This window comes from Pseudoalteromonas gelatinilytica (assembly GCF_001641615.1).
Lineage (GTDB): Bacteria > Pseudomonadota > Gammaproteobacteria > Enterobacterales > Alteromonadaceae > Pseudoalteromonas > Pseudoalteromonas gelatinilytica.
The window spans coordinates 1-109,837 of record NZ_LRRU01000008.1 but is presented as its reverse complement, the minus strand read 5'-3'; the positions used below and the strand labels follow the sequence as shown (position 1 = coordinate 109,837).

Genomic DNA, 109,837 nt, shown 5'->3' with positions numbered 1-109,837 from the left:
CACCGAGATAATTTTTACTTTAATCGCCATACTGGCCTTGTAAAAACCCCGCATACTTTGTTTAGAAAACCGTTTTACTTACCGTATGAAGACATTGTTTGCTATGGCGCAAATGAGCGTAATGTCGGTTCAGCCCGCGGTGGCTCACGTGTATTTGTGTCACTCATGGTGCCGTTAAAATACCCTAAACATTATCGCTTCACTAAGCCCACTTTTTATGTAGGTGGTTCAAATCGTGAATGGGATTCACTGGCATATGCCACAGCCATGACCTTTATGGATACATCCATCCCGCTTGGTACTCACTTATATCAATCGATAGAGCATTACTTCAAAATTGATAAAGATATAACCGAAAAACACGGATTCCCTGAGGAGCTAAAACCCTATTTAGATCCAGTCGATTGCCAAGTAAATAGAGAGGCCGTGTGGTAGTGAGCTTTATTAAGTTAGCATTTATCGCTATTTTTCTTTTTACTTCAACTGAGGTATTCGCAGGCATGTTTGGTTTGTTCAATAAAAATGATTTTTTGTTATCTGCTCCAGTTCAAGGGGTTTTACTAGATAACGGTAAACCGGTGGCAAAGCAAAAAGTAACCCGTTCGCTTACTTATGGTAAAGAATATATTGATAAGACGATCACAGATGAGAATGGCCGCTTTCGTTTTGATGAAAAGCTAATAAGAACGGCCAAGCCTGCAAATATGTTTGATAATGACTCGCTTATTCAACATATCTACCTTGAAAATGGCACCCCCGAAGGTATTGTGCTTTGGTATACAAGTATTTCAATTCATGAAAATAGTAATACCCTTAAAGGGTTGCTTGGCGATCTTGTTTGCGAGCTATCAAACAGCCCACAAACAGTTGATATTCAGATAGAAGAGGCGCCTGAGCATACGTTTGCTATTTACGGTATGTGTGAGCCGAGCAAAGCTAAACTTTATTCTCTTTCTAACAGCACAGCGCCGCTGTGCTCTTCACCTAAATAATCATCTTTGTTGTAGATAGGGCATTTGGCCATTGATAAACAGCCGCAGCCAATGCAACCGTTAACGCGCTCGCGTAATCGTTGCATGTATTGAATTCGTTCATCTAATTGCGTTTGCCAGACTTTTGAAAGAGCTGCCCAATCTTGTTTAGTGGGTGTGCGTTGCTCGGGTAGGGTGCCTAAAGTTTGTTTAATGTCTTCAAGAGTTATGCCCATGGTTTGCGCAGCTTTTATTACGGCAATTCGGCGCAAAACATCGGGTTTATAACGGCGCTGGTTACCGTTATTACGCCAGCTGCGAATAAGCCCTTTCGACTCATAAAAATGCAAGGTCGAAACTTTTACGCCACTGCGTTTTGCCACAAAGCCAACCGCTAGGTTTGCATCAATAAGTTTCTTATCTGACATAATTTTCTCCAAGGTGTTGACCTAAAGTTAGCTTGAGGTTTTACGCTGCGCACATCATAAAAAAGGAGTGATAGTCATGCAACAAAAACCAATAACAAATACGGTAATTATTTATTCAAGTGCGCGAAAAAAGGGTAATACGAGTTTACAAGTTAATGATTATAAAGCGCAGTATGGCGGCGATGTAGTATGTCTAGATGACTATGTTATCTCGCCTTATTGCTACGATAAGCAATATAAAAATGATGACTTTTATGCGGTATTTGAAGCGCTGTTGAATTATCAACACTGGGTGCTGGCATCGCCAGTGTATTGGTATAACACCACACCGCAGTTTAAAGCATTTTTAGACCGGATCACTGATTACATGGATGATGAAACACTCAGGCCAAAACTGAGAACACTGCGTGAAAAGCAGTTTTCATTGCTCTCAAATGCAGGATCTGCACACGCACCTAACGCGTTTATCGAGATGTTTAAAAACACCTTTAATTACTTAGGCATGACCTTTAAAGCGCACCAACATATTGATGCTAGTTAAACGGGTTTAAACAAGGTAGGCTAGAGTAAAAAACAACAGGAACTTTTATGAAATCAACACTGTTAGGTTTATCTTTAGCCTTATTATCTTCGTTTAGTTATGCAGAGCAAGCTGAGCCTGCTATCAAAGGTTTTGGTTTTTATTATGATGTGCCAAACCATGCACCAATCTCTGATCAAACGGTTTTCAAAGTGGCATTTGATGTAGCTGATGCGGCAGAAAAAGGGGCGCAGAATAACAAAATGAACTCATTAGCACGGTTCATTAATATGCATATAGCCCATGGTGTGAAGCCTGAGAACATTCAACTTGCTTTAGTTGTGCATGGTGGCGCAAGTGTTGATGTACTGGAAAACAGTTTTTATAAACAGCGCTTTGATAGTGACAATAAAAATCAGCAATTGATCTCACAATTGTTGGCACATAATACCGTTGTGTATGTGTGTGGGCAGTCTGCAACGCACATGAAGGTAAAGCAGCAACAGCTTATTCCTGGTGTGCAAATGGCGTTATCGGCAATGACGGCGCATGCACAGTTGCAGCAACAAGGTTACACATTGAATCCATTTTAATGAATATCTTATGCTTCGGTGATTCAAACACCTATGGTATTTCGCCCGTCGATGGTAAGCGCTTTGCAGCCGATGAGCGCTGGCCTAGTTTACTGGGTATTAAATTAGGTGCCGGCTACCAAGTTATTGAAGCCGGCCAACCTAATCGTACACTGGTGAACGACCCACCTTTCAGTGGCGATAAACTTGGCATTAAATACTTAGAACCTTACTTAGCGGCTTATCATTTAGATGTGATTGTTATTCAGCTCGGCACGAATGATTTAAAGCGCCGTTTTGCACTGTCGGCTGCTGATATTGCCAAAGCCCTCGAAATATTCATTTTAGATATAAAAAACTACTATCTGCACCGCGAATTACCCAAAATAATGATACTAAGCCCGCCAGCGGTGTATGAGGTTGGCGCGTATCAATCTATTTATGCAGGCGCGGCTGCTAAGTTTGATGAACTAGTCGCGGCTTTTTCTGAACTGTGCCAAGAACAGCAAACTTTGTTCTTGGATATCACAACAATCGCTACGCCTTGCCAGCATGAAGGTGTGCATTTTACCCTTGAATCGCATAGTAATTTAGCCCAAGAGCTTTATAAAAACTTTTTTCATTCAGGTAGGTTTTGAGCATTGTAACCCAAAAAAAAGGGACTTATTCAATGGATAGTATGGCCTATTCTTTTCGTAGATATGTTGCTTGATTTTATTGGTTTAAGCTTATTAATTAGCAACTAAAAAGGTTTAAGGAGAAGTTTAATGGCACCAGTGACTCATCTGTTATTTAGTTGGCTCAGTACCGTCCGCCTTTTTAATAATCGCCGCGAAAGAGCTATTGTAACTTTGGCTGGTGTAGCACCAGATCTAGATGGGCTAGGTATCATTGTTGATAAATTTAATGGAAGCTCAAACTATTACTTTTCCTTTCATCATCATTTAGGGCATTCATTGTTTGCAGCCTTGGTTATCGCAACTCTAGCGATGCTCTTATCTAAAGTACAAAGAGCTAAGGTTTATATTGCATCATTTTTGCTCGTTCAGGTTCACATTTTATTTGATGTGATTGGGTCAAAAAGTCCTGATGGATTTCAGTGGCCTATTCACTATCTATCGCCAGTAAATGATGAATTTCTATTGGTTTGGAGTGGTCAATGGTATTTAAACTCATGGCAAAATATATTGTTTACTTTTTGTTTGGTATGCCTAGCAACTTATTACGCTGTGACTAAAAAATTAACCGTATTTGAGATCATCAATGATGACTTAAACAATGCTGCGATAAGACTAATAGAAAAATATAAATAAATAGCATCAATACAAAAAAGCCACAGGTTATAAAACACTGTGGCTTGGGTATTGATTCTTTCAATCAAGGGGTTTGGGAGAATCGCTTAAAACTCGTAGCTAATGCTTAAGCGTGTAGTACGAGGCATAATGTAACGACCATTCGGTGCATCAGCATTACGAGGGTCACCTTCAGTGATACCTTGCTCGTCAGTTAAGTTATCAACTGCTAATTGCACTTTAATACCTTCCATAGGCTCAACAATTAAACCAATGTCTACTTTTTCGTAACCTTCTAACACAACCGTGTTTTCGTTGTCGCCCCAACGATCATCAACCGCTGAGATTGTGCCGTATAAGGTTGCATACATATCGCTTACTTCAAAGTCATAGCTTGGTGTTACACGTACTTGCCATTTTGGCTGACGTTGGCTTTCGTTACCTTCGTTGCTTGGGCTTTCTGTGATTTCAGTTTCTTGAAGCGTTGAGTTTAAGTTAACTGAGAAACCAGATTCGTGGTTGTAGTTATAATCAAGCTCAATACCGTATGCTTCGTTGGTTAAGATTTCAGCTGGTACACCAGGGCGACGAACAAAAGTGTCACCTTTTACTTCGTTAGTGAAGAATGTTGCATAGAAATCGGTGCTATCAGTTAATAGCTTATAACCAAACTCGGCTTGTGTTACTTCTTTAATTAACTTTTCGCCACCTTCGTATGCGCTAAAGTTATCGCGGAAGTCGTCAAAGTAAGGCATTTTGTAACCACGGTTTACGCGGGCAAACACACCCATGTCATCGTTAATTGAGTAGTTGATACCCGTTGTCCACGATGTTTTGCTTTCGTCATATTGAACAGACTTATCGATTACGCCATCAAGACCTTCATCAACCGAGTATTCCACTTCGTGGTTTTCAAAACGAACACCGGCATCAAGCGTAAAGTCATCGTTGAATTTATATTGAGCTGTTGTGTAAAAGGCATTGGTACGTGCATCGCCTGTAGAGTTGATATCGTAGTTGAAGTCACAACCATCAACACTTGCATTACACTCGATGCCGTCTAGCATTTCGCCGCCTGCTTCAAGGACGTGATACGCTGTGTTACCTAAGCTCCACCAGTCATTTGCTGATGTGCTGGCTGTGTAATAACCAAAGGCCAGTGATAAGTTATCAAGCTTTTTAGCAAATGCTAAATCATTGGTGAATGCGCTAATTTCTTTTAATACCACCCAACGACCAAGTTGTTGAACCGCTGTGTCTGCATCGTATTCTGTGCCAGTTACTGCACCTGTTGCTGTTTCACCGTTATCAGCCACCGCACCAACGGTTGTTGCAGAGCCTGCCGGTACTAAGCCGTACGTGTTTGCATCACCTTTGGTGATGTTGAAGCGATCTGTGAAGCTCCAACCGTTATCGAATTCAAGTTTGATGCTACCGCCAGAAACATGACCTTTCCAACCACGGCCTTCACCTAAGTCGATCTGTTGCTCGTCATTATTTGCGCCTGTGTAGATAGTCGCTTGGCGATTTAAAGTACCCAGCTGCGTGTAGCTTGCGTCAACGCCGTCAACATTAAGTGGTGTTGGTAAGTACCAAGCACCGTGGTCGTCGGTTTGACGGGTGTATAAATTAATGGTGCCGTTTTCTAATTCTTTAGTGATATTAATTGTGAACTGGCTGCCTTTTTCTGATGTGAATCCAGCATCACGAATACCTGGAGAGCTTTTAACATAACCACCCACCATGAAATATAAATCATCCGAAATCTCACCACTTACCACGGCATCAATGCGTTGTAAGTCGTAATCTGAAGTTGTGTATTTGAATACACCTTCGGTATCTTCACTACCACGTTTAAGGCGGAAGTTAGTTGTTAAACCAGGTTGGCCATTTGATACAACAGGGTTTGGACCACCGCGTAATGCCTCCATCGTTTCAATTGTTTCATCTAAACGGAATAACGACGAGTTTTCTAAAAATGACAAAGTAGGCGCAGGGTAAATTGGCGAACCTTCAAGGCTTAATGTTAAGAATGGTGCATCACCACCACCAGGGAAACCACGTACAAATACGTTCGCGCCAGACTCACCACCCGAGCTTTCTACCCACACACCCGGCACGGCTTTGAATAAATCAGCGGTACTTTTTGGCGATAATTTAACAATTTGATCTGCATCGATATTGGTTACTGCATAGCCAGCATCAATTTTACGTACGCCAATACCTGCAGGTGTACCCGATACAATAATACGTTCAACTTTTTCTTTAGCTGGTTGATCAGTTTGCTCTTCGGCCATAACTGTTTGGCCACTTAAAGCTAGCAAAATTGCAGAGGCTAGCGCACTGCGTGTGTATGTAGTTGTCATTGTGTGTTCCCATTTTTTATGTTGTTGAAAGCAATGTATTAGCGAATATTTTGCAATTGTTAACACCTTGCTTTTATAAACCATAAAGATTTATGCAAACGTTTGCAATTTGTTTTTTCAATTTTTTGTCCTTTTTTTACCCACAGGGTGAGTTGGTCTGTTTTGCTTACTGAAAAAATATTATGCTCTTTGGCGCAGCGATTTGGTCAAAATGGTGGTATATTGCCAGCATATGTTTTAAAGGAAAGCAGTGTTTCAGTATCATGAATGATAGAAAATTAAAGTTAGCTGATCTTGCTAAATTAGCCGGTGTTTCTACGTCGACAGTTTCCCGTGCGCTCAATGATAACCCATTGATAAAGAAGGAAACTCGCGACAAGCTTCAACAGTTAGCAAAAAAACATAACTTTAGTTTAAACACGGCTGCTAGCCGCCTTCGCACCCAAAAAACCAATGTTGTTGCGGTTATTATTAACCTCGATGGTGATACAGAACAGTCTATTAACGACCCTTTCTTACTTAAAATTGTTGGTGAAATAAATTTAGCGCTAAATAAATTTGGCTTAGAGTTATTACTTTCTAATTCGTTTATGGCCAGCGATGATTGGGCAAATTACTTTATTAATAGCCGCCGCGCCGATGGCATTATTGTGGTCGGCCAAGGTAAAAGCCAAGCAAATATTGAAGCTGCAGCGAGTGCTGGTGTTCCTCTAGTTGTGTGGGGCGATCCAAAAACACCCAGCAGTTACCCAATTGTTGGCAGCGATAATTATTTAGGTGGTCGCCTAGCGACTGAGCACTTATTGGCAAATGGCGCTAAAAATATTTTGTTTTTAGGTGACCCTGGGCACGCTGAAATTAGTGAACGCCACCGTGGTTATTTAGATGCTATTAATGAAGCCAAAGCCACTCCTCACGTGGTTTCTATCGATATTACTAGTAGTGCTGCTTATAAAGGAATTAACCAATTGTTGGTAGAAAAAGGGCTGTGCTTTGATGGCATTATGGCATGTAGTGACATGGTGGCTTTTGGTGCGATGAAAGCCCTGAAAGAGCGTTACATTAGTATTCCAAACGACGTTGCCCTCGTGGGCTTTGATGATATTGCCATGGCAGATATCAGTCATCCTTCTTTGTCGAGTATTAAACAAAATACTCAACGCGCTTCAGTTATTCTTGTTGAAAAGTTGTTAGCCCAGTTAGCAGGGCAGTCGGTAGAATCTCAAGTTGTTGAAATAGAACTAGTAAATAGGCAGTCGAGCCAGCGCTAAGCCTATTAAATGTTAGCAATATGTGTAATTTTAAATGCAAACGTTTGCATTTTGTTTTGCGCTAAACTAGACTGAATAAAAATAATCGTAGGTTGAAGTGAATGAATCCTATAAGAATAACTATCGCGCTGGCATGCAGCTATTTTGTCTTTGCTATTATGCTTAATAGTGTGGGCACTGTTATTTTACAAGCAATCAATAGCTTAGATGTAAGCAAAACTCAGGCGTCTGTTCTTGAAGGATTTAAGGATCTTAGTATTGCCATTGTGTCATTTTTAGTGGCGTCATTTATCCCTCGTATAGGCTATAAAATTGCCATGCTTGGCGCTTTATTACTGGTTGCAGTGATGTGCTTGGTTGTTCCGAGCATTGCCGACTTTTGGGTATTAAAAGCGCTCTTTGCCGCAATTGGTTGCAGCTTTGCAGTAATGAAAATCTCTGTTTACTCTGTTATTGGTCAAGTGACTGATAATGCAAATAAACATTCAGCGTTATTAAACACCATTGAAGGGGTGTTTATGCTAGGTGTGCTGTCGGGTTATTGGATTTTTGCGTTATTTATAGACGCTGATGACCCGCAAAGTAGCCACTGGTTGAATGTTTATTACTTGCTTGCAGCGATTGTTGCGGTGGCGTTTGTTTCTGTGCTTGCGGCACCAATAAAATCGCCAGAACTAAAAACTAATCAGCAATCTCAGCTTCATGACTTTATAGATATGTTAAAGCTGACTTACCAACCCCTTGTGCTTATTTTTGTTGTTAGTGCATTTATGTATGTACTAATAGAGCAAGGCGTGGGCACTTGGCTACCGACCTTTAATAACCAAGTTTTAAAATTGCCTGTTGATGTCAGTATCCAACTTGCCAGTTTGTTTGCAGCTGCGTTAGCGCTTGGTCGTTTGGTAGCAGGGCAAGTACTTAGGTTTATTAGTTGGTTTAGTTTATTAATGGGCTGCTTGGTCGCTATGGGGGTGCTCGTATTATTGGTGCTGCCTTTGACTCACGATGTTGATGGTAGCCAAGTGAAAAGTGTGTTTGATGTGCCTTTTGCAGCATACATGCTGCCGTTGATTGGCTTTTTTATGGCACCGATTTACCCGTTACTTAACTCTGTGATGCTGAGTTCACTTGCTAAGCACAAGCATGCGGCTATGACAGGTTTAATTGTGGTTTTTTCAGCATTAGGTGGAACAACAGGCTCAATTATTACGGGCTTTGTATTCGATAAATTTAGCGGTCAGCATGCGTTTTATCTCACATTAGTGCCAATAGCCTTGCTATTAATCACCGTTTCAATCTTTAAGAAAATTACCCTAAAACCACAGTATCAAGCGGCTTCAAGCGCAGAATAAGGGATTGTCATGAACTTCGTTAATAGCCAATTATTTAAAGACGTACAGCTAGCAGAAGTGTTTGCTGATTCAAAAATGTTTGCCGATGCTGTGCCAAACTTATCTTGGCAAAGTGCTTGTGAGTTATATCAACTTGTAGGCCCTTTAAAAGGTGATGCGCTGCGTGAATTTGTGATGTCGAACTTTGTGTTTGCTGATCAGTCTATTCCGACTGCGAAATTAGATACCACTTCGGTTAAACAGTATATTCTTGATTTATGGCCGCATTTGCATCGCAATGCTGATACAGATTTAGCAAGCTCACTAATGCCCTTGCAGTTTGACTACATTGTACCGGGTGGTCGTTTTCAAGAAATTTATTATTGGGATAGTTATTTTACAGCCTTGGGTTTAGAAGATTGTGGCGACCTAGCCACCATTGAAGCCATGGTTAATAACTTTATAGACCTACAAGAACGTAATGGCTGTATTCCAAATGGTAACCGAGTTTATTATAGCTCTCGCTCGCAACCACCTGTTTTGGCGTTAATGATAGCGATGCTATGGGACGCTAAATATAAACAAGAAGCAGATTTAACTTGGCTGGCAAACGCCGTCAAAGCACTTGAAGCTGAGTATCAATTTTGGATGCAAGGCTGTAATGATCTTAGCAGTGAAACGCCTGCTATTAGGCGTGTTGTAAAAATGCCTAATAAGGCTATTTTAAACCGCTATTGGGATAGTGCGGCAACACCTCGTCCAGAGTCATTAAAAGAAGATTTACATGACGCTGAAGGGCTAACAACTGAGCAGCAGCAACGTTATTTTCAACATATTCGTGCGGCATGCGAGTCTGGCTGGGATTTTAGTAGCCGTTGGCTTTGCGATCATGATGATCTAAAAAGCATTGAAACAACCAATATCATACCGGTTGATTTGAATAGCTTACTGTATAACTTAGAGCATACATTATCTCGTTTTTATCGGTTACTTGGTGAAGAACAAAAGAGTCAATCAATTGCTGAGCTGGCTACACTGCGCTTAGATGCAATTAATACCTATTGTTGGAATTCTGAGGCGGGTGTTTATCGTGATTACAACATTCGACTCAATCAGCAAAGTAGTGTTGATTCGATGGCAATGGCTGTTCCTTTGTTTGTAGGCGCTGCATCTGTACAACAAGCTCAACAAGTGAAGCAAAAACTGATGAGTGAGTTTTTAAAGCCCGGTGGTTTAGTGACAACATTGTGTAGTACACCACAACAATGGGATAGTCCTAACGGTTGGGCGCCGCTGCAATGGTTTGCTGTAAAAGGTTTAACAGAGTATGGCTTTGTCAGCGAGGCACAGGCGATCATGAAAAACTGGCTGAGTATGATCGAAATGCGTTTTGCAGAGGATAAGTGCCTGCTTGAAAAGTATAATGTGTGCGAATTAGTCAGTCGTGCAGGTGGTGGCGAATACACAGTACAGCAAGGGTTTGGTTGGACAAACGGTGTAACTTCACGTTTTTACACACTACTCAATGACTCGCTGTAAAAGGTGAGATGCGGTATAGTTGGTTTACATTCTGTTAACTTTGGTGTCTGGCCATCCAAATGGGTTAGCAATGTTGTAAATTGCCAAAATAAAGGCTTATAAATGGTTGAATCATGTATCCAAATTGGGTATTGTGAATAAAATGTTTCAAGGAAGAAATGAGATGATTCAACCAACTTCTGTATTTCTAAAAACACAGCCAAGGTTACAAAACCGCAGCCAAAATTATCAATATTTAATTAAAATACTCGATGCGTTTTTTATGCGTGTGAAAGTCGATGCAAGCTTGCCTCATGAGTCTATGCGCGATGAGTTTAATCTTTATTTAATTGATAGCACTGATGCACATTGGAAAGACTTATTACCTGCTGAGTTAGTGCAACTTGCTAAGCAACATTTAGTGGTTATTTTTAATGCGGACGCTAATGCAATTTGCGAAAAAAACTTACTTTTAAATGGCATTAAAGGGGTGTTTTTTGCAGATCAATCACCTGAAGATATTTTTGCAGGGCTGGTCAGAGTGATCAATGGCGAGCTGTTTTTTAGCCGTAAAAGTATTTCTACTACGTTTAATCATATGCTGTCAGCAATGTCTCGTAGCCAATTCAATGCTAGTAACGATTCGGTAAATACAGATATTGACCTCAGCTTACTGACTAAACGAGAAAAATCAGTGATTCACTTACTTGCCCAAGGTGCGAGTAATCGAGATATCGCAGAGCGTTTAAATATCAGCGACCATACAGTTAAAACCCATCTGTACAGTGCATTCAAGAAAACGGCATCGCGTAACCGCGTGGAGCTGGCTAATTGGGCACAAAATTACATGGCAGTGAGTTTGTCTTTACAAAATACACAGTGACAAACTATAGCCAGTTTAATCCCAGTGGTAGTGTTTGATCAGAATATTCGATATGTATCACTCGACGGTGTGTTGGCTTTAATGCTTTACTTGAGCTGTGCAGAAGTAGGGGCTTCATTACTAATAAATCTCCTGCCTGTGCAATACAGTCAATGGCTTTTTTATTAGCAACATATTCGTCTATCTCTGCTTTAGATAAAATTCCATTTCGATAGCTGTTAGGGATAACTTTTAAGCAGCCATTTTCAGCCGTAGTATTGTCAAGGTGAATACGCAGGGTGACCATATTATCAAGTAACTCTCGAGGTGGCTGTACATGATGCTGCCCATCTTTAATAGACCAAAATTTCCAGCCAGTTAGATCGTGTTGTTGACTAACTGCGATAGTTCGGTCTTGGTGCCAAGGAACAAGCCAATTTTTATCGGGGTTTTTGTCGAATAAAATGACCCTCACAACCTGCGCATTCGGCGATAAAAATTGCGCGGCTTTTTGTTGTAAGTAGGGCATTCTTATTAGCTTTGCTACTGTTGCTAACTTTTTATCAGCATGACGCAAACCATGTTTTGGGTGATTAGAAGGTAGTTGCTCTATTTCTGCTACTATTTCAGCCACTTGCTCGATGCTTAAAAATCCAGATTCAAGCAAGTAGCCTTCAAAATCATGTTTCCGTTTAGCTTCCATTATTCGAGCCTCGGTTCGATTTAGATGTGAGCTTATTCATAAAGTACAGTGGAATACACAGTATTAATAATCCCAGCCATTGCCATAATGGCGCAAAAAGAAACACCAGTGCTGATTGTGCATCATGAGAAAAATAGATTGAACCTATGGTCACAGTACCAAATAAGACACACATAATAGTGGCAATAAACGTGGCGATTTGTGTCACTCTTGTTTTACTGTGTTCAACCATCCACGCCATTAATAAATAGGGCGAAATACCCCATAAAACAAAACCAATTGGCAGACTTTTTGAACTGTCAAAATTATCAATGGTGATGACTAGGGTAATCAGTGCGGCTAAAACAATAAGAGAATAAGCGCATTTGGAGAAAGTAATCCATTTCATAAATAAAACTTAATTAACTGAATGCTATAAGTATTTATTTCGATGGATAATTAAGCAGAAAGTTCAAATTGGGCGCTGTGATGTACAGCGCCACAATAATATACTCATTAAATTAGACTGCTTTTGCAGACCAAATGCCTTTGCTAATACCTTTTAATACAAGGTCGCTAAGCGCTTTTTCAATTGCTTGCGTGACGCAAATACTCATAGGTTCATTGTCGGTGAATCCGGCTTCTGCTTCTGCAAGACGCTTGTAGCTCACATAGCGAAAGAAGCCTGCGCGCATTTCTTGGCTGAGCACTTTTTTGCTTGTCGCAACGGATAGCAAAACTTGGCCTGTGCGAACATCAACAGCGCGTAAATAAATTGAGATTGCATCTTCACGGTATAACTCTGATGCGCCAATCCCAAAGTATTCCATACCAATCCCGCCGGTTTTGATATTTGTGTCGTAGCTAATGATACCGCCTTCTAAGATTATCTTAGCTGTCGTGAGCGGTGGCAATTCAGGTAGCTTATCGTTTTCGGCCTGCGCAGCGCGAATAATTTTACGCTCAGTTAAGATATTTTGTAGACCTTCGCGTTCTACCGGAATAAACCAATCAGATTCATGTAATGCTTGCACTAAAATAGAGTTGGCGCCTTGGGTCACTGCGGTAGAAAACGAGCTAACATTTGCCTGTGGTTTGTATTGCCCAGTTTGGTCACGAAATGAGTACACTGACACAGGAATGCTTCCCATTGGTTGAGGAAGGGCTTGTAAAGCCTGGAATGTTTCGGTTGGCTCAAGAGAGTCTGCCAGTTGTTTAGTCGGCGGTATTAAATTGCCCATTGCTGAACAACCCGACAGAAGTAATACCATTGCTGCTAATGTGAGTGTCTTCATTATCCAAACCTCGGTACTTCAATGACTGTCACTGTGCCATCAGCGGTGTTGGTAATTCTAACGGTGATTGTGTCACTGGTACTGGTGATAATTTGAATTTCATAATCACCCGTCATAAAGGTCGAGTCACCATTAAAGATGCTGTCGTCGATTTCGTCACCAAATGCCATATCTGTGATTTCTCGTACCATTCTATTTAAGTAGGTACGCTCTAACGAATCTTGAAATTTTTCCCCGTAGGTCTGTTCTACAACCGGCGCTTTGTGTTTATTTTGCGATTGCGCTTTGTTAAGTAGCATGCTGCCATTTAGTGGGCTGCCACCAAAGCTTGGGTTAATTGGGGTATAAACGAGTTCGGTTGCCCAACTAGAAAGAGGGCAGAGGATTATTATTAGTGTTGTTAAGTATTTCATTTTACCATCCATCTTTTGCCATATCGGGTGATGATTGCTGCATTTGACTGCGTGCCATGGCATCCATCACGCTATACATGGCTTGTTTTACACGCTCATCTAATGGCTCTAAGCGACGTCCTAAATAAGTGACGTACACTATTTGGTTATTCATTCTTAAGGCAAGTCGAGTCCCCGCTCTGGGTAATACCGTTTCTTTTATTTCGATATTAAAACCTGCTGTTGAAGGTAAGTCGCGCCATAGGTTGGCAAATTCAAAATAAAATTGATGACCAAATCGGCTAATACTTCTATCGAGTACTAAGCCATCGATTTCGAGATCTTCACCAAAACTAGTCGTACTTTGAGCTGCAAGCACGATGCAACATATACGTAGTAAGTTTATTATTTTCATAGTGGAATGAGGGAGCAAAGCTCCCTCTTAAGCGATTATTCTTGGGTTACAGTTGCGACATTGCCATCACCTAATTGAGTGATAACAACTGTGCTGTTAGAGCCAATCATTGAGCCTTCAACAAGGTTTGCGTTGCCGTCTTGTACAACGACCAGTGAGTTACCCTCACCACCTAGCAAGAATGCACCTTCACCGATACCTGCAACCAAGTTCTCTGAGCCTGTTTGGCTAATATCTACAGAGTTGTTGCTACCTTCCATAATAAGGTCGATTGCATTCAGTTCACCAACTTGTGTGAAAGCGACTTGGTTGCTATTGCTATCAAGTACGCTTGCAAACGTTAACGCAGCTTCGTTTAGGTCACCTAACTGGTTAATTGCAATGTCATTATCGTTTGAAGATAGAGATTGGTCTGGGTAAGAAGACTGTACTAGAACCGTGTTTTCATTGCCGCCTTGAGCGATATCGACGTTATTGTCGCTACCATTGAAGTTAGCAACGTGAGCACTGTTTGCGTCACCAATTTGGTTAGCAACAAATTCATTGCTATCGCCAATTGCACCTAAGTACACATCATTACCGTTACCATTTTGGAACGCAGTGAGTTCGTTGTCGTTACCAATAGCATCTAAGCCAGCAGTATTGCTGTCATGCTTTTGATTGACCAATAATGTATTGCCATCGCCAACAATCACGCCTGACTCAAAGCTGTTGCTGTTACCTTCTTGATCAGACTTAACTTCGTTGTCATTGCCTGTGATTTCTGCAACTAATGCGCTGTTAGAGTCACCATCTTGCTCAAACTCAACTTCGTTATAATCACCATGCAGCGAAGTAAGCTCAGCGCTGTTGAAGAAACCTGTTTGGTCAATAGTAATTTCATTGCCGTTGCCAATTACTTCATCAGAGGTAAACGCATTGAAAACACCTTCTTGCATTACTTCGATGCTGTTGTCATCACCTCTAATTACATTGAACGTTGCTTCATTTAGTAAGCCGCTTTGCTCTGCGCTGATTGTGTTGCTGTTACCTTGTAAGTCAAAGTTGTAGAACCAATGGCCGCCATCACCTTGGGTGACAGTTGCGGTATTTTCATCACCCACCATGATATTAATTGCTTCATTATTAATACCAAAAAAGCCAGCGCCTTGTTGTTCAACGCGAATAGCATTACCGATACCAACGGTTTCAGACAATGCGCCATTCATGGTGCCGTTTTGGCTGTGCGAAACCGTATTATCGTCACCTGTGTTGTAGATAAGAGATAAGTTTGATGTTTGTGCTTGGCTTACTTCAACCATGTTGCCATCACCCACACTGACTGTTTCTGCACGATGACCTGTACCTTGTTGAGCAATAACCGCCTCGTTACCAACACCGGTAACCGATACTTGATCTAGGGTAATTGAGTTTGACACACCCAGTGTTGATACTTGGCTTGCAAGCTCCGAGCTAGATTGAGCTTTATCATCTGTGTTTGCACTTGCTGCGAAGCTTGAACCTAACGCAATAGTGATTGCACAGGTGAGTAGAGACTTTCTTAACTTCATGATTATTTCCTTTAAATTATTATTAATCAAAGCTCTAAAATTATTATTTTCGCTTTTAGAACCATGTACCAGCATGCCTTGCCGGATTAATTTATGTGATATTCAACTGTTAGCTAACAATCAGAAGTGAATGAAGCAACGTTGTTATTTGTGACTATGAGGTCATACAAATAACAAGGAAATTACTTTAGACAGATTTGGAATAATATAAAATCATCAGTTTTTGTGGTTTTTATAAATTATTTATTTTCAATTGGTTATGTGTGTTTGTATAGGTTTTAGTATGGTTTTTTATTTAAAAGCAGTAAAAAAGTTGGAGAAATATTAATGGATCATTAAGGGTGCTTTTTTCACAAAAAAGTGTGAATTGGACGTATTTTTATTGATTCAATCAGCAAAAAAGTATGGATTTAAACTTAGCATCATTTTTTTTCTTGCCTGTTATCTGCAATTTGCCATTTATGAAATATGCCACGTGATATTCATCATTCAGAAGTAATGAGCTTTGGTGGTCGAGTCATAGCGATTCGATCAGTTCAACTAATTATGGATAGTAAATATGAAAACTAAATTATCTGTATTAAGCCTAGCCTTATTACCATGTTTAGGTGCTGCACAAGTCAGCACACCAGCAAAAACAACCGTCGTTGGTGCAAGTGAAGACTCTGTACTTGTTATGTATAAAAAAGGCACCTCTGCTGCAATGCGCGCCCATGCTCGTAGCTTAGTTAAAGCCACCATCAGCGATATCAACAAAGATGGTGTCGATGATAACTATTCAGCTATTTTGTCTGGCCGTTTAGCTAAATTTAAAATTGCAGGTATGAGCAGCAAAGAAGCTATCAAGCGTCTACAAAACCATGCTGCTATTGAATATGTAGAGCCTGACTACCGTGTATCGATTGCGAGTGTACCTAATGATCCTGATTTTTCGTCGCTGTGGGGTTTACACAACGAAGGTCAAACAGGTGGTGTCGTCGATGCTGACATTGATGCAGTTGAAGCATGGTCAATCTCAACCGGTAGCCGCGAAGTTGTTGTTGGTGTAATTGATACCGGTGTTGATTATAGCCACGAAGATTTAGCTGATAACGCATGGATCAATCCTGGCGAAATCCCGGGGGATGGTATCGATAATGATGGTAATGGTTATATTGATGACGTGCACGGTATTAATGCGATTACCGACTCAGGTGATCCAATGGATGACCAAGGCCATGGTACTCACGTATCGGGCACAATCGGTGCGTCTGGTAACAACGGCACGGGTGTTGTCGGTGTAAACCACGAAGTATCAATCGTGGGTTGTAAATTCTTAAGTGCAGATGGTACGGGTTCAACTTCTGATGCAATTAAATGTATCGATTACATGGTTGATCTTAAAAACCAAGGCGTAAATGTACGTGTTTTAAATAACAGCTGGGGTGGCGGTGGCTTTAGCCAAGCACTGGCAGATGCTATTACGGCAAGTGAACAAGCTGATATTCTATTTGTAGCGGCAGCGGGTAACGATGCGGTTGATAACGATCAAAACCCTCACTATCCGTCAAACTACGAGCATGACAGCGTGTTATCAGTAGCCAGTACTGACAACAGAGATAACATGTCGAGCTTTTCACAATGGGGTTTAACAAGTGTTGATTTAGGTGCACCAGGTAGTGCAATTCTATCAACGGTACCGGGCAATGGTTACGCTAGCTATTCTGGTACATCAATGGCAACACCACATGTTGCAGGTGCAGCAGCACTCGTGCTTTCGATCAATCCTGACTTAACAGCGCTTGAACTTAAAGAGTTGTTAATGAATAGCGGCGACCAAAATGACGCGCTGCAAGGCAAAACAGTATCTGGCAACCGCTTAAATGTAAATCAAGCGCTTGAGCAAGCTGATCCAACACCGAGCTTCAAAATTTCAGTTTCGCCAAGTTCACAGCAAATTACCGCTGGTGAAACAGCAACCTATACCTTTGAAATCGGTTCAATCGCCGAGTGGGAAGGCGTTGTTAGCTTAGCTCTTCAAACTGATTTAGCGGGCGCTACACTATCGCAAACAGAAGCTGTACCAGGTGATGTAGTTACACTTACCGTACCAACACAAGAAGCAACAGCATGGGGTAGTTATAGTTTTGTTGTTGATGCTACATCAGGTGAGTTAGCGAAACAAAGCAGTGCGTCATTGTTTGTTAACCCTGTTGGCTTAAATGACTTTACTTTCTCAAATGAAACACCAGTGTCTATCCCAGATAACAATGACACGGGTATTGATTCGGTGATTACGGTAGCTGATGAACTGACTGTGTTCTCAACGGATGCAAGTATTGATATTGCTCATACTTACATTGGTGATTTAATCGTTACATTAACGTCGCCGCAAGGTACAACGGCAACACTTCACAGCCAGTCTGGCGGCGGTGCAGATGATTTAGTACAAAGCTATTCGCTGGCTAACTTTAATGGTGAAGTTGCGACAGGTGATTGGGTACTTAATGTCAAAGACGTACTGTCTGCTGATACCGGTACTTTAAACAGCTGGTCACTGACGTTTAGCGCCATTGGTGAAGTGAGCCCGCAGCCACCACAAGCAGGCTTTGCATTTGAAACATCAGGCTTAAACGTCACTTTCACTAACACCAGCACAGATAGCAATGACGATATCGTTGCTTGGGCGTGGGATTTTGGTGACGGTGCATCATCAACAGATGCTGATCCTATGCATACTTACGCACAAGCAGGCAGCTATGAAGTGACGCTAACTGCGACAGATAGTGAAGGTCAAACAGATACGTTCACGCAAACGGTTGTGGTATCTGATGTTGAAATTGAGCTATCGGTTAAACGTGCTAACAAAACACGTTTAGGTACTATGCGTGTTGATTTAAGCTGGCAAACTGTGGCTGATCAAGTAAGCATCTACCGTAATGGTGAACTACTTGAAACAGTCGCTGATCGTGGTTTCTATCGCGATGTAGAGCGTAAAGCTGAGTTACCAAGCTATGAATATCAAGTGTGTGTATCTGATACTGTTTGTTCTAACCCAGTGACAGTGTCCTTCGACTAACATTGTTTCACTGCTCAAAGCCCAGTTTCCCCACTGGGCTTTTTTTATTGTTTCGCTTTCTTATATTGCGTAAGTAAAGCGAGTACATGCTGTTGACCAAATTGTGCTGCAAATGCTTCGGCGGTTTGCCCTGCTTTATTCGCATGCTCTGTGTCACAGTCTTGTTTCATTAACGTTTTAGCGATGCTAAATTCACCTCTAAAAATTGCGGCCATCAATGCGGTGTTGCCGCGTTTATCTTCAAGGCAAGCATTGGCGCCTAATGCTAACAGTTGGTTTACCGTTTGTTTGTGACCATGGTAAGTGGCAATCATCAGCGCGGTATAGCCTTTCTCATTAACACTGTTGATTGGTAATCCGGCCTCAACAAATTGTTCAATGATGTCGTTCTCTGCGGTTCGCGCAGCAGCAAAATAATAAGCAAGTAAGGTTTGATATTGTGTCTGTGAATCGGTTTGCTGATCAGCATTAACAGGGTTGCTTGTTAATAAAAGGCTCAGCAGTAGAAAAGCAAAAATACGCATAGTTAACTCCTAAAAAAGAGGAAGGGTATGCCTTCCTCATCAAGGTTGGGAGAGTGAATTAAAGTGAGTTTGCTAGTTTTTTCACGGTTGCTAGGTTACCGCCGACGGCTTTGGTTAAGCGCGTACCGTATTCGCTGTCTGCTTTGTAAAAGTGGCTGAGCATAATGTGCTTTATCTTGCTATCTTTTACCTTCCCTAAATCACCCGCTAAGTTGTTGATCAGGTTAGTACGCTGTTGTTTAGTAAAGCTTTGATATAACACGCCAGCTTGAGCAAAGTTTTGCTGTTTTTTAATCGCTGCTTGTTGAACATAGCCAGCCAGCTTCGTTTGTGCCTTACGAGCAACTGGGTTTTCTTGCACGTTTTCATGGCTTGGCTGATAGTTCACATTGCTAGTAGTATGGCCAAAGTTCATCGCACCGTCTTGGTTGTAATTAACCACTTCTACTTTGGCGCGGTTAATTGGCAACTGCTGGTGGTTTGCACCTAGGCGATACATTTGGGTGTCGGCATATGAAAACACACGGCCTTGTAATAAACGATCTTCTGATGGTTCAATACCCGGAATGATATTCGCAGGGGCCATAGCGACTTGTTCTGTTGCTTGGAAGAAGTTGCCCGGCATACGGTTTAGTGTCATGGTACCTACTTTGGTCTCTTTAACACCTAACCACATTTTTGTTGCATCTAACGGGTTGTAATCAAAGTCATCCAGTTCAGATGGGTCTAATACTTTGATATATAAATCCCATTTCGGGAAATTACCGTTATTGATTTCTTGGTACAGATCACGGGTTAAATGCTGAAAATCTTTACCTTGTACTTCAGCAACTTGCTTAGCATTTAAGTTTTCAATGCCTTGCTGGCTAAGCCAATGAAATTTTACGTATTTTACGTCACCGTCTTTGTTGACCATTTTATAAGAATGCACCCCAAAGCCATCCATTTTACGCAGGCTTGCTGGTGTTCCATGGTCACTATAAACCCATGTCAGCATATGTGTTGAACCTGGTTCATGTGAGAAAAAATCAAAAAAGCGATTTGGATCTTGAATGTTATCAACCGGAGATGGTTTTAATGAATGCACCATATCTGGAAATTTAATCGCATCACGAATAAAGAATACCGGTAAGTTGTTACCCACTAAGTCCCAGTTACCTTGATCTGTATAAAATTTAGTAGCAAAACCGCGTGGGTCACGTAGAGTTTCAGGGCTACCTTTACCGTGAATAACCGATGAAAAACGAACAAATACCTCTGTTTCTTTGCCTGCTTGTGCAAATGGCGCAGCAATGGTTAGGTCTTCAAGGTTTTTACTCGCAACAAACACACCATGTGCACCTGTACCACGAGCATGAACAACACGCTCAGGAATTCGTTCGCGAGCAAAACGTTGTAGTTTTTGAATTAGATGAACGTCTTCAAGTAAAACGCTGCCACGCGGGCCAGCTGTAATAGAGTTTTGGTTGTCACCCACAGCTGCACCATTGTCTTTGGTAAGTGTAGCAGCAGATGCCGGAAGGCTGATTGCAAGAGCAAGTGTGCTTAAAGTCAGTGTGCGATTAAATTTCATAATAAACCTCTTCATAAGTCACCAAGGCATTGGCGTTTTGTTGCAGCCATTATATGAAGGTGTTTTTATTTGGTAAAACTGATTGTTTCTATCGTTGTGATAGGTTTTAACTATTAATGGTGGGCTTAATTTAATTTGTATTACAAAATGAAGTCTTCGCTAAAACTGTGTATAATTTGCGCCCTTTAAATATCTGTTCACGTGTCGTATTAATGTGGGGTTGCGAGTGAAAGCATTGCTGAAACAGCATGGTGTAATTTTTATTCTTCTAAGTATGCTAACTGGGTTAATGGGAGCATTTGTTAACCCGTTGATGAGCTTATTCATTGTAGAGGGGCTGCAAACACCGCCCGTGTATTTAGGTGTTTATATGGTGGTGGTCACCATTACTGGGTTAGTTATTAGTCAGTGGCTAGGTGGCATGGCTGATAAAGGCACCAGTGCGCGAAAGTTATTTATGGTGGCTGTATCAGGTATGGTGTGTGCGTTAGTGACCTTTGCGAATGCCACTGCATTTTGGCAAGTCTTGCTCGCAGGCGTGTTGTTTCTTGCGATGGGCAATGCAGCAATTCCGCAAATGATGACTGTGGCAAGACAATGGGCTGGGCGCCAACAGAACATCGACATTACCAGTTTTAATTCGCGTTTACGAGCTGCTATTTCCTTTGCTTGGGTGGGCGGTCCGCCGCTTGGTTATTTGTTAGCCGCTGGAGGCGAGTTTAGCCGCTCGTTTTACTTTGCTGCGGTGTGTGCCTTGGTTGCGCTAATCTTCGCATTTAAGTTTATTCCTGACTACAGCGCTAAAAAATCACAAAATGGCAGAGAGCCTGCAGCCGCAGCGAGTTTATCATTTTGGTTGTTGGGTTTAGCTATTATGCTTGGTTCAACGGGCAATATTATGTATTCATCGGCACTGCCGCTTTATAGCATTACTGAACTAGGATTTGCTGAACATACACCGGGGCTGTTTATGGGTGTGGTGGCACTGTTAGAAATTCCTATCATGCTGTATGGGGCAAAGCTTGCTAGAAAATACAGTAAAGTTGCGATGCTTGCGGTGGCATTTTGTTGTGCCATTGTATTTTATTTAGGGGTGTTTTTTGCCACTCAAGTATGGCATTTAATCGCGTTGCAAGTTTTAAATGGGCTGTTTTACGGTATTTTTGCGGGCATTGGCTTAACCGTATTACAAGATCAGCTCCCCGAACGAATAGGGTTTACCTCAGCGTTTTACACGAACGCCATTAAACTGGGTGTTATGTGCGGGGCTGGGGCAACAGGGGTTGTCGCACAGTTTTATAGTTTTAGGTTTGCAACCCTTGGCTCTATGCTAGCTGCAAGTTTAGCCCTTGGATGTTTAATGTTGTTTAGTTATGTGAAGCGCCAAGAGCAGCAAGAAGCTGTTATGCCAGTACTGCAAGAAGGCTTAGTTGAGTAACTTGATAAAAAACCGAGCATCGGAGCTCGGTTTTATTATTTTTAGTAATTAGGCATTAGCCATTGGCGATTTGATCCAGTAAATGCATGACTCGTTCACTGGCTGCTTCCATCTTATTTATGTGATTAATCGCTGCGTCTTTATTGCCTGTTTGCAGCATGACTAACGCTTCAACACCATTGCGATGAACTTCACGATGTGGCTCTTCTAATTGACGATAAGCATTGTGCTGTTTGAAGCTACTTGATTGCTCTGAATTATACCATTTACCTAATCGGCACATAGTGTGATCTGAAAAGTCATCAATCGACTTGTTACTTGTGCCATTAGCAACCGCATAGACTTCACCTTTCCAAACAATGTGATCTAGTTTTACGGTTTGCACGAATGAGCGCGTAGCAGCATTAATAATGGTTTCTTTCATCGAATCACAGTGGCTCATGATTGAACCATAGTCATTGTTTAGCGTATCAAAACTTGTTGAAAGCTGAGTATTATTTTGCTGGATATCTTCAACTGAGGTCACCGTTTCGCTGGTTTTGTTGATGATCTCTTTTACTAGATCAGACACTTCTTGTGCTGATTTATTGGTGTTGGTTGCAAGCGTACGCACTTCGTCGGCAACAACGCTAAAGCCACGACCAGCTTCACCCGCTCGGGCAGCTTCGATTGCGGCATTTAGCGCAAGTAAGTTGGTTTGATCAGAGATTTTAGAGATGGTTGATACAAAGGTGTTGATGCTATCGGCCATATCAGACAGACCCGTAATGTTACTGGTCATGCTGCCCATTTTGCCTGCCATACTCGCCATTTCACTGACAATATGTTGCAGGGCGTTATTTGAGTCGTTTAATAGTTGGCTTATTTGTAAAGTAACTTGGCTTTCTTCTTCGATAACAAGGTATGAGTCGAGTACAGTTTGGCGTACGCCCTCAATTTGCGTGATACATTCAATCGAACTATTCAATAAGTTGGCAAGGAAGAGTTGGTCTGCATCATCAGCTTGCTGATGTAATTTTGCTTCTAAGCGTTCGTTTTCGTCACGTAATACGTGATTGTCGGCTTTAAGTGCCTCAACTTCAGCTAATAGCGCGTTGTATTGATCTTGGAGTAAAGAGTGGCTTTTGCTAGAGACAAACATGTATGTTCCTAATTTATATGGTTAAGACTTATACCAATCCTGATTATAGATCAAAGTATTAACTTATTATCAGTGTTTTTTATTAGAAAGAGGGTAATTACGACTATATGATTAAGTGTAGTTGAAAAAATTGGTTATTAAAGCCGAAAAAGCCCAGTAAATACTGGGCTAAAACGAGGGAGGAGAGTTAAAAGAAAGAATATTTTAACGTAAGCGACGTGGTACGGCCGTTAATAGTACGGGCACGGATAATGTCGTTATCTGGTACTGAGCCTTCTTCTGCTTCTGTGATACCCACAGTGTCGAACAGGTTGTTCACGTTAAGCGAAAGACTTAAGTTTTCAGACAGGTTGTAACTTACAAAGCCATTCACTTGTGTATAGCCATCAAATTTAAGGTCGTTACTGTCTTGTGCGTAAGCATCCGTTGTACCAATAAAGCTAAGACCAGCAGCACCTTTGTCAAAGTTGTAAGTTGCCATTAGTGAGTAGATTAGGTCAGCTTGACGACGTGGTGTATTACCGACTAACTCTGGCGATAACGCATCTTTAGCAATTTCTGCGTCTGTCCAAGTAAAATTACCACGGAAATCCCAATCACCAACGTAGTAGGTTGATTCAACCTCAATACCTTTTGCTTCGTACTCGCGGTCGAAGAATTTTTGTGATGTTGCTTCAAAGTTTTGCTCTTCAGTTTCTGCGTAGAACGCTGTAGCAAAAACTGATAGCGAATCAAAACGTTTTTTCACACCGATTTCGTATTGGTTTACTTCATCAATTGCATCCGCTTCGGCAACTGAGCCGTCAGCTTCTACTTTACCGAATAGTAAGCGGTCTGCATTTGCGCGGCCGCCTTTACTTAAGCGGGCAAATGTCGCAAAGCTTGGATCAATTTGGTAGTTCGCACCAATTGAGTATGAGCTGTAGTGCCAGTCGTAGTTAACAATGCTTGGGTTCGCGTTATCAATACCAACAACACTTTGCTCAGGAATTGAGATAGTACCGTCGCCATTCATATCAATAGTCGATGTTACTGCACCTGCGTAGTTACCGCGTGCTTCACCTGAATCATAACGAGCACTTGCATCAATGCTTAAATCGCCAAACTTAGTGGCTAAGTTAATGTAAGGTGCGCGTGTTTCGTATTCAGTATCGTAGTTACGTTGACAGCAGTTACCCCAGTAAGGTGTGCCATAAGCGTACAAGCCATTATCTGAGTAGCTGTCGCCATTTGCAGCGTAAACGTCAAGTAATGCAGCGTTGTCGCCTTTAAGCTCCATAACATATGAGTTCCAAAGCCACGACATATCGATTGATTGGCTTGATGCAAAGTAACCAAAGGTTACACTGGTGTCATCAGAGAACGACTTAGTTAATTTAAGGTCATTAACAATTGAACCCATGTCATTTAGCGTTACATCGAATGTGTGAATACGCATTGCTAAATCGTCATCGCCATAGGCTTCGCCTGCTGAACCGCCATTGGCATATACAAGTGATGCACCATCACCAGCAATACTAGAAGCGATAGAGCTTGCAGATGCAACTTCTGCAGGAATAAGAGAAATAAAGTTACCGCTTACTGATGATGTTCTAAAGCGGTTTTCGATACGCCAGTCGTTTTCTAAATCAAATGCTGCTTCAAAACCTACCGAGGTAACAACTGGGTTCATACCATCGGTCATATCGCCCGTGCTGATTTGGTTATCACCATTTAAACGCAGCGTTTGTGTGAAAAGTGCTGAATGCGGCGTATCTGATTGTGAATCAAACCCTGGGATTGAGTCACCATTTGAATACATAGGCATAGGTAGGTAACCTACGCTTTTATCATCGAGGTGTTTAAAGTACACACGTACATAACCGGCATCAAACTCTTTGGTTAGGTTTGCCTTAATTTGGCCACCTTTATTAGATGTATAACCAGTTTCACGCGGGCCTTCGCCTTGGCGAACAAAGCCGCCAATGTGATAGCGCACACTGTCGTTTAGGTAAGTACCATACTCAAAGTCTGTACGAATTGAGTCATAATCAAGGCCAACAGTGGTTGATACACTACCTGACTCGTTCTCACCCGTTTTTGAAATAAAGTTGATAATACCACCTGGGGCATCACTTGCTGCTGTCGACGCTGAGCCACCACGGATTGATTCAACACTTTGTACTGTTGAATCTAAGCGCATGAAGATATCTGCGTTACCAAAGGCAATATCGCCAAACTGCATAACAGGTAAGCCATCTTCTTGCAGTTGCAAGAATTTAGCACCGCCCGATGCAACCGGTAAACCACGTACCGCGATATTCGCATTACCTTCACCGCCCGTCGACTCTGAGCGTACACCCGGGATTGTTCTGAATGCTTCTGCGGTAGAGCGTGGTGTTGATACTTCAATTTCAGCTAATGTCACACTGCTAACCGAAGAACTCGATGCCATGATGGTTGTACGGCGTGGTACACCGGTTACAACGATTGTTTCAAGGCCGCTTTTTTTAGCCTCAGGTTGTGCTTGTTCTTCTGCGTGTAAGTTTTGGCTTACTGCTAATGCAAGCGCGCTTAATGTGTAAAGGGCATGTTTGTGTGTTGTCATAATGTGCCTCGTCTCAATCCCAGATGGTTTGTTGTCTAAATTGCTATCTTAATCGATTAAGCAAAGATAACAATAATTTTACACAGTGCAAGTCTTTTTAGTGAAAAACTTGCACAATTTATGTTCGATAATTGATTTTTAACGATTTTTAATTAGTGGCTTAATGCACTGTGCTGCGCTAAAGCTTGCTCAGCAGGGTTACGTAAGTAGTTATATAGCATGGCTAAAAACAGTAAACATGCGAAACCTGTTGCGAGATAAAAGCCGTAACGAATGTGGCCAAAGTAGTCGCTGATCACACCCATTAATAATGGGCCTGCAGCAGCCGAAAGGGCGGTAAAAAACAAAATAACCCCAGCAACAGCTCCGTGCTGCTGCACCGCAAAGCAAGAAATACCCTTTGAGTTTAAAGTGGGGTAGATCATCGACATGAATAGCCCAGATAAAGGGAGTAAGAATACCGCCCAATCAACACCGCCGAAGATTAAACCTAAATAACACAGCGCAATTCCTAAGCTTAAATACAGCATTGCCGCTTGCCAGCTTAAGTGGTTTAACAGCCACACCGCTAAGAACCGCCCAGCAGCGCGTAAAATGAAAAATAAAGTCAATGCATAGGTTGCTAGCAATTGCCACGGGCCGTTGTAATCACCAAGAAGAGTAGGCATCCAAACGTATATTGCCACTTCGGTTGCAACATAAAGAGCAATCGCTAGCGAAAAGCCCAGTGCATATGGGTTTTTCATCATACTCATGGTGGTTGCAAGAGAGGCCGGTTTTGCGTGTTCTTCAAGCTTTTTAGGTTTTGGATAATCTGCACGCCAAGCAATTAAGGTTAAAATTAAACATAAAATCCCAGCGATAACGTAAAGGTAGGTCCAGCTAACCTTTTGGGTGATTAAAAAACTGACAAGGGCAGGGCCTACAATGGCGCCAACACCAAAGAAACCTTCGACCAAATTCATGGTTTTTGTGTGCTCTAAATTGTTTTTAGAAATATCACCTAACAGTGCCAAGGCGCCAGTTTTAAATAAGCCAATTGCAAGACCAATACAGCTAAGCAGCACTACAAATATGCTAAAACTACTGCTAACTGAGAACAGGAAACAACAAATAGCGAAGATGCCAAGTCCTAGCATGATGGTTTGTTTGCGACCAAAACTGTCGGCTAAAAAGCCTAAAAACAGGCCGCTAAAAGCAATTAAAGCCATCGGTGCATAATGAAAGGCACTGGCTTGGGTCATAGTTAAATTAAATTCATTGATAAGCTCAGGTATGATCATACCAACTGCATCAGAGGTCATCGCAAACATAAAAAACATCATGTATGTCAGCCATCTAATGGTTTGCAAAGGGTCGTGTGTTCTACTCATTGTTGTTTCCCCACCGAAAGGTCTGCGCCTTTACTATGTATATTAGTGTATAAAAACTATAAAAACTGCTTGAATAATTTGCTGTCGTGGTTAAAGATATATCTTAATCGATTAAGTTTCAACTTGGTATTAACAATTATGATCAACAATAAAGTGCAATTAATCACCTACGCAGACCGTATTACTGGTCAAGGTATTGATGAATTAAGTAATTTATTAAATGGCCCACTTAACAATGTGTTTGCAGGTGTACATTTGTTGCCATTTTATAATCCGATTGATGGCAGTGATGCTGGCTTTGATCCTATTGATCATAGTGAAGTCGACTCGCGTCTTGGTAGCTGGGACGACATTAACGTGCTAGGTGCAAACTATGACTTAATGGCTGACTTGATTGTTAACCATGTTTCTGCACAGTCTTTCCAATTTAAAGATGTACTTGCGAAAGGCAAGCAATCTGAATTTTGGGATTTATTTTTAACTAAAGACGATGTATTCCCAAATGGCATGTCTGAGGCTGAGCAGCAAGCGATTTATCGTCCGCGTCCGGGTAGCTGCTTTACACCTATTGCCTGTGGTGATGGCCAAACCTATGATTTTTGGACCACATTTACCGATAACCAAATTGATATTAATGTGAAATCAACGGCGGGTATCGAGTATTTAAATACGGTGCTTGGCAAGTTTGCTGATAATAATGTCAACATTATTCGTTTAGATGCGGCGGGTTATGCGATTAAAGAAGCTGGCACAAATTGCTTTATGTTGGATGAAACCTTTGACTATTTAAATAAGCTTTCGGCGCAAGCAAATGAAGCGGGTATGGAAACCATTGCTGAGATCCATAGCCATTTTCAAACTCAGGTTGAAGTCGCAAAACGTGTAAATATGGTTTATGACTTTGCTTTACCACCCCTCATTTTACACAGTTTGTTTAGCAATGATGCGCAAGCATTACTGAATTGGCTAACCATTTCGCCGCGTAACTGTTTAACGGTTCTCGATACCCATGATGGCATTGGCATCATTGACGCAGGCCCAATGGGTGATAAACCGGGTCTATTAAACGCAGCGCAAATTGATAACTTGGTTGAAACCATTCATGAAAAGAGTGAAGGGCAAAGCCGCCTAGCAACTGGTGCAGCAGCAAGTAATGTCGATTTATATCAAGTAAACTGCACATATTACAATGCTTTAGGCGCAGATGACTTCGATTATTTATTAGCGCGTGCAATTCAGTTCTTCGCGCCAGGTATTCCACAAGTTTATTATGGTGGCCTGTTCGCTTGTGAAAACGATATGGAATTACTGGCTCGTACCAATGTCGGTCGTGATATCAATCGCCCTTACTTAAATGCGCAAGACATTGATGCTGCACTTGCTAAACCTGTGGTGAAAGGTTTGATCAAGCTGATTCAATTACGTAATGAGCACCCAGCATTTAACGGTGAGTTTATTGCAAAAGGTGAAGGCAGTGTGTGTCGTTTAAGCTGGCATGATGATACCAGCTCAATCGAGTTAAAAGTTGATTTTGCTAGCCGTGAAGTGATCATTGTTGATCACCGTGAAGGCGAACAACGCATTGTTGATTTGGCTGACTTTTTAGCTTAACTACTTTGACCCAATTGCAGTTGATAGTCGATTTCGGCTGTTTGCTGCTCTTTCGATAGAAACAAGGTCGCAGCAATGCGGCCTTTTTCTTCACTATTTTGATGGACAGTGGTGAGTTTTGGCACAAATCGTTGGCCTTCATCGATGCCATCAAAGCCAACAATCCTGACATCTTCAGGAATAGATAAGCCCATTTTTAATGCTTCGCGCATGGCGGCAAGGGCGATTAAATCACTCATGCACAACAACACGTTTGGTCTTGGTGTGCTGCTAAGTGCTTCTTTGGCGGCAATGCTTGCAAAGCGCTCGCTGCTTTCAGGAATATTCCATGTCCTATCATCACCTAGGGTGATGCCAGCATCGCTGATTGCTTGGTGATAACCGCGCAGTCGTTGATGAGCAATCGACTGACCTGCTTCAAACTCATGATGTTCGTATACTCGGCATAATACGTCGTTATCAAGTAAACGCAGGCCTAAAATAGCAACCCGATCATCACTTTTGTGCAGTGCATGTTTGGCAATATCAAAGCTGGCTTGTTGGTTGTTTACGTTTACTGAGGCATCGCGACCGATATTAAAATCAACCGTTACCACATGTTTTGCGACCTGTTTTAATTGTTCCACAAGTTGCTTGTTACGAGGGCGACCATAACAAATAAAGCCATCAACAAAATCGACCACGCTATTAAGGTTATCGCTGTTACCAGAAAATAATAAAAGGTTAATACCATTTTTTTCGAGTACTGCTGATACACCGCGCATAAAACTGCTAGCAACCGGATCTGATACCATATATTCAACGCTGTCTGGCAATACTAGAGCAACAATATTAAAGGTGCCTCGGCGTAATGATTGCGCCGCCTTGTTAGGGCCAAAGTAGCCGAGCTTTTTACAGGCAGCCAAAATTTCTTCGCGGCGTGCTTTCGATAATTGATCAGGGCGGTTAAACGCATTTGATACGGTGGCATTTGAAACACCTAACTCTTGGGCAATACTTTTCAGCGTCCAACTTTTTGGCTTTGTCATTGTAGGTTCTTAATCGATTTACTTAATTGTAAATTACCATATAAAGAGTCGAAAAAAAGTGTTTTTAGTCATAAAAATAGGCGTACCATAAAAGAATGAGTACGAGTGTGAGAAAAAGGCGAGTAGCGAGTGATTTCTAAGTTACCAAAATGGGTTGAGATTGGCGCATTTATTTTGGCGCTGGTGGCTGGGTGTGTGAATGCAGTTGGTTTACTTAGCTTTGAACATCAAGCGGTATCGCATTTATCGGGAACTGCCACCTTGCTTGGCGCAGATCTTATACATGGTAATAGCCTTGATGCTTTGCATTTATTAGGCGTATTACTGTCATTTTTAGTTGGGTCTGGTATTGCTGGTTTTTTGCTACATAGTTCAGCACTTAAACTAGGTCGTCATTACGACACTGCATTATTCATTGAAGCAGGGCTTTTACTGGGCGCACTTTGGCTATTGTTTAATGGCTCTGGCTACGGGCACTTTTTAGCGTCTGCGGCATGTGGATTACAAAACGCCTTGGCAACAACTTACAGTGGTGCAATTGTGCGTACAACCCATGTAACGGGTATTTTTACTGATTTAGGTATTATGTTTGGTCGGGTTTTACGTGGCGAGGCGCTTGATAAACGTAAGGCTAAACTGTTCGGCCTAATCATTATTGGCTTTATATTTGGTGGCTTAGCAGGGGCGTGGTTATTTGCAAAAATGACCTTTGCGGCGCTTTATGTGCCAAGTGCTATTTGTATTCTACTAGCCTTAACCTATCGCGTTTATTCTCATCGCAATCCAGAACTTAATGATTAGCGATACTCTTTGGGGTTGCGCCAAAGGCTTGTTTAAATACACGGCTAAAATGGCTTGGGTTATTAAAGCCTAATTGGTAACAAACTTGGCTAATTGCCTCGCCTTTTTCGAGCAGTTTATACGCTTTTTGTAAGCGTAATTGCTGTTGCCAAAGAGCGGGCGTAACACCAAATGCCAGCTTAAATTGCTGATAAAATTTACTGCGGCTCATACAGGCTATCTTGCATAACACATCAATATCAATATTCTCTGCAAGATGCTGTTCTATATAACTAATTACATGGCTTAATGGGGTTGTGAGCTTGCCTTGCTTACAACTTGCAATCATTAAATCTCGGCTTTGCTGCTGTAACAGGCGGGTTATGAGTTCATTAAGTGATAAATCAATTAAGTAATCACGGTGTTGCTCATTTTCGCTAAACAGGGAGATCATCCGCTCAAGCAGTTGTTGAGTTTGCAGGTTATGCTGTGCGTGCACTAACTTGGCTTGATATTGAAAAAAGTCATCTTGGGTAATTTTCTGGTTAAAATTAAGAGCATCAACTACTTGGCTTATTTTGTCGGTACTGATTTCAATCGCTAAACAGGTTGTTGGTTGATTAAGAGATGCATTGGGAAAATCGATTAGCACCCCTTGCTCTGGGGCAAGTACAAATGACTGGTTTGGTAAAAACTCTTCATGATAATCACTGTCGGCGACATGCATGATTTTTTTACCGCTGATCATGCCGCAAAATAATAATTCAGTGGAATGTAACGCCACTTTTTGGGCATCTAAATAGGTGTCGTAAATACTTAATTCAGCATGTTCGCCCGCAAAACTGACTTTATTTTCAATAAGCACATCAATACGTTGTCGTTTTTTATCTAAACTTCTATTGCTAACTGATGTGTTCATTGTTGCCTCGCTGTCGTCCTAAATTCTGGACAAATAGTCAAAAAGTCTGGACTGGGAATCAAGTGTGTTTTCAGTAACTGAGCTAACTTCAACTGTTAGCGGTTCATTAAACAATAACCTACCGCATAATTTAGTCAATGCTAAATAAAACACAACAATTTGAAGAGAGAACACATTATGATTTATGCAAATCCAGGTAGTGAAGGCGCAAAAGTTAACTTTAAAGCGCAGTATGAGAATTATATTGGTGGCCAATGGGTTGCCCCTGTAAAGGGAGAGTACTTTGAAAACATCAGCCCAGTAAACGGTAAAGTGTTTTGTAAAGTTCCTCGTTCATCAAAAGAAGATATCGAACTGGCACTTGATAAAGCCCACGATGCAAAAGCGGCATGGGGAACTACGTCAGTCACAGAGCGTAGCAATATTTTATTAAAAATTGCTGATCGCATTGAACAAAACCTAGAAATGCTGGCTGTGGCCGAAACCTGGGATAACGGTAAAGCAATTCGTGAAACACTTGCGGCAGATGTGCCACTCGCGGCTGATCACTTTCGCTATTTCGCAGGTTGTGTGCGCGCGCAAGAAGGCTCAATCGGTGAGATAGACGAAACCACGGTGGCCTATCATTTTCATGAGCCACTAGGTGTAGTAGGGCAAATTATTCCTTGGAACTTTCCATTGTTGATGGCTGCGTGGAAACTTGCACCAGCCCTTGCTGCGGGTAACTGTATTGTTTTAAAACCAGCTGAACAAACCCCTGCATCTATATTAGTACTGCTTGAAGTGATTGGTGACTTGTTGCCTGCAGGTGTTCTAAATGTGGTAAATGGCTATGGTAAAGAAGCGGGCGAAGCGCTGGCAACCAGTACTCGAATTGCGAAGATTGCCTTTACAGGTTCAACGCCAGTGGGTTCACATATCTTAAAATGCGCTGCTGATAATATTATTCCTTCGACGGTTGAGCTAGGTGGTAAATCGCCAAATATCTTCTTTAACGATGTAATGGAAAAAGACGATGAGTTTTTGAGTAAGGCGATTGAAGGGGCTGTACTTGCGTACTTTAACCAAGGTGAAGTGTGTACGTGCCCATCGCGTTTATTTATTCAGGAAGATATTTACGAGCAATTTATTGAACGTGTTCTTGCCCGAACTCTACAAATTAAACGGGGTAATCCACTTGATACCGAAACCATGGTGGGTGCTCAAGCATCACAAGCTCAGTTTGATAAGATCCTAAGCTACATCGAAATTGGTAAACAAGAAGGAGCCGAAGTGCTTGCGGGCGGCGAAGTCGAGCAACTGTCTGATGAGTTTAATGGCGGTTACTACATTCAACCAACGCTATTAAAAGGCACTAACGACATGCGTGTGTTCCAAGAAGAGATTTTTGGCCCGGTTATTTCAATGTCGACTTTTAAAGATGAAGACGAAGCGTTAGCCCTTGCTAATAGTTCAGAGTTTGGCTTAGGGGCAGGTGTGTGGAGTCGAAATATGAACCGTGCATATCACTTTGGTCGTAAGATTGAAGCGGGTCGTGTTTGGACCAACTGCTATCACATGTACCCTGCGCATGCTGCGTTTGGCGGCTATAAAAAGTCAGGCATAGGTCGCGAAACACATAAACTCGCCCTTGATCATTACCAACAAACTAAAAACCTATTAGTAAGTTACAGTGAGAATCCACTGGGCTTCTTTTAAAAGCAATTTCTTATTGTTGTCGAAACTACCCAAACGCCACATCTAGTGGCGTTTTTATTTTTGCGTATATGTATTTCCAAACTTACTTTTCTGTTATTAATTAACCAATTAATTAATGTTGAGTAAGGAATTTTCAATCATGATCAGAAATGTAAGGATTGAAGATAGTGATGCCATTGCTGCAATTTACAATCACTATGTTGTTAATAGTACAGTGACATTTGAAGTTGAGGCAATCACAGGTACTGAAATAGCCAAGCGAATACAGGCTAATCTTGATGCTGACTTACCTTGGTTGATTGCTGAAGCTGAAGGTAATGTCATTGGATATTGTTATGCAACACCTTGGAAAGCACGAAAAGCTTACCAACACTCAGTGGAAATCTCGGTTTATTTAGATGCTGATAGTCATACAAAGGGGATTGGCAGCCAACTTTACGCCGCTCTGTTTATTCAGTTAAAAATGCAAAATGTACATGCTGTTATGGCAGGCATTGCATTACCTAATGAAGCAAGTATCGCCTTGCATGAGAAGCATAATATGCAAAAAGTCGCGCATTTTAAGCAAGTTGGTAAAAAGTTCGGGCAGTGGATTGATGTAGCGTATTGGCAAGTTATTTTATAACGGGCATAAAAAAGCCCGGCGAACACACAAGCCAGGCTTTTCGACAACAATTTGGTTAGTCACCGCAAGTGCAGTGACTCGGAATAAAAAAGCTTAGAGAACACACAAACTAAGCTTTTGACAACAATTTGGTTGAGTCACCGCAAGTGCAGTGACTCGGAATAAAAAAGCTTAGAGAACACACAAACTAAGCTTTTGACAACAATTTGGTTGAGTCACCGCAAGTGCAGTGACTCGGAATAGAAAAGCTTAGAGAACACACAAACTAAGCTTTTGACAAGAATTTGGTTGAGTCACCGCAAGTGCCGTGACTCGGAATAAAAAAGCTTAGAGAACACACAAACTAAGCTTTTGACAACAATATGGTAGAGTCACCGCAAGTGCCGTGACTCGGAATAAAAAAGCTTAGAGAACACACAAGCTAAGCTTTTGACAACAATGTGGTTGAGTTACCGCGTGTGCAGTAACTCGGTATATAAAAAAGCCCAGAGAACACACAAGCTAGACTTTTTGTGACAACAATTCGGTTAGCGCATACACTCTCAATGGTGTGAAGCTGTTTAGCTTAAAAGCGCTGATGGGTTAACTTTAGAGTAATCCCTCTAAATCGACAAACGATTAAAATAAACCTGATAGATGAATTTTTTTAATCTATTCACATGTGAAGTCCTTTTTATTGCCATAACAATGCCTTAGTGATTAAATAGGGTGATTTTTAAACATAATAATTATTTAAAATGGATTTTTATGAAACGCTTGACGCTTTACTTTTCACTCATCTTTACAGCTCTAAACTTTAGCCCTTTTGGTGTGAATCTATGTCGCGCCGATGAGGGTCGTACAGTCACTCACTCTGAAATTAATTGGTCTGAACTTGCTATAAAAGATGTTGAAGCGGCTTATCAGTTATCGGTTATCAATCACCCTGGTATGCATGATGTACGTAATCCAGGCTTTGCTAAACAGCTTGAAAAAGCAAAGCAAGAAGGCTTAAAGCTGGCTGTAAAAGCGCATAGTTCACAAGGTTTTGCTGCGGCTATTGCACGTTTTAGAACTGTTCTACAAGATGGTCACGCGGGAGCGATTGATACCTTACCAAGTGAATTAAAACCACAAAGAAGTTGGCCGGGCTTTTCGACTGTATGGCGCGGTGATGCGTTAAAAGTGTATTACAGCGAATTAGATACAGTTGCCAAGGGTGATAAGCTCGTAAGCTGTGATAATACAGCAATTAATACTTTGCTCGTTGAGCGTGTTTTTCGCTATTACGGCGAAGTTGAGCAACCCGGTAGTTGGTGGAATCATGGCTGGCGACTAACTATTGATGACGGAAACCCGTTTTTGTCGCCGCTTAATCACTGCACGTTTGAAAAAGCCGACGGCTCTGTTTACAGCTTAAAGTTAAATTGGCGTATTAGGCCTGATGATGTCAGTGGCAAACTTAAACATGCTTACAATGGCGATAAGTTACCAATCGAACTTAATTGGCCTTTAAAGGATATTGCGTGGATCAGTATGCCAACGTATGCACCCAATGAGCAGCAACAAGCAGATTACCAAACGATGCTGAGCGCCATTGAACAGCAACATGATAAGTTAATGCAAGCTAAAGCTGTGGTACTTGATCTTCGCCATAATCAAGGTGGCTCATCGATGTGGAGTGAGCAAATAGCCTCAGCACTTTGGGGCAGTGAACAATTTAAATATGGCCGCTATAAGTTACACAAAAATACCCAAGTGTGGTGGCGAACTTCTAAAGGCAATACTGACTATTTTGGCGATGTAGTCGCAAGCTATGATACGGCTAGCCCTTGGTATCAATGGTTAAAGACAACCCACGAAAGTATGCAGGCGGCTTATGATAAGGGTGAACAATTTTATGTCGAGATAGTCTCAGCAGAGCAACAAGCAATGCCAAAAAACGCCAGTCAGTTTACCACACCCGTTTATGTGATTGTGCCAGGGCAATGTGCCAGCGCTTGTCTAGATGCACTGGATAGTTTTAAGCTGTTTGCAAACACACAATTAGTTGGCGCACCAAGTAGTACTGACTCTACCTATATGGAAGTGAGGCTCGAAACCTTACCTTCAGGTTTTGCTAAAGTCATTCTGCCGATAAAGGTTTATGTAAATAGACCACGTGAAAAAGGCTTTTATTATCAACCTGATATTAAATTCAATGAACTTGAATGGACAACTCAAGCGCTTGTTAAAATGATAGCTGAGTTGTAATTAAGCAGTATCTTTAGCTAAGCGTTTGGTAGACCCTAAGGGGAGTGACCTTGCGTGAAGAAGAGCAACACTTTTTAAATTAAATTGTGTGTTAACTGGCTAATTCAGTCACAGGCTCTTCTGCTAACCAGTTAAGGGCCGCTGTTTTTGACTTAAATACACTCATTACCATGCCAGCTCGTTTATATAAATTGCAGTAGGTATCGCTAAGCAAACTACCGCCTTCAAGCCCTTCTTTTATCACTAAAGCTGTTTTGGCCGGTGCGATGCCTTTTCGTCTAAGCTCAACAAAATACACCATTAGTTTTTCAAGCGCCCCTGGTGTTGCCATGCATGAGTTTTCAAACTCAACCAATTCAAACCATTGACCATAATCAGCGCTGAGCTTGTTGATGTAATCTTTTTGCATAAAAGAGTGCGCGTCAATAATCTCTTCGTTGAAAGGCCCTGTAGCAGTCGTTAAAAGCACATGTTCACGCTGATAAAACTCGACAAGCCCATGGGGTTTAAAATCTTTGAATGGATAATGGTTGGTTGATACTTTTTTATGCATCCGTTCAATCCCTGAATATTTAATGAGCTATTGATAATAGCAATGAAATAAATTAATTCAATCTTTAGGTTTAAATTATTGTTAAATTAATAACAAAAGTATTAGTTTGAGTTACCAAGTAGACCCCGCCTGAATATAAATTGCGTTTTGTTCAGGGCCATGGGCTACATCTAAGCCAATACTAATTCCGTAATGCTCATCAATTAAATAGCGAAAGCCTGCACCAACAGTGTCTATGGTTTCAGCTTTTGATAAGTCAGAAAAGTTATCGGCTGCCCAGCCCATGCCAGTAAACACATTGAGTTTTATTTTGTGAGTGATTTTATAGCTCGCTTCTGCTTCGGTAACAAATACATCAAGGCCTTGATAGCGAGTTGCAGACACACCGCGAAGGCTAATACTTGGCGGAATATATACCGGTAAGCGTTTCTCTCCTCGGTTATTAACTGAGTCATACTGCATGCGCAGAGCAAAATTGAATTTATCGGTGTAACGCCAGTAATTTAAGGCAGTAAGCTTTAAGCTCGTGTAATCAACTTTACTGCCAATTGCCTCATCATAATATAAATATTCGGCCTTATAATTAAAACCTCGCTCAGGGTTAAGCGGGTTATCTCGGCTATCGTATTCTATTAATGGGCCAATACCTGACGTATTTACATCAAGTGAAAGGTGGTCCTTGATAATATCGTTTTCGAGCAGAAAATCTTCGATAGGGTTTTCGGCTAAGCTTATTTCTACTTGACGATAAATCTGTTTAAAGCCGTAAAAAAAGTTACTGTCGTCATAGCGCAACTTAAGGTTTTGAAACACCGCCGGACCTTCAATATTCAACGATAATGGTGTGAGTAGCTTGATCTCGTCGAAGGTATAAAAATCAAGGTTTATACTCGCCCAGCCAACAATCCCTTGATAGCGAATACGGTCTTCATCCCAAAACGTAATATGACCAACAGCGCCGCCTTTGGTGCCATTTTTAGTGCCCATGAGGCCAACCAAACTTATACTTTGTGGCAGAGTAGAGCCGTCTTTTTTCTTCTTTTTGGCTTTCTTTTCGTTGTCATGAAAAAATAAGCCAACAACACCAAGACCAGGCCCTACAGCTGGCTCTGTAATAAAAGTCGGAATAGGTAAAAATGAAATGGGCTCATCAACTTTTTGCTGTTGATTACTTAATTGCTGCTCTGCAGGTTTTATTGCATATTCATCGTAACTTGATGCAACGCCTTGTGTGCTTAACAAACTTGCTGCAAGCATAGTTATTAATACAACTTTTTTCACTTAATCCCTTACCTTGTTGTTTATTCTTTATTTCACATTTTAATTTATAGCTGATAATTAAATTCTAGACGATGATCACCATCTATAAAGTCAACGTTTTCATTCCAATTTGCGAAATAGCGTAGATTCATACGCGGGTTAATTTGATAACTTGCTGCAAACTCATGGGTCAAAATATGACTTTGGTTTAGACCGTAGTAGTGGTCTTTATAGTTATCGCTACCGCCGATAGTTGTTAGCCAAAATGGATTGTAGTTAAGCCAAATTTTATCGTTAATAGTAATTTTTGCATACATACCCACTAAACCATAGGCTCCCATAATGGAATAACCACTGTCACGACTACCATCATCTTCTAACGTATTTTCACCGAGCGATGCACCCACACCAGCTAACGGGTAAAAGGTAAAACGCCCCATAGGTTTTAGTGCTTTTATATAGCTATACGAAACATCCATACTTTCGTCAGCAACAAGGTTGGCATTTAGGTTATAGTTGGCATCAATCTGTGTTGCACTCATAGTGCTTAAGTCAACTGAGAAGTTTCGAAAGCGGAATGAGTCAATTGAATCCGTCGTTTTGCTATCGCTCTCCCAGCCTAGCGCATCGCCATATATGCCTTTTACTTCAATCACATTCATGCCGGCAGTTGTTGCTATGCCCGTATCGTATGCTTGGCCAACTTTGAAATTGAGCCCTTTATTTGTAGCGCCAACTCCTACTTGAGTATAAACGGCCAGAGGGTCTGACATGTCTTGTACTTCTTTTTTCTCAGCCGCATGGCTCGAAGCTGCAATCATAAGGGTTAGTAAAGAGGGGAATCGAAGAGAAGTCATGTGTTTTCCTTACACAAAAGTTTGAAAAATTAATGTTTTTTAGTTTATATAAGTTGAAATTAGATACTTTTAGCTTAATAAATTCTCGACTTCAGCCTCTAAAGAGGCATCCATTTATTCCTTTCTGAAATAAAAATAGCATAAAAATAGTGACAAATGCGAGAACAAAAATCGAACAAGCCTCAGTAAATAAAACGAGGCAATCAAAAAGCACTTAAGTATTGTTTTGCTATTGTTTTTCAGTGGCTTAATAAAAATGTGTGATTTTTGTGGAAATTTGATTTAAATCGTTTTTGCCGCTTTTAGAGACTAGACTGGTTTGTTTTTTAATCTATACTGAAAGCTGCTCATCTAGAGTAAAAAGTACTATTAATGAAAAGGGATGATTTATGAAAAAACTAATAGCGGCGGCTATCTGTGGCTTGGTTTCAACGGTAAGCCTAGCAGCAGATAAACCAAACGTATTAGCCATTATGGTTGATGACGTTGCGCCAATCTCACTCAGTGCATACTCGCACGGTATGACCTACCCAACCCCCAATATTGATCGCATTGCTAACGAAGGAGCGTTGTTTACAGACCACTATGCACAACCTAGTTGTACAGCGGGTCGCGCTGCGTTTTTAATGGGGCAATTACCAATTCGAACAGGCTTAACAACGGTAGGCCAACCGGGTAACCCGCTTGGCATTAAAGAAGCCGATCCTACGCTAGCTGAATTTTTAAAAGATCGCGGTTACATGACTGCGCAATTTGGTAAAAACCACTTAGGTGATTTAGATGAGCACTTACCAACAAAGCATGGCTTTGATGAATTCTACGGTAACTTGTATCACCTCAATGTATCCGAAGAGCCTGAACAAGCGGATTACCCGAAAGATCCTAAGTTTGTGAAAAAATTTGGTCCACGTGGTGTTATCGAATCTTACGCCAACGGCAAAATCATCGATACTGGCCCACTTACTCGTAAACGTATGGAAACTTTTGACGAAGAAGTGTTAGAGCGCTCACTTAACTTTATGGAACGTGCAGTTAAAGCAAAAAAACCTTTCTTTATTTGGCATGCGTCTAGCCGTATGCACGTTTACACTCACTTAAAACCTGAAAGCCGAAACTTAGCGACGGGCATTAGTTCGGAAGAAGACGTATTTGGTAGTGGCCTGATTGAACATGACGGTCATGTAGGCAAGCTGCTTGATAAACTTGATGAGCTAAAAATTGCCGATAACACCATTGTTATTTACACCAGTGATAATGGTCCTGAGCAATCAAGCTGGCCTGATGCAGGTACAACTGAATTCCGCGGTGAAAAAATGACAACTTGGGAAGGCGGCGTACGTGTGCCTTTCTTAGTTCGTTGGCCAAACAAAATACCAAAAGGCTTAAAGCTAAATGGTATTTCATCGCATGAAGATGTTTTCCCTACAATTGCGGCTGCATTAGGTGAAAAGAACTTACGTGAAAAGCTTAAAAAGTCAGATAAAGTGTATATTGATGGTGAAAACAACCTAGCTTACTGGACTGGCAAGGCGGATAAGTCTGCGCGTAACTATTTCTTCTATTACTATGAGTCACAGCTTACAGCAGTGCGTTTTGGTCCATGGAAAATGCACTTTGCGACTAAACCAAATGGCTTATATTACGAAGACATGGTAACTCATAGCATGCCTAAGCTATTTAACTTACGTAAAGATCCATTAGAGCACTATGATGGAGTAACAGGATTTCACCAAATCATGCGTAAGAGCTGGTTGCTACAGCCAATCATTGCTAAGTTAAACGAACATGTACAATCTTTTGTAGAGTTCCCACCACGTCAAGAGTCAGCGTCTCTTAACGTGAATGAAGCAATCGAAAAAGCAAAATCACTAAACTATGGTCATTAATTATTATCCATAAGTTAAGTTGAAAAGGGCCTGTTAGGCCCTTTTTTAATACTTATTAATTGATGCTATTCATCATTTCGAGCTGTTTCACAAACTGCTCAACTTGTTGGTTACCCGGTACCAAGCGGGCGAGGTTTCTGGCATAAAACAGCGCTTGTTTGTAGTTCTCTTGTGCCACATACCACTGTGCCAAACTGTAGCTAATATCCGGGTTATTTGGTGTTAGATTAAAGGCGCGCTCAAGGGCTGATATGGCTGCGGGCATATTGCCTAAATCTTGTAACAGTAACGCGTAGGTATACTGATAGTTTGCATTTTCTTGTGCGAACTGCGCGGCTTTTTGTAAATGGTTAAGGGCCGTGTCTTTTTGTTTTGTGCGAATAAGGCTCATTGCAAGGGCATAATGAATATCGCCGCTTTCTGCATTTACGTCTAAGCCTTGTTTTAAGATGGTTTGCGCTGCTTTTTCATCACCTTGATTACGATATAAATCTGCTAAATTGACATAAGCAGGAGCAAAAATAGGCTCAACACTGATTGCTTGCAGGTAATGTGCTTTGGCTTGCTCAGGCTTTTGTAATGTGAGCGCCAAATTGCCTAAATTGGTATGGGAATAGCCACGCTCTGCTTGATACTGTTGAATGCCTTTGTACTCATCAAGGGCTGCATTTAAGCGTTTGCTGTCTTGCTCATTAAGACCCGCCGGAAATGGCTGAATTAACATGGCCGCCAGTGCTCTTGCAGCTTCGGCTCTGATGGGTAAATGTTCATCATCTAAAAGCGGGTTTAATAGGCGCCAGCGCTGATTGATATCAAATGGCATAGCCGCTTCAATGGCGGCTTGGCGTTTTAATGGTTCGCTGTCTTTTACTGAGCGAGCAATCGCAACGACAGCATTATTATCAGGGCTTGCTGCTAAGCGGCTTAATGCTGAAGCGCGAATAATCTCAGGAAAGCTTTTATCTTGCACTATTTTGGTCAGCATAGTTGAGGCATTAGGTAAACGGTTATCGGCGGCATAAAATGCCTCAGAAAAATGCGCAGTGCCAAGGTGTTTTGAATGAGGATGCCAGTCTTTTATTTTGGCAACCGCCCACTGCGGTGTCTTATCTTCATGGCAGCTATTACAGGCATTTGGGGCCTTGGTTTTTAATGTTAAATCTGGGCGCGGTACCCGAAAGCTGTGGTCGCGCCTTGCATCAACTTGCATATAAGTAGTAGTGGGCATATGACAATCAACACATTGGCTGCCTGTACTTGCCACTTTATGACCGTGATGTTTAGGCGTATCGAACACCTCTTGGCTATGACATTGCGTGCAGGTTTGATTACCCGGTAGCTTTAATTTACCCGAATGGGGGTTGTGACAGTTACTGCATGTTACCCCGGCATTGAACATTTTACTTTGTAAAAATGAGCCCCAAACATAGTCTTCGTCCCACACTTGACCATCAACGTGATAAAGCTCAGGAGTCAGTAATGAGCCTTGAAAGTGTTGTAAAAAACTATGAGGGTCTTTGCGGTCGTCGAGTTGTGAGCGGCGTGAGTGACAGGTTGCACACACTTGCACTTGCTCGCTTTTTACCAGAGGCTGCACGCTCTGCATACTGCCATCAGCGTGTTGAGTAAACAGTGGGGTTTGCTTTTTAATATTATGCGTAAAACCCTTATCGGCAATACTGCTATCGCCATCAGCCCATTTTAAATGAGCTTGTGTATCGCCATGGCACGCTTTACAGCTCACGTTAATACTTGAATAAGTTGAATCAAAGCTATTTGTTTTAAGATCAAATTGCTTTTTGAAATCCGTTGAATGGCAATCGGCACACATGTGATTCCAGTTTTGGCCTTTTTGCGACCAATGAAATAGGTCATGTTTTTTCTGCTCAGGATGCAGTACAAACCAGCGCTGGCCACCGTTTGTTTTACTGCGTGAGTCCCATGCAAATGGAAACAGCTGAATGTGGCCTTGACCCATATCAAACATGTATTGCTGCAATGGCTCATAGCCAAATGTGTATAAAACAGGGTAAGCAGTCAGCTTGCCCTCAAGGTTTGGCATGCTTATAAAAAGTTGTTGGTCTTGTTGATAAAAGCGCGCTTGCTGGCCTTGATAGTCGAGGGTTTGTTCGTTGAAATTACCAAGCACTGAAGCGGGAGTGGCTTTTTCCATAGCATGAAAATGATGGGAGGTTTGCCAGTCTTCAACTTGGCTTTGATGACAGTTCACACACTGGGGTTCTGCAAATGCACTAAATGCGAAAAAGCTGCATAACAGCCAAGCCAATCTTATCACTGAATAAATCCTTTTTATTTTTACCACATGCACTTAGAGTTATATCAGTTTGTTATTGATAAGCAAAGTCAGGTAGGCAAACAGCAGCAATAAAATCAGGGATGTAAGGTGAAATAAAAAGAAAAAGCCCGAGAAACTCGGGCTAAGTAAGTTATAGACTTTTCTTCGGTGGCAGCGCGACGTTAGCAAAGATAAGCCCCGCCACTAATGACATAAATATCAAGAAGGTTTGTTGACCAATATGTTCGGCATACACGAAATCTTGACCTTCAATCAATGAGTTCAAACCAATATAGGTTTTACTGCCTGGCACCAATACTATCAAGCCTTGCATGGCAACAATGGAGGCGGGTGCATTAGCAACACGGTTAAACAAGTTACTGAACACTCCAACAGATAAAGCGCCAACAAATGTGCCCAATGTGTAGTCTAGATACATGGCAGAACCAATACTTGTGCCATACGCGATAAAGCCAGAAGCAATAGACCAACCCGCATGCTTTAGTTTGGTTCTAAAAATGACAATTAGGCTGCTACAGAGCATGAATATAGCAAGCCATGCGGTCCATTTTGGTAAAGGCTCTGGTTGCACGTAGTCTGCTTGACCAAAAATAGCGAAGCCAATACCAATACCAATGAAAGCACCAAAATACAGCTTAAACAGCAGCATGAATGAGTCCATCACCCGTGCTGTACCAGACACCAAGTGCCTTGCTGCAAGCTCAGCTAATCCAAGTGCTAATGCTAAACCGGGTATAAACACAATGATGGCTGAAAGCACCACCAATCGAATGTTTATTTCGGCGTCTAGGTAAACACTGACCGCACACGCGATAATTGCAGAAACAATGGCAACTAAAGGCTCAAGCATATGCGCAACGCGTTTTGAGCGTGTTGACCAAAGCACAAACAAATACACCACTAAGGTGATCAGTGCTGACCAAAATACATCATTCCAGCCTGTGCCCATTAACATGGCAAATGCACCGCCAGAGGTTGCAAAAGCAACGCCGGTCATAAATCTATTATATGGGTTTGGCAGGTTATAAATGATGTCGAGTTGTTTATCGACCTCTTGTAGCGTTAGCTCACCGTTGAGCATTTTGTTTACTAAGTCATCGGTATCTGCCAGCGAGCCTAAGTCGTGATCGCCCGGATCAACACGCGCAACATGGGTGTACTCTTCTTCGTGACCATCTGTCCAAATAACAAAGGTGACAGATGTTGGCGACATAACAAAAGATGATTTTAAGCCGAGGTAAGTCGCAACTTCCATTAAGTGCGCTTCTAGTCGGTATGCAGGTGTACCGTATTTATGAAGCATTTTGCCAAGCTTCACGATAAATTTTCGTTTTTCAGTAAACGTTGCGGTTTTCAAAGGCGTTTTGAACCAAAGGTTAAATTGTTCAGTTAAGGATAGACCAAAATTCAATAAGATATAGTCTAATAGCAAGACTATATCGCTTAAATTGACCAGCGCGATTTTAGCGGCAAAAGCCGCTATGTCTAGTGTTATTTACGGCAAAATTACTTATTTTTTGCTTCAATCCACTGCGCCATATATTGGGTCGAACGCATGGTGTGATGTTTGAGCATTTGGCCTGTAAAATTTAGCTCTCTATGCTGTGCTAATGACTCACTAATAGCGGTAATTTTAGCGATTAACTGCGATTGAAGTTTTGATTTGTCATAATATTTTTGCAATAACAGCTGGCCATTTTGCTGTGCCTGAGTAAATAACGCTTCATCTTGATAAAGTGCCACTGCTGCATCAGCAAACTGCTGTGCATCTTCACAGATTGCACCTGACCATGGTTCGTCTTGATGCATGCCTTCACTACCAATTGGGCTTGTTACGCTTGGCGTTTGCATGATCATCGCTTCGAGTAACTTGCCTTTAATACCCGCCCCAAAACGTAGTGGCGATAAACACACACGGGCATCTTCCATTACTTTATAGGCATCATCTGCCCAGCCCTTAATTAAAAATCCGGTTTTCGGATTGTTAAGCGCTGTCGCCTTTGGTGGCGGGTAAGAGCCATAAATGTGGAGTTCGGCATCAGGTAATTGCTTGCGGATCAGCGGCCAAATTTGTTGTAAGTACAACACAGCATCCCAGTTTGGCGCATGACGAAAATTACCTATGGTCATAAAGTGTTTGCGCTCAGCAAATGCTTTGGTGCTGGTGGGAATATGCTGTAAATCAACCAAAAATGGTAAGTGGTGAAGTAGGGCGCTATCGACTTTGAAAACGTCATTGAGCAGCTGCATCTCGTAGTGCGAGATAATTAAGCTGATGTCTGAGCGTAAAATAGCCGCGATTTCTCGTTTTGCAATATCACTGTGTAAATCGCTATGGCTGAATGCTCGACCTGCTTTATGAGCGTCGTGGCGGGCATTTCTTAGGCACTGTAAATCTTCGGTATCAAGAATCTTAAGTGCATTAGGGCAGTATTTATCGACTCGCCAACCGAACTGCTCTTCCATCATAAAGCGGTCAAACATCACAATATCAGGGTTATACGCTTGCACGTACTCATCAAAGCTTGAGCAGTTTAATGCAATGACCTGTGTGGTAATGCCATCTACGCTGAGATCCACCATGTGCTCGGTTTTTTGCGCGGGGCTTGCAAATTCAACTTGCCAGTTTTCTGCGCGAAAGGCGCGCAGGAGTGACATCATGTGGGTGCCGGCTGCCGACGAATTAGGCTCAGGCCATACATAGCCGATCACTAACACTTTTTTCATTGACTTGAGTCTCGTATTTTTAAGTTAACATCCACCAAAGTGCGAACTGGGGGTGTTGATTTATCTAAGAGTTCTTTTAACACCTGACAGGTGCGTTTACCGATTTCATCGGCATTAATGGCGATGGTTGAAAGAGAAGGCAGCATTAAGCGCGAATCTTCTAAGTCATCAAAGCCAATAACTTTGATATCTTGACCCGGCTCTAGGCCGTGTTGACGCATTGCTTCAATCGCGCCATAGGCAATCACATCATTAAAACAGACAATGGCTTTGGTATTTGGTGCTTGCTCTATAAGGGTATTAAAGGCTTCTCGGCCCCCTTGGCGATTTGTCGGCGCTTGAATAACGGGTTTTTCATCGGTGATATTAAATTGATCAAGCGCAGACAAAAAACCACTTAACCGTTCATGGTAATCAGATATTTCTGCCGTGCCGCCTAAAAAGGCTATTTCTTCAATGCCTTGTGATAAAATATGGCTGGTTGAAATGTGCGTGCCTTTTTTGTTGTCAGGCAAAATACACGGCGCTGCTGAAAACGGAATTTCACGCATGATATTAATAACCGGAAAGCCGCTATTTATTAAATCATCCTGCCACTGCTGTTGTGTGCCCGGAGCCGGACACATGATGAACGCCGAAACGTTGTATTCTTTTAAGGTTTTTACCACTTGGGTTTGTCTTTCTACACACTCTGCAATATTCACGAGCATTGGCAGCATGCCAAGTTCAAAAATGTGTTTTTCGAGACCAACAGCAAGCTGAGCTGAATAGGGGTTGGTTAAGTCGTTTATAACCAACGCAACGAGGTTTGAGCGTTTGCTGCGAAGTGCTGCAGCATCACGGTTATACACATAACCAAGCTTATCAATGGCAGCCAGTACTTTTTCTTTACTTTTTTTACTGACCTTATCACTGTTGGTAAGGACCAAAGACACGGTTGATTTTGAAACTTGCGCTTGTTCAGCAACATCCCAAATTGTGACTTTGCCTGTCGATTTTTTCATTTTTATTAGCAAAAAGTGGTGAATAGAGTGCTTTTATTTTAGCGTAATTTAGCAGTTTAAGTCACTGATTGGCTGCTAAAAGAGTCGAAACTCTTTATGAAATGCTGCAAACATGTTCTACTTGTTTACAGAATAGAAAATAAAAACGAAAAAGGAACGAACATGAAAGCATTCAAATTGCTTTTTGCGCTGGTCATTGGCGCAGCTGTTTGCACACCCAGTTTTGCCAATCAAGGTTATCAAACCCCATCGCCTGCACTGGCTGCTGTGGTTGATGCTAAGCTTGCACCGAGTAGTTATTTATCCAATGATGGTCAGTGGTTGGCGTTATTTGATAGAAAACGCATCGATACCTTACAAGACTTAGCCAAAGAAGAGTTAAAGCTTGCAGGTATTAAGCTTAATCCAGCTAATTTCTCGCGCTCGAGAGAACGAAATAAATTTACATCTTTAGTGCTTAAGCATGTCGAAACCGGTTCTGAAATTGTTGTGTCGGGTTTGCCAAACGGTATTTTACGTTCACCAAGTTGGTCAAGCGACAGCCAGTACTTGGCGTTTGTGGTTGAGCAAGCAACGAGTGCTAATCTATGGGTTTATAATGTAAGTACTAAACAAGCCCGCCAACTCAGTGATACCTCGCTGAACTCGGTTTTAACCAGCACACCTTACACTTGGCTGCCAGATAGTAGCGCCATTGTTGCTAATGCCGCGGTCAATATTGGTAAAACGCGCATCAGCAATGACAGCACGCAAGTCGTGCCGGTTATCCAACAAAGCAGTGGGGAAAAAGCACCTGCGCGTACTTATCAAAACTTGCTAACTAGCCCATATGATGAAGCGCAATTTAAATTCTTTGCACAAAGCCAATTGACTTATATTCCGCTCAGTGGTCAAGGCCAACCAATTGGTCAACCGGGCTTAATTAAATCGTTTTCGGTCTCGCCTGATTCTACCAATATTTTGGTTGGTATGATTGATGAGCCTTTTTCGTATCAAGTGCCTTACAGCCGATTTGCTGCAACTTGGCAAATTTGGGGCATGCGTGGCTATACGCTAGCAGAGCTTGCGAAGCAGCCTTTAGCTGATAACATTCCACAAGGCTATGACAGTGTTAGAACCGGTCGCCGTGATTTTCAATGGCGAGCAGATCAAGGGGCTGAGGTCATTTGGGCAGAAGCGCAAGACGGCGGCGATATGAAAACCGACGTGCCTTATCACGATCACCTTTATAGCCTAAGAGCACCTTTTAAACGTGATGCACAGTTATTTGCTAAAGTCGAACGCCGATTTGATTCAATCGCTTGGGGCAATGGCAATGTTGCTTTGTTATCTGAGTGGCGCTTTAGCGACCGACAAGAGCGCGTCTTTGTAATTCAACCGCGTAACGCAGATAAAAACCGCGTGCTATTTTCAGAGCGCAGCTATAACGATGCTTATAAAGATCCAGGTTACCCAATCTATGAAAAGAATGATTTAGGCGCTGACGTATTAAAAGTTGTTGGCGGGCGTTATCTTTTCTTACGTGGTAATGGTGCCTCTGAACAAGGCAATATTCCGTTTTTAGACCGTTATGATGTAAAAACCAATACCACAACACGCGTTTGGCAATCAGAAGCGCCATATTATGAGCGTGTGCGTGCCATGCTTGATGACGAAGGCGAGCGTTTAATTACCATTCGCGAATCTAAAACTGAGCAACCTAACTTCTTTATTCGCGACCTAGACGATAATACCCTGACCCAACTTACGACTTTTGAGCACCCTTACCCAGAATTTAAAGGAGTGACTAAAGAGTTAATTCGATACAAGCGTGATGACGGCGTTGAGCTTAGTGGTACGCTTTATTTGCCGCCGGGTTATGATGCAACTCAAGGCCCGTTACCAGTTCTAATGTGGGCTTATCCGCTTGAATATAAAGATAAAGCCGTTGCGTCACAAATGCGCGAATCGCCATATGAGTTTACTTATATCGGTTATTGGGGACCAATGCCTTATCTTGCAAAAGGTATTGCCGTATTTGACGACCCGAAAATGCCAATTGTGGGTGTTGACGGTAAAGAGCCGAACGACTTATTCCGTAAGCAGCTGGTGGCAAGTGCTAAGGCTGCGGTAGATGTACTTGTTGAAAAGGGTGTGGCAGATAAAGACAAAATTGCGATTGCCGGTCACTCTTATGGTGCCTTTATGGTGGCGAATTTATTAGCGCACAGCGACTTATTTAAAACCGGTATTGCCCGCAGTGGTGCTTACAACCGCACCCTAACGCCATTTGGTTTCCAAGGTGAAGAGCGTGATTTTTGGCAAGCGCAAGATGTGTATGCGGCTATGTCACCGTTTTTCCACGCTGAGAAAATCAATGAGCCTATGCTGATGATCCACGGTCAAGAAGATCCAAACTCGGGTACCTTCCCAATGCAAAGTGAGCGTATGTACGCTGCATTAAAAGGCCTAGGTAAAGAAGCCCGCTTAGTGATGTTACCTTATGAGGCGCATGGCTATCGCGCTCGTAAGAGCTTGCTGCATGTACTTTGGGAGCAAGAGCAGTGGTTAGATAAATACTTATTAAGTGACGAAAAACCCGCAGAGCCAGTTGCCGCTGACGGTGTTACTCAGTAATTATTTAGTTACTTATATAAAAAATCCCCGCCCTTTAAGCGGGGATTTTTATTTTAAAGGTAGTGTTTTTGTTATTATTAGAAGCCGCTTTAAAAGAATCGATTTAACAATGAGCCGAGTATTTATTTAACACTAACTCTGGGTAATCGGTTTTAATTGCTCGCTTAACCAATCAATAAATACTCGGGTGCGCCTTGGTAAGTGACGTCGATTTGGGTAGACGATATTCATAGGCATGGGTGGTAAATTGTAGTCAGGTAAAACTTGGATAAGTTCACCACGGCTGAGCTCGTCGAGAACTCCATGACGAGGCACTTGAATAAGGCCAAGCCCTGCTAAACACGCTGCTTTATAAGCATCCGTATTGTTGACTGTGAGCTGTGATTTCATGGTGAGGGTTTGCCAATCGCCTTGTGTATCCTGGTATTCAAAGCCGGGGTCAAGTTGACCGAGTGTTTGGCTATAGCGAACAATGTAGTGCTCGGCTAAATCGCTAAGCTTTGTGATGTTGCCAAAGTTTTTAATATAACCTGGGCTTACACAGTTAATCATCGGGCAGTGGCCAATTCTTTTCGCAATCAGCGATGAGTCTTCTAATTGACCGACTCGTACTACACAATCAAAGCCTTCTTCAATTAGGTTAACTCGTCTGTCAGAACTACTCAGTTCAATCTCTAATTGTGGGTGTGCAGATAAAAAACTGTCTAGATTCGGCAGCACTAAGCGTCTGCTAATTGGCTGTGGCATATCTACTCTAAGACGCCCTGATAACGCTTCGTCTTTTTTATGAAAAAGGGTTTGTAGTTCGTCTATATCAGCAAGCATATCTTTGCAGCGCTGATAAAAAACTGTGCCTTCGTTGGTCAGCGTGACTCGCCTTGTTGTGCGGTTTAGAAGCCGAGCACCTAACGTATCTTCGAGTTGTTTGACCAACTGCGAGACAGATGATTTAGGCATGCTCAGTGCAAGTGCTGCAGCCGAAAAGCTTTTTAGCTCTGCAACCTGAACAAAGGTTTTCATGGCATTTAGTTCATTCATGATTGTTTGTTATTTACGAACAGTTAATTCAATTTTACATGGTTTATCTGGTTTTGCAGTGTAAATATACTGGTTGCTCAAAATAACTCCAAAGCAAAAGGTAAACATGATGAGCAACAAAATTGCAGTGATCACAGGTGGTAATCGCGGTTTAGGTAAAAATACAGTTTTAAGTTTGGCACGTAAGAACATTGATTGCGTATTTACTTACAGAAGCCATAAAGATGAAGCGCAGCAAGTTGTAGAGGAAGTCGCAGCGCTAGGGGCAAAAGCCGTCGCCATCCAACTTGATGTGAGCGATATTTTAGGTTTTGCTGAATTCAAACAAACACTTGAAAGTACCTTAGTAACACAATGGCAAACCTCTCGATTTGATTATTTAATCAATAATGCAGGTCATGGCAGTGATAGTGCATTTGCTGATACCAGTGAAGCTATGTTTGATAATTTGATGAATGTACATGTAAAAGGAGTGTTTTTCTTAACGCAAACACTGCATCAGATGATCAATGATGGCGGGCGTATTATTAACTTATCTTCAGGGCTGACACGTTTTGCATTACCAGGAAAAGCGGCCTACGCCACCATGAAAGGGGCCGTTGAGGTATTAACCAAATACCTGGCAAAAGAACTTGCTGGTCGCAATATTGCCGTGAATGTCGTCGCACCCGGTGCAATTGCCACTGATTTTGGTGGCGGTGCTGTCCGTGATAATGAGCAGGTTGCGCAATTAGTCAGTTCATATACAGCCATGGGGCGCGTTGGCCAAGCTGATGACATTGGTCCTATGATTGCGCAGCTACTCGGTGATGAAAACCGTTGGGTGACCGGGCAGCGCATTGAAGCATCAGGTGGTATGTTTTTATAAGCCTGTTAGCAATCGCGTGTTTGTTTGCTTATTTAAGTGAATGTGATTTAATCGCTTTCTCTTTTTAAGCAATAAACATGTGATTGCATTTATGCTCGATTTAGCAGTACTCGCGGTTTTTATTCCGACCTTTTTCTTTGTGTCTATTACTCCAGGTATGTGTATGACGCTTGCCATGACGTTAGGGATGAGTGTGGGCGTTAGACGTACGCTGTGGATGATGGTCGGTGAGGTGTTAGGCGTTGCCACGGTAGCCATTGCTGCGGTGATTGGGGTTGCTAGTATTATGCTTAATTACCCTGACTTATTTGCCTTTTTAAAATACCTAGGTGGTGCGTACTTAATATACTTAGGTGTTAATATGTGGCGCGCTAAAACCAGCTTTAAACCTAATGATGATACACAGCAACAAATTGGTCGTGGGCAATTGTTTTCGCAGGGTTATATTACTGCCATTGCAAACCCAAAAGGGTGGGCATTTATGATTTCTTTACTCCCTCCGTTTATTAATGTTGATTTAGCAGTTGCCCCACAGCTTGCTGTATTAGTGAGCATTATTATGCTGAGCGAATTTATCTGTATGTTGATTTACGCAACAGGCGGAAAGAGCTTAAGGCTGTTTTTAGATAAAGGCGATAATGTGAAGTGGTTAAACCGTATTGCTGGTGCGCTAATGATGTGTGTGGGCGTTTGGCTGGCGCTGGGTTAACGCTAATTTGGAGAATACCCATCCGCATACGTCAAATGGGTATTATCCTTGATGAGAGTTAATCAACTAATTCAACTTGCTTAGACACATGGTTAAAGCACAGTCTTAATGTATCAATGGCGGTTTTTGTTTTTGCCGCTAAGCTGTCTCTCGCTGGAGTCACGGCATAAACAGTGTAATTTGGCATTGCCCATTCGGGTGCAATTTCAACCAGCTCTTTCGATTTTAATAAATGCCTTACTTCTGGCTCTGGTAGCACGCCATAGCCAACACCATCACACACTAATTTAATTAAGCTTTGCATATTATTTACGGTGATTTTTGCTTTTGGTAATGGCTTACTTGCCAGCGTTAACGGGTTAAACGCATTACTGTCGGCGTTGCTGTGCGCGATACGGGCAAAGTTACCTAGATCTTCCCAACTGGCCTTATCAAGTTTGCTAATTGCATGGTCTTTATGAGCACATAGCTTTAACGGCCAAGTAGCTAACTTACGAGCAACGAGGTTAGAGTCAGTTAATGGGCCAATCGCAATCGCTAGATCAGCGCCGCATTTGATCATATCAATTGGCTCATCAGTCAAAATTAACTGAATACGTAAATCATCAAACTCGTTGATTAAGCGATCTAATGGCTCGCTTAATAGGCCGCCACCAAATCCCACAGGCGCAACTAATTTGAGCTCACCACTGGGTTTATTTTGTAAGTGTTGTAACTGTGTACTGGCTTGATCAGCCAGTGCCAACATTTTCAAACAGCTTTGATAATACAAGTGGCCTGCTTCGGTTAATGTGAGTTCACGTGGGCTGCGGTTAAATAGGCTTAACCCGATTTCTTGCTCTAATTGCTTAATGTGTTGACTGACAGCCGATGTGGTCATCGATAACTCTGCAGCTGCACTGCTCATATTGCCCGTTTCAACAGTACGAGAAAATACACGCAATGTTTTGATCAGCTTGGAATTCATGGTTCAGGCCTTCTTAATTCAGTTTTAAGAAATCGTAAATTGTGAAAATCGGGACTTCTCATTAGTATGCAAACGCTAATTATTATCATTTATAAACAAAAAGTCACGGAGTATTATTATGACGAGGGTTGTTTCTTCTGTTTTACCACTCACCGCTGCTGTGTTAGCAGGTCTTTCCCATTTTGCATACGCTGATGACAAAAAACAAGATATGGAAGTCATCGTCGTTTCGGCTTCAGGTTACGAGCAAATGCTAAAAGAGGCGCCAGCCAGTATCAGTGTTATCGATCGAGAGCAGCTTGAAAAACGTTTTTATCGTGATCTAACCGATGCGATGACCGATGTTCCCGGTGTGGTTGTCACAGGTGGTGGCGACAGAAAAGATATTAGCCTTCGTGGTATGGCCAACCAATACACTTTAATTTTAGTTGATGGCCAGCGTCAAACCTCACGCGAAACACGCCCAAACAGCGATGGCCCAGGTGTAGAAGGGGCGTGGACTCCGCCTATTTCGGCAATTGAGCGTATTGAGGTTATTCGCGGGCCAATGTCGTCGTTATATGGCTCAGATGCAATTGGTGGGGTTATCAATATTATTACCCGCAAAACACCAGAAAAGTGGTACGGCGAACTGCGTTTAGATAGCACGATTCAAGAATCAAGTGAATCGGGCAATATTAACCAAGGAAGCTTTTTCACCGCGGGTGGCTTAATTCCTGAGTTATTAGGTATGCAATTATCAGGTCAATTTTCAAAGCGTGATGAAGACGATTTTGAAGCAGGTTTTCGTGGCAAAGAGCAAAGCAATATCAAAGCGAAGTTTATCTTAACGCCTTCTGATAACCACGAAATCATGCTGGAAGTAGGCTCTGCAAAACAAAAACTTGACGAAACATTAGGCAAAACAGTTGCTCCTTTAGCTGAAGGTGAAAGCTGTGGCCGAAATGGCTGCCCAGAGTCATCAACCACAGAGTACGACCAAGAAACATATTCACTAAGTCATAATGGTTTTTATGATTTTGGCTCATCACGCAGCTACCTAAAGTACGATAAATTTGATAATACTTCGCGCGAAATGTACGTCGAAAATACCGATGCGCAAACCAGTTGGACGCTGCCATTTACTGATCACAACGCAACACTTGGTGCAGCTTATTTAAAAGAAGAGCTTGATGATTACACCAGTAACAAAATTAGTGATCTAACGCATGTAGAGAACGAGCAGTGGTCAGTGTTTGCCGAAGATGAGTGGTCAGCAACGAAGCAGTTTAAACTCACAACGGGTCTTCGTTATGACCATGATGGTAACTTTTCAGGGCATTTCAGCCCACGTTTGTATGGTGTGTATACAGCGACTAAATCGTTGACGGTAAAAGGGGGTATCTCTACAGGCTTTAGAGCGCCGAATATTCGTCAATCTACCGCGGCCTGGGGGCAAGTGAGTCGAGGTGGTAATATTTACGGTAACCCAGATTTAAGCCCTGAAAAATCAGTAAACTACGAAATGGGTATCTACTATGATGCCAGCCGTGATTTATCGCTTTCAAGCACCGTATTTTACAACGAATTTGAAGATAAAATTACCCGTATTTCGTGCCCACTCACCCAGTGTACGGATGGACCAAACCAGTTTGGTTCGATGCCAACAACCTATGTCAATGTGGATGAAGCCGTTACACAAGGTTTTGAGTTATCAGTATCTTACGACATTACCAGTGAGCTTGATGTCAGTGCCAATTACACCTACACCGATTCTGAGCAAAAAACCGGTGAATACAAAGGCAGCCCACTTAATCAATTACCGAAGCATATTTTACAAACTTCAGTTAATTGGCGCCCGGTTGATAAGCTAGGTACGTGGCTGCGTGTTCATTACCGCGGCGAAGAAAGCCAGCCGACAACAGGCCCGTCGCAAGACAGCTTAATTGCGCCAGATTACACCTTGGCTGATATTGGCGGTAACTACGATTTAAGCCGCAGCATTAAGTTAGGGTTTGGTGTTTATGACTTGTTTAATAAAGAAATTACCGAAGCTGAATACGGATATGTTGAAGATGGTCGTCGTTATTGGCTATCAGTAGGGTTTAATTTTTAAGCCCATACCTTAGTAAAAGCAAAGCCAACGAGTTACGTTGGCTTTGTTAATAAAATTAACTTTAGTTTTGAAAATGACAATAAATCCAGTGGTGCTACCTTTGGGTTGTTTTTTAATGGCTGTATAGCACTATAGTTATAGTTCGCTTTTTAAATAGTTCTACTACATTGGGTTAGTCATCAACTGACAGACAACAATGATAACGACTATAAAGGCGATATATGCAAAAAGTAACACAATTATGTAAACGAAAATCAGCGTCGTTTACTCCGCTCGCAGTGCTCTGTGCTGCTATTTTCTCACAGCCAAGTTTTGCAGGGAGTTGGCAGCAAAATGTCAGCATTGGCGGTTTTAATAATGTTCATATTTACACTCCTGATACGCAATCAAGCATAGGCAATGGCCATTCTTTGATGCTGGTATTACATGGCTGCGTACAACCCATTAATAACTACTTAACTGCGAATCTTGAAGATGCAGCCGAAGCCCATGGCATGGTAATAGCCGTTCCTGATGCTATGAATAAGGCAGGTTATAGCTGCTGGTCATATTGGCAAGGAGCAATCAATAGAAGCTCTGGCGATTATAAGAATTTGATTAATTTAGCCAATGTATTAAGTTCTGATGCAGCGCGTAATATTGATCCCAAACAAGTGTATATTGCAGGTTTATCATCTGGGGCTGCAATGGCTGCACAAACGGCTTGTGTAGCGCCTGATGTATTTGCCGGGGTTGCACCCAGCGCCGGGCCGACCATCGGCACAAGTTCAAGTGGGGCAATTTCGACCTGTGAAACAGTGTCTGAAAACACCTTTGTATCCCGCTGTGAAAGCTATGCTGGCAGTTATAAAGATCATTTTGCGACACAAATAGCGGTGATTGGTCACGGTACTGCCGATACCACAGTCAATACCTGTTATAACCAGCAAAACGCAGATGGCTTTGCTGCCCTTTATGGGGTTAATCAACTTTCAGGTACGACAACAATAAGTGATGATGCAACGCGTACCGCTGAGCAGTCACTTTGGCAAGACAATCGGGTTGCTATGCTGTGGTTTAATAATTTGGATCATTCGTGGTCGGGCGGGCAAGGTGCGTCTGGCGATTATGTGGCGGCAAACAGTATTAATTTTGCAACCTATCTCGGTGAGTACTTTGCGGCTAATAATAAACGAGTTGATCGTAATGCAGGCCCTGAAATTAGTAATTTAACTGCCACAGACAGTAATAATCAGCTCACCATTACAGGCAGTGCAGTCGACCCAGAAGGCAGTGTAACGAATGTTGATATTAACGTGTATAGCCTAGCCGGTGGCGCGGCAAGCTTAATTGAGTCACTGAACGTGCAAGTCGATGCGAATAATACTTTTAGCGGGGTGACAAGTGCACTCAGCGATGGACTTTATGAAGTGCGTGTCAGTGCCACAGATAATGAAGCGAAACAAGGTGATGAAGCTAATCTTACGGTACGCGTTGGACCAGAGCCTGCGGCTACAGCACCGCTACTGAGTGACACTGCGGCTAGTGTAAACGGGCAGTGCGCTTTGGTAACGGGCACAGTGATTGATGATAATCAAAATTTAAGCACTGTCGTGGTCAGTTTTAGCAATGGTGATGTGACGGCTACAGTGAATGGGCTAGAGTACTTTGCTGAGCAATGCAATTTGGCTGGTGGCAATAATAACGCCGTGATCACCGCAACTGATGATACTGCGCTTACATCAACAGATAGCATTAGTTTTGTCATCGATGCTGGCGTGACAGGCGATTACAATCTTCATATCAACGAAGGCCATATTAGCTGGGGCGAAGGTTATTCTGCCTGTTATTTAGCGTTTGGAACCGCAGCCTTTACTATGCGCGAGTATTCAGCGGGCACAAATCAATGTCAGTGGATTGCTGATGATGATTCAAGTTGTGCTGGGCCATTGCAGGCATGCAAAACCACCACCGAACCGACTAATGACGCAGACAACGACGGTGTGCTCGATGGCGCAGATAATTGCCCGAATGTGGCGAACGCTGATCAAGCCGATAACGATAATGACGGGGTTGGTAATGTGTGTGACAGCACTCCTGATGGTGAAACGAGTGACTCCGACAGCGATGGTGTCAGTGATAGCCTAGATAACTGCCCGCTGGTAGCCAATAGTGATCAGCTAGATAGTGATGCAGATGGTGTGGGTGATGCGTGTGACTCAACACCGAATGGTGATTACCAATGCACTGAAACCACCTCAAGCAACTATGCGCATGTGCAAGCAAATCGCGCAACCACGAATGGCTCTTACGCCTATGCGGTGGGTTCAGGTGATAACCTCGGTCTTTATAACACTTTTTATACCAGTACCTTAGCGCAAACTAGTGCTGGGTATTATGAATTAGGTAATTGCCCTAATTAATAGATGTGTGTCGTCCAAACGGGCGACACTTTTTTCTAAACAGCGTTTAGAACTTATAGGTCAGAGTTAGGCTTCCATTTGTTGGCGCGCCGTAATAACCCACGGTTTGTAAGCTATTAATATACTGCTCATCAGTAATATTATTAACGTTAGCTTGTACTGCAACTTGGTCATTAATATTCCAACGCGCGAAGGCGTTTAGTAGCGCGTAACTACCTTGCTTAACATTGTAATCAGTACTTTCGATTTTAGATTGCCAACGGCCATTTAAACCAACAACCACTGCATCTGTTAGTGCATAATCCACCGTTACACCAACAACATCGCGAGGTGCCCATTTATTGGTGTCGGCACCATTTTCATCTGTTACATCAATATGCGTATAAGATGCGACGATATTCATAGCGTCGGTGATTTTACCTGTGACTTCAAATTCATAACCTTCTGACTCAATAGACACGCCTTCATAGTAATAAATACCATCTTCAGTGAGGCCCGCATATTGCGCAAAGTTATCTTGCTCTGCAGTAAAGTAGGCAAATGTTGTCATTAGGGCATCATCAAACCAAGAAGCCTTAACACCGGTTTCAAAGTTAGTGCCTTTAGTCGGTGCTAAGTATTGGCCGTTGTAATCAGCTTGCTCTTGCGGCTGATAAATATCTGAGTAACTAGCATATAAGTTTAAATCGTCGTTTAACTTATAGGTAAAACCGATATATGGGCTTGTCTCGCTTTCGTCATTATCGATTGATGCACCGGCATTCATACCTGAGCGTTCAAATTCAATAGCGTTAAAACCAACCACGGTAAATAATTTATCAGTAATATTTAACTGAGCAGAGCCAAAGTAACGGGTTAGCTTTTGTTCAATATCTGAATACAGAACTGGCGTAAACCAATCCGGTTCTGGGATCGCATCTAAATCGTACGGAAACGCAGGCGTTGGTCCATAAGCGGGTGTATTATCAAAATCAAACGGGTGTTGATACATCACATCATCACTTTTAGCATGGCTTACCCCAAAGCTTGCTTGGTGCTCTTTACCAAACAATTCAAAGGCACCAAATGCTTTGATTTCAAATAAATCAGCATCTACTTCACTGTCATAACGACCCGGCCAACCACTTAGACCAAGATTGGTGTCTTTATCAATGCTGCCACTGGCATAAAATAGTTTGTCTTGCTCTTCAAAACCACGGAAGTTGTAGCTCGCTTGAAGCTGCCATGCGTTTGCAAAAACATAGTTGTATTCAACAAATGCAGAGGTGTTAATGGTGTCCCACATTGTCCACTCTTGGGTGGTTGTGTCGCTGACATCCCATTTAGCTTGCGTACCATCTGTGTAGTTATAAACAAGGCCGCCCCAAGTATTGCCATCGGTATCTGCATCTTGATATGAGTAACCGATAGTAACTGTTGAGTTATCTGTAAGCTGCCCATCTACCACCGCAGAGAAAAACTCGCGATTGTTCTCAAGGCCATCTAGATATGATTCTTTATCTTCTGCAGCAGCCACAAAACGAGCAGCCCAACTACCTGATTCGGTTAATAATAGTGAGTAGTCAGCTTGTAAACGTTTAAAATCCCATGAGCCAACAGAGACACCGATTTCGCCGCCGTTTTCGTTTTTAGGGCGTTTGCGTACATAGTTAAGCGTGCCCGATGCATTACCTACACCAGTAAGTAAGCCGTTGGCACCACGAATCACTTCAATTTTTTCGTAGCCGTATGCTTCCATTGCACCGGTAACAATGCCCCAATCATTCGGTAACCCAACCCCATCGATTTGTGTATTCTTAATTTCAAAACCACGTGATGTATAGTTGGTACGGTTAGTTTCCCATTCTTCAACATTGATACCTGGCGCTAAGCGTAAAGCATCATTAATGTTAAAAGCAGAATAATTTTTTAATTGCTCAGCAGAGATCACACTGATTGATTGCGGAGTTTCATCAATTTCTAGCGCTAAACCTGTCGCGCCTTCACTAATACGGTTTTGTCGAATACCTACAATTTCGATTTTTTCGAGATTAGCCTCTACGTCAGTCGTTTGTTCTGCAAAACTGATTTGAGGGTAAAGTGCACAAAGAATAGCGGTTGCAACAGGCAACTGAGTGAATTTCATTTTTATCTCCGCGTGTTATTTAGCAAATTTTTATAGGGTTATTGTTTTTAATAAGGAAACAATTGGCGGGTAAGTTATCACAACTGATAATAATTATCATCATCATTCATCGCAAAAGTGATATGTTAATACAAATAAATGTAACAAATTATGTCAAAGAGTTTTGTGTATATGAAAAGGCGAGTTTACTAATTGGGCAAGAAAAAGGCGCCCTGAGGCGCCTAGATTTAGGAGTATTTATTTTCTGCGGATACTAAAGTTATCTGGACCTCTACTTGTAATAGATTGAGCAAGGCTCACTTCCTCGATATCCATTACTTGTACTCGCTCTTTAGTGTGAACTACCTCAGCATCTAAAGATTGCTCTTCGTGTATCAGGTAGAAATGATCGCCAATTTGGCCCCCGTTATGATCTATATCAGCTTGGTGTAAGCTGTATTGCTTATTACCTGCACGAGTTTCTAGAGTACCCGTTGTACCTGATCCAGGAAGAATCGCAAAGTAAGCAACACGTTCATTACGGTGGCCTTCATTTAGAGTATCTTGCTCATAAAATGCGGCACTAAAACCTGCGTTATTTAAGCCTGCAACTCGCGTATATACTGTATGTGGGCCGTTAAAGGTTTGTGTTTGCAAGAATACATATGGTTTTGCAGTAAATGCTTCGCTAAATTCTACCGCTTTAAAAGCTTTAGTATCGTTTAAAGTAAAGCTGCCAATTTCAACAATGGTGCCATCGCTCATTGTGTAACGACCTTCGTCCATTGTTAAAAAGTCAAATGACTCAATATTAGGGTGACCGTTACCGTCTTGCAGATATTGCCACTCTTGGAAAGATACAGAATAACCTTCTGGTGTTACATCCGTTAAACGGTTTGTACCACCGTGTTTACCATTAAATGTTGGCGCAGAGGTAAATACAGCTGGCGCTGTAAACTCTTGGTCACCAAAATCATAGTTTTTCCAGTTGCTATCAAGCTGTTTAATCACTGCTTCTGAATAGTAAGGGATTAATTCACTTGGTAATGAGCAGCTAGGTTCTACATCACATGCAACAGCATTTTGCGTATTGGTCGTTAAGTCATTAATGCGAACTGGCAATGTTGCTGCAAGGCAGGTTTCACCTGAGTACGGATCTAAACGGTATAGCTTTGATTCGTTTTTATCGCCATGGTCGTTAATGACAGAGCGGCTGATCACAAGGTCGCCATTTTTATTTACTGTGGCACCACCTACCGCGATTAAATCGTGTTTTGAAAGCTCTGTAGCCGCAAAGCTTGTGCGGTCAATGCTGTAAACAGATGTTGTGGTTATTAGTAAAAGCTCGCCATTTTTAATGACTAAATCAGCGCGGCTCAAGCCATCAAGGTCGCTATAATCAGCCAGCACAGTTGCTTCGCCTGTGTTTTTATCAATGCTATAAAGCTTGGTAAAACTTACTGCAAGTAGTGAATCAGAGCTTGCATCATATGTCATACCAATTACAGATTTAGTTGTACCAACCACAACATGTTCACCTGTAGCATGATCTAAATAGGCCAAGCGACTATATTTGAATTTATCGGCACGAATTGGTAGGTGAGAAAACTGCTCATCACTGATGTCTAGGTGACTTACATCAACTTTGTACTCTAACGGAATAGGTGATGAAGCATAATAAGTACGGTTTGTTGAGGCATCATAAGCAATCGCAGCAGAACTAAACTGGGCGATTGAATGTGCCGTAGCCGATTTGTTTTGCTCGTCTAGGCTAAATACAACACCGGTTTCACCACGGCCTGAGTTCATTGCAAAAATTTCGCCCTGACAGCTTGCTGCCACAGCATTTGATGCAGCGAGTGTACTTGCAACTGCAAGGCTTGAAAGTAACAAGTTAGTTTTTATCGACATAAGTAAATCCCACTATTAGGTTTGTTGCGACACAAAGAGATAAGACCACTTTGTATTAATAGTGAGCATTATAGTGAGAACCCTCACTTTACGAATGCCGATAAAAGCTGTTTTTAAGTCTGGAATTTAATCTTTAAGTACTAAAAAATGCATATTTAATGTTAAATTAGCTGTTTTTCTGACTTTTCTGATCCTCAGAATTACTCGACATTGAGCTGCCTACGGACGCGGTGATTACGAGTAAAATAGCTAACCATTGCCACAGGTTTAAAAATTCGCCTAGGATCATAAAGCCAGCCAATGCTGCAATGGCTGGTTCTAGGCTCATCATAATGCTGAACCCTTGCGCAGGCATATTACGCAGCGCCACCATTTCTAAGGTATAGGGTAGTGCGCTAGACATAATGGCGACTAAAAGACCCAGCGGTAACACTTCCCAGCTTAATAGTGCAGTGCCTTGAGAAGCAGCACCATAGGGCACAAGTACAATCGCGGCAACGCTCATACCCATAGCAACGGTCATCCCGCCTGAACCTTGATTTCCGGTTTTTTTACCAAACAAAATATAAAATGCCCAACAGGCACCCGCCGCAAGGGCTAAAATAACACCTACAGGGTCGAGGCTGTCTTCGCCTTTCATATCGGGTAATAATAAAATTATGCCAGCAATGGCGCAGGCTACCCAAAATAGGTCGCGTTTTTTACGTGACGAAAGCAGAGCAACCGCAAGGGGACCTGTAAACTCAAGTGCAACACCTATCCCTAACGGGATACGCTCAATTGCATAATAAAACAGAATATTCATGCCACCCAAGCTTAGGCCATAGATGATAATAGGCATGCGTTGTCCCACTGGCGGAAATGCGCGCCATGGCCTAAACACAAGACACAAAATAGCAGCAGAAAAACCCAAGCGCAGTGCGGTTGTGCCTTCAGGGCCAATTAAAGGGAATAATTGCTTGGCAACGGAGGCACCAGATTGAATGGTGACCATCGCAAGAAGCACGCAAATAACAGCAATAAAAAACGGTGGGATGGTGCGCTGCATCACTGTCCTTATGAAAGTTAATACCTTAAGTTTGCGGCGATTTTACTGATGTTTTGTGGGATAAGAAATGTTTTTCGTTAAACAGACACGGATTTTCGATAAAGCAAAATTGCGGGTATCAAATTGCTTTGATACCCATGCTCAAAATGCTTAAATTTGGCTTGCTTGTTGAAAGGCCGGCATGATGGTTTGCGTGGCCTGTTTTTGCTGCTGGCGTTTGGCCATGTTAAAGAATATAGCGGCAAAAATAGCAGCGACAATATCAACCCAATAGCTTGTGTAAAAAAGCGAATTAACGTTACTTAAAGCAAGTTTTAGTAAGGTTGAGAGCACCATTAATGCACATAGGCCTGCAAGCAAGTAAAGCCCAACAATAGTCGCCTTTTTTACAGGTTTTAAGAAGCTATAAATCACAAAAGCAAAAAAAGCGGCGTAGTAACTGTATAGGGTGGCGTAGTTTGTGTTGCTAACAAATATAGGTAGCCATTTGGCAGCAACGAGTGTGAAGGCTACGGCAATCATAGATCCTAAACAAACGCCAATGGTGAGTTTTGCCATAAACAAGGTACTGCGTTTATTAGCATCTTTTTTAAAGCGTTTGTCTATCCACAGTAAATTACCTGAATAGAATAAGAAGGCGCCAAGTAACCCCATAACGAAGTAGCCCCAACGACCCCAGTCTCCCCCATAGGTGCCAAAATGGAGTGAGAAAATACTGGCAACCATGTTACCCCACACTGCACCTTCGCCTTGCGGGTAGCTTGAGTTAACCACTTTTAGTGTGTACGGGTTCATGAATAGGTAATCAGTATCTGGTCCGCGCACTACCGCATTATTGTTACTCATCATAAACACCGCAGAAGGTGAGGCCGAATTTAAATTACTATAGCGAATATGGATTGGCTCATAGCCGGGGGCATAGTTTTTCGCTGCGAGTACTTGTTCATCAATGCGTGGTAAGTTCTCAATATGAAAACTTTGCGCGGCAGGCGTAGGGCGCTGAAACAGTGGCTTGCCATCATAAAATTGCGCTAAACCACCATAAATAAAGTCATGAAATGCAAACACTACTACGGTAAAAGCAATGACTAAATGAAACGGTAAACTCGCTATACCGACAAGGTTATGGCTATCGAGCCAGAATCGACTAGGCCCTTTTTCTTTTCGCAGTGCAAAAAAGGTTTTAACTAATGTTGGCAGTAAAATAATCACTCCTGAGACCAAAGCTAAAAAATACAAAATACAGGCAATACCAAGAATATAGACCCCTGATTGGTCATGACCAATTTCGCCTATAAAACCAGCTGTACGGTGTAAATAATCAACTAAATCGGCAAGTTCGTTTTCGGTTTGTGCGCTGACGTTTAAAGTGCCATCAGCATTTAGGTGTGCGAAGTTGAGTTGTTTATCAAGCTCCATGCCTCGGGCATTGCCTTTGATATACCACGAAAGAGGTGCATCTTGGGTATGTAAATCAAGGTTAAAGCCTTTAGCAAGTTGTTCGCCTTGCTCATTAATTGCCGTATCTACCAGCGTTTGGTAGTCATAATTAGAGCTGGTGATTTTAGGAGCTTGAATAGGTGCTGCCCATTGCTGTATTTCGTGTTTGAACATGGTCAAACTGCCCGCATAAAAACCAATAAACAGCACTAAACCTGCAATTATACCTGTCCATGTATGTACACCTTGATAGGTGCGAAGAATATCCGATCTGACTTTCATGATGCACTCCTTAGCATAAAAAACACGCCATAAAGCAACACAGTTAAGCTGCCAAGCACAAGCCACGCTTGCTTTGCTGAGTTGAATAAATAACTAAAGCTAAAAATGGTTAGCCAAACAGGCGTGATCATCCACATGTTAAATTGCACTTTATCGCGAGCATCAATGCCTCCTGGGCCATACCAAGCAAAAAATGCAACGAAAATAAATGAGAGGGCTATCCCTAAAAATGCACCCGCAAGGGTTTTCCCTAACCAAGTTGGTTGGCGTTTAGATGAGCTTGTCATGAATTATCCTTTTCTTTTCAGCAGGCTAATAAAAGGGATCAGCATCAACATTAGCATCAAACTAAAAATGATATAGAACACGGCCGCTGTGACTGAGTATTGTTGAAAGGCAAGTATTAATGCGCAAACGATTAACGCAATCGAAAGTAATCGCCATTGTTTTTTAATAGGTTTTTTTAAGAATCGCTGCTGCTTTCTAGTGCAGTACACAGTACTGACAGCAAAAACGACAAGCAGGGTAACGGTAAAAGTGAGCATAAGATTATAGTTGTAGTTGATGTTAAATCTCATTGTAAATGATAACTAAACTCAATTGCAATATCATTAAGCTTGTGTTAATTTCCTAGCGCTTTTTTATCAAACTCAATTTGTTTAATTCTAATAATCTCTTACGGGGAAAGGACATTGGCTACTGCATTTAAACTTAATTCACTCACCAAAGTTATGCTTGCATCATTACTTGTTACACAAGGCTCAGCGTGGGCCGATGACGACCAAAGCAGTCGAAAATCAATGGATACCATTGTTGTTACAGGTGAAAAAACAGAGAAGTCACTTAAAGAGACCATGTCGTCAGTGGCGGTTGTTGATAAGTCTTTACTAGAAAACGGTCAACTTGCTTCTATATCTGAAGCGCTGTCAGAAATGGCGAACGTTGTTGTGTTAACGGGCTCGGTACCAGATATGCGAGGCGTGTCAGGTAATGGTGGTGCAACGGGTTTTAACTCATTTAGCGGTGGTTCCAAAGCCCGTGTTTCAACCTTAATCGATGGTGTAAGCCAACCGTTTGTTGCAGATTTAACCGGTGATACGGGTCTGTGGGATGTAGAACAAATTGAAGTTTACCGAGGGCCGCAATCAACCAGTAATGGTCGTAATAGTATTGCGGGTGCCGTTTACATGACAACTAAAGCACCTACTCAAGAATTTGAAGGGGCTGTGCGCGTTGGTTATCGTAACCAAGATAGCTACCTAGATACTGCCGCAGTGGTATCCGGTGCGTTAGTTGAAGATGTATTAGCATTTCGTCTATCAACTCAGTACGTTGATGGCGAAACATTTTCAAATCCACCGGTATACGAAACAAACCCCACTGATCGTGAATTAAACAAGTTAAATACCAGTAGCACACGCGCTAAATTACTTTACACACCTAGCGAAGATCTTGCTGTACAGCTAACTTATTCAACTTACAGTGAAGAAGGTAATTCGGGTCGTAAGTACTTTTTAGCGGATGAGCCATTTGATTATGAGCCGCTATATCAACGTATTATGGATACTGAATCTGATACCACGCAAGTGAATGTTGATTACAAAATTAACGATGATTTTTCGTTAGATGTTTTAGTTGCTTATATGGATTACAAATGGGGATTTGAAGCTTACGAACCACTTGAAAGTGCAGAATCTGACGTATCAATGGATGAAAGTAACATCACTGTCGATACCAAATTGAACTTTGGTTTAAGCAATGATTTTTACTCAGGCTTTGTTGGTCTTGCTTATTTTGACCGTGACCAAGACTTTGAAAGTGTCGGAGCAACCAATTATTACGGCGACGATAGCAGTAAATCGACCGCAGTTTATGGTGAAACAAGCTTTAACTTAAGCCGCGAATTAACGTTAACAGCGGGTCTGCGCATTGAGCGTGAAGAACAATTACGTAATTTCAATATGGCATTTCGTGGTGATATGCTCGTTGAGCAACTTGATAATTCACACACACTGCGTTTACCAAAACTCGCGATTCAATATGATATTAGCGACGAAACAACGTTATTTGCCAGTGCTCGTCGTGGTTACAATGCCGGGGGCGGCGCACTTGATTTTACTGCTGAAGATTATTACTACTACGATGAAGAAACCGTTAATACTTATGAAATTGGTTCACGCAGCGTAATCAATAATGGTGACATAAATATCAGCGCTAATGTGTTTTACAATAACTTTAACGGTTATCAAGCGCTAAGCTCAGAGCGTAAAATCACTAATATTGAAGATGCTCATAGCTATGGTTTAGAAGTAGAAGCCTACAGCATGCTGGGCGATCAGTGGCAGTTACATGGTGGCTTTGGTTTATTGAAAACTAAAATTGATGAATCATCAGCCTTTCCTGATGCCGTCGGCAATGATTTAAACTCTGCACCGGAGTTAACGGCGAGTTTAGGTCTGTCGCATTGGTTTACCGATAGTCTAAAAGTGAATTTAAGTGCCAATTATGTTGATGAATTTTATGGTGACTTAACAAATACAGAAGAACGCGTTGCAGGTGATTACACCATTACGCGTTTATCGATGACTTACGATACTGAACAATGGTTGATAAGTGCCTTCATCAACAATGCCTTAGATGAAGAGGCGTATACCTCACAAGAACCTGTCAGTGGTCGCTACCCACAAGGCTATGTGGCAGTTGTAAACCCACAAACAATCGGTGCATCTGTTACTTACCGATTTTAAACTAAACGCTAGTCGCTGGTTTACTCAGCGACTAGCTTAATTTAAATCGGTTAATTTGCCCGTTTAAGTTATTTGCCAAGTTAGCCAGCTTACTCGATGAAGATGAGATACTTTGCGTTTGTTGCTGTGATTTACGGCTGGTGTCTTGTACTTCATTTAAGCGCTGGGCGATTTCTTCTGTCACTTGAGATTGCTGTTCAGATGCAGAAGCAATGGTCATATTGGCCTCAGAAATGGCTTTTGCTTGCACGCTAATTTCATCGAGCATATGGCCCACTTTTTCCGAATTGATCACTGCCTCTTTAATTTGATTATCACTAGAGCGGATCCTTTGTGTCACCGCATTAGTTGCCGATTGTAATGAGTCAATTTTATCTTGAATTTCAAGGGTGGAGCTTTGCGTACGGCTTGCCAGCGTTCGTACTTCGTCGGCAACAACGGCAAAGCCTCGGCCTTGTTCACCCGCTCTGGCAGCTTCGATTGCGGCATTGAGTGCCAATAAATTAGTTTGTTCGGCAATATTACTGATAACACTTAAAATAACCGTGACTTCATTCACTGAGGCCTCGAGTTGGTTAAGGTCAGTGAGTGATTTTGTTAATGTATCGGCCACAGACTCAACTGAGCTCACCCCTTGTTTTACAACATAAAGGCCTTCTTGGGTTTTTTGATTGGCTGCGGTAGCACTGCTTGCTGCGGCTGCACAGTTCTGAGAAACCTCTTTAACAGCCGTTGAGTTTTCATAGACTGAGCTTGAAATCACTTCAATCGCTTGGCTTTGAATATCATTGAGCGTTTTAGCTTGCTGTGAAATTTCGTCGAGGCTTTTTGCAGCCACTTGCGCTTGCTCTGATTGATCATGAATTTCTTTAAGAAGCTGAGACAGTTTATCAACCATAATATTAAAGCTGCTCGCAAGCTGGCCTATTTCGTCATCGGCTTTGTGGTCAATATAACGAGACAGATCCCCTTCAGAAATACGCTTAGCTTCATCAATTAAGGCATGGGTTGCTTTAATTACTTTTTTCTCTAATTGCCAGTAACACACTATCAAGGTAGCAATAATAGTCAGGACTAACACGGTGCTAATTAAACTTAAGGTAACCACACGGTCGTGATTGCTTTTAACTTCTGCAGCACTTTTTTTCTCAATTGAACTTAAAAATGCTTGTACAGGTTGCTGAATTTTTTCAACTTCGGCCATGTATGCATCATTGGTTAAAAGCGTAATAGCTTGCACCCACTTTTTATGCTCGCTTGCAGTTAAGTTATTTGTATCGCGACCAAGCAAGTCACCCACTAAACTAAATGCTTGTTCTTCTGTTTCAACCAGTTTGAGCGACAAATCATTTGATTTTTGCAACAGGGCTAAATCATCAGCGGCTACATTAAACGCTTTTAGGCGTTGTTCGAAACTTTTCTTTTCGCCGTTAAGCCAAGCTGCTTTGCCTTCAATTTGATCAACAAGCTGGTGGTACTCATCTGCATAGCGAGGGTTTAAGGTCACAACATGCTGACGGGCAAGTTCGGTTAAATGAATCGAGTTTGCAGCTGAAAACTTGGCAAGGTGACTGAGCTCATAACGTTGCTGAGCAGAGTCCATACTTTTATCTTGGCCTGACTGCAAGAATAGAATAATTAAAAGTAGCCCAGCAGCAAGGGTAATAGTTGCTGCGAAAACGGCTCTGAGTAAAAAGCGAATAGTCAAAGTATTACCCTTCTTATTGAAAGTAAATACTATTAACCATAGTACAAAAATCTAATTTGAATAAAAGTTATGAGAAACTTAATTGTGGGTAATTATTTAAGCTTATGTTGAGTGGCTAAAATGAAAGAGGGCAGTGTTAACTGCCCTTGAATAATGTATTTATTGGTCTGCGGGATACACAACGCCAAGTTGGCTTCGCGCTTCATCAAGCACCGCCATAACTTGTTTTGACAGTGTATGAGTATTAACTGATGACTCAATCTGTCCTGCATTCGCTGCTTGAATAAAGTGGCTTACTTCATGGCGCATAAAGTGTTCATCAAATTGCTCAGAGAGTTCTTCAACCGTGCCATCGTTACCGATATATTGCATGCGCTTTAATAAAGAGACGGCTTCGATACGAATGCGACCTTTTTCACCTTGGATTTCAGTAAAGTTATCGCCTTGTGAGATTTTTGAGTAGCTGATCACCGCTTGCTTATCAGCGTAATTTAATAATACGTCACCAGCCCCATCAACACCGGTTTCAAGTAACACACCACTGGCTTTTACACTCTGAGGTGCGCCCCATATTGCGAGTAAAATATACAGCGGATAGATACCTAAATCGACTAATGCACCATTAGCAAATTCTGGCAAGAAAGTGTTTGGGCGCTCGCCATTTTTATATTTATCGTAACGTGATGAATACTGACTATATTGACCAATGTATTTGCGGGGTGTGCCAATTTTTGTGAGGGCATTTTTTAAGCGTGCGAAGTTTGGTAAATGCGTGGTCATCATCGCTTCCATGTATAAGCGTTGATGCGTTTTTGCCGCTTGAATGATAGCCTCAAGTTCTTTGCTATTAGCAGCCGAAGGCTTTTCGCCTAAAACATGTTTACCGGCTTTTAAACACATTACAGCATAGTCTTTGTGTAAGCTATTTGGTGCAGCAATGTAGACGGCATCGACCAATGGATCTTGGCATACTTGTTCAATGTGGGTGAACACTTTAGCATCTGCAAGGTCATGTTTAGCAAGAAAAGCCTCGCCAGTTTGCTGCGCTCGTGAGCACACGCCATATAAGGAAAACGCTTCTAGCTGTTTAGCTGCACTCAGTAATGTGTCGCTTATAAAGTTGGTACCAACAATGACAAAGTTCATGGTTACTCCTCGTTATTTTGTGCAAGCCATGCTTGCCAATCCTGTTCAAATTTTTCCATTTGTTTGTGCTTTTTGCTTAACACATGTTTGTCTTCATCTTCCTGTGCCATATAAGGGCCTACGCGGCATAATGCACAGTGTTTATCGCCTAAATAAGCGGGTAAAGTCAGCTTAGCAGTAATCTCATTGTCAGTTTTTTCGCTAAATACATAGGTAATGCCGCTGGTGTCTTTAACATGTTTATCGCGGTCAACATTACGAATTTTATAGCCCGGGAATAAATTAATATCGAATGGCATTTGGCCAAGATAATGGCAGTTTAGCCCTTGATTTAAGCTGCCTTCAATATTCCATTCACGATACGGTTTTACATCTTTAGAGGTGATGTAACACAACATCGGGCCATTTCTATCTAATGCAAACTGGCTTGCGTAGTCTAGGTAGCGATGCAACAAGGCTCGGTTTAAAACATTCATACCGCCTTGTTGGGTATTTGCTTTAAATGCTGCTTCACCTTTAAACGCAGGTATAAGGGGAAATTGAAAAATAACTACATCGAAACGAGCGTCGCCTAAGCGCTGCCATGCATCGGGTTTAGTGACATCAAATTCAGTTAAGGTTGTTATATTTAACTGTTGCAGTGAACTAAGCGCATTGTCGCTGTATTTTTGCTCTATGGTATTTGCATCATCATAGGTTGATGCAATCAGCATGGCGGGTTTTAAATGGCGAGCTAAGGCCAAAGAAAAAGATAAGTCACCATCGCCCACCGTTAAGATGCGCCAACTAGGGTCTAAAAACATAGCTTATTTGCCTTGCTCAGGCTGTTCTTCGATGGTTATTTCAGGGCAAAGCGCTAAGCGCGTTTTGAGTCCTTCGATGGCAATTTGCTTGATGATCAAGTTAAAGCTTATTAGCACTGCAAAGGCGATATGTATAGGTCCGTGGGTCAATCCAGCATCGGCATCAAACAGCATTAAGCCAAACAACAAAAATAGTGTTGCCAAGAAGATTTCAATCAGTTGATTCGAATAAAAAGTTAAGCCACCTTGTTTTTTATGGTCTTTTTTTATTTGAATGGAACAGAAAAACGGGATCACTTTCACTTTGAAGTGCGCATTCTTCTCGACGTAATTTTCGCCAAGGTGATCTAGTTTAGCGCGAAGTTGATCTATCATAGCAAGTCCTTAAAAAACTGAGCCGCGGATGTTACCGCAATCGCGATAAAAGGGCTACTCAGGATAGATACTCATGCCAATTACAAAAATATGGCAAACAAAAACCACAGACGTTAAAACGAAACGCATTTTTTGATAATCAATATGATAGGTTTGCCACTGTGGTGAACTTTTTTCGAATAACAACACCAACCAGAAACTTGCAGCGAGCCAAGCGAGAGTCCAGGTTGTTGGTAAAAAGCTTAAAAAGCCAATCGGTAGAATAGGAATAATCGCTTTAATGGCATCAGCATGGGTTTGCTGGCCTGCATGCCATAAGTTACCAGCCATAAACGCCAAAATGGCGATACTATAAAAAGTGAAAAAGTCTAAGTTGACGGCATTACTGCCAGCAATGAGTGGCCAGCCAACGCAGCCTAAAAACGGCAGTAAACCTAAGTAACCGAGTTGAATGTGATTAATAAACTTTTCCATAATGACCTTAAAGCCGCCTAACTGGTATAAAATAACTCGTGGTTATTTTATACCAGTTAGGCGGCTAAAACGATCGCTTTATTGTTGGCGTAACTCTCGACGTAGAATTTTGCCAACCGTCGATTTAGGTAATTGTTCCATAAAAATGATTGATTTAGGCACTTTATAAGCACTTAAGTTTTCGCGGCAATAGTCACTCACTTGTTGCTCATCAATCTGCTCTTTTAAGGTAATGTAGGCACAAACACGCTCCCCAGTTTTTTCATCTTTTGCGCCAATTACGGCCGCTTCGCAGATAGCAGGGTGCTGACAAAGTACGTTTTCAACTTCATTAGGGTACACGTTAAAGCCAGAAACAATAATCATGTCTTTTAAACGGTCTACAATTTTGTAATTACCACTTGGAAGCTTCAGACCCACATCACCGGTTTTGAAAAAGCCCCGTTTCATGCATTTATCGGTTTCATCTTGGCGCTGCCAATAACCCATCATCACCTGTGGGCCTTTAACAACGATCTCGCCAGACTCACCGTCAGCTACAGGCTCATCATTTTCATTCCAAATTTCGACGGTGGTGTTTGAAAGTGGGCGGCCAATGCTACCAATTTCTTCTTTTTTAAAGTCATTTAACGTTGCAACAGGCGAGGTTTCTGACAAGCCATAGCCTTCTGTGATTGTGCAACCTGTGGTATTCATCCACGCATCGGCTGCAGCATGTGTGAGGGCTGCGCCCCCAGAGACGGTCATTTTTAAGTTTGAAAAATTCAGTGCCTTAAACCCCGGGTGCATGCACAAGCCAATAAATAAGGTGTTGATGCCTGAAAAGTAATTAATTCCAAATGGTTCGATTTGTTTAACTAAGGCATCTAAATCACGAGGATTTGGTATCAGTACATTAAATTGGCCCATAGCAAATAGACCAACCATGTTCACCGTAAAGGCGTAAATATGATAAAGCGGAAGCGGGCAAATACCGGTTTCTTGACCGGGCGTTAAAATGTCATCAAAGCGCTCATTCATTTGCTCGGCATTGGCTAATATGTTGCCATGACTCAGCATCGCCGCTTTGGCAACTCCTGTGGTACCGCCGGTGTATTGTAAAACAGCAATATCATCACGACTGGCTTGATGAGCGTTAAGAGGAGCGAGTCTTTCACCTTGGCGAATAAGTTCATTTAACGAAAATTGACCCTCTTGCAATGTTGGCTCAGAAACCGCGGCTGCAACAATAACTGTTTTGATTGACGTATCATCGATAATAGTTGCTAATTTATCGGTAAGGGCGTCAAGAATAACAATGGCTTTTACATCGGCATCATTAAACTGATGTAGCATTTCGCGAGCGGTGTAAAGTGGGTTGGTATTGACAACGATTAATCCGGCACGAAATGCTGCATAGGTAACGATAGGGTAATCAACAATATTCGGTAATTGAATGGCGATTCGGTCCCCTGCAACAAGGCCACTTTGCTGTTGAAACCACTGCGCTAAATAACGAGACTGTTGTTCAACTTGTGCATAGCTGAGCGTTTTTCCCGCACTGTTATAGGCTGGAAGTTCGGCATAAGTCTGACACGTATGCTCAATTAATTGCGTGAGGTTATCATGTGTGTTCATGGGTATTCCTTAGCGTGTTGTTCTTATTAGTTGTTGTTTTATCAAGCGATCCATCACTGAATCCATTATCCAATTTGGCAAATAACGACTCATGATATAGGTTAGTTTAGATTGTAAGCCTAGGATCACCATTAATTTTTGTTTATCCAAGCCGCGCAAAATGTGTTTTGCAGCATAGGCTGGGCTGGCTAAAGTACTGTGCGTTTTACTTGCACAAATTAAACTGACTTTTATGTTGTTAGGTTTAAATTTTTTACGGAGCTCTTTGGCTAAAATCAAGGCGCTGGGCTGTGGCGTAAATTGAGTGGCATCAATAAGCGGTGTGGTCAGTGCTAGGTGACTGTTCATGCCCAAGTGTGGCGTGATGACTGTTGCAAAGTGCTGACAAGCAATACTATTTTCGTTACTTAGCTGCTCATAAGTATGGCAGCTGAAAATAGCCAAATCAGGCTTTCCTATCGCTGCAATTGCATTATTTACTTGGGTTTGCAGTGCTTCAGTATCACAGATAGGCGTCGCAAAAAACTCAACGTATTGATAATAATCGGCAAGCTCACCGAGCGATTGTTTAGTTTGTTCGCAAAAATGTAAGTCGAATAATGCAACATCGTCACCTCTTAGAATATATTGCTTTGCCAATTCGAATCCGATACCACTGTTGGCACCGGTAATAAACACTCTTCTTAACATTGCACGACCACTAATTAGCGAAACTAGCTAGCCAATATATATAAATTGTTAACCGAAAACTTAGCTTTATACGACCCATTTTTAACTTTTTGCGCCAAAAAGGCTAAAGTGATTTACGGTAATCTTTTGGTGGTATGCCATACCAGCGTTTAAACGCACGAGTAAATTCGCTGTAATTAGAAAAGCTTAAGATATCTGAGATGTTCGATAAACTGAGGCTAGTTTCAGTTAAATATTGATGTGCTAAATTGCAACGTACATCGTCAACTAACTCACGAAAGGTTGTGTCATGCTTTGTTAAGTGCCGCTGTAAACTACGGGCACTCATTGATAGTTTTTCAGCTATCAGGTTTACACCAAAGTCTTCGTGAAGTAGGTATTGCTTGATCAGCACCTCAACGTGATCTGAAATGTTTTCTCGCTTAGTGTCCTTAAGATCCCCAAGTTGCTGGCTAAGTATCGAAAATAATTGTTTATCTGAGTTTTTGATAGGGATCTTTAAATACTTTCTATCAAATACTACTGCGGTATGGGCACAGTTAAATACCGGGAGTTGACCTAACGCTTGACGATATACGCTAGGATTTTCATTACCACTATGAGGAAGTTCTAAGCGATGTAGTTTTATTTGGTCATCGGTTAATTGTTTTAATAAATTGACGCCTACGCTCATGGCTAAATCCGCGCCATGGTGAACACTTATTTTTAAGCTATTGCGTACTAAAAACGAGAGTTTTACATAGTCTTGACCAACTTCGAGCAGTAAATCAGCACTATTTTGATGTACATGATAGTACTTAGTTAAGTTCTTTAGCGCCATTTCAAGGGTGTCGCAGTTTCCCATCAAGTAACCGACTGAGCCCAAGATATTTAAGCTCTGCCAGCGGCCTAGCTCAAGGCCAAAATAGGGTAGGTTTAACTCTTTAGCCGTGATTTCTAACAGCTGGATCAATTGTTGATACTGCACAAAATTATTTGGCTCAGAGAGTTGTTTTCGATCTAAACCAACGCGCGATAGTAGTGCATCAGGGTTTACCAATTTACTTTCTATCAGCTCAATATAACCATGTAGAGCAGATACTCTAATTAGATCAGGTGCGTGTGTTAGCCGGGGCATAGTGTGCTCTTTTTTAGTGCGTTGGCGTAAAAAGTAAAAAAAATTGCGTGAAAAGTAAAGTAAATGATGCCATTAAAGTTTAACAATGTATTAACCAATCAGCCTGCGAACTGCAATTAAGGCTGAAACGTGCTTAGAGGAACACACAATGAACTATTCAAAAGTTTTTATCAGTGGCGGTAATGGTTTTATTGGCCGCACACTCGCACGCTACTTTAAAGCGCATGGGGTCGATGTATGTGGCGTTGATTTAACGCCCTGTGAAGAGTTTAACATTGTTGCAGGTAACTTGAATGAACCAGCGAGTTGGCGCTCATTAATGAATGACTGCGATTTAGTTATTCATACAGCGGCAATTGTTTCAAATGCGTTTAGCTATAAGCAAACATGGCAGGCGAATGTGGGTTGGACTAAAAACTTACTGGATGCAGCGGTGGCTGCAAACACGGTAAAGCGCTTTGTTCATATTTCGTCGACCGCCGTCTATGGCAGTGATTGGCAAACTGATATTAAAGAAGATGCGCCTTTGTTCCCTGATGGCAGAGCCTATAACGATTCGAAAATGATGAGCGAGCATTTATCGCTAAGCTATCACGCCAGTAAAAAACTCAATGTCACAATAATTCGCCCTGGCGATGTCTATGGGCCCGGCTCAAGACCGTGGATAGCTTACCCATTACAAGAAATCGCCAAAGGCATGTTTATGGTACCAGAGGGCATGTTTGGGCCTGTTTATATTGATGACTTAGTCAAAGGTATTTACCAAAGTGCGATAAGCGACGATGCAAGCGGTGAAATTTTTAATCTTTCGGGCCCTGAGCAAGTAACTAACCAAACTTATTTTAATTATTTGGCGCAGGCACAAGGGAAAAAGCACGTCACAGTAGTGAATTTGGCTTTAGCGATAAAGCTAACAGGGTTTATTGAGTGGTGTTATCACCTTGTTGGTAAAACCACGGATATCAATCCGTCGACCATGCGCATGTTGCGTCGTAAAAGTGCAGCTTATAGTAATGAAAAGGCACAGCATATTTTTGGTTATCAACCTGAATTTACCTTACAGCAAGGTATGCAACATGCTTTGCAGTGGGCGTATGGGCAAGGGCTTTGTAAAGAAGAACCACACACAGATACCGCCACAGCAAATTAAAGACAACTAGTTAACTTATTGAAAGCAAGTGAAAAGAGGGCACACACATGGCATTACCAGATATTATTAATCATCAAGATTTCTTACTGACTATTCATACCAATGATGAAAAGCTGATTAAAAACGCCTTACCAGGGGTACACATTTATCCACTCATGCTGGATTCTGAGAATGGGGTATGGGTATTACGTGTTTTATTTGAGCCGGGTACGGTATTACCAAAGCATTTTCATACCGGTGTTGTACATTTGTATACATTAGCAGGCAGCTGGCACTACACAGAATACCCAGATGATTTACAAGTGGCAGGCAGCTATTTGTTTGAACCAGGCGGTTCGATTCATCAATTTCAAGTACCAGCAGACAACACTGAAGTGACCGATACCTTTATGGTGGTTATGGGGTCTAACATTAACTTTGACCCAGATGGCAACTATATGAACATTATGGATGCAGGTTGGATTGAACAAGTGATGTTAGCAGCTGCAAAAGAGCAAGGAATTGAGCCTAACTACATTAAACCAAAGAGTTTATACGGTTTTAGTAAGTAACTTTAATCCCTGAAGAGAAAGCCCTCTATGACGTAAGTGTTTGAGGGCTTTGTAGTTTTTGCTTCTTTTTATTTTTCAATCTAAAAAACAAATCAATTTAATCTAAACAATCAATTTTATTTTAATCGCTCACACCTCTATTGTATTAATCAAGCAGACGCAAGGCTGCGTTAATTAAACATTTTTAAATACATCAATGAGGAATACTATGAGCACTTCATTAATTAACACAAAACTACAACCATTCAATGCAACAGCTTACCACAACGGTGACTTTGTTGAGCTAACAGAAAAAGACGTGCTAGGTAAGTGGTCAATCTTCTTCTTCTACCCAGCAGACTTTACTTTCGTATGTCCTACTGAGCTAGGTGATGTTGCTGACTTCTACGAGCAACTACAAGAAATGGGTGTTGAAGTTTACTCAGTATCAACTGACACGCACTTCACTCATAAAGCATGGCACGATACGTCTGACACAATTGGTAAAATCAAATTCCCAATGATCGGTGACCCAACAGGTCGTATTACACGTAACTTCGGTGTGATGATTGAAGACGAAGGTCTTGCTCTTCGCGGTACATTCGTAATGAACCCAGAAGGCGAAATCAAAGTAATCGAAACTCACGACTTAGGCATCGGCCGTAGCGCGAAAGAGTTAGTACGTAAAGTACAAGCTGCACAGTACATTGCTAACCACGACGGTGAAGTATGTCCTGCGTCATGGCAGCCAGGTGAAGAGACACTTGCTCCTTCACTAGACCTAGTTGGCAAAATCTAATTTGCCACTGCATTAAACGATAGCAAAGTGTTGCTTTGCTATCTCAATGCAACCTTAATTGCCCATCACAACTCACATTAAGCACATTAGCGGGTGATGGGCAGTTATCCCTAAATTTTTTCTAGCTTATTTATTCTGAACTCAAGGGCTAAGCCATGTTAGATACGAATATCAAAAACCAATTAACAAGCCACTTTGCTTCTATTACCAGCCCTGTTGAGCTGCTTATCGCCTTGGATGACAGCAATAAATCAACAGAACTTAAAAACTTAGCAAACGATTTAGCATCGTTAAGCGATAAATTCTCGGTGCGAGATAACCCTAACCAAGACGTGCGTCGTCCATCTATGGTGGTATCTTCACCTATAAACAATACGCAAATCACATTTGCGGGTGTGCCTATGGGCCACGAATTCACAAGCTTGATCCTTGCACTTCTTCACACAGGTGGTCATCCAAGTAAGGCATCAGAGACTGAAATTGAACAAATTAAATCATTACCTGGGCCACTTAACTTTGAAGTATATATTTCATTAAGTTGTCAAACATGCCCGCAAGTTGTGCAAGCACTGAACTTAATGGCAGCACACAACGAAAACATTACGGCCACTATGATTGATGGTGCTTTGTTCCAAGACGAAGTGAACGAGCGCAATATCCTAGCGGTGCCAGCGGTGTATTTAAATGGCGAGCTGTTTAGTCAAGGTGCAGTTAATCTGACTGATATCTTAAATAAAGTCGATACCAAAGCGGCTGCACGCCAAGCCGAAGCGCTAAACGACAAAGAGTTATTTGACGTACTTGTTGTTGGTGGTGGACCAGCAGGGGCTTCTGCAGCAATTTATTCAGCACGTAAAGGCTTAAATACCGGCGTGGTTGCAGAGCGTTTTGGTGGTCAGGTTTCTGACACGTTAGCAATTGAAAACTTTATATCAGTTAAAGCGACCGAAGGTCCTAAATTAGTTGCTCAACTAGAAGAGCACGTAAAAGAATACGACGTTGATGTTATGCAAAATCAACGTGCGGCATCGCTTACTAAGCAAGGTAATTACCAAATCACGCTAGAAAATGGTGCGGTTTTAAATGCTAAATCAGTGGTATTAGCAACCGGTGCACGCTGGCGTGAAATGAACGTACCAGGTGAAAAAGAGTATCGCGGTCATGGCGTTGCTTATTGTCCTCACTGTGATGGTCCGTTATTTAAAGGTAAAGCTGTTGCGGTGATCGGCGGTGGTAACTCAGGTATTGAAGCTGCAATCGACCTTGCAAACATTGTTGAGCATGTCACCGTGCTTGAATTTGCTGATACTTTACGTGCTGATGAAGTCCTTATTCGTAAAGCAAATAGCTTAAAGAACATTACGATTATCAAAAATGCGCAAACGACAGAAGTTGTTGGTGATGGTAAACGAGTAACAGGCTTAAGCTATATTGACCGCATCTCTGGTGATGAAAAATCACTTGAGCTTGCAGGTATCTTTGTGCAAATCGGCTTGGTGCCAAACACTGAATGGTTAAAAGATTCAGGGTTATCACTGACTCGCTTTGGCGAAATCGAAATAGACAGCAAAGGTGCAACATCTTTACCGGGTGTTTACGCGGCAGGTGATGCAACAACAACGCCGTTTAAGCAAATCATTATTGCCATGGGCAGTGGTGCAACGGCAAGTTTAGGTGCATTTGATTACTTAATTCGTCACAGCGATGAGACTCAAAGCACAGAAGATGCAGCTTAATTAGTTGCATAAACAATGACTCTTGATTAGGCAGCTCACACCCATAGCTGCCGCTTTAAAGCCGCCCTCTCCAAAGGCGGCTTTGTTTTTATTAATCAAGCTACTGATACTGCGCTGCGGTTATAAATTCCTCAAAACTTTCACACCAAATAACCACTGTATTGTAATCACTGACATCAATACCTTGTGGTACAACTAATTTAAAGCCATTGAACGAACGCACCCCTGCAACACGCTGCATAGTGCCTTTTTGTGCTAAAAAATTGGCTTCGTTATCAATAAAGTTTCGCGATAAATAAAGTTGATAGTCGGGGCCTGGTGATAACGTGCCTTGCATAGAAATAGCATCATTGGTTAGATACACCATGCCATCACCATAATGAAAGCGATCTGAGCCTTTCAGGTCGGGTTTAAACGTTGCACTAAACTGAGCTCGACCTTGATGCTGCTTCAAAACAGCAATATCGGGTGCTGGTTGTTCAGTTAAAATAGGTAAACTGTAAACCCCAGCTATAAAACCCGCAGCAAAAATCGCCAATGTCATAATGATAATTAGCAGCGCTTTTAGCATGCTTACTCCTTATTTTTTAGCGTGATGATGTGACGTTGCTTCAACGAAAATTGTTTTTCAACATCACCAAAATATTGCAAATAGAGTTGCTCAAGTTCACCTGATTGCTGCAGTTTTTGCATACCTTGCTCTAGCATATCTCTAATGTGTTGATTCTCTTTGCTTAGGTAAAAGTAATAGTCGCTGGGGTATTGCAACATAATGTTTGGCGCAATGACAAAATTGAACTGTTTTAGTCTATTCAGTTCGGTGCCAATAGCCAGTACTGAGCGTGGAAAGTAATCACCGAGTCCTGTTTCAAGGGCTTTTACCATTCCTGGGTAATCAAGCTCACCATTAACTGTTAAACCATTGTTTTTCAATACGGTATAATCTGACCAACTTTGTTGTTGCAGGCCAACCAAGGGAGTTAAATCAGCAAGGGTTTTAATGCCGCTAAACTTTTCTTGGTCTTCATGGCGAATAATCAGTAAGCGCTTGCCGTGTAGCCCTTTATAGAGTGGGATTGTCGTTTTGACGAGAGAATCAGCGTGCTCGTGAGGCAAAGAAAGCCATGCTAAGGTAATTGTTTTATTATGACTCAGCTGCTCTACAATACGTTTATTATTCATTGGCTTAACATTGTATAGCAGCACTACATCCGCATCCATTGCGGCAAAACTTTTGTCGAGAATATCGTGAATATATTGGTTTTTTACCGCATCGGTATAATTTGGCTTCGCAAGCTGTATAACAATTTGTTCATGGCAAAAGGCTTGTAGACTCGACAGAGCAAAGGTCATTAGTAATATCAGTATTGCTCTATTCATTATTTCGAGTCTCTGCTTTTTGAGCGCAGTTTTAGACGACTATACTTTGAAAACATGAACCTGCTGTTGTAAACGCGAAGCCAATGAGGCCAATTCTTGGCTGGCTTGCGCATTTTGTTGCGAGCTTTCGCTAACCAGTGAAATGCTACTACTAAATTCATTAATATTACAACTTAGTTCGTTGGCAACAGTGGTTTGCTCATCCGTTGCGGTGGATACTTGGTTGTTCATATCGGCAATAAGTGCCATTTCTTGAGTAATTTCAGTCAGTAATTGTGATGAGCGCTCTGCATATTCAACACTTTGTTTAGCACTTTCGTCTGCATTACCCATGGCGGTAACTGCTTGCTGCGCCATTGCTTGTAGTTTACTGATCATTTCGTTAATACTGGCTGTTGCTTTTTGCGTGTTGTGCGCAAGCTGCCTGACTTCATCGGCCACCACCGCGAAACCGCGACCCGACTCACCTGCGCGTGCTGCTTCAATGGCCGCATTTAATGCAAGTAAATTGGTTTGTTCTGCAACGCCTTGGATCATCATCACCACTTGATTGATATCGGTTGATTGTGTATTTAACTCATTGATTAGTTTTGTATTCGCATTAACGATATGTGATAAACGGTTTATTGCATCGATATTTTCTTGCACAGACTGCTGACCCTGCTTGGCTGTTTTATCAGTGTGAGTGGCTTTTTCTGATGTTGATAATGCATTTGCGGCCACTTGTTCAATGGCACTACTCATTTGTGTAATGGCGGTGGCAATCATCGCTGATTGATGCTCTTGCTCTGTGGCTGTGCTTGCAACTTGGTCGCTAATTGAGTTCATTTGCTCAGCAGCAGATGAAAGGGTGAGAGTGGCGCTCGTTACATCATTTACTAATGCATGAATGCGCTCCATCATGGCATTAAAGTGGTTTGCTGCTTGGGCTATTTCGTCATTACCATGGGTTTTTGCGCGCAGACGTAAATCGGCATTTTCAGAGATAGAACCTATCGTTTCACTTAAAGATAACAATGGGTTATGAATAGATCGGTAAATGATAAAGGCAATAGCCAGCAACACAATTATTAAAATGGTGATAGATGCGGTCATAGCGATGGTGACTTGAGCAAAGTCTTTATCTGCGGCGTTTTTAAACTTGTTAGCCTCATTGATTTGTAAGTTTATTAGCCCTTGATAACTTTCACTGAGTGGGTCAAACACATCGTAAAGATTTTTTACGAACACCTCGTTGGGCACTGCTTTAAGTTGGTCACTTTTAACTTGGGTTAAAAACGTGCTGAGTGCGCTTTGTACCACAGCAAGATTCTTTTCCACGATATTAACCAAGCGCTGCTCTTCTGTGGTTAGTTTAGTTCCTAAGTAGCTTTTCCATTTGCTGTCAGCAACGTCTTTTGCATTTTCAACGGCGGCTAGAAAGTCAGTTTTTGAAATTTGCTCAGCACGGTATTTATGGAATAGATCAACAATGCTAACGGCGTAATTGTCCGATACTGTTTTTATTTGCTCAAGGGGGATGACTCTATCGTCATATAAACTGTCGATGCCTTTTACCATGTCCGACATAATAGACATTGTAAAAATAGAGGTGATCACAAAAACTGTAACCGGTAACAAAGCCAAGACGGCTAATCGCGTACGAACGGTGTAGTTATTTAACATGAGCGTGCAAATTTTTGTAAGGACTTAGTATTAAAGCTAATAGAGAAATGGTTTTAAGCAAGTTTTTGCAATTGTTTTGCAGGCTTTTTCTTAAGATAGATACCTATTACGACTTAAAGGTAGCCAAAGAGGGCCGTTGGCTCTGGTTAAGATAACAAAGCCAGTATTTACGCTGGCTTTGCTTTGTTCCTGTTTTTACATTAATGACCGCGATTAGGCATTTGCCGAGGCATCTGTCTTTGTGTATTACGACGCATTTGTTGGCGCTGCATACCTTGCTGACGTGCTCTATTTGCTTGATTTAATTGCTGCATACGATTTTGTTGCCTATTTTGTGTGTGCTGGCGCTGCTGCAATGTTTGCTTCGCTTTACTTTTATCTATACTTTGCAATTTATTTTGTACTTGTTGACGGTCAATATTTTGTGCACGCTCTTTGATTTCTTGCTGTTTATCAGCGGGGAGAGTTTGCCATTTACCTTCAACACGTTGTTGCCATTTATCGGCATCATGCTTGAGCACGTTACCTTTTTGGTCGGCGAACACGTTGTTTGCTTTATCGCGTTGGCTGATGGCTGTTTTTAAATCGCGTTTCACTTGCTGCTTCGAAGCAAGACGAGATTTACTTTGATCGCGTTTATAAATGTTATGTCTTGGCTGTTTATCATGATGATCTGGTTTATGGCCAACATTAATCTTGTTACCAATATTGATGTTGCCATTATTAATAATAACAGGGCCGCGGTAACCACCCCCATACCAGCCATTACAGCAATGATAAGGTCGATAATGGGTTGGCCATCCAACATTCCAATTCATCCCTAAATTTAAAAAACCATTGCTCCAACTTAAGCCAAACGACCAACCGGTCCAGTTGTTATAGCCAATATTAAAACCCCACGTTGGTGGGCGAGGGTAGTAGTAGCCACCGCCCCAGTATGGCGGGTAATACCAACCCGTTCCATACACTGGCACGCCATAATAAGGGTATGACCACATGTAACCTGGGTAATAACCAACATACACAACCTCAGGAGTTGACTCGTATATCTCGACGTAAGTGACGTTGTAAACGGGAGAACTTGGAGGAATTTTTGCGATGTCATCTTTTGGAATGCTATCAGCAACAAGCCAAGGCCCTTGCGCGGAATCTGCCTTAAACCACACCGCATTATCGACTGCATAATATTTGCCTTTAATTTGCAGCACTTGTGCATCCGTATTAATGGCATAAGAAACTTGCGTGCCAGGGATACGTTCAAACTTAGGTTTGCCATCATAGTACACAGTTAAACTCGTATCTTTACGGCTGATAGCCGCTGTTTGCGGCACTTTTGCATCTAATACTGCTTCGTCAGCTTCTTCAGTACCAGCAACTGAAACTCTGAGACCACCTAAATCTGATTCAGGTGGAATATTGGCAAAGCTTTCTGGTAGTTCGTCGCCACGTACAAATGTCCAAGGGCCTGTTTGTTGTTTTGCGCGATACCAGCGCCCAGATAATAAGACATACATGTTATTCGTTTGCATTTCACGTAGCCACGGGGTTTCAGTGTTAAACACATACATGAGCTCGCCACCGGTTAGGCTTTTCCATTTAGCTGCGCCATCAGTTGCAATAAGCTCTGTGGGTTTAGTGGCTACAACAATGGCTGGTGGTGCACTTAGATCTGAGCTTTCGGTATCTTTAGGGAGCATTTTTACAAGTTCAGCAGGTGGCGACTGAGTATAGTCATAAGGCCCTTTGGCTTGTTTTGCCTGATACCAAAATTGCCCATCGGTGAGATAACAAAGTTTACTTTTGCTATCTTTAATCACTGTCATGGCGGTGTTTAAAGCACGCTCATATTGGCTGTTTTCAATCTGACTAAACTTAGGTTCACCATCAAAACTCAGTAATACCGACAGTTGCTCTTTGAAAATAATCGTTGGAGGGTCGGTTTTTAATTGCGTTAAACTTTGTTCTGCTGCTTCTGCACTCTCAAGGCTGGCGGTAAGTTGCGAAAGCGAGGTTTCGAATTGACTGGCTTTTATTGCTTCATTAACGACAGCAGTAAATTTTTGTTCTCCTGCATCTTTTGATTCAGGCCAGCGTACATCGGTGACAATCATATTGCGAACAGTGACGGTATCGTTTTCGCGATCAGTATCTAGTTTAGCGGTAAACCAAAATACGCCAAACACAGCGTCATTGCCTGAAAATGAAAATGACATTGCTGCACGGGCTGTTAAAGTATTACCGTTGAGTTTCTCTGGTTGGGGTTGATAAACAATGAGTGTGCCTTGTGATGTTTGCACTTGTTGAGGCCACTCAATAGCTTGGCTAAAAAATGAAAATAAACATAGAAAAGAGAGTATTAAAACCCTGAAGGCAGTAATAAAAGTTAAGGGGAGTTTCATGGTCAATCCTTGGCTAACGTAACTCTTTAAAGTATAGCCAATGACCTCGAAAACGCTTGAAGATTGTTCCTGTTTTTTAATGCGTTAGCTTAGGCAACTTGAGTTAAAAAATGTGTACCCGCATTTAAGCCCATTTCATAGCCCGCACTGAGTTTTTCAAATGATTTCGTTGTTCGACCAACTGCAAAGTTGGGGGGCGGTGCAATAATATTAATTTTACAATCGCTTGGCGGGTTGGTAATAAAATCAATACTTTGATTGTAATTTTCTGCACGCCTTAAGGTGGCTTCAGCTAATGCCGGGGTCTTCTTATAAAGACGTTTAACAAACCAAGGCGCTTTAGAAGGCTTTTTCTTATAGCCAAGAGGCTGAGATAAAATAACGGTGATTTCTTTATTACCCATCTCGTATGCTTTACGAATAGGAATAGAATCTGCCACGCCACCATCAGTAAGCTGTAAATTGTCGATAACGGGAAATTCTCGATATGCAATAGGCAACGCGCATGAGGCTTTTAATTGCTGTTCAAGATGAGTTGCACTTGCTTTTAAGTACTCTGCCTGCCCAGTTTGTATATTGGTTGTGACAATATAAAACTCACTGGCTTGTTTTTCGAAGGTGTCGAGATCTAGGCGAATATCACGGATGGTTTCTTGCCAGAGCCAGTCTAAATCAAACAGGTGGCCACCTTTAATAAAACGAACAAAATCAATAAATTCAGGTCGGCAAGAGTAATCAGTAATCACTGCATGGTTACGTTTGTATTGGGCGCACAGATAAGCGGCAATGTTAGTAGCTCCGGCAGAAACACCATAGCATTGATTAAAAGGTTGGTAATTAGCTTGAATAAAAGCATCCAGTACGCCAGTGGCAAAAATACCACGCATTGCGCCACCTTCTACAACCAGTGCCTTGTTATTGTTCATTTTCGCAACCTTGCTTGTAACCGTGAGTGCTTCTAACCATAGCAAACACGGTTACAAAACTAAATAGAGTTTTGACTCTAAGTGAAGTTTGACTCTAGCTGAGTTATACCGCCTCGACCCAAAGTACACCAACTTGTTTGTCGGTCACTTTTACTGTGCTACCCGCAGCAATGGGAGAATGACTTTTTAACTGCCATGTAATACCCGAATACTGATGTGTGGTTAACCCTTTATCATCTACATCTGCGTTAACGACAAAGGTAAGCTCAGCAAAGTCACTGTGTATCGGCTTGGTATCGGTTTTATCTTGCATGCGTTTGAGTGGTTGCCAAAGTACCACTGCAAAGCCAAGAGTAAACACTATATTGCTCCAAAGCGCGGTGGTGTAGCTCGAGTCTAAAAGGCCTGTATTCATTAGTAAGCCGCTGGCAAATAAAGATAAGCCTAAAAACAATAATACGTAGGTACTCATACCCAGTACCGCTACTTCAACAATTAGTGCGATAACACCTAAAATCATTAAGGCTTCGGCTAAATGCGTATCTAAAAATGCCATCAGTTCACCTAACTTTGTTGCTTTTTATTCAAAGAGTTAATAATAGACATACCTTGAGCAACCAGTGAGCTTGCATCGGTACCGCTCTCAGGAAGTAATACCACAGATGATTCACGAGCAATCGCTTCTTTAGCGGCAATGGCTTTAGTGGCTAGGTCTAGTTGAATTGCTTTTTGGCCTTGCTCTGTATCGGCGGCTTCACCTACTTTACGAAGTGCATCTGCCTGCGCTTCAGCAACGGCGATAATCGCTTTAGCTTCACCTTCAGCGCGTAAGATTTGCTCTGCTTTTTCAGCTTCTGCTGCAAGAACTTGCGCTTGCTTTTTACCTTCTGCCACGTTGATAGCAGACTGACGATCACCTTCAGACTCTAAAATTTGTGCACGTTTCACACGCTCAGCTTTCATTTGTGCTTCCATTGCTTCCATTACAGAGTTTGGTGGTACAATATCTTTTATCTCGTAACGTAAAACCTGAATACCCCAAGGCTCAGAAGCTTGGTTAATCGCCGTAACTATGTTGGTGTTTAACATGTCACGTTCTTCAAAGGTTTTATCTAGCTCCATTTTACCAAGCTCAGAACGCATCGTTGTTTGTGATAGCTGAGTAACCGCAAACACATAGTCATCAACACCATAAGTAGCTTTATACGGGTCAAGCACGCGGAAATACAGCACACCATCGACGATAAGCGAGATATTATCTTTTGTGATAGCTGACTGCGAAGGCACATCTTGCGCTTGTTCTTTTAAACTGCGATCAGCGGCAATTCGGTCGATAAATGGCACAATAAAGTTTAAGCCCGCTTCTTTGGTTGAATGGTACTTACCAAAACGCTCGATTAACCAAGCACGGTTTTGCGGCACAAATTTAACGCTGCTTTTTAGTAGCACTAAAATAAAAATTAGAATAAAGACTTCTACATTTAACAAGAGGTCTAAAATACTTGAAATGGGATCCATGTACTTTCCTTAATACAATTACTATTATTTTTCACTGCTCAGATTACCACCACAAAGCAAAGCACGCTAATGATTTGTAATTGCAACCAGCTTAAGAGTCGTCTAATTATTTAGGGTTTGTATTAATACTTAAGTGCATGTTTTATCAGATACATATGTTGGTCAGCTTGTGCAACAATTTCATCGGCTGTTTTTTGCGTGCCTAAAAACATGGTGACGCCAACACTGGCTGAGCCCTTATAGCTGATATCTTGAAGAATAAATTTAACCTCGATAGCCGTTTGTAATTTATCGGCAACACGATGAGCGTTGTGTTTAGCTGTTTGCTCATCACGACCAAGCCCTTCAAGTAATACAACAAACTCATCGCCACCAATGCGGGCTAGACAGTCTTTTTCGCGCACAACCGTTTTCATTCGATTAGCAATTTCAACAAGATAAGCATCGCCTGTGTTGTGGCCATATTGGTCGTTTAACTTTTTAAACTTATTCAGGTCGATAAATATCACCGCGCCGTAGTTTTGGTCGCGCTTGCTCATTTGTAACGCAAGCGATAAACGAATATAAAAATAGCGGCGGTTTAAAAGTTCAGTTAACGGGTCGGTAGAGGCAGCATAAAGGAGTTGTTCTTCAAGGTGTTTTCGTTCGGTAATGTCTGTAGCAATACCTAAAATGCCGATGACTTTGTTCGGCTCTGTGTCACAAATAATAGGGGTTTTCACTTCCCAGAAAATATATTGATGTCCGTCAGGAAAGGTTAGCTTAACTTCTTCACGAGTCCGTTCACCGCTAAGCACTCGTTTGTCTATTTTCGCTAGTTTTTTTACGTCAGAAATTGGGAAGAAGTCAACATCACTCTTATGTTGTAGTTCCTGCTCAGAGCAGGCAAATAAACCCAAGGTAAGCTTATTAGCATAAACGTAATGCCCGAGTTCATTTTTTATATAAACGTATGCGGGTACGTTATCAAGTGCAAACTTTAATTCAGCAATATGGACGGGCAGTTTAGAGTTTTTAAGTTCGGCCACAATATGTCCCTATATAACAAGCCATAAATTGATAGTGAACGAAAATATCTTAATAAACAAGACTGACCACAAGGCTAAATTTATAACTAATAATTTAGGTATAGTTTTGAAAAATAAATAAAAAATTAATAGTGAGGATGGGTGATGAACTTTGTTATTAGGTTTGTTTTAGCTCGTTTGGTTATCTTAATTTTTAACTGTTTTTTATTACTTTGTGATTTCTGAATGATTAAAAACCTCCTTGTTTTTAGTCATCACTCTTGGCTTTTATGCCTTGTTGAGAATGGCAAGGTGTTTTGTCTGATGCGCGCTAAATAAACGACAAAAAATATAACCCGTCACAAACATTGATAAGCTATAAGTTGCACCAGGAATTGCCATAGCGGCATTATTTATTAAGGTACTCGCAATTAAAATGGCAAGAGTGCCATTTTGTAGCCCAACTTCAACCGCAATGCTCATTTGTTGCTTGTGATCTAAGCCCGATATTTTTGCAAAAAACAACCCTAGTAACAGCGTGCTGAGGTTTAATGTCAGCGTTGCAATGCCGCTAGTCGCAAAAAAGCTCAGCATTTGGTCGGCATTTTTATGAATAATGCTAAGCACTATCACAATTAAGAATACGCTCGAAAAACGACGGATAAAGGGTTCTATTTTCAAGCTGAAATGGGCTTTAAAATGATTAAAGACCATCCCTAAACAAACAGGAAGCACCGTTATCATCAGCATTTGCACTATGGTTTTAATCACTGGCAAAGCGAATTCGTGGCCCGGCACACTCAACGTTTGCATGGCAAAATGCATAATTAGTGGCAAGGTAAAGGGTGAGATAAATGTCGCTAGCGTTGTAAGACTTATTGACAACGCAACATCCCCTTTGAATAAATAGGTATAGAGGTTTGAAGTCACACCGCCAGGGCAGCAAGCCACTAAAATTAGCCCTATAGCGAGCTCTGGTGTTAGGGTAAAACTCATTGCTAATAAAAACGCAACGCTTGGCAATAACAGTAGTTGGCAGCTTAAGCCTATTGAAAGTGCTTTGGGGCTGATAAATAATGCCCCAAAGTCTTGCTTTTTAAGCCCTAAGCCCATGCCAAACATGATGATAAATAGTGCTAAAGGCAGCACTATTTTAGTCATGATATCAATTTGCATGGTATATCCTTATTGATCGTAACCCGGACTTTTATTGTCGAGTAAGCGCAGCAGGGCAGGCCAAACAATTGCGCCACCCAGTCCCTTAGTAGCAACCTCAGTTTGCCCTTTGATACCCTCAATAATCGCACTAGGTACTTGTACGAGTTGCTCGGTATTTTGTGAAGTACGAGTTTGTACAGCGCATGCCGCTTCAAAAACATACATAAACAAAAATGCATCAGCGACCGTTTTACCTACTGTTAATAGGCCATGATTACGTAGCATTAGAAAGTTATTCGTGCCGAGGTCATTCACTAAACGGTCTTGCTCTTGAGGATTAAGGGCAATGCCTTCGTAGTCGTGATAACCCAGACCTGAGTGCACAACAACAGCTTGCTGAGAGATAGGCAATAAGCCGTCTTTGTTTGCAGACACCGCCGTGCCATTGAGTGAGTGGGTGTGAATAACGCAATGGGCATCATCACGCGCCATATGAATACAGCTATGGATATTAAACCCCGCAGGATTAACTGGGTATTCACTGTCATGCAGCTTATTACATTGTTGATCTACTTTGATTAGACTTGATGCCGTAATTTCGTGAAACATCATGCCATAGGGGTTTATCAAAAACTCGTTGTCTGTGCCGGGAACGCGCATTGAAATATGGGTAAAAATTAAATCATCCCAGCCATATAAAGCAACTAAGCGATACGCGGCAGCAAGCTCAACACGGGCTTGCCATTCTTGTTCTGATACTGTGTGTTTTATGGTCATGGCTTTTCCTAAAATGGTACTTTGCGAACAATAATGTCTTTAAACATGACCCAATCACCGATAAAGCTATAAAAAGGGTGTGTAAAAGTAGCGGGACGATTTTTCTCAAAAAAGAAATGACCAACCCAAGCAAAGCCATAGCCCACTAGAGGGCATAAAATTAGCCAGCTATATTGCTGCTGATAAATAGCGGCAAACAAAATAGCCAAAACAATCCAGCTGCCAATGAAATGTAAGCGTCGACAGACTTTATTTTTGTGTTCTTGTAGGTAATAGGGGTAAAACTCTTTAAAGCTCGCGAACTCGCGTTTACTTGCTACAGTGCCCATATTGTTGTCTCCGTTGTTAATTACAGGTAAACAATAGGCTTTTATTCTTTTATTTACTTGATAATATAGGTCATTAAATTGTTTATTTAGGACGCTCATGAGAACCTTATCAAGCTGGTGGCTACGTGCTATGGCTGAGTCGTTTAAATGGCAGGGCTTACCAATTAATGAGTTGTTTGCAGCGGTAAATATTCCTGTAGCAGAATTAAGTAGCCAAACAGCCCGATACCCACAAGCCAGTGTCAGTATGCTTTGGAAGCAGGCGCAAGCCATGTTACCAAACACCCATTTAGGTCTTTATGTTGGCAGTAACATGAATGTACGCGCTATTCCGGTGGTTGGCATGGCGATTATTCAGTCAACACAGTTATTGAGTGCTTTTCGGCTGATATTGCGTTATCAAAAATTGATGGGTGATACACATAATGTGTCTTTGATTGATCACGGTAGTGAGTATGAACTTCGCTTTAACTTTAGTGATGGTGAGCGCGATATGTCATTGCTAAGCTACGAAGCGCCCATGGCGTTTTGTGTAAAAATAGCGCGCACTGTAAAGGGAAAAGGTTGGCACCCAACGCGAATTTGCTTGCAACGTAAAGAGCCACACAGTGAGATTAATACGCACTTTAATTGCAAAATTGAATACGGCGCAACGACCCATAGCCTGTTTTTTAGCGAAAATACCGATAGTGAACCTGTGTTATCAAGCCAGATGAAACTGGTGACACAAACGAATGTGACACAGGTACTGAGAATTTTACTTGAAGAGCATTTAATTCAAGGCCAAATTACCAGTAAAGCAATGGCAAAAGCACTTAATATGAGTGAAAAAACACTGCAGCGCCGTCTTGCAAAAGAGGGCACAAATTTTAGTAAAGAATTAGCAAGTTTAAGACAGCAAAAAAGTGTTTCGTTGTTAAACGAAACAGATCTCTCAGTCACAGAAATAGCCTTTTTATGTGGCTACTCTGAAATTAGCGCATTTCATCATGCATTTCATCGCTGGTATGGCATGTCACCAAAAACCTACAAGCAAAAAATGGCAATAATAGCAGGGTCATAATAAGCACGGCTTTTTTCAGTGAGCTGTTTGAAGCTATTATTTTAACTAGTAAAAGGTACAAGTTGGCGGTTGTTCCTATTCTGTTTGAGTTTGATAATTATTCATACAAAAACAACAGTAAAAGCTTAAATAGCAATTGCTTAACACAGACTTGTTACCTAAAATTATTGATAGGACGCAAGGATGATCTAAAACCAAAACTCCACCATTAAGTATGAGGCTTGCTGAATGCGAAACCTATCGCTGCGCACTATTTTTATTAGTTTTGTGTTAATTGCATTATTTGTTGTCACTGTGGTTAGCGCCTTAATCAATACCAGCCAATTTTCTCGGCTTTATTACCAACAAACCGAAAAGCAATTATTGCCTGACGCTGTGGGTAAAGTGGCTGCTGAAATTGACGCTCAAATGCGTTACCCGATCTCTGTGTCACAGTCTTTAGCTGAAAACCAAATTCTGCATACGTGGATGAACGAAGGTGAGAAAAGCTCGCCAATTCATCAACGTGTTATGGCGTACTTTGCTGACTTACAAAGAAAAAGCGGTGCGTCATCGGTGTTTTGGGTAAGCAAAAACTCAATGAGTTATTACACGCAAGACGGCTTTTTCAAATCAATCTCACAAAGTGAGCCAAGAGACAGTTGGTTTTTTGATTTCATCGGTTCAGATAAACGCCAAGCGCTCGCCTTAGATGTGAGTGAGCAGGGTGGACACCTCACTTTATACGTTAACACGCTAGTTGAAATAGCTGGGCAACGACTCGGTGTTGCGGGGCTAGGTTATGATATTTCAGATATTTCTAGCATTGTCACGTCGCGTAAAATTGGCGAGCAAGGGTATTTATTCTTAATTGATGACAGCAAGCGAATTATTGCACACGCAAACGATGCTTATATTGGTAAACAAGTCACAAGCGTCGCTTCATTAAGCGCATTACAAAGCTTTTTGAGCAGTAAACATACTGGCTTTACTCTATCGCAAGTGGAGCTCGCAGATGAAGATGTTTATGCTGGGGTTATGCCAATTGAAGGAACAGGCCTTACTCTTGTAGCGGTTCAGCCTAAGCAAGAGATATCAAGCGCGATTAATACAGTCGTTTGGATGTCGATTATCGTAAGTGTCGTGCTTGCGGGTATCTTTTTGGTGCTTACACTTTATTTTGCTAATTGGCTAAGTAAGAAAATTCGCAGTGTTGGTGATGAACTACTGGGCATGGCAGGTCACGGCGGTGACTTAACAAAACGTTTAGATGACAGTGTTGATAATGAATTGGGGCATCTTGCAAAGGGCTTTAATGCCATTATAGGTAAAGTGGCCGAGTTGGTAGATGAAATAAGTGTTACCGAGCAAGCGATGCGAGAGGGGATTGATGACCTTGCGAGCTTTGCCAATAAAACCTTTGTTGCTACCGAAGATCAGCGCGCGCAAACCGATCAAGTTGCCACAGCTATTACAGAAATGGGGCAAACTATTAACGAGGTGTCTGATATTGCTCATCGCACAGCAAGCGACACGGAAGAAGCGGTACGAGAAACCGTGCAAACCAATCAAAGTATGGCTGCCACAGCGCAAACCATGAATGAACTGAATGACATTTTGATCACGGTTGATAAAAGTATCGGTGAGTTTGCAAATCAAGCCGCTGAGATCAACTCGGTTGTTGAAGTAATTAATGCAATTTCAGAACAAACTAATTTATTGGCACTCAATGCGGCAATTGAAGCGGCAAGAGCGGGTGAGCAAGGTCGTGGCTTTGCGGTCGTCGCTGATGAAGTGCGTTCACTTGCACAGCGTACGCAAACATCAACGTCTGAAATTAGAGAACAGATTTCGCGCTTACAAAGCTCATCGTTGCAATCTCAAGAAGCGATTGCTGAAGGTACGCAAAGTAGTCAAAAAGTGACTGAGCTTACCCATATTGCAGTGTCTGCACTTCAGTCTATTCAGCAGAAGTTTGAAATTATCAGCCAAGGCAATCATCAAGTTGCAGCAGCGACAGAAGAGCAGGGCACAGTGGTCGAGCATATCAATCAGTCGGCCCATGATATCTCAGACAGTGCAATGCAAATACATGATAACGCTGAGCAACAACAGCGTGGCACGCAAAGCTTGTTATCGCGTGCTCAGCACCTTAAAGATTTAGTCAGTCAGTTTAAAGTTTAATAGCCTGCTTTTTAAATCTGCTTCGAGTAAAAGGCGTTAACAACACGTGTTGTTAACGCCTTACTATTTTTTAGCTTATACCAATCCGCAATAATACATAATCATTTTGAGGGATTAAACCTGTCGCTAACTGCGTTAAAAATTTCTGATTTAGAACAACTAAATAACGAAATTTTTGCCTTGTTATCAACGAGGTTTTCTTGCCTCAAAATAGATCACTTAATTAAGCGAATTGGTATTACAAGTGAGTGATTCAGTTTACTTATTTGCTGCTAATTCCTTTCTCATTTCTAACACATCACGCAAAAAACTTTCAAAAAGGGACAAATAACCAAGTTTTTAGTGCGTTTGCGCTCGCCACGTATTACAATTGAGACTTTATATCATTACCACTTTCCAGCGAATAGGTATTTCACTTCTTCATGACAGATATTACAACACACCAAGCATCTAGACGCCGCTTGTTGATTGCCTTAGCCATAACATGTTCGTTTATGGTGATACAGGTCATTGGCGCCTATTTTTCAAATTCGCTTGCTGTACTTGCTGATGCTGGGCATTTGTTTGTTCATAACAGTTCTTTATTTATTGCACTTATTGCCTCAAGCATGGCGATATATTTTGCAAAAAACTTTAATGATGGCTATCAGCGCGCAGAGCTTACGGGTGGTTTGATCAATGGTATTTTATATCTGAGCATTAGCTTAGTTATTTTGTATGAAGGAGGTGAGCGCTACCTTCATCATAGTGATGGTCATGACTTACAAATTAACAGCTATTTGATGTCGGTGATTTCGGCTATAGGCTTTTTATTTCATGGCGCAGCAGCTTGGGTTTTGTACAAAGGGCGTAAAGCAAGCATCAACGTGTATGCGGTGTTTTTACACTCGTTTTTTGATTTAATTTCAACGGTTTCAACTTTCTTTGCCGGTATTTTAATTCACCTAACTGGCTGGGCCGAAATCGATATTATTTCAAGTATGTTGATTGCCACCTTTGTCTTGTTTACTGGGGTTAAAGTGATCATTCGTTGCGTGAAAGGGTTACTCGAAAATAGCAGTAAATTACCGGATGTAGCTGATATTGAACAAAGTATCGCTTCGGTTGAGCATGTACAAAATGTACATAACGTGACTGTGATGCGCCAAGATAAAGACATTATTGTTGGTGCACACGTTGTGTTGAAGCAGCATTGCACCGTTGAAAAACATGATGAGGCGTGTCGATTAAAGGTCGAAAAACTACTGCTCTCGCGCTTTAATATTAAAAAAAGTGTGCTGCAAATTGAGAGTCATGAATGTCACCATGTTAATTAAAGTGGCAAATTGTTTAATTTTCTTTTAATTTAAAGGTATCACTATGAAGTTAGGATACCTTTTTTGCTTCAAAATAAGCCTTCATATTTCAACTTTTTAGCCGCGATACTGCTCGGTTGTATCGCGGGAGTTGTTAATCTGCTCCCTATTTGGTTTTTAGATAGCTCAGAATTTCTGCTTGGTCAGTTTTTTGTGATCCTAAGCTTGCTGCTACTTGGTTGGCGCTATGCAATTATCACTTTTATTATAAGTACGGGGTTTATTTTTTACCGCTGGGGGCATGCGTGGCCTTCCATTGTGTTTGCCTTAGAATTGATCTGCTTGCAGGTATTCTGCTTGTCAAAAGCGCGGCCAGTCTTTTTACGAGGGATGCTGTTTTGGTTTGTAATTGGTTTACCCTTACTGTGGAGTTTTGGCCATTTCTTTTTAGGTCTTCCAATCTTAACGATTGCCATTGCACTTGCTAAATACTGCTTAAATGCGGCAATTTACTTATCGGTTATTGATTTACTTAGTTTCTTTTTTAGTCGCTATTCGTGGCATAAACACTATTCGTCTTTATATAAAATTCTTAACTATGTAGTGACCTTACTGGTTGTGCTGGTGGTGATCTTAACCTCAATAGTGTTAACCAATAATCACTATGCGCGTATTGAGTATGAAATAAATGCACAGTTAAAAGAGAAAGCAAAAGAAATCGCTCGCACAATTGATAGCCACCTCGACCACCATAAAAAAGGGGTGGTACTCACGGCCAGAAGTATTGCCAATGGTGTTCCGCATCAAATTGCCCTTGAGAATATGGCAAAGTTGTATCCAGATTTTAGAACGCAAATCATTGTTGATGCCCTTGCCGATGTCACTCACTTTTATCCGCAATCGTTAGCGATTAGTTTGCAGCAATCAAAAATCCGCGCCAATGTGGCAGACCGTGACTACTTTATAAATGCGCCAAATAATGAGCTTGGTTATATTTCAACAATCTTTAAAGGAAGGGGTTTTGGCTCTTTACCCATCGTTGCGGTATCAGCACCGATTTATATTGAAGATACCTTTACTGGGGTTGTCGAAGGCTCACTGATGTTCGATTACTTTGCAGGGCTCAGACCAAGCCTTTTCAGTCATCAAGGTGAGTTATTGATTTTAGATGCGACCAATAAAGTGGTATTTAGCACGCTTGATGATTTTAAAGAGTTACAGCAATTAACAGATGAAGAAATTAACTCGTTTGCAGAGGAAGCTCGTTTTAAGATGTTTGACGCTGAGGATGAGCAGCAGTTTTATGCCAGAGAAGCCCGCTCAACCGAGCATAACTGGATAGTGATGACCATGCTTAACCGTAAACATGCTAACAATGTTGCGGTAAGTGCATGGGGTCAGTCTTTGGTGATGATATTATTCATTATTTTGTTAACCAGTGTGTTTATCACGCAGCTGAGCCGCTGGTTAATAGCCCCCATTGAAAAGTTAGCTGAACAAATCGACAAATTCGAACCTGAGCGGGCAATCACAGAGACCGACTTACCACAAACTTGGCTTGAAGTGAGCCGTTTGCAGTCGCAGTTTTCGAGCTTAGCAAATAAGCTGGCGCTTAATTTTAATCGCTTGCATCAAGTGAATCACGAAAACGAAGTGTTGAATAACAAACTGACCGATTTTAATGCCCAGCTCGAGAAGCAAGTTAATGATAAAACCAATGAGCTAGTCGAAGCCGTGCGCTTAGCGAACCAAGCGAACCGCACCAAATCACAATTTTTAGCGAATATGAGCCATGAAATCCGCACCCCGCTCAATGGTATTTTAGGCATGACTCAACTGCTATTAGACAACCCTAAACTACCCGAAACTGAACGTGATGAGCTGGCGATGATCCATCAAAGTGCCAATAATTTGCTATTGATCTTAAATGATATTTTAGATTTTTCTAAAATTGAAGCGGGTGCACTTAAGTTGGAAAATCGTGCCGTTGAGATTAAGGCCTTACTGCAACAGTTAGCAAAAGTATTTAGCAATACCAGTGTGAAAACAGGTGTCGAATTTAACTTAAGCATAGCAAACGATATACCTGAGTATATCCGTTTAGATCCGCTAAGATTTAGCCAGGTAATCAATAACATTTTGAGTAATGCGGGTAAATTTACTGAGTCAGGTGAAATAAGCATGCATTGTCAAATGGTCGATGGCGCTCTTGAAATATCAATTCGTGATACAGGCATCGGTATTTCAGCCAATCAACAGGCCAAACTGTTTACAGAGTTTACCCAAGCCGATATATCGACTACCCGAAAATATGGTGGTACTGGGCTAGGATTGACCATTAGTAAGCGCATTATAGAGCTGATGGATGGGCAGCTTTCATTGGTGAGTCAAGAAGGTAAGGGGAGCGAGTTTACTGTTGCCATCCCTGTCACTGTGAGCGACGCAGAAGCAAGCGCCGAGCAAAGTACAGACAAACCAACACTTCATGGCATTAATGTATTGATTGTTGAAGATAACCCAGTCAATCAAATCGTGCTGCAAAAAATGATGCAAGACACCCAGTGTACGATTAAAAAGGCAAACGATGGCTTACAGGCACTTGAGCAGCTTAAAAGCTATGCGGCAGATATTATATTGATGGACTGCCAAATGCCTCACATGGACGGCTATCAGTGTACACAAGCAATTAAACAGAACCCTGCTCTGTATGGCGAAGCTGTCATTATTGCTATCACGGCGAACGCGTTTGAAGAAGATCAACAGCGCTGCCTTGTCGCGGGTATGGATGACTTTATCTCAAAACCGATTAATAAAGATGAGCTTTATCGCTGCTTAAATAAATGGTTTAAAGCGCGTTTAGACGATCGATAATTGCTTGAATCGTGCTCTCTGCAAGGAGTTCATCGGCCAACATGGGTTTTGCGAAGTAGTAACCTTGTAAGTCTTCGCAGCCCATCTCTGTTAAGAAGCTAATTTGCTCGTTGGTCTCAACCCCTTCAGCAATACAATATAAACCTAAGTTTGATGACAGCGCATGGATGGTTTTGATAATTGATTCATTACTTTTATCTTGGCCGATATTACGCACGAAGCTTTGGTCTATTTTGATCACATCGATCGGGAATTGGCTAAGGTAAGTCAGCGACGAATAACCCGTACCAAAGTCATCAAGTAATAGTTTGAAGCCGGCATTTTTAAGCTTTTGCAGCTGCTTAGAAGCTTTCTCTTTATCTTCTAATAGTGTGTTTTCTGTAATCTCAAGGCGTAGCTGAACAGGCTTTACCATGTGATTATTCAAAATAAGTAGTAAGCGCTCAGTTAAGTTCGATTTTAAAATATGCGTTGGCGACAGGTTTAATGATAAATAAAACTGTGGGTTAGCACGAAGCATTGGCAATAACTCAGTTAATGCTCTATCAAGGGCTTGCTCAGTCAATGCATCGATTAAACCAATTTCTTCGGCAATAGGAATAAACTCAGCCGGTGATACAAAACCTTGCTCGTTTTTCCAGCGCATTAAGAGCTCAACACCATTTATTTTTTTAGTTTTGGCATTAACAATCGGCTGATAGTTATTAAATAACTCATCATCTTTAAAGGCGTCTTTCAGGGCATTTTCAAGCAACAGCTTTTTGGTTAGCTGGTTGTTCATTTGCTCGGTGAAATATTTGAAATTATTACGGCCAGATTGCTTAGCATGCATCATGGCAATATCTGAATTTTTAATTAAATCGTCTGCTGTTTTAGCATCAAAAGGGTAAAGTGCAACCCCAACACTGGCTGAAATGTTAATCGAAAAATCGTCAATAATTACTTTGTTTGCCAGTTCTTCAGTAAGCTTTTTAACCAGCTCACTGAGTGTTTGCGGTGAGTGAAGGTCTTTTACAAGGACTAAAAACTCATCACCACTTTGACGACCAATCACCGCATTTTCGGGCAATATAAGGCTGACACGTTGCGTGATGTTACACAACAATTGGTCACCTACCGCATGTCCAAAAGAGTCGTTCACTGGCTTAAACTTATCTAAATCGATAAAGAGCAGGGCAGCGAGTTTATTGTACTTTTTAGCGTTATTTATACAGTTACTAATTTTTGTATGCATCAAAGAGCGATTTGGCAAGCCTGTTAGCGGGTCATAATTCGCTAAATAACGTAAATCGTCCTCAGCGCGTTTTTGCTCTGTTAAGTCTGAAATAACAATTACGTAATAGTTAATTGCTTGGCTTTCTTTTGCTACAGCCGTCACACTAATGTGAACTGGGTGTGCAGGGCTTTTTAGTGTGCGAATAACAGCCTCTGTTTTCCAGTTTTGTTTTGGTTTAAGTGTTTTAAGTACGTCGATATACTCAAGGAATTTGGCACGACCAATGGCACTTATAAAGTCGTATGTTGTGAGTTCAGCAATATTACTTGGTGTGGCGAATGCTTCACCAAAGCTGGCATTAGCTGAAAACGGTTTGAGTTGATTGTCTAAAATTAACAACCAGTCGTTAATTTGTCCAAATGCTTCACCGAGCACACTGGCTTGCTGAGCATTAGCGCGCTGCTCGGTAATATTGGTGTAAATACCCGTAACTCTTAATGGTCGATTTTTATCATCGTGTGCAACGCTGCGGCCAACATCTTCATACCAAAGCCACTCACCACTTTTATGTTTTAACCTATAAGTGATGTTCCACTGTTCGTTATTGGTTTGCTTGCAGAATAATTGCCACTGATTCGTTACATTATTGCGGTCGTGTGGGTGAACTAAGCTAACAAACTCTTTTAAGGTAATACCATCTTTGTACTCGGTATAACCAAGTTCAGCTGAAAACCGGGTGGTTCTTAAAAATTGTTCTGCTAGGTTAATCTCCCAAACACCACTTTTATTGGTGCTTAAAGCAAGCTCAGTTTGTTGTTGAGATTGGACAACCTCTTCATGGGCACGACGTATCACTTGTTGACGTGCACGATATTGCCAAAATATAAAAAACAAAATAGCTAATATAATAATGGCGTAGCTTGTTTTTGCAGCAGGGGATGACCAAGGTGCGTGGGCAACATTAAATCTCAACTGCCTCGTGGCAGAAACGGCATCACTTATCTCGGACGATGATGAAACCGATAACACATAATCGCCAGGTGGTAATTTAGTGAAAAAGACCTCATTGGTTGTTAGCTTGTCGTATTGCAGTGAAGTCGGCCCATCAAGGGTTACTCGATACGATGTTTTATCTTTATTAATGGTATCAAAATTCGAAAAGGTGACTGCTAAGCCCATATCTTCAGAAGTGATCTGTAGCGGAGTATTTACATACTTGTATGGGTGGTAGTTAAGCTCACGAGAAAGCAAAGATACATTGGTGATCTCGGTGTTTATGTTTCCCACTTCGACAGGCGACGATAAAAAATCTTCAGGTGAGAGCAAAAGTACGCCGCGGGTAGTACCAAACGCAAGTTGTCCGTTATGTAGGGTTGTGTCTGCATCAATATTAAATTCATTAACGGCTAGACCATCGCGAATGAAATAACTGTCGAGCTCTAAAGAACTTAAATCTACACGGTATAGGCCATTTTGAGTGCCTAACCATAAAAAACCAAAACGGTCTATTTGCAATGCAAATACAGATTTGGCTTTTAAGCCCGATTGTATATTAATGCGGTGTTTAACTTCATAGGTTTTAGCATCGATGCCAATGAGGCCTTCGTCAGCTGAACCAAGCCACAGGGTGTTGTTATAATCCATCACCCAGTCATCAATGGTAGTGAACGCTAATGGGTTATAGTTTTCTGTTTGGTATATCAGTGTTAACTTTTGAGTTTGCTCATTGTAGCGGAACAACTGGCCAGACATACTCAGAACGTATTCATCGGGGTAGTTAGGCAGTGGCTCTAAAAAAGCATGGGCATTAACAAGGTCTACTTGCTCTTTTAGTCCTTTAATTGTTGAAAGTTCACCGGTTTTGCCATTGTATTTATAAAAATTATTGTCATCTAAAAAGGCAAATTGATCATTGCCAATTGCTCTAAAGCCCCAGTTTGGGCCGTAACTTAAAAGGTGAATGGTTTCTGCATTGCCTTTTAAAGGCACTAGTTTGCCAGTTTGTTTATCAAAGAGGGCAAGGCCAATGTATTTCATCAACCATAAATAACGATCGCTATTATCTAGGTTGGCTTCGGTAATACCATAAATACCGTGCTGACCATGAAACGCTTTTTCGTCGTCACTCACTAAGTAGGGGGTGACTTCTTTAGTGAGTTGATTGTATTTCATCAAGCCATTATCAGTACCTATCCAAACCGTGTTGTTTTGATCTTGTAATACAGTCCAAACATTATTATTAAAGTGAGCTTGGTTGTTTTTTAATTCAATATGCTTAAAACGTCTTGCGAGAGTTGACCAGGTGAATACACCTTGTGAGCGGGATGCCAGCCAAAGCAGCCCTGTTTTATCAATCATTACATCTTGGATTGAATTGTCAGTCATCAAAAACTTACTTTGTTCAAAGTTTAAGATGAACTCAACCGACATGGTTTGACGATTAAACTCATATAAGCCTTTTTCTGTGACAATATATTCACCGAATGAGCTAACAGAGTAATCCCAAATATTTAAGTTAGGGATTAATAGCCTTACCTTATCAAATGCCAGTAAACGGTTAGCGTTAAAAGGGATATCAAACATACCTTCTACGGTGCCGACAAATAAGCCAAGCTGCGCATCAATCCTTAAAAATTTAACGTTTTTATTATCTTCGGTGATCTGGGCTTTATCCGTTAGCGGAATATGCGAGATATGATCATCAGCCAGATTTTTCGAAAAAAGCCCATTCGATGTACCTATATATAAAAAGTTGTCGTGCAAGGTCAGCGCTCGCACAATATGCTCTTCTTTATTAATAGAAAACTCATGCAAAAACTTTTTAGATTGTTTGTTGTATGAATAAACGTGTTGAGCAATAGCAAAGTAAAAAAAGTGGTCGTCTTCAGTGATTGCTAGAATAGGCGAGAAGAAAACATCTTCAGGGTCGAGTTTGCCCGAATAGATTTTTTCAACTTTGAGGGTTTTAGGATCAATAAAAAAAGCACCTGAGTATTCAGTGCTAACGAAAATGTTGCCATTTTCTGTTTTATGCAGCGCGGTAATTTGTCGCTGATCAAGTATGTACTCACCAGCAAAAGGTGCAACTTGATATCCATCGTATCGATTTAGGCCTTGATAGGTACCAATCCAAATAAAGCCTAAATCATCTTGCACGATTTTAGTTACACTGCCTTGTGTAAGGCCTTCATCAGTCGAAATACGCTGCATTTGCAAAGCATAGTTTTGTGCAAACGCAGAGGAAGTGAGCGTGAAAAAAAGCAAACTGAAAATCAAAAGAAAAAGTTTAGGCACTGACTGATTAACCCTAAATTATTATTTGCGCATAATTTTTAACAAAATATAGCACAATTATGACCGTAATTAATGGTTCTGAAAAGAAAAAATAGTAATAAGGTCTACTTGTTGCTGAAACTGAAACCTATGCTATAACTAGTTCAATTATCAGCAGTTTGAGAACGTGATGCGCCATTCATTTATAAGCCAAAAAAGTAATGCATTGTTATTGATTATTGACCTTCAGGCAGGGCTTGAACCGGTAATTAACGACTTTGGCTTAGCTGTTAATCAGACCGAAAAGTTAATAAAAGCAGCTAAAGCTTTAGATATTCCCTATTTATTTACCGAACAAAACCCAACCAAGTTAGGTAAAAGTAGTGAACAACTTCTACCCTTTATGAATAGCAATAACTGTTATCACAAAATGCATTTTAGCGCGTGCCAAGAGGCGCAATTTGACCGTCAATTGGCTGACTTTAACCGTCAGCAAATAGTAGTGACTGGTACAGAATCGCATGTGTGTGTTCTGCAAACCTGCTTAGACTTAATTGCCAATGGCTATCAGGTGTTTGTGGTTGAAGATGCCATTGCATCTCGTAACGAAAAACATAAAGAGTTGGCTGTTAAGCAGCTATTGGCAGCAGGTGCTATTATTAGCTGTACAGAAAGTGTGATATTTCAATGGCTAGAAAAAGCAGGGACAGAACAATTTAGAGCATTATTGCAATTAATAAAGTGAACCATGATGCGCATCAAACCGTATTAGCTCGATTAATTGTATTTTTGTAAATTATTTAATAATTAAGGCTTTATCTATGACGAGTGTGCGCCGCCTTTTTACTTATTTGTTCCTTTTATTATTTGTTGAATCTTTGGTTTTAGGCTTTATCTATTCGACCTTAATAACGGGTGTAATAACCGGCTTATTACTGCTGTCTTTACCGCTTTGGATGCTCAATCAATACCCAACGAGCAAATTAACCGCTCATGTTGTTGCTGCCGGTTGCATGATGTTTTCGTTTTTACACATCCAACAAAGCTACGGGCTTATTGAAGTTCATTTTGAAATATTTATATTAATGGCCGTATTGATCATGTTTGTTGAATGGCGCGTGTTTATTACTGCACTTGCTTTTGTGGCCGTACACCATTTGAGTTTTTACTTTTTACAGATAAACGAAGTAGGCTTATATGTTTTTGACCCAGACCGATTGTATTTTAGCACCGTACTTATTCATGCTGTGTACGCCATTGTTGAAGCAATTGTAGCGGGTTACATTGCTAAAACCCTTCATCGTGAACGTAGTTCTGGCTTATCGTTAAGCACAACGACAGAGCAAATAATGGCCGACGAAAACAGCATTAACATTAGTTTAAGAGCGGATGACAGAAACAGTGAAGCCGTAGCGGGTTTTAACCGCTTACTGGGTTTTGTATCGAGCGTGATAGGTGATGTTCAAAGCCAAAGTAGTGTTTTAAAAAACCAGTCTAAGCAATTACTTGAAGTACACGACGAATTACATGAGCAAGCACTTCATCGTGAGCAGTTATCTGCAGATATCGCGCAGTCAGGTGAACGAGTCGCCGAAGGCTTTGCTCATGTGGAACAAGAAAGTAATGAACTGCAAACACAATTTGAACAGCTCCATTTAAGTGCCACAGAGGCATTAAATGAGGTGGCGAATACAGACAGCAAAACAGCTGAGCTTGCTAATAATCTTCAAGAGGCTGATCAAAATATTAGCCAACTTGTAAGTGCATGTTCGCATATCTCAGAATTACTCAATGAAATTTCGTCAATTGCTGAGCAAACGAATTTACTTGCGTTAAACGCTGCAATTGAAGCTGCGCGTGCTGGTGAACAAGGTCGCGGTTTTGCGGTGGTAGCTGATGAAGTGAGAAACTTAGCAACGCGCAGTAAACACACTACAGATAAAATAACCAATACGCTTGAAAGCTTGATGCAAAACAGCGCCTCATCAACCAAGTCGATGCAAGGCAGTGTTGCGCTTATAGAGCAGTTGTCGGCGATTAGTTCGCAGATGAAGCTGCAAATTACCGAGATGACAGAGCAGGTGAATGTTGCCGCAAGCAGTTCACAATCGGTTGCAGATGTAGTGCAAAATCAAGCGGGCAATACACGTGCTATTGCCGAGAACTCACAAGCCTTAATTGCTAACCAAGCCAACGACAACTTGATGATTGAAAAACTCACCGATCGCGTGCAGTTAATTGATGTAAGTATCGATGTGCTGGAGCAAGGTATTGCTAAATTCAAATAGCAAATGGGTGATAGTAGCAACTCTGGTTTGGGTTGCCTCTGTAGTATTGGCCTTGGTGTTTGCTTATTCTCAACAAGCAAGCACCTTTGATCCAGATAAAAAGTTAGGCGCAGCTAATTGGCTGCCTACTTTTCAACAAAGTATGGAGCTTGGCATCAACAATGTCGATACCCTGTACATTATTGATGAAAACACCTGTGTATGCTCAGCACGCTCACAACCGCACATATCAAGCCTTAGCAGCTATGCTGCAGAACAAGGTGTTGAAGTGATAAAACTTAAACCAACATCTGCGGTTGCTGCAATATTACCCGCTCAACCTGCCGCAGTACTTGTTTCAGAAAATCAACAGCTTGTGTATGCAGGGCCATTATCAAAAGGACTCGCATGTTCAAGTCAGAATGGCTTTGTTGAGTTAGTAATTGCAAACTTACGTGCGGGTTTTAATAGCCAGTTTATTAACTCAGATGCTGAGGGATGTTATTGTGAGATTAATTGAACTAGGAAGGTAACGAAAAGAGGCCAAAAATATTGGCCTCTGACTTTATAAAATTATTGAATTTGGCCTCGTATCTCACCGCTTGGGTTTGCAGGCGTATGAATGTTTACATAATGACCGCCTGAAGCTAAAACTGAAAAGATATCGGCGTCTATCATTAATCCTGTGCTGCTCATCCAGCGATTCATATCATCACTGTCTTGTACAAGAGGAGCTAACACAGGGCCATTTTCACCGGCTACACCGGTATGAATGTGTGCAGCACTTGCATCGCTTACACCCGATGTTAATACTTGCAGCTCAACACTGTAATCATTGGTATTCACTAGCGCATAACCATCACCAGATGCATCCGTTGTAACTGCGGGCACTTCTTGTTCACCAGAAAGCGGGAAGGTGACAAACACATAGTTATCGGTAAGGATTTGACCGCGTAGTTCACCACTTGGGTTAGCTGGAGTATGCACATTAACGTAGTGACCACCTGATGCGAGTACTGCAAAAATATCTGCATTGATCATGGTGTTTTCAGGTGTTTGCCATAGGTTCATGTTATCGCTTGATTGCTCTAACGCAGCAAGTACGTCGCCATTGGTGCCTATACGACCTGTATGAATGTGAGCTGCAGTGGCGTCACTCACACCTTCGGTTAACGCTCTTAATTCTAGATGGTAATTATCCATGTTAACTAATGCATAACCACTACCTGATGCCATCGTATCAACAGCTGGCACTTCTTGCATACCACTAAGCGGGAAAGTAACGAGCTGATAGTTGTCAGTTAGGATCTGACCTCTAATTTCGCCACCCGTGTTAGCAGGAGTATGTACGTTAACGTAATGACCACCTGATGCAAGTACCTCAAATATCTCTGCGTTGATCATGGTATTTGCTGGTGTCATCCACATGCCTGCGTCAGCTGTTGACTGCTCAAGTGCAACGAGTACGTCGCCATTCGTGCCAATTCGGCCAGTGTGAATGTGTGCACCTGTCGCATCATCAACACCCATTGTGTTTACTAAGAGCTCTAAGGCATAGTTATCCATGTTAATTAATGCATAGCCTTCACCGCTTGCATCAGATTCGAGTGCAGGAACTTCTTGATCACCGCTTAGTTTAAAGCTCGTAAAACCATAGTTGCTGGTTAGGATTTGTCCGCGAAGCTCGCCGCCAGCATTAGCAGGTGTATGAACATTCACATAGTGACCGCCAGAAGCCAGCACTGCAAAAATATCTGCATTAATTTGCGTGTTGCTTGGTGTCATCCAGACATTGCTATCATCCATTGATTGTTCAAGAGCTACTAATACATCGCCATTAGTCCCGATACGGCCTGTATGAATGTGCGCAGCACTTGCATCGTCTAAGCCTGATGTTACAACAGTTAGCTCTACACTGTAGTCTGTTGTATCAACAAGAGCATAACCATCACCATCAGCCATGGTGCTGACCATAGGCACTTCTTGATCACCACTCAAGTCAAAGGTCGCAACTGCATAGTTGTCTGTTAAGATTTGGCCGCGAATTTCGCCACCGGCAAATTCAGGTGTGTGAACATTAACATAGTGACCGCCGTCTAAAAGTACTGCCAAAGTGTCGCTGTCGATCATGGTGCCTTCTGGGACTACCCAGTCTGTCATGACTTCATCATCTTGTTCTAAAGTCACGAATACATCACCATTTGAGCCTAATTTTCCTGTATGGATGTGAGCTGCTGTTGCATCATCAACACCCATAGTCACCGCACGAAGTCGTAATTCTGTCGTGGCGCTATCATAAGATGCATAGCCATAACCCATTGCGTCACTGTCGTTCATAGGCACTTGCTGATCGCCATTTAAAACAAACGTGATGATGCTGGTTGTATCAGGCACAATTTGCGCACGAAGTTCGCCGTTTGCATATTGTTCGGTATGAAGATTAATGTACCAATCGCCATCCATTAGATCAGCAATTAGGCTTTCATCAAGGTCGGTAATTGCGACTTCATACATACCATCGGAAGTGGCCTCAAATGCAAAAGCAACATCACCATTAGCGCCTAAATCGCCGTCGTGTATGTGTGCTGCGCTAAAACCTTCGACTGAGCTTGCATCAAGTGTTGCACGAAATTGCATTAAACTTTCGTCAAGCTCTACCGTTGCAGTCGCTGTTTGCATTGAGTCATTCATTGGCACTTCTTGTTTGCCACTTAAAGTTACAGAATAGGTTTTACTTGGAGTGAATTCTTGAACTGGGGGAGGGGTAACTACTTCGTTGTCGTCATCATCATCGCTACACGCGGTGAGAAAAAGTAAGCTGCTAGCCAGGAGTATGTATTTCATCGTTCTTCCTTATATCTTTGTATGTTCGGACGTTACGACGTGTCCATTTCAATAAGGCTTACGGCTGGTGTTTAAAAAGCGATCACAAAAGGTTATTCAAAAGTTAAAAACTGATTCTTTAGTATTGGTTTGTTGAAAGAGGGGATTAATAGTTAAAGTTTAATATCGCTAACTTTAAAGGAACATACATGCTTAGCAACATAAAAAGTTTTGGGTAGTAAATGGGTACGGATTGTGCATCTATTTTGTTTTCAAAAGGTTTATAGCTAAACGTCAAAAAATTAACGATAGGAAAACTATGCAGCTAACTTCGTACACATCCTCATTCCTAAAAGAGCCATTATTAGATCAGCAAAATAAAAATGAGCTAAACCCAGAAAGTGAAAAAGCAACAAACCTTCAAGGCTCTAAACAACAAGAAGCGGGCGTTGATTCTGATCCACAAGCAGAAGCTCAATCAAAGACATCACAAACACAGCAAGAGCTAGTAGTGAAAATAAAGGAGTTACAAAATAAGATTAATAGTTTAAAAAGCAACAAAGACCTAGCTCCAGAACAACGAGAAAGTGAGTTGCTAGAGCTTAATGAACAACTTGATGAAGAAATAAATGCAGTCCAGCTTGCCGTAAAAAGTAATGTTTCTACGATGATAAACTCATTGTTTGCTCCTACTTCTAGTAATCACTCTGGTATGCTGTTTAACAATAAAGCGTAAGTTTAAGGCAAAGCGCTTGTTCGCAGTTACTTTGCCAATTGCATATTTATAAGTCCGCTAAATTACATACTTTATAAGTGAGTAGATGAGAGTACATATAAAGGTAAATAGGAAGAACCATTTTATGTGAACTGTTATTGGTAACCCGCGTTTGGCTGTTCTGATCATAGTGACTGGGTAATCATACTCAACAAGTGTCTTGAAAAGCTCAGGATGTTCTAAGCTCCAGTCATTTAAAGGAATTGAATCACCATAGCGAGTTTTAAAAATAACAGAAAATAGATAGGCACGCCTAGGTTGTGGATCGTTAATATCGTAGCCGCTTTTGGTGCGTGTAAAATTCCATACGGCCTCAACATTAAGTAAATCTTCTCTTTTAAGTGTTCGTGCTTTTCTGTCATCGAATAAAAGTGCAGGCAGGTAAACCTCTTCTTTGTTTATTTTAATTTCGCACAAGGGAGATTCATGGATGAAATAACGCTTATTGGCAATAAACATCTGAATTAAAAAATAACTGAGATAAGTAATGACCACAGCGGCAATTGCACCTGCACCGGATTGTGTTTTCCAAACAAGGTGACATGCAATAATGAAAATAACGGCAGTAATTAATTTTGCCTTGATTTTCTGTGCTTTCGGTAAAGGCACTGCACATCTTATGATAGGTATTTCAGGTTGCACTTTCGTTTTTATGAAAGTCTGAAAAAAGATTGAGTTAAAGTTATCACGGGTTAATTCAAAAGTAGGCGCTTCCATGTGTCCTCGGTTACAGATTTAGTATTAGACGTAAAATAGCAAACGCAGTGCTTTACTATCAACTAAAAACACCAGATTGTGTTTAAGTTTGGTTGGAGCATAACTTGCTTGTTATTGGTATAGTAAGTTACTGATAAATATGTAAATGTGAACTGGTGAAATGATAGATTATTTTCTTATTATTTTGATGGTACTTTCGGCTGTTTTATTTTTGTTTGTAATGGTTTTGTTTATCTTAGCTCCAAAATACGCAAAAAAAGAGCTTTTCATAAACTACTACGGCGGAACAGGTGCAATTTATCATGGTTTTAAGCTGTTCAAAGTTGAATCCTATCGGGAAGACAAAGTGTGGGCTTGTAAAGCCATTAAATACTCATCTATAGCAATTGTAGTAATGTTTTTCATTATGGTTTTTTTAATAAAATTGAATGGAATTCAACAGAGCTAGGAGTCGGTTCTTGTTTCTCTTTCGTGGATTATGGTTAAGCACTATGCCAAACAACGTAACAGCTTTTTTCTGAGCTAATCGTAGAGACTCAAGTTAAATGGTGGAGATAATATGAGGTATTTAATTTTTATCCTTTTATTCCAAAGCGGCATTTGCATGGCGTTGCAGCCTATATCTGAATATTGTGAAGGCTCTTATCTGTTAGGCCGAATCGGAGGTGATATTTTTACAGCAAACAAATGCCTAGTATATGGTTACACTGCTGAGGATATGACTTTCTTTAAGAATAGAAACACAAGTATTGAATTCGATGATATTAAACCTTCAATAGAAAAGTTTATCAATATTGTCAATTCTGAAGTAGATTCATTTTTAGATAAACAAAAAGCTTTTGATGAATACACTGGAGTGATAGATAGTTTCTCAGTGCCTCTATTTGGGAGCTATGATGAATTCGAAGATGCTAAAGCTTCATTAGTATTTTCGATTAACTACACAACTCATTGTAACATATCAGTGTTAGATTACAGTGGAGGTGATAAATTTATGATTGGATATAAACTAAATCGCATGACTGATGAAGGTAAATACAACTATGATTATTTGTATATAGAGCTCCCTAAAGAAGCAAAAATAAATAAAGCGGATAGTGATGGTTTAATAGATGCTTTTTGTCATAATGATTTAAGCTTTAAAAATAAAGAATAATGGTAAGTAGCTTTTATCTATCCAAAGAGGT

Annotated in this window: 87 protein-coding genes and 1 pseudogene; 37 read left to right on the top strand and 51 right to left on the bottom strand. The window is 41.5% G+C overall.

Annotated features, from left to right (window positions below; genetic code table 11):
* Both NH153_RS21835 and NH153_RS04275 read left to right on the top strand, forming a co-directional pair.
* Positions 1 to 435, top strand: a pseudogene (locus tag NH153_RS21835) (hypothetical protein); the annotation flags it as partial.
* Positions 435 to 992, top strand: coding sequence for a DUF6795 domain-containing protein (locus NH153_RS04275; protein WP_240494353.1), 558 nt, complete (start codon positions 435 to 437; stop codon positions 990 to 992). The pseudogene NH153_RS21835 and the gene NH153_RS04275, both read left to right, overlap by 1 nt.
* Here NH153_RS04275 and soxR read toward each other — a convergent pair.
* On the bottom strand, positions 944 to 1,399 hold the full coding sequence (gene soxR, locus NH153_RS04270) for a redox-sensitive transcriptional activator SoxR (RefSeq protein ID WP_063701340.1): 456 nt from the start codon (positions 1,397 to 1,399) through the stop codon (positions 944 to 946). The genes NH153_RS04275 and soxR overlap by 49 nt on opposite strands.
* A gap of 76 nt (positions 1,400 to 1,475) precedes the next feature.
* On the opposite strand from soxR, the gene NH153_RS04265 reads away from it, so the two are divergent.
* From NH153_RS04265 to NH153_RS04250, 4 genes are all read left to right on the top strand, one after another.
* Entirely contained in the window at positions 1,476 to 1,940 is a 465-nt protein-coding gene (locus tag NH153_RS04265) for a flavodoxin family protein (protein WP_062565811.1), read from the top strand.
* A gap of 47 nt (positions 1,941 to 1,987) precedes the next feature.
* A complete protein-coding gene (locus tag NH153_RS04260) occupies positions 1,988 to 2,512 on the top strand; it encodes a DsrE family protein (protein ID WP_063701337.1) in 525 nt (174 codons plus the stop codon).
* Entirely contained in the window at positions 2,512 to 3,129 is a 618-nt protein-coding gene (locus NH153_RS04255; RefSeq protein WP_082873988.1) for an SGNH/GDSL hydrolase family protein, read from the top strand. Before NH153_RS04260 ends, NH153_RS04255 begins: the two co-directional genes overlap by 1 nt.
* Positions 3,130 to 3,258: 129 nt before the next feature.
* Positions 3,259 to 3,804, top strand: coding sequence for a metal-dependent hydrolase (locus NH153_RS04250; protein WP_063701335.1), 546 nt, complete (start codon positions 3,259 to 3,261; stop codon positions 3,802 to 3,804).
* Positions 3,805 to 3,890: 86 nt separating this feature from the next.
* Here NH153_RS04250 and NH153_RS04245 read toward each other — a convergent pair whose 3' ends face one another.
* A complete protein-coding gene (locus NH153_RS04245) occupies positions 3,891 to 6,149 on the bottom strand; it encodes a TonB-dependent receptor (RefSeq protein WP_063701331.1) in 2,259 nt (752 codons plus the stop codon).
* A gap of 263 nt (positions 6,150 to 6,412) precedes the next feature.
* Between NH153_RS04245 and NH153_RS04240 the strand changes: the two genes are divergently transcribed.
* The 4 genes from NH153_RS04240 (at position 6,413) to NH153_RS04225 (ending at position 11,152) form a co-directional block, all read left to right on the top strand.
* On the top strand, positions 6,413 to 7,420 hold the full coding sequence (locus tag NH153_RS04240) for a LacI family DNA-binding transcriptional regulator (RefSeq protein ID WP_063701328.1): 1,008 nt from the start codon (positions 6,413 to 6,415) through the stop codon (positions 7,418 to 7,420).
* A 101-nt stretch (positions 7,421 to 7,521) separates the two neighbouring features.
* The gene (locus NH153_RS04235) at positions 7,522 to 8,772 is read left to right on the top strand and encodes an MFS transporter (protein WP_063701326.1); all 1,251 of its coding nucleotides are present in this window, start codon (positions 7,522 to 7,524) and stop codon (positions 8,770 to 8,772) included.
* Positions 8,773 to 8,781: 9 nt separating this feature from the next.
* The gene (locus NH153_RS04230) at positions 8,782 to 10,290 is read left to right on the top strand and encodes a trehalase family glycosidase (protein ID WP_063701323.1); all 1,509 of its coding nucleotides are present in this window, start codon (positions 8,782 to 8,784) and stop codon (positions 10,288 to 10,290) included.
* A 163-nt stretch (positions 10,291 to 10,453) separates the two neighbouring features.
* Positions 10,454 to 11,152: a helix-turn-helix transcriptional regulator gene (locus tag NH153_RS04225; RefSeq protein ID WP_063528060.1), complete on the top strand. Its 699-nt coding sequence runs from the start codon at positions 10,454 to 10,456 to the stop codon at positions 11,150 to 11,152.
* Between the two features lie 4 nt (positions 11,153 to 11,156).
* On the opposite strand, the gene NH153_RS04220 is transcribed toward NH153_RS04225, so the two are convergent.
* The 6 genes from NH153_RS04220 to NH153_RS04195 all read right to left on the bottom strand — a co-directional run bounded on the left by NH153_RS04220 (position 11,157) and on the right by NH153_RS04195 (position 15,465).
* Entirely contained in the window at positions 11,157 to 11,834 is a 678-nt protein-coding gene (locus NH153_RS04220; protein ID WP_063701320.1) for a phytanoyl-CoA dioxygenase family protein, read from the bottom strand.
* Positions 11,824 to 12,222 carry a hypothetical protein gene (locus NH153_RS04215; protein WP_063701317.1) on the bottom strand — a complete coding sequence of 133 codons (399 nt, stop codon included), beginning with the start codon at positions 12,220 to 12,222 and terminating at the stop codon, positions 11,824 to 11,826. The genes NH153_RS04220 and NH153_RS04215 overlap by 11 nt, the downstream gene beginning before the upstream one ends.
* A gap of 112 nt (positions 12,223 to 12,334) precedes the next feature.
* Complete coding sequence (locus NH153_RS04210; protein ID WP_063701314.1) at positions 12,335 to 13,108, bottom strand: CsgG/HfaB family protein; 774 nt, start codon at positions 13,106 to 13,108, stop codon at positions 12,335 to 12,337.
* Positions 13,108 to 13,533, bottom strand: coding sequence for a curli assembly protein CsgF (locus NH153_RS04205; RefSeq protein ID WP_063701311.1), 426 nt, complete (start codon positions 13,531 to 13,533; stop codon positions 13,108 to 13,110). The genes NH153_RS04210 and NH153_RS04205 overlap by 1 nt, the downstream gene beginning before the upstream one ends.
* The gene (locus NH153_RS04200) at positions 13,523 to 13,915 is read right to left on the bottom strand and encodes a curli production assembly/transport protein CsgE (RefSeq protein WP_063701308.1); all 393 of its coding nucleotides are present in this window, start codon (positions 13,913 to 13,915) and stop codon (positions 13,523 to 13,525) included. The genes NH153_RS04205 and NH153_RS04200 overlap by 11 nt, the downstream gene beginning before the upstream one ends.
* Before the next feature lie 35 nt (positions 13,916 to 13,950).
* Positions 13,951 to 15,465, bottom strand: a complete 1,515-nt coding sequence (locus NH153_RS04195; protein WP_063701303.1) for a curlin — start codon at positions 15,463 to 15,465, stop codon at positions 13,951 to 13,953.
* A gap of 559 nt (positions 15,466 to 16,024) precedes the next feature.
* Between NH153_RS04195 and NH153_RS04190 the strand changes: the two genes are divergently transcribed.
* A complete protein-coding gene (locus NH153_RS04190; protein WP_063701300.1) occupies positions 16,025 to 18,523 on the top strand; it encodes a S8 family serine peptidase in 2,499 nt (832 codons plus the stop codon).
* Positions 18,524 to 18,567: 44 nt separating this feature from the next.
* Here the strand turns inward: NH153_RS04190 and NH153_RS04185 are convergent, their stop codons facing one another.
* Positions 18,568 to 19,047 (bottom strand): ankyrin repeat domain-containing protein, encoded by a 480-nt coding sequence (locus NH153_RS04185; RefSeq protein WP_082873987.1) that lies wholly within the window; start codon positions 19,045 to 19,047, stop codon positions 18,568 to 18,570.
* A gap of 58 nt (positions 19,048 to 19,105) precedes the next feature.
* Positions 19,106 to 20,620, bottom strand: a complete 1,515-nt coding sequence (locus NH153_RS04180; RefSeq protein ID WP_156503613.1) for a catalase — start codon at positions 20,618 to 20,620, stop codon at positions 19,106 to 19,108.
* A gap of 226 nt (positions 20,621 to 20,846) precedes the next feature.
* On the opposite strand from NH153_RS04180, the gene NH153_RS04175 reads away from it, so the two are divergent.
* The gene (locus NH153_RS04175) at positions 20,847 to 22,058 is read left to right on the top strand and encodes a sugar efflux transporter (protein ID WP_240494351.1); all 1,212 of its coding nucleotides are present in this window, start codon (positions 20,847 to 20,849) and stop codon (positions 22,056 to 22,058) included.
* A gap of 55 nt (positions 22,059 to 22,113) precedes the next feature.
* Here NH153_RS04175 and NH153_RS04170 read toward each other — a convergent pair whose 3' ends face one another.
* The 3 genes from NH153_RS04170 to NH153_RS04160 all read right to left on the bottom strand — a co-directional run bounded on the left by NH153_RS04170 (position 22,114) and on the right by NH153_RS04160 (position 27,159).
* Positions 22,114 to 23,199, bottom strand: coding sequence for a methyl-accepting chemotaxis protein (locus NH153_RS04170; RefSeq protein WP_063701293.1), 1,086 nt, complete (start codon positions 23,197 to 23,199; stop codon positions 22,114 to 22,116).
* A 187-nt stretch (positions 23,200 to 23,386) separates the two neighbouring features.
* Positions 23,387 to 25,786: a TonB-dependent siderophore receptor gene (locus NH153_RS04165; protein ID WP_063701290.1), complete on the bottom strand. Its 2,400-nt coding sequence runs from the start codon at positions 25,784 to 25,786 to the stop codon at positions 23,387 to 23,389.
* A gap of 152 nt (positions 25,787 to 25,938) precedes the next feature.
* Positions 25,939 to 27,159, bottom strand: a complete 1,221-nt coding sequence (locus tag NH153_RS04160) for an MFS transporter (protein ID WP_063701287.1) — start codon at positions 27,157 to 27,159, stop codon at positions 25,939 to 25,941.
* A gap of 138 nt (positions 27,160 to 27,297) precedes the next feature.
* Between NH153_RS04160 and gtfA the strand changes: the two genes are divergently transcribed.
* Positions 27,298 to 28,770: a sucrose phosphorylase gene (gene gtfA / locus NH153_RS04155; RefSeq protein ID WP_063701284.1), complete on the top strand. Its 1,473-nt coding sequence runs from the start codon at positions 27,298 to 27,300 to the stop codon at positions 28,768 to 28,770.
* On the opposite strand, the gene NH153_RS04150 is transcribed toward gtfA, so the two are convergent.
* A complete protein-coding gene (locus NH153_RS04150; RefSeq protein ID WP_063701281.1) occupies positions 28,767 to 29,798 on the bottom strand; it encodes a LacI family DNA-binding transcriptional regulator in 1,032 nt (343 codons plus the stop codon). The genes gtfA and NH153_RS04150 overlap by 4 nt on opposite strands.
* A gap of 129 nt (positions 29,799 to 29,927) precedes the next feature.
* On the opposite strand from NH153_RS04150, the gene NH153_RS04145 reads away from it, so the two are divergent.
* Entirely contained in the window at positions 29,928 to 30,599 is a 672-nt protein-coding gene (locus NH153_RS04145; RefSeq protein ID WP_063701278.1) for a YoaK family protein, read from the top strand.
* Here the strand turns inward: NH153_RS04145 and NH153_RS04140 are convergent.
* Complete coding sequence (locus tag NH153_RS04140) at positions 30,589 to 31,497, bottom strand: AraC family transcriptional regulator (protein ID WP_063701276.1); 909 nt, start codon at positions 31,495 to 31,497, stop codon at positions 30,589 to 30,591. The two genes, NH153_RS04145 and NH153_RS04140, sit on opposite strands and share 11 nt — an antisense overlap.
* A gap of 177 nt (positions 31,498 to 31,674) precedes the next feature.
* Between NH153_RS04140 and exaC the strand changes: the two genes are divergently transcribed.
* From exaC to NH153_RS04125, 3 genes are all read left to right on the top strand, one after another.
* Complete coding sequence (gene exaC, locus NH153_RS04135) at positions 31,675 to 33,195, top strand: acetaldehyde dehydrogenase ExaC (RefSeq protein WP_063701273.1); 1,521 nt, start codon at positions 31,675 to 31,677, stop codon at positions 33,193 to 33,195.
* Positions 33,196 to 33,334: 139 nt separating this feature from the next.
* Positions 33,335 to 33,820, top strand: coding sequence for an arsinothricin resistance N-acetyltransferase ArsN1 family B (locus tag NH153_RS04130; RefSeq protein ID WP_063701270.1), 486 nt, complete (start codon positions 33,335 to 33,337; stop codon positions 33,818 to 33,820).
* A 747-nt stretch (positions 33,821 to 34,567) separates the two neighbouring features.
* Positions 34,568 to 36,052, top strand: a complete 1,485-nt coding sequence (locus NH153_RS04125) for a S41 family peptidase (protein ID WP_063701267.1) — start codon at positions 34,568 to 34,570, stop codon at positions 36,050 to 36,052.
* Between the two features lie 91 nt (positions 36,053 to 36,143).
* Here the strand turns inward: NH153_RS04125 and NH153_RS04120 are convergent, their stop codons facing one another.
* The 3 genes from NH153_RS04120 to NH153_RS04110 form a co-directional block, all read right to left on the bottom strand.
* The gene (locus tag NH153_RS04120; protein WP_063701263.1) at positions 36,144 to 36,605 is read right to left on the bottom strand and encodes a hypothetical protein; all 462 of its coding nucleotides are present in this window, start codon (positions 36,603 to 36,605) and stop codon (positions 36,144 to 36,146) included.
* Positions 36,606 to 36,716: 111 nt separating this feature from the next.
* The gene (locus NH153_RS04115) at positions 36,717 to 37,886 is read right to left on the bottom strand and encodes a BamA/TamA family outer membrane protein (protein WP_233999077.1); all 1,170 of its coding nucleotides are present in this window, start codon (positions 37,884 to 37,886) and stop codon (positions 36,717 to 36,719) included.
* A gap of 44 nt (positions 37,887 to 37,930) precedes the next feature.
* A complete protein-coding gene (locus NH153_RS04110; protein ID WP_063701259.1) occupies positions 37,931 to 38,722 on the bottom strand; it encodes a hypothetical protein in 792 nt (263 codons plus the stop codon).
* 389 nt (positions 38,723 to 39,111) lie between these two features.
* Here NH153_RS04110 and NH153_RS04105 point away from each other — a divergent pair, with 389 nt between their 5' ends.
* Positions 39,112 to 40,608, top strand: coding sequence for an arylsulfatase (locus NH153_RS04105; protein ID WP_063701256.1), 1,497 nt, complete (start codon positions 39,112 to 39,114; stop codon positions 40,606 to 40,608).
* A gap of 55 nt (positions 40,609 to 40,663) precedes the next feature.
* On the opposite strand, the gene NH153_RS04100 is transcribed toward NH153_RS04105, so the two are convergent.
* From NH153_RS04100 to NH153_RS04085, 4 genes are all read right to left on the bottom strand, one after another.
* Positions 40,664 to 42,904 (bottom strand): CDC27 family protein, encoded by a 2,241-nt coding sequence (locus tag NH153_RS04100; protein ID WP_063701253.1) that lies wholly within the window; start codon positions 42,902 to 42,904, stop codon positions 40,664 to 40,666.
* A 151-nt stretch (positions 42,905 to 43,055) separates the two neighbouring features.
* The gene (locus tag NH153_RS04095; protein WP_082873990.1) at positions 43,056 to 44,282 is read right to left on the bottom strand and encodes a threonine/serine exporter family protein; all 1,227 of its coding nucleotides are present in this window, start codon (positions 44,280 to 44,282) and stop codon (positions 43,056 to 43,058) included.
* 149 nt (positions 44,283 to 44,431) lie between these two features.
* Positions 44,432 to 45,652, bottom strand: a complete 1,221-nt coding sequence (locus tag NH153_RS04090) for a glycosyltransferase (protein ID WP_063701250.1) — start codon at positions 45,650 to 45,652, stop codon at positions 44,432 to 44,434.
* Positions 45,649 to 46,656 carry a LacI family DNA-binding transcriptional regulator gene (locus NH153_RS04085; RefSeq protein WP_063701247.1) on the bottom strand — a complete coding sequence of 336 codons (1,008 nt, stop codon included), beginning with the start codon at positions 46,654 to 46,656 and terminating at the stop codon, positions 45,649 to 45,651. The genes NH153_RS04090 and NH153_RS04085 overlap by 4 nt, the downstream gene beginning before the upstream one ends.
* Positions 46,657 to 46,818: 162 nt before the next feature.
* On the opposite strand from NH153_RS04085, the gene NH153_RS04080 reads away from it, so the two are divergent.
* On the top strand, positions 46,819 to 49,272 hold the full coding sequence (locus NH153_RS04080) for a S9 family peptidase (protein WP_063701242.1): 2,454 nt from the start codon (positions 46,819 to 46,821) through the stop codon (positions 49,270 to 49,272).
* A 132-nt stretch (positions 49,273 to 49,404) separates the two neighbouring features.
* On the opposite strand, the gene NH153_RS04075 is transcribed toward NH153_RS04080, so the two are convergent.
* Positions 49,405 to 50,310, bottom strand: a complete 906-nt coding sequence (locus tag NH153_RS04075; protein ID WP_082873986.1) for a LysR family transcriptional regulator — start codon at positions 50,308 to 50,310, stop codon at positions 49,405 to 49,407.
* Positions 50,311 to 50,416: 106 nt separating this feature from the next.
* On the opposite strand from NH153_RS04075, the gene NH153_RS04070 reads away from it, so the two are divergent.
* A complete protein-coding gene (locus tag NH153_RS04070; protein WP_205630225.1) occupies positions 50,417 to 51,178 on the top strand; it encodes an SDR family NAD(P)-dependent oxidoreductase in 762 nt (253 codons plus the stop codon).
* Between the two features lie 91 nt (positions 51,179 to 51,269).
* A complete protein-coding gene (locus NH153_RS04065) occupies positions 51,270 to 51,887 on the top strand; it encodes a LysE family translocator (protein ID WP_063701352.1) in 618 nt (205 codons plus the stop codon).
* Positions 51,888 to 51,945: 58 nt separating this feature from the next.
* Here the strand turns inward: NH153_RS04065 and NH153_RS04060 are convergent, their stop codons facing one another.
* Entirely contained in the window at positions 51,946 to 52,854 is a 909-nt protein-coding gene (locus NH153_RS04060) for a LysR family transcriptional regulator (protein ID WP_063701233.1), read from the bottom strand.
* Positions 52,855 to 52,972: 118 nt separating this feature from the next.
* Here NH153_RS04060 and NH153_RS04055 point away from each other — a divergent pair, with 118 nt between their 5' ends.
* The gene (locus tag NH153_RS04055; protein ID WP_063701230.1) at positions 52,973 to 54,949 is read left to right on the top strand and encodes a ligand-gated channel protein; all 1,977 of its coding nucleotides are present in this window, start codon (positions 52,973 to 52,975) and stop codon (positions 54,947 to 54,949) included.
* A 221-nt stretch (positions 54,950 to 55,170) separates the two neighbouring features.
* On the top strand, positions 55,171 to 57,351 hold the full coding sequence (locus NH153_RS21525; protein ID WP_082873985.1) for an extracellular catalytic domain type 1 short-chain-length polyhydroxyalkanoate depolymerase: 2,181 nt from the start codon (positions 55,171 to 55,173) through the stop codon (positions 57,349 to 57,351).
* A gap of 46 nt (positions 57,352 to 57,397) precedes the next feature.
* On the opposite strand, the gene NH153_RS04045 is transcribed toward NH153_RS21525, so the two are convergent.
* The 5 genes from NH153_RS04045 to NH153_RS04020 form a co-directional block, all read right to left on the bottom strand.
* Positions 57,398 to 59,476 (bottom strand): TonB-dependent siderophore receptor, encoded by a 2,079-nt coding sequence (locus tag NH153_RS04045; RefSeq protein ID WP_063701226.1) that lies wholly within the window; start codon positions 59,474 to 59,476, stop codon positions 57,398 to 57,400.
* A gap of 237 nt (positions 59,477 to 59,713) precedes the next feature.
* On the bottom strand, positions 59,714 to 61,366 hold the full coding sequence (locus NH153_RS04035) for a hypothetical protein (protein ID WP_063701220.1): 1,653 nt from the start codon (positions 61,364 to 61,366) through the stop codon (positions 59,714 to 59,716).
* Between the two features lie 166 nt (positions 61,367 to 61,532).
* The gene (locus NH153_RS04030; RefSeq protein WP_063701217.1) at positions 61,533 to 62,414 is read right to left on the bottom strand and encodes an EamA family transporter; all 882 of its coding nucleotides are present in this window, start codon (positions 62,412 to 62,414) and stop codon (positions 61,533 to 61,535) included.
* A gap of 150 nt (positions 62,415 to 62,564) precedes the next feature.
* Entirely contained in the window at positions 62,565 to 64,136 is a 1,572-nt protein-coding gene (locus NH153_RS04025; protein ID WP_063701214.1) for a PepSY-associated TM helix domain-containing protein, read from the bottom strand.
* The gene (locus NH153_RS04020) at positions 64,133 to 64,423 is read right to left on the bottom strand and encodes a hypothetical protein (protein WP_063701211.1); all 291 of its coding nucleotides are present in this window, start codon (positions 64,421 to 64,423) and stop codon (positions 64,133 to 64,135) included. The genes NH153_RS04025 and NH153_RS04020 overlap by 4 nt, the downstream gene beginning before the upstream one ends.
* A gap of 444 nt (positions 64,424 to 64,867) precedes the next feature.
* Here NH153_RS04020 and NH153_RS04015 point away from each other — a divergent pair, with 444 nt between their 5' ends.
* Complete coding sequence (locus tag NH153_RS04015) at positions 64,868 to 66,883, top strand: TonB-dependent receptor (RefSeq protein ID WP_063701349.1); 2,016 nt, start codon at positions 64,868 to 64,870, stop codon at positions 66,881 to 66,883.
* Positions 66,884 to 66,914: 31 nt separating this feature from the next.
* Here the strand turns inward: NH153_RS04015 and NH153_RS04010 are convergent, their stop codons facing one another.
* The 8 genes from NH153_RS04010 to NH153_RS03975 form a co-directional block, all read right to left on the bottom strand.
* Positions 66,915 to 68,591 carry a methyl-accepting chemotaxis protein gene (locus NH153_RS04010; RefSeq protein ID WP_063701208.1) on the bottom strand — a complete coding sequence of 559 codons (1,677 nt, stop codon included), beginning with the start codon at positions 68,589 to 68,591 and terminating at the stop codon, positions 66,915 to 66,917.
* A gap of 159 nt (positions 68,592 to 68,750) precedes the next feature.
* Entirely contained in the window at positions 68,751 to 69,737 is a 987-nt protein-coding gene (locus NH153_RS04005) for a Gfo/Idh/MocA family protein (RefSeq protein WP_063701205.1), read from the bottom strand.
* A gap of 2 nt (positions 69,738 to 69,739) precedes the next feature.
* Positions 69,740 to 70,540 carry a class I SAM-dependent methyltransferase gene (locus tag NH153_RS04000; RefSeq protein ID WP_063701202.1) on the bottom strand — a complete coding sequence of 267 codons (801 nt, stop codon included), beginning with the start codon at positions 70,538 to 70,540 and terminating at the stop codon, positions 69,740 to 69,742.
* Between the two features lie 3 nt (positions 70,541 to 70,543).
* Positions 70,544 to 70,915 carry a hypothetical protein gene (locus NH153_RS03995; protein WP_063701198.1) on the bottom strand — a complete coding sequence of 124 codons (372 nt, stop codon included), beginning with the start codon at positions 70,913 to 70,915 and terminating at the stop codon, positions 70,544 to 70,546.
* Between the two features lie 54 nt (positions 70,916 to 70,969).
* Positions 70,970 to 71,389, bottom strand: a complete 420-nt coding sequence (locus NH153_RS03990; protein WP_063701195.1) for a DUF3429 domain-containing protein — start codon at positions 71,387 to 71,389, stop codon at positions 70,970 to 70,972.
* A 78-nt stretch (positions 71,390 to 71,467) separates the two neighbouring features.
* A complete protein-coding gene (locus NH153_RS03985) occupies positions 71,468 to 73,006 on the bottom strand; it encodes an AMP-binding protein (protein WP_063701192.1) in 1,539 nt (512 codons plus the stop codon).
* Positions 73,007 to 73,015: 9 nt separating this feature from the next.
* Positions 73,016 to 73,696, bottom strand: a complete 681-nt coding sequence (locus NH153_RS03980) for an SDR family NAD(P)-dependent oxidoreductase (protein ID WP_138625127.1) — start codon at positions 73,694 to 73,696, stop codon at positions 73,016 to 73,018.
* A gap of 103 nt (positions 73,697 to 73,799) precedes the next feature.
* Complete coding sequence (locus NH153_RS03975; RefSeq protein ID WP_063701187.1) at positions 73,800 to 74,813, bottom strand: AraC family transcriptional regulator; 1,014 nt, start codon at positions 74,811 to 74,813, stop codon at positions 73,800 to 73,802.
* Positions 74,814 to 74,961: 148 nt separating this feature from the next.
* On the opposite strand from NH153_RS03975, the gene NH153_RS03970 reads away from it, so the two are divergent.
* The 4 genes from NH153_RS03970 to ahpF all read left to right on the top strand — a co-directional run bounded on the left by NH153_RS03970 (position 74,962) and on the right by ahpF (position 79,028).
* On the top strand, positions 74,962 to 75,963 hold the full coding sequence (locus NH153_RS03970) for an NAD-dependent epimerase/dehydratase family protein (protein ID WP_063701185.1): 1,002 nt from the start codon (positions 74,962 to 74,964) through the stop codon (positions 75,961 to 75,963).
* Between the two features lie 47 nt (positions 75,964 to 76,010).
* Positions 76,011 to 76,514: a 2,4'-dihydroxyacetophenone dioxygenase family protein gene (locus NH153_RS03965; protein ID WP_054562481.1), complete on the top strand. Its 504-nt coding sequence runs from the start codon at positions 76,011 to 76,013 to the stop codon at positions 76,512 to 76,514.
* Between the two features lie 208 nt (positions 76,515 to 76,722).
* Positions 76,723 to 77,292: an alkyl hydroperoxide reductase subunit C gene (gene ahpC, locus NH153_RS03960; RefSeq protein ID WP_063701183.1), complete on the top strand. Its 570-nt coding sequence runs from the start codon at positions 76,723 to 76,725 to the stop codon at positions 77,290 to 77,292.
* A gap of 155 nt (positions 77,293 to 77,447) precedes the next feature.
* Complete coding sequence (gene ahpF, locus NH153_RS03955; protein ID WP_063701181.1) at positions 77,448 to 79,028, top strand: alkyl hydroperoxide reductase subunit F; 1,581 nt, start codon at positions 77,448 to 77,450, stop codon at positions 79,026 to 79,028.
* A 100-nt stretch (positions 79,029 to 79,128) separates the two neighbouring features.
* On the opposite strand, the gene NH153_RS03950 is transcribed toward ahpF, so the two are convergent.
* The 11 genes from NH153_RS03950 to NH153_RS03900 form a co-directional block, all read right to left on the bottom strand.
* A complete protein-coding gene (locus NH153_RS03950; RefSeq protein ID WP_063701179.1) occupies positions 79,129 to 79,599 on the bottom strand; it encodes a DM13 domain-containing protein in 471 nt (156 codons plus the stop codon).
* A 2-nt stretch (positions 79,600 to 79,601) separates the two neighbouring features.
* Positions 79,602 to 80,408, bottom strand: a complete 807-nt coding sequence (locus NH153_RS03945) for a substrate-binding periplasmic protein (RefSeq protein ID WP_063701177.1) — start codon at positions 80,406 to 80,408, stop codon at positions 79,602 to 79,604.
* 39 nt (positions 80,409 to 80,447) lie between these two features.
* Complete coding sequence (locus NH153_RS03940; protein ID WP_063701175.1) at positions 80,448 to 82,073, bottom strand: methyl-accepting chemotaxis protein; 1,626 nt, start codon at positions 82,071 to 82,073, stop codon at positions 80,448 to 80,450.
* Positions 82,074 to 82,273: 200 nt separating this feature from the next.
* Positions 82,274 to 84,472, bottom strand: coding sequence for a hypothetical protein (locus NH153_RS03935; protein ID WP_063701173.1), 2,199 nt, complete (start codon positions 84,470 to 84,472; stop codon positions 82,274 to 82,276).
* A gap of 89 nt (positions 84,473 to 84,561) precedes the next feature.
* The gene (locus NH153_RS03930; RefSeq protein WP_063701171.1) at positions 84,562 to 85,398 is read right to left on the bottom strand and encodes a patatin-like phospholipase family protein; all 837 of its coding nucleotides are present in this window, start codon (positions 85,396 to 85,398) and stop codon (positions 84,562 to 84,564) included.
* Positions 85,399 to 85,501: 103 nt separating this feature from the next.
* On the bottom strand, positions 85,502 to 85,954 hold the full coding sequence (locus tag NH153_RS03925) for an NfeD family protein (RefSeq protein ID WP_063701169.1): 453 nt from the start codon (positions 85,952 to 85,954) through the stop codon (positions 85,502 to 85,504).
* Between the two features lie 8 nt (positions 85,955 to 85,962).
* Positions 85,963 to 86,916 (bottom strand): SPFH domain-containing protein, encoded by a 954-nt coding sequence (locus tag NH153_RS03920; protein WP_063701167.1) that lies wholly within the window; start codon positions 86,914 to 86,916, stop codon positions 85,963 to 85,965.
* Between the two features lie 122 nt (positions 86,917 to 87,038).
* The gene (locus tag NH153_RS03915; RefSeq protein ID WP_063701165.1) at positions 87,039 to 87,944 is read right to left on the bottom strand and encodes a sensor domain-containing diguanylate cyclase; all 906 of its coding nucleotides are present in this window, start codon (positions 87,942 to 87,944) and stop codon (positions 87,039 to 87,041) included.
* 267 nt (positions 87,945 to 88,211) lie between these two features.
* Positions 88,212 to 89,099 (bottom strand): bile acid:sodium symporter family protein, encoded by an 888-nt coding sequence (locus NH153_RS03910; protein ID WP_063701163.1) that lies wholly within the window; start codon positions 89,097 to 89,099, stop codon positions 88,212 to 88,214.
* Positions 89,100 to 89,108: 9 nt separating this feature from the next.
* A complete protein-coding gene (locus tag NH153_RS03905) occupies positions 89,109 to 89,858 on the bottom strand; it encodes a class II aldolase/adducin family protein (protein WP_063701160.1) in 750 nt (249 codons plus the stop codon).
* 8 nt (positions 89,859 to 89,866) lie between these two features.
* Positions 89,867 to 90,187 carry an Mpo1-like protein gene (locus NH153_RS03900; RefSeq protein WP_063701346.1) on the bottom strand — a complete coding sequence of 107 codons (321 nt, stop codon included), beginning with the start codon at positions 90,185 to 90,187 and terminating at the stop codon, positions 89,867 to 89,869.
* Positions 90,188 to 90,284: 97 nt separating this feature from the next.
* Here NH153_RS03900 and NH153_RS03895 point away from each other — a divergent pair, with 97 nt between their 5' ends.
* The 4 genes from NH153_RS03895 to NH153_RS03880 all read left to right on the top strand — a co-directional run bounded on the left by NH153_RS03895 (position 90,285) and on the right by NH153_RS03880 (position 97,579).
* Positions 90,285 to 91,250: an AraC family transcriptional regulator gene (locus tag NH153_RS03895; protein ID WP_063701158.1), complete on the top strand. Its 966-nt coding sequence runs from the start codon at positions 90,285 to 90,287 to the stop codon at positions 91,248 to 91,250.
* A 228-nt stretch (positions 91,251 to 91,478) separates the two neighbouring features.
* A complete protein-coding gene (locus NH153_RS03890) occupies positions 91,479 to 93,413 on the top strand; it encodes a methyl-accepting chemotaxis protein (RefSeq protein WP_063701156.1) in 1,935 nt (644 codons plus the stop codon).
* A 422-nt stretch (positions 93,414 to 93,835) separates the two neighbouring features.
* Complete coding sequence (locus NH153_RS03885; protein ID WP_063701154.1) at positions 93,836 to 94,729, top strand: cation diffusion facilitator family transporter; 894 nt, start codon at positions 93,836 to 93,838, stop codon at positions 94,727 to 94,729.
* Between the two features lie 336 nt (positions 94,730 to 95,065).
* Entirely contained in the window at positions 95,066 to 97,579 is a 2,514-nt protein-coding gene (locus NH153_RS03880) for a response regulator (RefSeq protein WP_240494350.1), read from the top strand.
* On the opposite strand, the gene NH153_RS03875 is transcribed toward NH153_RS03880, so the two are convergent.
* Entirely contained in the window at positions 97,554 to 102,005 is a 4,452-nt protein-coding gene (locus NH153_RS03875; RefSeq protein WP_082873989.1) for an EAL domain-containing protein, read from the bottom strand. The genes NH153_RS03880 and NH153_RS03875 overlap by 26 nt on opposite strands.
* A gap of 253 nt (positions 102,006 to 102,258) precedes the next feature.
* Between NH153_RS03875 and NH153_RS03870 the strand changes: the two genes are divergently transcribed.
* The 3 genes from NH153_RS03870 to NH153_RS03860 all read left to right on the top strand — a co-directional run bounded on the left by NH153_RS03870 (position 102,259) and on the right by NH153_RS03860 (position 104,855).
* Complete coding sequence (locus NH153_RS03870) at positions 102,259 to 102,813, top strand: isochorismatase family protein (protein WP_063701148.1); 555 nt, start codon at positions 102,259 to 102,261, stop codon at positions 102,811 to 102,813.
* A 76-nt stretch (positions 102,814 to 102,889) separates the two neighbouring features.
* Positions 102,890 to 104,356 carry a methyl-accepting chemotaxis protein gene (locus NH153_RS03865; RefSeq protein WP_063701146.1) on the top strand — a complete coding sequence of 489 codons (1,467 nt, stop codon included), beginning with the start codon at positions 102,890 to 102,892 and terminating at the stop codon, positions 104,354 to 104,356.
* Between the two features lie 7 nt (positions 104,357 to 104,363).
* Positions 104,364 to 104,855: a DUF6436 domain-containing protein gene (locus NH153_RS03860; RefSeq protein WP_167350234.1), complete on the top strand. Its 492-nt coding sequence runs from the start codon at positions 104,364 to 104,366 to the stop codon at positions 104,853 to 104,855.
* A gap of 53 nt (positions 104,856 to 104,908) precedes the next feature.
* On the opposite strand, the gene NH153_RS03855 is transcribed toward NH153_RS03860, so the two are convergent.
* Positions 104,909 to 107,179 (bottom strand): CHRD domain-containing protein, encoded by a 2,271-nt coding sequence (locus NH153_RS03855; RefSeq protein WP_082873984.1) that lies wholly within the window; start codon positions 107,177 to 107,179, stop codon positions 104,909 to 104,911.
* 298 nt (positions 107,180 to 107,477) lie between these two features.
* Between NH153_RS03855 and NH153_RS03850 the strand changes: the two genes are divergently transcribed.
* On the top strand, positions 107,478 to 107,894 hold the full coding sequence (locus tag NH153_RS03850; protein ID WP_063701142.1) for a hypothetical protein: 417 nt from the start codon (positions 107,478 to 107,480) through the stop codon (positions 107,892 to 107,894).
* A gap of 57 nt (positions 107,895 to 107,951) precedes the next feature.
* Here NH153_RS03850 and NH153_RS03845 read toward each other — a convergent pair whose 3' ends face one another.
* Positions 107,952 to 108,650 (bottom strand): hypothetical protein, encoded by a 699-nt coding sequence (locus tag NH153_RS03845; protein WP_063701139.1) that lies wholly within the window; start codon positions 108,648 to 108,650, stop codon positions 107,952 to 107,954.
* Positions 108,651 to 109,209: 559 nt separating this feature from the next.
* Here NH153_RS03845 and NH153_RS03835 point away from each other — a divergent pair.
* Complete coding sequence (locus NH153_RS03835) at positions 109,210 to 109,806, top strand: hypothetical protein (RefSeq protein ID WP_156503612.1); 597 nt, start codon at positions 109,210 to 109,212, stop codon at positions 109,804 to 109,806.
* Positions 109,807 to 109,837 lie beyond the last annotated feature (31 nt).

Bases quoted from the DNA above. Each gene is read 5' to 3' on its own strand.
- soxR (WP_063701340.1), bottom strand. From the start codon at position 1,399: ATGTCAGATAAGAAACTTATTGATGCAAACCTAGCGGTTGGCTTTGTG.
- NH153_RS04265 (WP_062565811.1), top strand. From the start codon at position 1,476: ATGCAACAAAAACCAATAACAAATACGGTAATTATTTATTCAAGTGCG.
- NH153_RS04260 (WP_063701337.1), top strand. From the start codon at position 1,988: ATGAAATCAACACTGTTAGGTTTATCTTTAGCCTTATTATCTTCGTTT.
- NH153_RS04255 (WP_082873988.1), top strand. From the start codon at position 2,512: ATGAATATCTTATGCTTCGGTGATTCAAACACCTATGGTATTTCGCCC.
- NH153_RS04250 (WP_063701335.1), top strand. From the start codon at position 3,259: ATGGCACCAGTGACTCATCTGTTATTTAGTTGGCTCAGTACCGTCCGC.
- NH153_RS04245 (WP_063701331.1), bottom strand. From the start codon at position 6,149: ATGACAACTACATACACACGCAGTGCGCTAGCCTCTGCAATTTTGCTA.
- NH153_RS04240 (WP_063701328.1), top strand. From the start codon at position 6,413: ATGAATGATAGAAAATTAAAGTTAGCTGATCTTGCTAAATTAGCCGGT.
- NH153_RS04235 (WP_063701326.1), top strand. From the start codon at position 7,522: ATGAATCCTATAAGAATAACTATCGCGCTGGCATGCAGCTATTTTGTC.
- NH153_RS04230 (WP_063701323.1), top strand. From the start codon at position 8,782: ATGAACTTCGTTAATAGCCAATTATTTAAAGACGTACAGCTAGCAGAA.
- NH153_RS04225 (WP_063528060.1), top strand. From the start codon at position 10,454: ATGATTCAACCAACTTCTGTATTTCTAAAAACACAGCCAAGGTTACAA.
- NH153_RS04220 (WP_063701320.1), bottom strand. From the start codon at position 11,834: ATGGAAGCTAAACGGAAACATGATTTTGAAGGCTACTTGCTTGAATCT.
- NH153_RS04215 (WP_063701317.1), bottom strand. From the start codon at position 12,222: ATGAAATGGATTACTTTCTCCAAATGCGCTTATTCTCTTATTGTTTTA.
- NH153_RS04210 (WP_063701314.1), bottom strand. From the start codon at position 13,108: ATGAAGACACTCACATTAGCAGCAATGGTATTACTTCTGTCGGGTTGT.
- NH153_RS04205 (WP_063701311.1), bottom strand. From the start codon at position 13,533: ATGGATGGTAAAATGAAATACTTAACAACACTAATAATAATCCTCTGC.
- NH153_RS04200 (WP_063701308.1), bottom strand. From the start codon at position 13,915: ATGAAAATAATAAACTTACTACGTATATGTTGCATCGTGCTTGCAGCT.
- NH153_RS04195 (WP_063701303.1), bottom strand. From the start codon at position 15,465: ATGAAGTTAAGAAAGTCTCTACTCACCTGTGCAATCACTATTGCGTTA.
- NH153_RS04190 (WP_063701300.1), top strand. From the start codon at position 16,025: ATGAAAACTAAATTATCTGTATTAAGCCTAGCCTTATTACCATGTTTA.
- NH153_RS04185 (WP_082873987.1), bottom strand. From the start codon at position 19,047: ATGCGTATTTTTGCTTTTCTACTGCTGAGCCTTTTATTAACAAGCAAC.
- NH153_RS04180 (WP_156503613.1), bottom strand. From the start codon at position 20,620: ATGAAATTTAATCGCACACTGACTTTAAGCACACTTGCTCTTGCAATC.
- NH153_RS04170 (WP_063701293.1), bottom strand. From the start codon at position 23,199: ATGTTTGTCTCTAGCAAAAGCCACTCTTTACTCCAAGATCAATACAAC.
- NH153_RS04165 (WP_063701290.1), bottom strand. From the start codon at position 25,786: ATGACAACACACAAACATGCCCTTTACACATTAAGCGCGCTTGCATTA.
- NH153_RS04160 (WP_063701287.1), bottom strand. From the start codon at position 27,159: ATGAGTAGAACACACGACCCTTTGCAAACCATTAGATGGCTGACATAC.
- gtfA (WP_063701284.1), top strand. From the start codon at position 27,298: ATGATCAACAATAAAGTGCAATTAATCACCTACGCAGACCGTATTACT.
- NH153_RS04150 (WP_063701281.1), bottom strand. From the start codon at position 29,798: ATGACAAAGCCAAAAAGTTGGACGCTGAAAAGTATTGCCCAAGAGTTA.
- NH153_RS04140 (WP_063701276.1), bottom strand. From the start codon at position 31,497: ATGAACACATCAGTTAGCAATAGAAGTTTAGATAAAAAACGACAACGT.
- exaC (WP_063701273.1), top strand. From the start codon at position 31,675: ATGATTTATGCAAATCCAGGTAGTGAAGGCGCAAAAGTTAACTTTAAA.
- NH153_RS04130 (WP_063701270.1), top strand. From the start codon at position 33,335: ATGATCAGAAATGTAAGGATTGAAGATAGTGATGCCATTGCTGCAATT.
- NH153_RS04125 (WP_063701267.1), top strand. From the start codon at position 34,568: ATGAAACGCTTGACGCTTTACTTTTCACTCATCTTTACAGCTCTAAAC.
- NH153_RS04120 (WP_063701263.1), bottom strand. From the start codon at position 36,605: ATGCATAAAAAAGTATCAACCAACCATTATCCATTCAAAGATTTTAAA.
- NH153_RS04110 (WP_063701259.1), bottom strand. From the start codon at position 38,722: ATGACTTCTCTTCGATTCCCCTCTTTACTAACCCTTATGATTGCAGCT.
- NH153_RS04105 (WP_063701256.1), top strand. From the start codon at position 39,112: ATGAAAAAACTAATAGCGGCGGCTATCTGTGGCTTGGTTTCAACGGTA.
- NH153_RS04090 (WP_063701250.1), bottom strand. From the start codon at position 45,652: ATGAAAAAAGTGTTAGTGATCGGCTATGTATGGCCTGAGCCTAATTCG.
- NH153_RS04085 (WP_063701247.1), bottom strand. From the start codon at position 46,656: ATGAAAAAATCGACAGGCAAAGTCACAATTTGGGATGTTGCTGAACAA.
- NH153_RS04080 (WP_063701242.1), top strand. From the start codon at position 46,819: ATGAAAGCATTCAAATTGCTTTTTGCGCTGGTCATTGGCGCAGCTGTT.
- NH153_RS04075 (WP_082873986.1), bottom strand. From the start codon at position 50,310: ATGAATGAACTAAATGCCATGAAAACCTTTGTTCAGGTTGCAGAGCTA.
- NH153_RS04070 (WP_205630225.1), top strand. From the start codon at position 50,417: ATGATGAGCAACAAAATTGCAGTGATCACAGGTGGTAATCGCGGTTTA.
- NH153_RS04065 (WP_063701352.1), top strand. From the start codon at position 51,270: ATGCTCGATTTAGCAGTACTCGCGGTTTTTATTCCGACCTTTTTCTTT.
- NH153_RS04060 (WP_063701233.1), bottom strand. From the start codon at position 52,854: ATGAATTCCAAGCTGATCAAAACATTGCGTGTATTTTCTCGTACTGTT.
- NH153_RS04055 (WP_063701230.1), top strand. From the start codon at position 52,973: ATGACGAGGGTTGTTTCTTCTGTTTTACCACTCACCGCTGCTGTGTTA.
- NH153_RS21525 (WP_082873985.1), top strand. From the start codon at position 55,171: ATGCAAAAAGTAACACAATTATGTAAACGAAAATCAGCGTCGTTTACT.
- NH153_RS04045 (WP_063701226.1), bottom strand. From the start codon at position 59,476: ATGAAATTCACTCAGTTGCCTGTTGCAACCGCTATTCTTTGTGCACTT.
- NH153_RS04035 (WP_063701220.1), bottom strand. From the start codon at position 61,366: ATGTCGATAAAAACTAACTTGTTACTTTCAAGCCTTGCAGTTGCAAGT.
- NH153_RS04030 (WP_063701217.1), bottom strand. From the start codon at position 62,414: ATGCAGCGCACCATCCCACCGTTTTTTATTGCTGTTATTTGCGTGCTT.
- NH153_RS04025 (WP_063701214.1), bottom strand. From the start codon at position 64,136: ATGAAAGTCAGATCGGATATTCTTCGCACCTATCAAGGTGTACATACA.
- NH153_RS04020 (WP_063701211.1), bottom strand. From the start codon at position 64,423: ATGACAAGCTCATCTAAACGCCAACCAACTTGGTTAGGGAAAACCCTT.
- NH153_RS04015 (WP_063701349.1), top strand. From the start codon at position 64,868: ATGCTTGCATCATTACTTGTTACACAAGGCTCAGCGTGGGCCGATGAC.
- NH153_RS04005 (WP_063701205.1), bottom strand. From the start codon at position 69,737: ATGAACTTTGTCATTGTTGGTACCAACTTTATAAGCGACACATTACTG.
- NH153_RS04000 (WP_063701202.1), bottom strand. From the start codon at position 70,540: ATGTTTTTAGACCCTAGTTGGCGCATCTTAACGGTGGGCGATGGTGAC.
- NH153_RS03995 (WP_063701198.1), bottom strand. From the start codon at position 70,915: ATGATAGATCAACTTCGCGCTAAACTAGATCACCTTGGCGAAAATTAC.
- NH153_RS03990 (WP_063701195.1), bottom strand. From the start codon at position 71,389: ATGGAAAAGTTTATTAATCACATTCAACTCGGTTACTTAGGTTTACTG.
- NH153_RS03985 (WP_063701192.1), bottom strand. From the start codon at position 73,006: ATGAACACACATGATAACCTCACGCAATTAATTGAGCATACGTGTCAG.
- NH153_RS03980 (WP_138625127.1), bottom strand. From the start codon at position 73,696: ATGTTAAGAAGAGTGTTTATTACCGGTGCCAACAGTGGTATCGGATTC.
- NH153_RS03975 (WP_063701187.1), bottom strand. From the start codon at position 74,813: ATGCCCCGGCTAACACACGCACCTGATCTAATTAGAGTATCTGCTCTA.
- NH153_RS03970 (WP_063701185.1), top strand. From the start codon at position 74,962: ATGAACTATTCAAAAGTTTTTATCAGTGGCGGTAATGGTTTTATTGGC.
- NH153_RS03965 (WP_054562481.1), top strand. From the start codon at position 76,011: ATGGCATTACCAGATATTATTAATCATCAAGATTTCTTACTGACTATT.
- ahpC (WP_063701183.1), top strand. From the start codon at position 76,723: ATGAGCACTTCATTAATTAACACAAAACTACAACCATTCAATGCAACA.
- ahpF (WP_063701181.1), top strand. From the start codon at position 77,448: ATGTTAGATACGAATATCAAAAACCAATTAACAAGCCACTTTGCTTCT.
- NH153_RS03950 (WP_063701179.1), bottom strand. From the start codon at position 79,599: ATGCTAAAAGCGCTGCTAATTATCATTATGACATTGGCGATTTTTGCT.
- NH153_RS03945 (WP_063701177.1), bottom strand. From the start codon at position 80,408: ATGAATAGAGCAATACTGATATTACTAATGACCTTTGCTCTGTCGAGT.
- NH153_RS03940 (WP_063701175.1), bottom strand. From the start codon at position 82,073: ATGTTAAATAACTACACCGTTCGTACGCGATTAGCCGTCTTGGCTTTG.
- NH153_RS03935 (WP_063701173.1), bottom strand. From the start codon at position 84,472: ATGAAACTCCCCTTAACTTTTATTACTGCCTTCAGGGTTTTAATACTC.
- NH153_RS03930 (WP_063701171.1), bottom strand. From the start codon at position 85,398: ATGAACAATAACAAGGCACTGGTTGTAGAAGGTGGCGCAATGCGTGGT.
- NH153_RS03925 (WP_063701169.1), bottom strand. From the start codon at position 85,954: ATGGCATTTTTAGATACGCATTTAGCCGAAGCCTTAATGATTTTAGGT.
- NH153_RS03920 (WP_063701167.1), bottom strand. From the start codon at position 86,916: ATGGATCCCATTTCAAGTATTTTAGACCTCTTGTTAAATGTAGAAGTC.
- NH153_RS03910 (WP_063701163.1), bottom strand. From the start codon at position 89,099: ATGCAAATTGATATCATGACTAAAATAGTGCTGCCTTTAGCACTATTT.
- NH153_RS03905 (WP_063701160.1), bottom strand. From the start codon at position 89,858: ATGACCATAAAACACACAGTATCAGAACAAGAATGGCAAGCCCGTGTT.
- NH153_RS03900 (WP_063701346.1), bottom strand. From the start codon at position 90,187: ATGGGCACTGTAGCAAGTAAACGCGAGTTCGCGAGCTTTAAAGAGTTT.
- NH153_RS03895 (WP_063701158.1), top strand. From the start codon at position 90,285: ATGAGAACCTTATCAAGCTGGTGGCTACGTGCTATGGCTGAGTCGTTT.
- NH153_RS03890 (WP_063701156.1), top strand. From the start codon at position 91,479: ATGCGAAACCTATCGCTGCGCACTATTTTTATTAGTTTTGTGTTAATT.
- NH153_RS03885 (WP_063701154.1), top strand. From the start codon at position 93,836: ATGACAGATATTACAACACACCAAGCATCTAGACGCCGCTTGTTGATT.
- NH153_RS03875 (WP_082873989.1), bottom strand. From the start codon at position 102,005: ATGCAGCGTATTTCGACTGATGAAGGCCTTACACAAGGCAGTGTAACT.
- NH153_RS03870 (WP_063701148.1), top strand. From the start codon at position 102,259: ATGCGCCATTCATTTATAAGCCAAAAAAGTAATGCATTGTTATTGATT.
- NH153_RS03865 (WP_063701146.1), top strand. From the start codon at position 102,890: ATGACGAGTGTGCGCCGCCTTTTTACTTATTTGTTCCTTTTATTATTT.
- NH153_RS03855 (WP_082873984.1), bottom strand. From the start codon at position 107,179: ATGAAATACATACTCCTGGCTAGCAGCTTACTTTTTCTCACCGCGTGT.
- NH153_RS03850 (WP_063701142.1), top strand. From the start codon at position 107,478: ATGCAGCTAACTTCGTACACATCCTCATTCCTAAAAGAGCCATTATTA.
- NH153_RS03845 (WP_063701139.1), bottom strand. From the start codon at position 108,650: ATGGAAGCGCCTACTTTTGAATTAACCCGTGATAACTTTAACTCAATC.
- NH153_RS03835 (WP_156503612.1), top strand. From the start codon at position 109,210: ATGAGGTATTTAATTTTTATCCTTTTATTCCAAAGCGGCATTTGCATG.